Origin of the sequence: Pseudoduganella rhizocola (genome assembly GCF_045984285.3) — a bacterium.
Classification (GTDB): Bacteria; Pseudomonadota; Gammaproteobacteria; order Burkholderiales; family Burkholderiaceae_D; genus Rugamonas.
The window spans coordinates 1-112600 of the sequence record NZ_JBJQIK030000014.1 but is presented as its reverse complement, the minus strand read 5'-3'; the positions used below and the strand labels follow the sequence as shown (position 1 = coordinate 112600).

General features: G+C 64.0%; 107 protein-coding genes, 1 pseudogene and 1 riboswitch. Of the genes and pseudogenes, 72 read left to right on the top strand and 36 right to left on the bottom strand.

The genetic code is table 11. The features are described 5' to 3' along the window. The first annotated feature begins 30 nt into the window (after positions 1-30). The 3 genes from ACJRPG_RS23115 to ACJRPG_RS23105 are packed head-to-tail and all read left to right on the top strand — an operon-like array spanning position 31 to position 2404. The gene (locus ACJRPG_RS23115; RefSeq protein ID WP_408002459.1) at positions 31-291 is read left to right on the top strand and encodes a BufA1 family periplasmic bufferin-type metallophore; all 261 of its coding nucleotides are present in this window, start codon (positions 31-33) and stop codon (positions 289-291) included. Positions 292-320: 29 nt separating this feature from the next. After that, complete coding sequence (gene bufB, locus ACJRPG_RS23110; RefSeq protein ID WP_408002458.1) at positions 321-1943, top strand: MNIO family bufferin maturase; 1623 nt, start codon at positions 321-323, stop codon at positions 1941-1943. Continuing rightward, positions 1940-2404, top strand: coding sequence for a DoxX family protein (locus ACJRPG_RS23105; protein WP_408002457.1), 465 nt, complete (start codon positions 1940-1942; stop codon positions 2402-2404). Before bufB ends, ACJRPG_RS23105 begins: the two co-directional genes overlap by 4 nt. Positions 2405-2407: 3 nt before the next feature. Here ACJRPG_RS23105 and ACJRPG_RS23100 read toward each other — a convergent pair whose 3' ends face one another. Further along, positions 2408-2662, bottom strand: a complete 255-nt coding sequence (locus ACJRPG_RS23100) for an accessory factor UbiK family protein (RefSeq protein WP_408002456.1) — start codon at positions 2660-2662, stop codon at positions 2408-2410. 218 nt (positions 2663-2880) lie between these two features. Here ACJRPG_RS23100 and ACJRPG_RS23095 point away from each other — a divergent pair, with 218 nt between their 5' ends. The 12 genes from ACJRPG_RS23095 to ACJRPG_RS23040 all read left to right on the top strand — a co-directional run bounded on the left by ACJRPG_RS23095 (position 2881) and on the right by ACJRPG_RS23040 (position 14309). Then, complete coding sequence (locus tag ACJRPG_RS23095; RefSeq protein WP_408002455.1) at positions 2881-3645, top strand: TorF family putative porin; 765 nt, start codon at positions 2881-2883, stop codon at positions 3643-3645. A gap of 13 nt (positions 3646-3658) precedes the next feature. Next, positions 3659-3997 carry a P-II family nitrogen regulator gene (locus ACJRPG_RS23090; protein ID WP_277413926.1) on the top strand — a complete coding sequence of 113 codons (339 nt, stop codon included), beginning with the start codon at positions 3659-3661 and terminating at the stop codon, positions 3995-3997. Between the two features lie 11 nt (positions 3998-4008). After that, positions 4009-5562 carry an ammonium transporter gene (locus tag ACJRPG_RS23085; RefSeq protein WP_408002454.1) on the top strand — a complete coding sequence of 518 codons (1554 nt, stop codon included), beginning with the start codon at positions 4009-4011 and terminating at the stop codon, positions 5560-5562. Between the two features lie 130 nt (positions 5563-5692). Beyond that, positions 5693-6994, top strand: a complete 1302-nt coding sequence (gene gshA, locus ACJRPG_RS23080) for a glutamate--cysteine ligase (protein ID WP_408002453.1) — start codon at positions 5693-5695, stop codon at positions 6992-6994. 114 nt (positions 6995-7108) lie between these two features. Then, positions 7109-8059, top strand: coding sequence for a glutathione synthase (gene gshB, locus ACJRPG_RS23075; protein ID WP_408002452.1), 951 nt, complete (start codon positions 7109-7111; stop codon positions 8057-8059). An 8-nt stretch (positions 8060-8067) separates the two neighbouring features. Continuing rightward, positions 8068-8475: a PTS sugar transporter subunit IIA gene (locus ACJRPG_RS23070; protein WP_408002451.1), complete on the top strand. Its 408-nt coding sequence runs from the start codon at positions 8068-8070 to the stop codon at positions 8473-8475. A gap of 64 nt (positions 8476-8539) precedes the next feature. Continuing rightward, positions 8540-8809 carry an HPr family phosphocarrier protein gene (locus ACJRPG_RS23065; RefSeq protein ID WP_408002471.1) on the top strand — a complete coding sequence of 90 codons (270 nt, stop codon included), beginning with the start codon at positions 8540-8542 and terminating at the stop codon, positions 8807-8809. Between the two features lie 38 nt (positions 8810-8847). After that, entirely contained in the window at positions 8848-10593 is a 1746-nt protein-coding gene (gene ptsP, locus ACJRPG_RS23060; protein ID WP_408002450.1) for a phosphoenolpyruvate--protein phosphotransferase, read from the top strand. 85 nt (positions 10594-10678) lie between these two features. Beyond that, positions 10679-11830, top strand: a complete 1152-nt coding sequence (gene metX, locus ACJRPG_RS23055) for a homoserine O-succinyltransferase MetX (RefSeq protein WP_408002449.1) — start codon at positions 10679-10681, stop codon at positions 11828-11830. Then, complete coding sequence (gene metW, locus ACJRPG_RS23050) at positions 11827-12438, top strand: methionine biosynthesis protein MetW (protein WP_408002448.1); 612 nt, start codon at positions 11827-11829, stop codon at positions 12436-12438. Before metX ends, metW begins: the two co-directional genes overlap by 4 nt. A 68-nt stretch (positions 12439-12506) precedes the next feature. Next, a complete protein-coding gene (locus ACJRPG_RS23045) occupies positions 12507-13400 on the top strand; it encodes a M48 family metallopeptidase (protein WP_408002447.1) in 894 nt (297 codons plus the stop codon). Then, on the top strand, positions 13401-14309 hold the full coding sequence (locus ACJRPG_RS23040; protein ID WP_408002446.1) for a pseudouridine synthase: 909 nt from the start codon (positions 13401-13403) through the stop codon (positions 14307-14309). It begins immediately after the preceding gene. Here ACJRPG_RS23040 and ACJRPG_RS23035 read toward each other — a convergent pair whose 3' ends face one another. The 3 genes from ACJRPG_RS23035 to ACJRPG_RS23025 all read right to left on the bottom strand — a co-directional run bounded on the left by ACJRPG_RS23035 (position 14310) and on the right by ACJRPG_RS23025 (position 22436). Continuing rightward, a complete protein-coding gene (locus ACJRPG_RS23035) occupies positions 14310-17390 on the bottom strand; it encodes an Ig-like domain-containing protein (RefSeq protein WP_408002445.1) in 3081 nt (1026 codons plus the stop codon). A gap of 125 nt (positions 17391-17515) precedes the next feature. Continuing rightward, positions 17516-21532, bottom strand: a complete 4017-nt coding sequence (locus tag ACJRPG_RS23030; protein ID WP_408002444.1) for a beta strand repeat-containing protein — start codon at positions 21530-21532, stop codon at positions 17516-17518. Positions 21533-21665: 133 nt separating this feature from the next. Next, positions 21666-22436, bottom strand: coding sequence for an exodeoxyribonuclease III (locus tag ACJRPG_RS23025; RefSeq protein ID WP_408002443.1), 771 nt, complete (start codon positions 22434-22436; stop codon positions 21666-21668). A gap of 46 nt (positions 22437-22482) precedes the next feature. On the opposite strand from ACJRPG_RS23025, the gene pyrE reads away from it, so the two are divergent. Together pyrE and ACJRPG_RS23015 are read left to right on the top strand one after the other, a co-directional pair. Next, positions 22483-23139, top strand: a complete 657-nt coding sequence (gene pyrE / locus ACJRPG_RS23020) for an orotate phosphoribosyltransferase (RefSeq protein WP_408002442.1) — start codon at positions 22483-22485, stop codon at positions 23137-23139. A gap of 62 nt (positions 23140-23201) precedes the next feature. Then, complete coding sequence (locus ACJRPG_RS23015; protein WP_408002441.1) at positions 23202-23579, top strand: hypothetical protein; 378 nt, start codon at positions 23202-23204, stop codon at positions 23577-23579. Positions 23580-23611: 32 nt separating this feature from the next. Here ACJRPG_RS23015 and gatB read toward each other — a convergent pair. The 3 genes and pseudogenes from gatB to gatC all read right to left on the bottom strand — a co-directional run. Continuing rightward, a pseudogene (gene gatB, locus ACJRPG_RS23010) lies at positions 23612-25075 on the bottom strand (Asp-tRNA(Asn)/Glu-tRNA(Gln) amidotransferase subunit GatB); the annotation flags it as partial. A gap of 16 nt (positions 25076-25091) precedes the next feature. Further along, positions 25092-26576, bottom strand: a complete 1485-nt coding sequence (gene gatA / locus ACJRPG_RS23005) for an Asp-tRNA(Asn)/Glu-tRNA(Gln) amidotransferase subunit GatA (RefSeq protein WP_408002440.1) — start codon at positions 26574-26576, stop codon at positions 25092-25094. A 48-nt stretch (positions 26577-26624) separates the two neighbouring features. Then, positions 26625-26924, bottom strand: coding sequence for an Asp-tRNA(Asn)/Glu-tRNA(Gln) amidotransferase subunit GatC (gene gatC / locus ACJRPG_RS23000; protein ID WP_408002439.1), 300 nt, complete (start codon positions 26922-26924; stop codon positions 26625-26627). Positions 26925-27196: 272 nt separating this feature from the next. On the opposite strand from gatC, the gene ACJRPG_RS22995 reads away from it, so the two are divergent. The 6 genes from ACJRPG_RS22995 to ACJRPG_RS22970 are packed head-to-tail and all read left to right on the top strand — an operon-like array spanning position 27197 to position 34491. Continuing rightward, positions 27197-28240, top strand: a complete 1044-nt coding sequence (locus ACJRPG_RS22995; protein ID WP_050409489.1) for a rod shape-determining protein — start codon at positions 27197-27199, stop codon at positions 28238-28240. 44 nt (positions 28241-28284) lie between these two features. Continuing rightward, positions 28285-29703 (top strand): rod shape-determining protein MreC, encoded by a 1419-nt coding sequence (mreC, locus tag ACJRPG_RS22990; RefSeq protein ID WP_408002438.1) that lies wholly within the window; start codon positions 28285-28287, stop codon positions 29701-29703. A 12-nt stretch (positions 29704-29715) separates the two neighbouring features. After that, positions 29716-30228: a rod shape-determining protein MreD gene (gene mreD, locus ACJRPG_RS22985; protein ID WP_408002437.1), complete on the top strand. Its 513-nt coding sequence runs from the start codon at positions 29716-29718 to the stop codon at positions 30226-30228. A 13-nt stretch (positions 30229-30241) separates the two neighbouring features. Then, positions 30242-32347 carry a penicillin-binding protein 2 gene (mrdA, locus tag ACJRPG_RS22980; RefSeq protein ID WP_408002436.1) on the top strand — a complete coding sequence of 702 codons (2106 nt, stop codon included), beginning with the start codon at positions 30242-30244 and terminating at the stop codon, positions 32345-32347. Positions 32348-32350: 3 nt separating this feature from the next. Beyond that, complete coding sequence (gene rodA, locus ACJRPG_RS22975) at positions 32351-33466, top strand: rod shape-determining protein RodA (protein WP_408002435.1); 1116 nt, start codon at positions 32351-32353, stop codon at positions 33464-33466. Beyond that, positions 33463-34491: a septal ring lytic transglycosylase RlpA family protein gene (locus ACJRPG_RS22970; RefSeq protein ID WP_408002434.1), complete on the top strand. Its 1029-nt coding sequence runs from the start codon at positions 33463-33465 to the stop codon at positions 34489-34491. The genes rodA and ACJRPG_RS22970 overlap by 4 nt, the downstream gene beginning before the upstream one ends. A gap of 3 nt (positions 34492-34494) precedes the next feature. On the opposite strand, the gene ACJRPG_RS22965 is transcribed toward ACJRPG_RS22970, so the two are convergent. The 7 genes from ACJRPG_RS22965 to argS are packed head-to-tail and all read right to left on the bottom strand — an operon-like array spanning position 34495 to position 40715. Then, entirely contained in the window at positions 34495-35175 is a 681-nt protein-coding gene (locus ACJRPG_RS22965) for an SPOR domain-containing protein (RefSeq protein ID WP_408002433.1), read from the bottom strand. 15 nt (positions 35176-35190) lie between these two features. Continuing rightward, entirely contained in the window at positions 35191-35958 is a 768-nt protein-coding gene (locus ACJRPG_RS22960) for a type III pantothenate kinase (protein WP_408002432.1), read from the bottom strand. Then, positions 35955-36875, bottom strand: a complete 921-nt coding sequence (locus ACJRPG_RS22955) for a biotin--[acetyl-CoA-carboxylase] ligase (protein ID WP_408002431.1) — start codon at positions 36873-36875, stop codon at positions 35955-35957. The genes ACJRPG_RS22960 and ACJRPG_RS22955 overlap by 4 nt, the downstream gene beginning before the upstream one ends. Beyond that, positions 36872-37651 (bottom strand): SDR family oxidoreductase, encoded by a 780-nt coding sequence (locus ACJRPG_RS22950; RefSeq protein WP_408002430.1) that lies wholly within the window; start codon positions 37649-37651, stop codon positions 36872-36874. The genes ACJRPG_RS22955 and ACJRPG_RS22950 overlap by 4 nt, the downstream gene beginning before the upstream one ends. Beyond that, positions 37651-38316, bottom strand: a complete 666-nt coding sequence (locus ACJRPG_RS22945; protein ID WP_408002429.1) for a thiol:disulfide interchange protein DsbA/DsbL — start codon at positions 38314-38316, stop codon at positions 37651-37653. Before ACJRPG_RS22945 ends, ACJRPG_RS22950 begins: the two co-directional genes overlap by 1 nt. A 12-nt stretch (positions 38317-38328) precedes the next feature. After that, complete coding sequence (locus ACJRPG_RS22940; RefSeq protein WP_408002428.1) at positions 38329-38982, bottom strand: SPOR domain-containing protein; 654 nt, start codon at positions 38980-38982, stop codon at positions 38329-38331. A gap of 20 nt (positions 38983-39002) precedes the next feature. Beyond that, positions 39003-40715 carry an arginine--tRNA ligase gene (gene argS / locus ACJRPG_RS22935; RefSeq protein ID WP_408002427.1) on the bottom strand — a complete coding sequence of 571 codons (1713 nt, stop codon included), beginning with the start codon at positions 40713-40715 and terminating at the stop codon, positions 39003-39005. A gap of 113 nt (positions 40716-40828) precedes the next feature. On the opposite strand from argS, the gene rsmB reads away from it, so the two are divergent. The 11 genes from rsmB to ACJRPG_RS22880 all read left to right on the top strand — a co-directional run bounded on the left by rsmB (position 40829) and on the right by ACJRPG_RS22880 (position 52561). Continuing rightward, positions 40829-42250 carry a 16S rRNA (cytosine(967)-C(5))-methyltransferase RsmB gene (rsmB, locus tag ACJRPG_RS22930; protein WP_408002426.1) on the top strand — a complete coding sequence of 474 codons (1422 nt, stop codon included), beginning with the start codon at positions 40829-40831 and terminating at the stop codon, positions 42248-42250. A 45-nt stretch (positions 42251-42295) separates the two neighbouring features. After that, the gene (locus tag ACJRPG_RS22925) at positions 42296-42865 is read left to right on the top strand and encodes a DUF4390 domain-containing protein (protein WP_408002425.1); all 570 of its coding nucleotides are present in this window, start codon (positions 42296-42298) and stop codon (positions 42863-42865) included. Beyond that, positions 42866-45160, top strand: coding sequence for a sensor histidine kinase (locus tag ACJRPG_RS22920; RefSeq protein ID WP_408002424.1), 2295 nt, complete (start codon positions 42866-42868; stop codon positions 45158-45160). Positions 45161-45237: 77 nt separating this feature from the next. Then, entirely contained in the window at positions 45238-45963 is a 726-nt protein-coding gene (locus tag ACJRPG_RS22915; protein WP_408002423.1) for a response regulator, read from the top strand. A gap of 9 nt (positions 45964-45972) precedes the next feature. Beyond that, on the top strand, positions 45973-46344 hold the full coding sequence (locus tag ACJRPG_RS22910) for a P-loop NTPase family protein (RefSeq protein WP_408002422.1): 372 nt from the start codon (positions 45973-45975) through the stop codon (positions 46342-46344). Positions 46345-46457: 113 nt separating this feature from the next. Beyond that, on the top strand, positions 46458-46715 hold the full coding sequence (locus ACJRPG_RS22905; protein ID WP_408002421.1) for a BTH_I0359 family protein: 258 nt from the start codon (positions 46458-46460) through the stop codon (positions 46713-46715). Positions 46716-46935: 220 nt separating this feature from the next. Next, a complete protein-coding gene (locus ACJRPG_RS22900; RefSeq protein WP_408002420.1) occupies positions 46936-48216 on the top strand; it encodes an EAL and HDOD domain-containing protein in 1281 nt (426 codons plus the stop codon). Positions 48217-48298: 82 nt separating this feature from the next. After that, entirely contained in the window at positions 48299-49240 is a 942-nt protein-coding gene (locus tag ACJRPG_RS22895; RefSeq protein ID WP_408002419.1) for an ABC transporter ATP-binding protein, read from the top strand. Positions 49241-49244: 4 nt separating this feature from the next. After that, a complete protein-coding gene (locus ACJRPG_RS22890) occupies positions 49245-50540 on the top strand; it encodes an ABC transporter permease (protein WP_408002418.1) in 1296 nt (431 codons plus the stop codon). Between the two features lie 136 nt (positions 50541-50676). Beyond that, a complete protein-coding gene (locus ACJRPG_RS22885) occupies positions 50677-51735 on the top strand; it encodes a type IV toxin-antitoxin system AbiEi family antitoxin (protein WP_408002417.1) in 1059 nt (352 codons plus the stop codon). Continuing rightward, a complete protein-coding gene (locus ACJRPG_RS22880) occupies positions 51716-52561 on the top strand; it encodes a nucleotidyl transferase AbiEii/AbiGii toxin family protein (protein WP_408002416.1) in 846 nt (281 codons plus the stop codon). Before ACJRPG_RS22885 ends, ACJRPG_RS22880 begins: the two co-directional genes overlap by 20 nt. A 41-nt stretch (positions 52562-52602) precedes the next feature. Here the strand turns inward: ACJRPG_RS22880 and ACJRPG_RS22875 are convergent, their stop codons facing one another. Together ACJRPG_RS22875 and metH are read right to left on the bottom strand one after the other, a co-directional pair. Next, complete coding sequence (locus ACJRPG_RS22875) at positions 52603-52974, bottom strand: SPW repeat protein (protein WP_408002415.1); 372 nt, start codon at positions 52972-52974, stop codon at positions 52603-52605. Between the two features lie 64 nt (positions 52975-53038). Then, positions 53039-56818, bottom strand: a complete 3780-nt coding sequence (metH, locus tag ACJRPG_RS22870; protein WP_408002414.1) for a methionine synthase — start codon at positions 56816-56818, stop codon at positions 53039-53041. Between the two features lie 152 nt (positions 56819-56970). Here metH and ACJRPG_RS22865 point away from each other — a divergent pair, with 152 nt between their 5' ends. The 4 genes from ACJRPG_RS22865 to ACJRPG_RS22850 all read left to right on the top strand — a co-directional run bounded on the left by ACJRPG_RS22865 (position 56971) and on the right by ACJRPG_RS22850 (position 58710). Further along, positions 56971-57594, top strand: coding sequence for a cysteine hydrolase family protein (locus tag ACJRPG_RS22865; RefSeq protein WP_408002413.1), 624 nt, complete (start codon positions 56971-56973; stop codon positions 57592-57594). Positions 57595-57596: 2 nt separating this feature from the next. Then, on the top strand, positions 57597-57998 hold the full coding sequence (locus ACJRPG_RS22860) for a tautomerase family protein (RefSeq protein ID WP_408002412.1): 402 nt from the start codon (positions 57597-57599) through the stop codon (positions 57996-57998). Between the two features lie 81 nt (positions 57999-58079). Further along, positions 58080-58346, top strand: coding sequence for a BrnT family toxin (locus tag ACJRPG_RS22855; RefSeq protein WP_408002411.1), 267 nt, complete (start codon positions 58080-58082; stop codon positions 58344-58346). Further along, positions 58330-58710 carry a hypothetical protein gene (locus ACJRPG_RS22850; RefSeq protein ID WP_408002410.1) on the top strand — a complete coding sequence of 127 codons (381 nt, stop codon included), beginning with the start codon at positions 58330-58332 and terminating at the stop codon, positions 58708-58710. The genes ACJRPG_RS22855 and ACJRPG_RS22850 overlap by 17 nt, the downstream gene beginning before the upstream one ends. On the opposite strand, the gene ACJRPG_RS22845 is transcribed toward ACJRPG_RS22850, so the two are convergent. The 3 genes from ACJRPG_RS22845 to def all read right to left on the bottom strand — a co-directional run bounded on the left by ACJRPG_RS22845 (position 58686) and on the right by def (position 61168). Then, positions 58686-59588 (bottom strand): LysR family transcriptional regulator, encoded by a 903-nt coding sequence (locus ACJRPG_RS22845; RefSeq protein ID WP_408002409.1) that lies wholly within the window; start codon positions 59586-59588, stop codon positions 58686-58688. The two genes, ACJRPG_RS22850 and ACJRPG_RS22845, sit on opposite strands and share 25 nt — an antisense overlap. Before the next feature lie 63 nt (positions 59589-59651). Continuing rightward, entirely contained in the window at positions 59652-60611 is a 960-nt protein-coding gene (gene fmt / locus ACJRPG_RS22840) for a methionyl-tRNA formyltransferase (RefSeq protein ID WP_408002408.1), read from the bottom strand. Between the two features lie 17 nt (positions 60612-60628). Next, positions 60629-61168 (bottom strand): peptide deformylase, encoded by a 540-nt coding sequence (def, locus tag ACJRPG_RS22835; RefSeq protein ID WP_408002407.1) that lies wholly within the window; start codon positions 61166-61168, stop codon positions 60629-60631. 187 nt (positions 61169-61355) lie between these two features. On the opposite strand from def, the gene ACJRPG_RS22830 reads away from it, so the two are divergent. From ACJRPG_RS22830 to ACJRPG_RS22805, 6 genes are all read left to right on the top strand, one after another. Continuing rightward, the gene (locus ACJRPG_RS22830; protein ID WP_408002406.1) at positions 61356-62465 is read left to right on the top strand and encodes a LysM peptidoglycan-binding domain-containing protein; all 1110 of its coding nucleotides are present in this window, start codon (positions 61356-61358) and stop codon (positions 62463-62465) included. 8 nt (positions 62466-62473) lie between these two features. After that, the gene (dprA, locus tag ACJRPG_RS22825; protein ID WP_408002405.1) at positions 62474-63646 is read left to right on the top strand and encodes a DNA-processing protein DprA; all 1173 of its coding nucleotides are present in this window, start codon (positions 62474-62476) and stop codon (positions 63644-63646) included. A 53-nt stretch (positions 63647-63699) separates the two neighbouring features. Then, a complete protein-coding gene (locus ACJRPG_RS22820) occupies positions 63700-64164 on the top strand; it encodes a Smg family protein (RefSeq protein ID WP_408002404.1) in 465 nt (154 codons plus the stop codon). Between the two features lie 238 nt (positions 64165-64402). Further along, positions 64403-67033, top strand: a complete 2631-nt coding sequence (locus ACJRPG_RS22815) for a DNA topoisomerase III (RefSeq protein WP_408002403.1) — start codon at positions 64403-64405, stop codon at positions 67031-67033. A gap of 55 nt (positions 67034-67088) precedes the next feature. Beyond that, the gene (locus tag ACJRPG_RS22810; protein WP_408002402.1) at positions 67089-68204 is read left to right on the top strand and encodes a succinylglutamate desuccinylase/aspartoacylase family protein; all 1116 of its coding nucleotides are present in this window, start codon (positions 67089-67091) and stop codon (positions 68202-68204) included. Continuing rightward, complete coding sequence (locus ACJRPG_RS22805; RefSeq protein ID WP_408002401.1) at positions 68201-69589, top strand: YfcC family protein; 1389 nt, start codon at positions 68201-68203, stop codon at positions 69587-69589. The genes ACJRPG_RS22810 and ACJRPG_RS22805 overlap by 4 nt, the downstream gene beginning before the upstream one ends. Position 69590: 1 nt before the next feature. Here the strand turns inward: ACJRPG_RS22805 and ACJRPG_RS22800 are convergent, their stop codons facing one another. Beyond that, positions 69591-70265, bottom strand: a complete 675-nt coding sequence (locus ACJRPG_RS22800; protein ID WP_408002400.1) for a hypothetical protein — start codon at positions 70263-70265, stop codon at positions 69591-69593. A gap of 42 nt (positions 70266-70307) precedes the next feature. Here ACJRPG_RS22800 and ACJRPG_RS22795 point away from each other — a divergent pair, with 42 nt between their 5' ends. Together ACJRPG_RS22795 and ACJRPG_RS22790 are read left to right on the top strand one after the other, a co-directional pair. Beyond that, the gene (locus ACJRPG_RS22795) at positions 70308-70742 is read left to right on the top strand and encodes a hypothetical protein (RefSeq protein ID WP_408002399.1); all 435 of its coding nucleotides are present in this window, start codon (positions 70308-70310) and stop codon (positions 70740-70742) included. A gap of 115 nt (positions 70743-70857) precedes the next feature. Then, on the top strand, positions 70858-72468 hold the full coding sequence (locus ACJRPG_RS22790; RefSeq protein WP_408002398.1) for a methyl-accepting chemotaxis protein: 1611 nt from the start codon (positions 70858-70860) through the stop codon (positions 72466-72468). On the opposite strand, the gene ACJRPG_RS22785 is transcribed toward ACJRPG_RS22790, so the two are convergent. From ACJRPG_RS22785 to ACJRPG_RS22775, 3 genes are all read right to left on the bottom strand, one after another. Continuing rightward, positions 72469-72888: a DUF3597 domain-containing protein gene (locus tag ACJRPG_RS22785; protein ID WP_408002397.1), complete on the bottom strand. Its 420-nt coding sequence runs from the start codon at positions 72886-72888 to the stop codon at positions 72469-72471. It lies immediately after the preceding gene. A 71-nt stretch (positions 72889-72959) separates the two neighbouring features. After that, positions 72960-76529: an ABC transporter permease/M1 family aminopeptidase gene (locus ACJRPG_RS22780; protein ID WP_408002396.1), complete on the bottom strand. Its 3570-nt coding sequence runs from the start codon at positions 76527-76529 to the stop codon at positions 72960-72962. A gap of 10 nt (positions 76530-76539) precedes the next feature. Further along, positions 76540-77433 carry an ABC transporter ATP-binding protein gene (locus ACJRPG_RS22775; protein ID WP_408002395.1) on the bottom strand — a complete coding sequence of 298 codons (894 nt, stop codon included), beginning with the start codon at positions 77431-77433 and terminating at the stop codon, positions 76540-76542. Between the two features lie 441 nt (positions 77434-77874). Between ACJRPG_RS22775 and ACJRPG_RS22770 the strand changes: the two genes are divergently transcribed. From ACJRPG_RS22770 to wecB, 3 genes are read left to right on the top strand one after another with little or no spacing between them, the layout of a single operon-like run. Then, a complete protein-coding gene (locus ACJRPG_RS22770) occupies positions 77875-78210 on the top strand; it encodes a hypothetical protein (RefSeq protein ID WP_408002394.1) in 336 nt (111 codons plus the stop codon). A gap of 24 nt (positions 78211-78234) precedes the next feature. Next, a complete protein-coding gene (gene coq7, locus ACJRPG_RS22765; RefSeq protein ID WP_408002393.1) occupies positions 78235-78876 on the top strand; it encodes a 2-polyprenyl-3-methyl-6-methoxy-1,4-benzoquinone monooxygenase in 642 nt (213 codons plus the stop codon). 43 nt (positions 78877-78919) lie between these two features. After that, positions 78920-79987, top strand: a complete 1068-nt coding sequence (gene wecB, locus ACJRPG_RS22760; protein ID WP_408002392.1) for a non-hydrolyzing UDP-N-acetylglucosamine 2-epimerase — start codon at positions 78920-78922, stop codon at positions 79985-79987. 368 nt (positions 79988-80355) lie between these two features. On the opposite strand, the gene ACJRPG_RS22755 is transcribed toward wecB, so the two are convergent. The 6 genes from ACJRPG_RS22755 to ACJRPG_RS22730 form a co-directional block, all read right to left on the bottom strand. After that, positions 80356-80700 carry a hypothetical protein gene (locus ACJRPG_RS22755; protein ID WP_408002391.1) on the bottom strand — a complete coding sequence of 115 codons (345 nt, stop codon included), beginning with the start codon at positions 80698-80700 and terminating at the stop codon, positions 80356-80358. Then, positions 80697-81266: a hypothetical protein gene (locus tag ACJRPG_RS22750; RefSeq protein ID WP_408002390.1), complete on the bottom strand. Its 570-nt coding sequence runs from the start codon at positions 81264-81266 to the stop codon at positions 80697-80699. Before ACJRPG_RS22750 ends, ACJRPG_RS22755 begins: the two co-directional genes overlap by 4 nt. A 76-nt stretch (positions 81267-81342) precedes the next feature. Continuing rightward, positions 81343-81765, bottom strand: a complete 423-nt coding sequence (locus tag ACJRPG_RS22745) for an OsmC family protein (protein WP_408002389.1) — start codon at positions 81763-81765, stop codon at positions 81343-81345. A 58-nt stretch (positions 81766-81823) separates the two neighbouring features. Continuing rightward, positions 81824-83008: an ABC transporter permease gene (locus ACJRPG_RS22740; RefSeq protein WP_408002388.1), complete on the bottom strand. Its 1185-nt coding sequence runs from the start codon at positions 83006-83008 to the stop codon at positions 81824-81826. Beyond that, complete coding sequence (locus ACJRPG_RS22735; protein WP_408002387.1) at positions 83005-83739, bottom strand: ABC transporter ATP-binding protein; 735 nt, start codon at positions 83737-83739, stop codon at positions 83005-83007. Before ACJRPG_RS22735 ends, ACJRPG_RS22740 begins: the two co-directional genes overlap by 4 nt. Before the next feature lie 10 nt (positions 83740-83749). After that, positions 83750-85165 carry an alpha/beta fold hydrolase gene (locus ACJRPG_RS22730; RefSeq protein WP_408002386.1) on the bottom strand — a complete coding sequence of 472 codons (1416 nt, stop codon included), beginning with the start codon at positions 85163-85165 and terminating at the stop codon, positions 83750-83752. Between the two features lie 222 nt (positions 85166-85387). Here ACJRPG_RS22730 and rplM point away from each other — a divergent pair, with 222 nt between their 5' ends. From rplM to erpA, 5 genes are all read left to right on the top strand, one after another. Continuing rightward, the gene (gene rplM / locus ACJRPG_RS22725; protein ID WP_231767942.1) at positions 85388-85816 is read left to right on the top strand and encodes a 50S ribosomal protein L13; all 429 of its coding nucleotides are present in this window, start codon (positions 85388-85390) and stop codon (positions 85814-85816) included. Between the two features lie 9 nt (positions 85817-85825). Continuing rightward, positions 85826-86218, top strand: coding sequence for a 30S ribosomal protein S9 (rpsI, locus tag ACJRPG_RS22720; protein WP_107140763.1), 393 nt, complete (start codon positions 85826-85828; stop codon positions 86216-86218). 148 nt (positions 86219-86366) lie between these two features. Continuing rightward, positions 86367-87404 (top strand): N-acetyl-gamma-glutamyl-phosphate reductase, encoded by a 1038-nt coding sequence (argC, locus tag ACJRPG_RS22715; RefSeq protein WP_408002385.1) that lies wholly within the window; start codon positions 86367-86369, stop codon positions 87402-87404. A 6-nt stretch (positions 87405-87410) separates the two neighbouring features. Next, a complete protein-coding gene (locus ACJRPG_RS22710; protein WP_408002384.1) occupies positions 87411-88217 on the top strand; it encodes a DUF6776 family protein in 807 nt (268 codons plus the stop codon). A gap of 115 nt (positions 88218-88332) precedes the next feature. Beyond that, complete coding sequence (gene erpA, locus ACJRPG_RS22705; RefSeq protein WP_231767945.1) at positions 88333-88695, top strand: iron-sulfur cluster insertion protein ErpA; 363 nt, start codon at positions 88333-88335, stop codon at positions 88693-88695. 127 nt (positions 88696-88822) lie between these two features. Here the strand turns inward: erpA and ACJRPG_RS22700 are convergent, their stop codons facing one another. Together ACJRPG_RS22700 and ACJRPG_RS22695 are read right to left on the bottom strand one after the other, a co-directional pair. Then, complete coding sequence (locus ACJRPG_RS22700; RefSeq protein ID WP_408002383.1) at positions 88823-89920, bottom strand: anhydro-N-acetylmuramic acid kinase; 1098 nt, start codon at positions 89918-89920, stop codon at positions 88823-88825. A 145-nt stretch (positions 89921-90065) separates the two neighbouring features. Beyond that, entirely contained in the window at positions 90066-91448 is a 1383-nt protein-coding gene (locus ACJRPG_RS22695; RefSeq protein ID WP_408002382.1) for a M23 family metallopeptidase, read from the bottom strand. Positions 91449-91594: 146 nt separating this feature from the next. Here ACJRPG_RS22695 and tyrS point away from each other — a divergent pair, with 146 nt between their 5' ends. The 12 genes from tyrS (at position 91595) to ACJRPG_RS22635 (ending at position 101298) form a co-directional block, all read left to right on the top strand. Then, complete coding sequence (gene tyrS, locus ACJRPG_RS22690; RefSeq protein WP_408002381.1) at positions 91595-92851, top strand: tyrosine--tRNA ligase; 1257 nt, start codon at positions 91595-91597, stop codon at positions 92849-92851. Beyond that, complete coding sequence (gene dtd, locus ACJRPG_RS22685) at positions 92848-93303, top strand: D-aminoacyl-tRNA deacylase (RefSeq protein WP_408002380.1); 456 nt, start codon at positions 92848-92850, stop codon at positions 93301-93303. The genes tyrS and dtd overlap by 4 nt, the downstream gene beginning before the upstream one ends. Beyond that, the gene (locus tag ACJRPG_RS22680; RefSeq protein WP_408002379.1) at positions 93300-93923 is read left to right on the top strand and encodes a YbhB/YbcL family Raf kinase inhibitor-like protein; all 624 of its coding nucleotides are present in this window, start codon (positions 93300-93302) and stop codon (positions 93921-93923) included. Before dtd ends, ACJRPG_RS22680 begins: the two co-directional genes overlap by 4 nt. Continuing rightward, positions 93920-94564, top strand: a complete 645-nt coding sequence (locus tag ACJRPG_RS22675; protein ID WP_408002378.1) for a histidine phosphatase family protein — start codon at positions 93920-93922, stop codon at positions 94562-94564. Before ACJRPG_RS22680 ends, ACJRPG_RS22675 begins: the two co-directional genes overlap by 4 nt. Before the next feature lie 150 nt (positions 94565-94714). After that, on the top strand, positions 94715-95731 hold the full coding sequence (gene dusB, locus ACJRPG_RS22670) for a tRNA dihydrouridine synthase DusB (RefSeq protein WP_408002377.1): 1017 nt from the start codon (positions 94715-94717) through the stop codon (positions 95729-95731). Positions 95732-95775: 44 nt separating this feature from the next. Next, positions 95776-96009, top strand: a complete 234-nt coding sequence (locus tag ACJRPG_RS22665; protein ID WP_008445162.1) for a helix-turn-helix domain-containing protein — start codon at positions 95776-95778, stop codon at positions 96007-96009. A 93-nt stretch (positions 96010-96102) separates the two neighbouring features. After that, positions 96103-97689, top strand: coding sequence for a bifunctional phosphoribosylaminoimidazolecarboxamide formyltransferase/IMP cyclohydrolase (purH, locus tag ACJRPG_RS22660; RefSeq protein WP_408002376.1), 1587 nt, complete (start codon positions 96103-96105; stop codon positions 97687-97689). Between the two features lie 124 nt (positions 97690-97813). Then, the gene (gene ruvC / locus ACJRPG_RS22655; protein ID WP_408002375.1) at positions 97814-98350 is read left to right on the top strand and encodes a crossover junction endodeoxyribonuclease RuvC; all 537 of its coding nucleotides are present in this window, start codon (positions 97814-97816) and stop codon (positions 98348-98350) included. A gap of 27 nt (positions 98351-98377) precedes the next feature. Continuing rightward, positions 98378-98953, top strand: a complete 576-nt coding sequence (ruvA, locus tag ACJRPG_RS22650; protein ID WP_408002374.1) for a Holliday junction branch migration protein RuvA — start codon at positions 98378-98380, stop codon at positions 98951-98953. A gap of 22 nt (positions 98954-98975) precedes the next feature. After that, entirely contained in the window at positions 98976-99431 is a 456-nt protein-coding gene (locus tag ACJRPG_RS22645) for a YciI family protein (protein WP_408002373.1), read from the top strand. A gap of 60 nt (positions 99432-99491) precedes the next feature. Beyond that, a complete protein-coding gene (gene ruvB, locus ACJRPG_RS22640) occupies positions 99492-100547 on the top strand; it encodes a Holliday junction branch migration DNA helicase RuvB (RefSeq protein ID WP_408002372.1) in 1056 nt (351 codons plus the stop codon). Further along, on the top strand, positions 100540-101298 hold the full coding sequence (locus tag ACJRPG_RS22635; protein ID WP_408002371.1) for a glutaminyl-peptide cyclotransferase: 759 nt from the start codon (positions 100540-100542) through the stop codon (positions 101296-101298). Before ruvB ends, ACJRPG_RS22635 begins: the two co-directional genes overlap by 8 nt. 6 nt (positions 101299-101304) lie before the next feature. Here ACJRPG_RS22635 and ACJRPG_RS22630 read toward each other — a convergent pair whose 3' ends face one another. From ACJRPG_RS22630 to ACJRPG_RS22615, 4 genes are all read right to left on the bottom strand, one after another. Continuing rightward, on the bottom strand, positions 101305-102027 hold the full coding sequence (locus tag ACJRPG_RS22630; RefSeq protein WP_408002370.1) for a substrate-binding periplasmic protein: 723 nt from the start codon (positions 102025-102027) through the stop codon (positions 101305-101307). A gap of 206 nt (positions 102028-102233) precedes the next feature. Next, complete coding sequence (locus ACJRPG_RS22625; protein WP_408002369.1) at positions 102234-102683, bottom strand: DUF2147 domain-containing protein; 450 nt, start codon at positions 102681-102683, stop codon at positions 102234-102236. A 93-nt stretch (positions 102684-102776) separates the two neighbouring features. Beyond that, positions 102777-103568 carry a substrate-binding periplasmic protein gene (locus ACJRPG_RS22620; RefSeq protein ID WP_408002368.1) on the bottom strand — a complete coding sequence of 264 codons (792 nt, stop codon included), beginning with the start codon at positions 103566-103568 and terminating at the stop codon, positions 102777-102779. A 74-nt stretch (positions 103569-103642) separates the two neighbouring features. Continuing rightward, entirely contained in the window at positions 103643-106444 is a 2802-nt protein-coding gene (locus tag ACJRPG_RS22615) for a valine--tRNA ligase (RefSeq protein WP_408002367.1), read from the bottom strand. A 107-nt stretch (positions 106445-106551) separates the two neighbouring features. On the opposite strand from ACJRPG_RS22615, the gene ACJRPG_RS22610 reads away from it, so the two are divergent. Continuing rightward, entirely contained in the window at positions 106552-107049 is a 498-nt protein-coding gene (locus ACJRPG_RS22610; RefSeq protein ID WP_408002366.1) for a hypothetical protein, read from the top strand. A gap of 6 nt (positions 107050-107055) precedes the next feature. Here ACJRPG_RS22610 and ACJRPG_RS22605 read toward each other — a convergent pair whose 3' ends face one another. Then, positions 107056-107718: a hypothetical protein gene (locus tag ACJRPG_RS22605; protein WP_408002365.1), complete on the bottom strand. Its 663-nt coding sequence runs from the start codon at positions 107716-107718 to the stop codon at positions 107056-107058. A gap of 74 nt (positions 107719-107792) precedes the next feature. Beyond that, positions 107793-107895: riboswitch (TPP riboswitch) on the top strand. Positions 107896-107970: 75 nt separating this feature from the next. Here ACJRPG_RS22605 and thiC point away from each other — a divergent pair. From thiC to thiE, 5 genes are read left to right on the top strand one after another with little or no spacing between them, the layout of a single operon-like run. After that, complete coding sequence (gene thiC / locus ACJRPG_RS22600; protein ID WP_408002364.1) at positions 107971-109851, top strand: phosphomethylpyrimidine synthase ThiC; 1881 nt, start codon at positions 107971-107973, stop codon at positions 109849-109851. A gap of 8 nt (positions 109852-109859) precedes the next feature. Beyond that, the gene (thiS, locus tag ACJRPG_RS22595) at positions 109860-110063 is read left to right on the top strand and encodes a sulfur carrier protein ThiS (protein WP_408002363.1); all 204 of its coding nucleotides are present in this window, start codon (positions 109860-109862) and stop codon (positions 110061-110063) included. A gap of 19 nt (positions 110064-110082) precedes the next feature. Further along, complete coding sequence (locus ACJRPG_RS22590; RefSeq protein WP_408002470.1) at positions 110083-110862, top strand: thiazole synthase; 780 nt, start codon at positions 110083-110085, stop codon at positions 110860-110862. 58 nt (positions 110863-110920) lie between these two features. Beyond that, positions 110921-111817: a bifunctional hydroxymethylpyrimidine kinase/phosphomethylpyrimidine kinase gene (thiD, locus tag ACJRPG_RS22585; RefSeq protein ID WP_408002362.1), complete on the top strand. Its 897-nt coding sequence runs from the start codon at positions 110921-110923 to the stop codon at positions 111815-111817. A gap of 11 nt (positions 111818-111828) precedes the next feature. Further along, the gene (gene thiE / locus ACJRPG_RS22580; RefSeq protein WP_408002361.1) at positions 111829-112476 is read left to right on the top strand and encodes a thiamine phosphate synthase; all 648 of its coding nucleotides are present in this window, start codon (positions 111829-111831) and stop codon (positions 112474-112476) included. The last annotated feature ends 124 nt before the right edge of the window (positions 112477-112600 follow it).

Here is a 112600-nt window from a genome sequence, read left to right as displayed (position 1 = left end):
CACACTACGACGAACTAAAGGAGAATCACAATGGAAAAGCGTCACGCACTGCTGGCTTCTGCCCTGGTAGCCGCCTGTACCCTCGGTATGTCCAGCGCCCACGCGGCCGATGACAAGGCAAAGGAGAAATGCTTCGGCGTTGCCAAGGCCGGCCAGAACGACTGCGCCAGCACCACCGGCGCGCATTCCTGCGCAGGCCAGTCGAAGAAGGACAACGATCCGACCGAATGGAAGTACGTGGCCAAGGGCACGTGCGAAAAGATGGGCGGCAAGATGGCCGCGCCGAAGTAAGCATCATGCGGAGCGTGCCGGCCAGGGTAATGGAACGCCGCGCCATGGCGGTCGGTGTCGGCCTGCGCGCTCCGCACTTCCAGGATTTCCTCGACCGGCGGCCTGCGGTGGACTGGATCGAGGTGCATACCGAGAACCTGTTCAACGGGCAGGGAAGGGATGCGCAGGTGCTGGAGCAGCTGCGCAGCGACTATCCCGTGAGCCTGCATGGCGTTGGCCTGGGGCTGGGCTCCGCCCATGGTTTCTCCACGCGCCACCTGCAGCGCGTGCGTGAGCTGGTGGAACGCTACCAGCCCTTCCTCGTTTCGGAGCATCTGTGCTGGGGCGCGGTGGAAGGGCGCCATCTGAACGACCTGCTGCCCATGCCACTGACGCGCGAAGCAGTGGAGCTGTTCTGCGACCGGGTGGACCAGGTGCAGGGTGTGCTGGGCCGCCGGATCCTGATCGAGAACGTATCCACCTACCTGCGCTTTCGCGGCGATGCCATGAGCGAAGCCGAATTCCTGGCCGAACTGGCGCGCCGTACCGGCTGCGCCATCCTGCTCGATGTGAACAACCTCTACGTCAACCAGTGCAACCATGGCGAGAATGCGCACATGGCGCTGCATGCGCTGTCCGGGGCCGCCATCGGCGAGATTCATCTGGCCGGCCACCTCGTCGCGCCGGATGCGGTGATCGACCATCATGGTGCGCCGGTAGACGACAAGGTTTGGGACCTGTATGCCTCGGCGGTGCGCAGTTTCGGCGCCGTGCCGACGCTGATCGAATGGGATACGGATATCCCGCCGCTGGATGTGCTGCTGGCCGAAGCGGAACACGCACGGCGCATCGGCGACCGGGTGCTGGCCGGGCCGACGGCATTTCCGCTGGCGGCAGCCCAGGGCCGCATGGCGGCCGCGCTGTTCGAGCGCGAACTGGCCGGCGCGGCGGCACCGCTGTTCGTGGGCGAACAGGAGGCGGTATGCCAGCGCCTGGCCCTGTACCGCGGCAACCTCGGCGCCAGCTGGACCAAGGTGCTGGCAGCTTCCTATCCTGTGCTGCAGCAACTGGTGGGCGAAGAGTATTTCGCAGCGCTGGCGCGTGCCTATGGCCGCGCCTGGCCTTCGCAGTCGGGCAACCTGGATGACTTTGGCGGACACTTCCCCGAATTTTTGGACAGCCACGCTGCTGCCGCCCAGTATCCCTACCTTCCCGATATGGCGAGGCTGGAGCGCGCCCTGGGCCGCGGCGCGGCCGGCGGTGGGCAGCGGCTGGAGGCGGCGCAGTTGCAGGGCCTGGCGCCGGAGGCGCTGGACAGCATGCGGCTGCGGCTGGCGCACGGCGTTGAGCTGTTCCATTCCTGCTGGCAGGTGGTGCCTGTCTGGCATGCACACCGTCCGGAAGCGGAGCTGCTGCTGCCGGATGATCCCGCCGGCGCCAGCTTCGCCGCCATTGTCCGGAGGGCGGGAGCGGCCTGGCCGCTCCCGCTGGAGGCGGCATCGTTCGCGGCCCTGTCGGCGCTGCAGGACGGCGCCACGCTGGGCGGCGCGCTGGGCGGCGCGCTGGACGCCGCGCTGGCCTGCGATCCCCATGCCGACTTCGGCGCTTACCTGCAGCAATGGCTGCAGCATGGCCTGTTCGATGCGGCCTGCCATCTTATTCAGGAGTCATGATGCAGAAATTATTGGCCATGCACCGCCGTATCGGCGCTTTCGACGCGCAATTGGCGGAATGGGGCGGCGCCGCGCTTGGGCTGGCGCTGCGCTGCTATATCGGCTGGCAGTTTTTCAAGGCGGGCATGGTGAAGCTGGGCGACTGGGGGGCAACCCGGGAGCTGTTCCGGCTTGAATACCATGTCCCCCTGCTGCCGCCCGACCTGGCGGCCGTGATGGGCGCGGGCGGCGAGATAGTGTTGCCGCTGCTGCTGGCGCTGGGCCTGCTGTCCCGGCCGGCGGCGCTCGGCCTTTTCCTGGTGAACCTGATGGCGGTGCTGTCCTACCCCCAGCTGTTCGACTTCGCCTGCCCGGCGGCGGTCAACGACCACAAATACTGGGGCATGCTGCTGCTGGTGCTGGCCGTCTTCGGCCCGGGCCGGCTCTCGCTCGACCGCTGGCTGCAGCGCCGGGCCGGCTGAGCCTTACTTGTCGGCCGCGTTCGCGGCCAGCTTCGCCTCCAGTTCAGCGAGGCGCGTCTCCAGCAGTTCCAGACGGGCGCGGGTCTTGGCCAGCACCTGCGCCTGGATGTCGAATTCTTCGCGGGTCACCAGGTCCAGCTTGGCGAAACCCTGCGTCATCATCGCCTTCACATTCTTCTCAATGTCCTTCGCGGGCGAATTGTCGATTGCGTGCTGGATCTTCGACTGCAGGTCGGTGAGAAAGGCATTCATGTCCATCGTGGTGCTCCTGAGAGTATTTGCCGTTTCTGCACCGGATTGGTGCGCAAACGGCGATTATTTGGTGCGAAACCGGGCGCCTTATCCCTTTGGCAGCTATCAACGCAGCAACATTTGCTGGCACACATTCTGCTAAAGAGGTAGGTAGCCGGACGATCAAGCTGAATTTTAAACTGCATCCGCCATAAAAGTTCACTCCAAAACCAAAGGAAACCGCCATGAAACAGAAAACCAAGCATCTGCCTCTCGCCTCCGCAGTTATTTTTGCTCTGGCAACCATGGCAGGTGGAATGGTGCAGGCCCAGGAGGCCGCGGCCGCGCCGGAAGCCAAACCAGACAATGAGATCGTCTACAACATTGCCGTGACCAATGACTACCGCTTCCGCGGCTACTCGCAGACCCGCGCCCGGCCAGCTCTGCAAGGTGGCGCCGACTGGGTGCATAACCCGACCGGCTTCTACGCCGGCACCTGGGCCTCCACCATCAAGTGGGTAAAGGACGGTGGCGGCGATGCCAGCATTGAGTGGGATGTTTATGCGGGCAAACGCGGCAACCTGACGGAAGCGGTCAGCTACGACATCGGCGGCCTGGGTTATATCTATCCGTCGAATGACCTCAATCCCAGCGCGAACACTTTCGAGCTGTACGGCCAGCTGGGCTTCGGCCCTCTCAGCCTGAAATATTCGCACTCGCTGACTAACCTGTTCGGCTTTGCCGACAGCAAAAACAGCCAGTATTGGGATGCACAGCTGAACCGTGAAGTGGCCGATGGCTATATCTTCAACTTCCATGTGGGCCACCAGAAGGTGCGCAACCTGAGCGCCGCCTCCTATACCGACTGGAAGATTGGCGTGACCAAGGACTTCGGCATCGCAACTGTGGCGCTGGCTTATATCGACACCAGCACGTCTTTTTATGTGGCACCGACGGGGAAGAATCTGGGCAAGTCCGGCCTGATCCTGACCGTCTCCAAAACCTTCTGAACGCGAGGCTAGCATGAAACTCATTACTGCCATCATCAAGCCATTCAAGCTCGACGAGGTCCGCGAGGCCCTGTCGGCGATCAATGTGCAAGGCATTACTGTTACCGAAGTAAAGGGCTTCGGCCGCCAGAAAGGCCATACCGAGCTGTACCGCGGGGCCGAGTATGTGGTCGACTTCCTGCCCAAGACCAAGATCGAAGCCGCCGTGGACGACGCCATCGTCGAGCAGGCGATTGAAGCGATCGAAGGCGCCGCCCGTACCGGCAAGATCGGCGACGGCAAGATTTTCGTCTACAACCTGGAACAGGTCATCCGTATCCGTACCGGCGAGACCGGCAACGACGCACTCTAAGGGGAAACTGAATGAAGAAAACTATAACAAAGCTGCTTGCGGGGATGGCCGTGCTGCTGGCCGTGAGTGCAGGCGTTCCAAGCTGGGCACAGGATGCAAAACCGGCGGCGCCAGCCGCCAGTGCGGAAGCGGCGCCTGCGCCAGCAGCCGCAACGCCTGAAGCTGCGCCGGCCCCGGCCGCCGCCGCGCCTGCCGCCGCCGCTCCTGCGGCAGCACCGGCCGCGCCGACCGCCGCACCAACGCCGCAGAAGGGCGATACCGCCTGGATGTTCGTGGCCACGCTGCTGGTCATCCTGATGACGATTCCCGGCCTGGCCCTGTTCTACGGCGGCCTGGTGCGCTCCAAGAACATGCTGTCCGTGCTGCTGCAGGTCTTCATGATCTTCGCGCTCATCATCGTGCTGTGGTGCCTGTACGGCTATTCGATCGCCTTCACCGAGGGCAATGCCTTCTTCGGCAGCTTCGGCCGTGCCCTGCTGAACGGCATCTACGACCCGGCCGCGGGCGCATTTGCTTACGCCGCAACCTTCAGCAAGGGCGTGGTCATTCCTGAATTCATCTTCGTGGCCTTCCAGGGCACCTTCGCCGCCATCACCTGCGGGCTGATCGTGGGCGCCTTCGCGGAACGCGCGAAATTCAGCGCCGTACTGGTGTTCATGGTGCTGTGGTTCACCTTCGCCTACCTGCCGATCGCGCACATGGTCTGGTTCTGGACCGGTCCTGACCTGATCACCAGCGCCGAAACCTCGGCCACCGAAGCGGCCAAGGCCGGCTTCATCTGGCAGAAGGGCGCGCTGGACTTCGCCGGCGGCACCGTGGTGCACATCAACGCCGCCGTGGCCGGTATCGTGGGCGCCATCATGATCGGCAAGCGCGTGGGCTATGGCCGCGAATCCATGGCGCCGCACTCGCTGACCATGACCATGATCGGCGCTTCGCTGCTGTGGGTGGGCTGGTTCGGCTTCAACGCCGGCTCCGCGCTGGAAGCGGGCGACGTGGCCGCGCTGGCCTTCATCAACACCCTGATTGCCACCGCAGGCGCCACCGTGTCCTGGGTCTTCGGCGAATGGATCGCCAAGGGCAAGCCTTCGATGCTGGGCGGCGCGTCCGGCGCGGTGGCCGGCCTGGTGGCCATCACCCCGGCGGCCGGCTTCGTCGGCCCGATGGGCGGCTTGGTCATCGGTCTGCTGGCTGGTATCATCTGCCTGTGGGGCGTGAATGGCCTGAAGCGCATGATCGGCGCCGACGACTCGCTGGACGTATTCGGCGTGCACGGCGTGGGCGGCATCCTCGGCGCGATCCTGACCGGCGTGTTTGCATCGCCGTCGCTGGGCGGCCAGGGCATCTGGGACTATGTGGCCAACAAGGGTTCGGCTGAGTATTCGATCAGCGGCCAGGTCATCACCCAGGCGACTGCCGTGGGCATCACCATCCTGTGGTCGGGTATCGTGGCCATCATCGCTTACAAGCTGGTAGACATCGTGATCGGCCTGCGCGTGCCGGAAGAAGAGGAACGCGAAGGCCTGGACATCACCAGCCACGGCGAATCGGCATACCACTCCTGATTCCGCAGTCTGGAACGTCAAAGGCGCCCCATTGGGGCGCCTTTTTTGCTTTTCAGACCTTTAAATTGCCACTTTTGCCCCGATTTGGTGATTTCGCAAGGCTTAGCCGCAACTTAGAAGGATTGAAAGCATGGTTCCCCACCTCGTCACGGCCCTGACCGGACCGCTGCTCGACCTCGAAGAGAAAATCCTGGCCGCAACCCCCGCCATCGAGCGCTGGTTCCGCCTGGAGTGGCAGGAGCACACCCCGCCGTTCTACGCCTCGGTCGACCTGCGCAACGCGGGCTACAAGCTGGCGCCGGTGGACACCAACCTGTTCCCGGGCGGCTTCAACCAGCTGGCGACCGAAATGCTGCCGCTGTCGGTGCAGGCGGCCATGGCCGCAATCGACAAATACTGCCCGGATGCGCGCAATTTGCTGCTGATCCCCGAAGTTCACGAGCGCCATCCCACTTACCTGGAGAATGTGGCGCGGCTGATGCAGATTTTCCGCCAGACCGGCCTGCACGTGCGCCTGGGCACACTGAACCCCGAGATTACCCAGCCGACGCCGGTGGCGTTGCCTGATGGAAATATGCTGGTGCTGGAGCCGCTGGAGCGTTCGCCGAACGGGCGCCGGGTGGGGCTGAAGGATTTCGATCCCTGCACCATCCTGCTGAACAATGACCTGTCGGCCGGGATTCCTTCGATCCTGGAAAACATCCATGAGCAGAGCCTGCTGCCGCCGCTGCATGCGGGCTGGGCGCTGCGGCGCAAGAGCAACCACTTCAGCGCCTACGACGAGGTGGCCAAGAAGTTCGGCAAGCTGATCGGCGTGGACCCGTGGATGGTCAACCCCTTCCATGCCAAATGCGGCGAAGTGGACCTGCTGTGCGGGGAAGGGCAGGAATGCCTGGCGTCCAATGTGGACGCGGTGCTGGCCAAGATCCGCAAGAAGTACAAGGAATACGGGATGAAGGACCAGAAGCCCTTCGTCATCATCAAGCCGGATGCGGGCACCTATGGCAAGGGCATCATCAGCATCCGCGATGCGAGCGAGCTGAAGGACCTGAGCGAAGCGCAGCGCAAGAAGATGTCGGTGATCAAGGACGGCAAGGTGGTATCCGACCTGAACATCCAGGAAGGCGTGCCGACCTTCGAGCACATCCAGGACGCGGTGGCGGAGCCGGTGGTCTACATGATCGACCGCTACGTGGTGGGCGGCTTCTACCGCATCCATGCCGAGCGCGGCGTGGACCAGAACCTGAATGCGCCGGGCTCGCAGTATGTGCCGCTGGCCTTTGCCCAGCAGCACGCCGTGCCCGACCTGAAAGCCAAGCCCGGCACGGCAGCGCCGAACCGCTTCTACGTCTACGGGGTGGTAGCCCGCCTGGCGCTGCTCGCCGCCTCCCTCGAAATGGAACGCACCGACCCCAACCCCGAAGTTTACTGACACCCTGGGGTCAGGCACCAGGCTGTCAGTATGACAAGCGGTGCCTGACCCCATGGTGTCACGGGGGCGGCTGATCTCGGCTAGAATCAGCTATTACTTCGAATGGATGTGCCAATGAAAATCGCCTTTCTCGCTGATCCGCTGAGCAGTTTTAAGATTTACAAGGATTCCACTTTCGCCATGATGAGCGAGGCGGCGAAGCGGGGGCATGAGGTGTATGCCTTCCAGCAGCGCCATATGGCCCTGCGCGACGGCGTCGTCACCGCTTTCGTGGCGCGCATTCACCTGACCGGCGATAGCGACGAATGGTACCGGGCAGAGGATGCCGTCGATGTGAAGCTGTCGGAGTTCGATGCCATCATCGAGCGCAAGGACCCGCCCTTCAATATGGAGTACGTGTACGGCACCCAGCTGCTGGAGCAGGCCGAGCGCCAGGGGGCGCGCGTGTTCAACAAGGCTTCCGCCATCCGTGACCATAACGAGAAGCTGTCCATCGCCCAGTTCCCGCAATTCACGTCGCCGACCCTCGTGACTTCCGATGAGACCCGCCTGCGCGACTTCCACGCCGAGCATGGCGATGTGATCTTCAAGCCGCTGGACGGCATGGGCGGCGCCGGCATCTTCCGCGTCAAGGCCGATGGCCTGAACCTGGGCTCCATCATCGAAACGCTGACCAATAACGGCCACACTACCATCATGGCCCAGCGCTACATCCCCGATATCGTGAAGGGCGACAAGCGCGTGCTGGTCATCGGCGGCAAGCCGGTGCCGTTCTCGCTGGCGCGCATTCCGCAGGCGGGCGAGGTGCGCGGCAACCTGGCGGCCGGCGGTACCGGCGTGGCCCAGCCGCTGACGGCGCGCGACCGCGAGATCGCCGAGGCCATCGGCCCCGAACTGGCCTCCCGCGGCCTATTGCTGGTAGGATTGGACGTAATCGGCGATTACCTCACCGAGGTAAACGTCACCAGCCCGACCTGCTTCCAGGAGATCACCCAGCAGACCGGCTTCCAGGTTGCCGCGATGTTCATCGATGCGGTGGAAGCGGCGGTGCAGGCGGGCCACTAAGGAAGCTTATGGTAGGCATATTGTTAATGACTCACGCGCCGCTCGGACAGGCCTTCCTGGCAGCCGTGGCCCATGTGTTCCGCGGCCCCACCGAACGCCTGGAGGCAATCGATGTGGTGGCCGACCAGGACCTGAACGAGGTGCAGTCGCTGGCGGCCGCCGCGATCAAGCGCCTGGACGACGGTTCCGGCGTGCTGGTGATCACCGACGTGAAGGGCGGCACCCCCGCCAACTGCTGCAACAAGCTGGCCGATGCCGGCCGCGTGGAAGTCATCGCCGGCATCAGCCTGCCGATGCTGCTGCGCGCGATCACCTACCGCACCGATACGCTGGATGTGGTGGTGGAGATGGCGCTGGCCGGCGCGCAGAGCGGCGCGGTGCGCGTCGATAACAGAATAAGGGTCGGCACGACCTGACGTGCCGCCGTTCAAGCGGCGGCGATTGCTGGGCATCCTGATTGAGAAAACGACAGAACAGAACATGATTCAACAAGAACTCGAAATCATCAACAAACTCGGTCTGCATGCGCGAGCCTCCGCAAAATTCACCCAGCTCGCCGCCAAGTACAAAAGCGATGTCTGGCTCACCCGCAATGCGCGGCGCATCAACGCCAAGTCCATCATGGGCGTGATGATGCTGGCTGCCGGCAAGGGCGCCAAGGTCACGCTGGAGGCGGATGGCCCGGATGAACAGGATTGCATCAACGCGCTTGCCGCACTGGTTAACGACAAGTTCGGCGAAGGCGAGTAATGCCGTTTGACCGTTCTTCCTTTTTTCCAGGTCCACCCATGGCATCGTTCACACTGCACGGAATTCCAGTCTCGCGCGGCATAGCGATAGGCCGCGCCCACCTGCTGGCGCCCGCGGCGCTGGATGTGAAGCATTACCTGATCCAGGAAGAACACGTTGAAGCGGAAGTGGCAAGGCTGCAGGAGGCGCTGGCCGCCGTGCACGTGGAACTGCAGACGCTGTGGAACGAGCTGCCCAAGGATGCGCCGACCGAGCTGGGCGCCTTCATCGACGTGCATGTGCTGATCCTGTCCGATCCCATGATTTCGGAGGCGCCGCTCGACATCATCCGCACCCGCCACTACAACGCGGAGTGGGCGCTGGTGACGCAGATCGAGGAGCTGTCCGCCCAGTTCGACGAGATCGAGGATCCCTACCTGCGCGAGCGCAAGGCCGATATCCAGCAGGTGGCCGAGCGCGTGCTGAAGAAGCTGATGGGCAGCGAGCCGCTGCAGATTACGCGGCCGGAAGAGGATGACGAGTTCGCGGCCAAGATGATCGTGGTGGCCCACGATATCTCGCCGGCCGACATGCTGAAGTTCCGCGACGGCTCCTTCATCGGCTTCGTTACCGATGTGGGCGGCCAGAACTCGCATACCGCCATCGTGGCGCGCAGCCTGGATATCCCGGCCACCGTGGGCGTGTCGCAGGCCTCGCGCCTGATCGAGCAGGACGACTGGGTCATCATCGACGGCGAAGCGGGCGTGGTCATCGTCAGCCCCAGCGCGCTGGTGCTGGAGCAGTACCGCGAGCGCCAGCAGGCCGGTGTCAAGGCGCGCAAGAAGCTCAACAAGCTGAAGAAAACCCCGGCCGTCACCAGGGACGGCACGGCCATCACGCTGCTGGCCAATATCGAACTGCCGGACGATTGCGGCCCGGCGCTGGAGGCGGGCGCCAACGGGGTGGGCCTGTTCCGCTCCGAATTCCTGTTCATGGGCCGCGCCGGCAATATGCCGTCCGAGGACGAGCAGTTCGAACAGTACCGCAAGGCCGTGGTGGCGATGAAGGGCCGCCCCGTCACCATCCGTACCCTGGACATCGGCGCCGACAAGCCGCTCGATCCTACCGAACATACGGCCCTGAACCCGGCCCTCGGCCTGCGCGCCATCCGCTACTGCCTGTCCGAGCCCCAGCTGTTCCTGACGCAGCTGCGCGCCATCCTGCGCGCATCCGCCTTCGGCAAGCTGCGCATCCTGATTCCGATGCTGGCGCATGCCTTCGAGATCGACCAGTCGCTGGCCATGATCGAGCAGGCCAAGGCGCAGCTGCGCGAGGCCAATATCAAGTTCGACCCGCAGGTGGACGTGGGCGCGATGATCGAGATTCCGGCGGCCGCGCTGGCGCTGCCCATGTTCGTCAAGCGCATGAACTTCCTGTCCATCGGCACCAATGACCTGATCCAGTACACGCTGGCCATCGACCGGGTTGATTACGAGGTGGCGCACCTTTACAATCCCCTGCATCCCGCCGTGCTGCAGCTGATCTCCATGACGATCGCCGCCGGCCACAAGGCGGGCATCGATGTCGCCGTGTGCGGCGAGATGGCGGGCGATGTGAAGCTCACCCGCCTGCTGCTCGGCATGGGACTGAAAGAATTCTCGATGCACCCGGCCCAGCTGCTGTCGGTGAAGCAGGAGATCCTGAACAGCGATATGTCGCTGATCGTGCCGCAGACCCGCAAGATCCTGCGCTCGATGGAACCGAATGTGATCGCCGACGCCGTGCTGGCCTTGCAAGCGATGTAAGAAAGCCTGCGGAACCCATCCTCGCGGTTCCGCATCCTAAACGGCCCGTGGGGCCACAGCAGTACCTAGTTCACTTTTAACCCTCATGTCCTCGATAGGAATTGTCGCTCCGCAGACCATGGAATTTGCGGAACCCCTGCAGTTGCAAAGCGGCGCAACGCTGCGCGGCTATACGCTGATGTATGAAACCTATGGCGCCCTGAATGCCGACCGGTCCAACGCCGTGCTGGTGTGCCATGCGCTGAACGCCTCGCACCACGTGGCCGGCTACTATGCCGACGACCCGAAGAACGTGGGCTGGTGGGACAATATGGTCGGTCCCGGCAAGCCGCTCGATACCGATAAGTTCTTCGTCATCGGCATCAATAATCTCGGCTCCTGCTTCGGCTCCACCGGCCCGATGCACACCAATCCGGCCACCGGCAAACCTTACGGCGCTGCCTTCCCCGTGGTGACGGTGGAAGACTGGGTGAATGCCCAGGCATTGCTGGCCGACCGCCTCGGCATCAGGCAGTTCGCCGCCGTGATGGGCGGCTCGCTGGGCGGCATGCAGGCGCTGGCCTGGAGCATCATGTACCCGGACCGCCTGCGCCATTGCGTGGTGATCGCCTCCACGCCCAAGCTGTCGGCCCAGAACATCGCCTTCAACGACGTGGCCCGCCAGGCCATCCTGAGCGACCCGGATTACCGCGGCGGCGACTTCTATGAGCACGGCGTGGTGCCGAAGAACGGCCTGAAAGTGGCGCGCATGATCGGTCACATCACCTACCTGTCGGACGATGACATGGCGGAGAAGTTCGGCCGCAAGCTGCGCGACATGGCGGAAACGGGCAGCTACAAGTTCGGCTTCGGCATCGATTTCGAAATCGAATCGTACCTGCGCTACCAGGGCGACAAGTTCTCCGAGTACTTCGATGCCAACACCTACCTGCTGATCACCAAGGCGCTGGACTATTTCGACCCCGCGCGCGTGCATGACGGCGACCTTGCGAAGACGCTGGCCGGCACCAAAGCGAAATTCTTCCTCGCTTCCTTCACCACCGACTGGCGCTTCTCGCCCGAGCGCAGCCGCGAAATCGTGGAGGCGCTGCTGTGCAACCGCCGCGAAGTGACCTATGCCGAAATCGATGCGCCGCACGGCCACGATGCCTTCCTGCTTGACGATTCGCGCTACATGAATATGGTGCGCGCGTATTACGGACAAGTGTGGAACGACATCAGCAAGGAGGCAGCATGACTTTCGACGATCTGCGCCAGGCGCGTCCCGATCTCGCCTTCATTGCGCACTGGGTGAAGCCCGGCGCGCACGTGCTGGACGTGGGCTGCGGCGATGGCGTGATGATGGAATACCTGCAGAGCGACAAGCAATGCAGCGGCTACGGCCTGGAACTGGCGGACGACAAGGTGCTGGAAAGCACACGGCGCGGCGTGCGCGTGATCCAGCAGGATATGGAGAAGGGCCTCGGCATCTTCGGCGACAACTCCTTCGACACGGTGCTCTGCCTTTCCTCGCTGCAGATGATGAAGCATGTGGAAGACCTGCTGCGCGATATCGTGCGCGTGGGCCGTGAAGCCATTGTGTCCTTCCCCAACTTCGCCTACTGGCCGCACCGCGTGGCGCTGCTGAAAGGGCGCATGCCGGTGTCCGAGTCGCTGCCCTACGAGTGGTATGACACGCCGAACGTGCGCTGCGCCACCATCAAGGACTTCCGCGACCTGGCCGAAGAAGTGGGCCTGGATGTGCTGGAGTGCATCGCCCTGCAGGAAGGCCGCATGGTCGGCTTCCTGCCCAACCTGCGCGGCGACCTGGCCGTGTTCAGGCTGCGCAAGAAGGGCGCGCAGTAAGCTGTGCTATCGTGTGACGTGCCATGGCAATCTTTGTCAAAATGCCATGGCCGTCCCGAGACTATGCAATGAAGAACCTGAAACGTACTGCCGCCTTCCTGACACTCGCCACGTGCATGCAAGCCGCACCGGCACAGCAGCCTTTACCCCGCCAGCCCACCGACGGCATTCCCGTCACGAAGCTGTCGCCGCTGCGCCTCGCCGCGTCGGCGGACCAGATCGAGCAGCAGTCCAGCCTCCAGTACACGCAACTGCTGCAGCAGGCCAGCCAGCAGAACGCGCTGTTTCCCGATAACCATCCGCAGGTGCAGCGCCTGCGCGCCATCGCGAAGCGCATCATTCCGCATGTGGCGCGCTGGAATCCGGAAGCGCCGAACTGGAAATGGCAGGTCAACCTGCTGAACTCCGACCAGGTGAATGCCTTCTGCATGCCGGGCGGGCGCATCGCCTTCTACACCGGCATCCTCACCAAGCTCAATCTCACTGACGATGAAGCGGCGATGGTGATGGGGCACGAAATCGCGCACGCGCTGCGCGAACACGCCGCCAAGCGCACGGGAGAATCGCAGCTGGCGTCGGTCGCCAGCAAACTCGCCAGCCTCGGTCTGTCTGCCTATTTCGGCATCGACCCGCGCCTGACCGATGCGGCTGCAGGCACGGCGGCCAAACTGACCATCCTCAAGTTCTCGCGCGGCGAGGAAACGGAAGCGGACCTGGTGGGCATGGACCTTGCCGCGCGCGCCGGCTTCGATCCCCGCGCAGGCATCACGCTGTGGCAGAAGATGGGCGCCTCGAATTCGCGCCGCCCGATCGAGTTCATTTCCACCCACCCCAGCGGCGAGTCGCGCATCAATGAGATGAACAAGGCCATGCCGCTGGTGCTGCCGGTGTATGCGCGCACGCGCGGCACCACGGCGGCAGCGCTGCCGCCTTACCGCACCACGCCGCTGCCCAAGTCCTGAATGTCCTCCACCGTCAAGTTCCACGGCAGGGCGCCGCTGCCCATGCGCGACGGTGTCACGCCCAGCTATCTGTGGCTGCCGGAAGGGGATTGGCCGGACATGATCAGCTTCATGGCGGCCAACTATCCGGCGGTGACGGATGCGCAGTGGCGCGAGCGCATGGCGCGCGGCGATGTGGTGGACGCGGAAGGCAGGCCGCTGCGGCCGGACAGCCCCTACAAGCGCGGCCTGCGCATCTTTTATTACCGCGAGCTGGAACAGGAGACGCCGATTCCCTTCGAGGAGGAGCTGCTGTACCGGGACGAACATATCCTGGTGGTGGACAAGCCGCACTTCCTGCCCACCATTCCCAGCGGCCGCTTCCTGAAGGAGACCTTGCTGGTGCGCCTGCGCCGCAAGCTGGGCATAGAGGACCTGGCGCCGATCCACCGGCTGGACCGCGAGACGGCGGGGCTGGTGGTGTTCTCCTCCAACCTGGACAGCCGCGGCGCCTACCAGTCCTTGTTCCAGAAACGCCTGGTGCAGAAAGAGTATGAAGCGCTGGCCGGTCCGCTGCCGGGCCGCGAATTTCCCTTTACCTACCGCAGCCGCATGGTGGAAGGCGACAAGTTCTTCACGATGAAGGAGGAACCGGGCGAGCCGAATTCGGAGACGATGATCGATGTGGTGGAGCAGCGCGGCGCGCACGTGCTGTACCGCCTGTGGCCGCACACGGGGCGCCAGCACCAGCTGCGCGTGCACCTGGCCGCGCTGGGCATTCCCATTGTGAACGACGCCTTCTATCCGGTGGCGCTGCCCTGCAAGCAGGACGACGTGTCATCGCCCCTCAAGCTGCTGGCGCGCGCCATCAGCTTCCCCGATCCGCTGACCGGTGAGCTGCGCTACTTCGAAAGCCGGCGCAGCCTCTGATCAGGCGCCGTAGTCGGGCGTGCCAACGAGCGTGATGGCGTCCGCGATCTCGAGCGTGATGTTGTTGGCGGTATAGCTGTGGTAGCCGCCGCTGCTGCCGGTCGCGAGCCATGCCAGGTTGCCGATATTGACCGAATTCGCCGCGCTGCCGTCGATGCGCAGGCTGGTGATGCCAAGGCCAAATACCGCGGCGGAACTCAGCACGCTCAGTGAGCTGGTGTCGGCCAGGTCGATCCGCTCAATGTTATGCACCTTGCCGGCCCAGTCGCTGGCGTTCGCCGCCGTGTTGCCCATCACCACCAGCGCATCGGTGCCGCTGCCGCCATCGATGTAGCTGAATGGATCGGACAGCGCGATCGAGTCGTCGCCGCCGCGCGTGAACAGCACGCTCTGGCCGCCGCTGGTGCTGGTGCCGTCGTTGTACTCCGACACCACCGTCACGACGGACGAACCGGAAACGCCGCTGATGGCGTCGCCGATATTGCCGGCCGAGTCCACCACGCGCATCTGCAGCACGCTGAAAGGACCGTAGGGGCTGATGAATGACCAGTAGTCGCCGCTCTGGTTCCCCTCCAGCCAGGTACCGCCGCCATTGACTGAAAACTGGATGCGCGTACCGGTAATGTCGCCGTCGAGGCGGGCTTCAACCAGGCCGGTGCTGGTGTTAAAGGTCAGCACATCCATGTCCAGCACGGCCGTTGGCGGATCGGTATCCGGCACCACAGTCACGGTCAGCGTGGGGCTTTCCGCCGTGTTACCGGCTACATCGCTGACGCGCACATGGAGCTTGTGGGAGCCCTCAGCGAGGGTGGTCAGCGCGATGTCGATGTCGTCGATGTTGCCGTAGCTGTCGAAATCGGAAGCGGTGATGGTATGCGCGCCCAGCACGTCGCCGTTTTCATGGACGATGTTGACGACGTCGCCTGCGCGGTAGCCGCTTTCAGTGGCCAGCAGGGCGCGCACTGTGAGGTTGGTATTCGTCGTGATGTTGTCGGAGTTGCTGGCGCCGTCGTCGCTGCTGGACAGCAGGTCGGGGGCGCTGCCGAGGCCCGGGGCGGTGTTATCGATGGTCACCGTGAAGTAGCTGCTTGGGTTGCCCACGTTGCCCGCGCCATCCACGATACGGGTACTGATCTGGTGGGTGCCAAGCCCTGGCGTGATCGAGATGCCCTGGTTCAGTGTGCCGTTCTCGAAATCGCTCGCGGTCAGGGTGTGGGAGCCGAGTACGGTGGCGCTGGCATTAATCAGTTCGATGCGGTCACCCACATGCAGGGTGGGGATGTCGGGGGCCGAAATCATCGGCGTTACCGTGATGCTGGTGGCATTGGTGATGCCGTCCGCGATGCCATGGTCGTCCGCGGCCTCCATCTCCGGCGGCGAGCCCAGCGTGGGCGCCGTGGTCTGGTACACGACGTTGGTGTGGATCTCCTCGCCGTAGCCGGTAGGCGTGTGAACGCGCGCTACCACCAGGTGGTCGCCGCTGGTCAGCGTGGCGTCCAGCGACCAGGTTGTGCCGCTGACGTGGGCGACGGTCCAGGAGCTGCCGCCATCCAGCGACACTTCAATGAACTGGCCGGCGTACAGAGCGCCGTCGAAGCTGCCGGAGAAGGTCTGCGCCGCGACATTGGTAACGCCGTCCGCTGTGCCGCTGTCATTGCTGATGACGATGGTATGCAGCACGGCATCCAGGCCGAAATGCACGATGGTGTCCGCCACCAGCGGATGGGTGGTGGTGATGTTGCCGGCCGTGTCATACAGGAAGCCCAAAGACTCAAGCCGGTAGTGCGCGCCGTCGGCCAGCGCCGCCGTCAGCGTGACTTGCAGCGTGCTGGTCTCGGGAACCTCGGCCATCATCGCGGGCGTGATGGTGATCTCGCTGTTGTTGTCGAGGTTGATCAGCTTGAAGCCGGCCGGCCGCACGACTTCGCTGAAGTGCAGGTACAGCTTGGTCAGGTCGCTGCTGGTCTCCATGCCCTCGAAGTAGGCCGAGCTGCGGTCAATGCGCAGGTCCATGATATCGTTGCTGTGGCGGAGATTGCCGGCGACATCGCTGACGGCCACCGTCAGCGGGAAATGGCCGTCGGTGCTTTCGCCGAAATCATGGTCGGGGTCGAAGCTGAGATGGAAGGACAGCTTGCCGTAGCCCGCCAGGTCGGCTGCCGTGACCACGTGGGAAGCGCCGCGTTGCGGACCCAGTTCGTAGCCCTCATAGCCATCGTAGTAGAGATCGCGCAGGCTGATGATGTCGCCCGCCTGCAGGCCGCTCATATCATGCAGGTCCACATCGATGACGACGTCGGTGTACTGCGTGGCGCCATCGCCGGTATCGCCGGTATCGCTGCCGATATTGAGGGAGAGGGCGGCGTTATAGGGATCCCACTCCGGGGCCGTGTAGTCGATGACGAAGGTATTGGTCTGCGAGCCCTTCACCGCATCGCTGCCGGACACCAGGCGAGCCGTGATGGCGCCCGTGCCATTCAGTTCAGCATTCACCCAGAAATAATCCGGGCCTTCGTCTTCTTCACGGTGAGCGGTGACCCAGCTGCCGTTAACAAACACTTCCACCCGGTCGGTGGCGAGCGGCTCCTCGGACAGGTCGATATAGATGGTCTGCCAGCCTTCGTTCGTCACCAGGTCGCTGTTGCTGACGCCGCTGTCCCATTCAAAGCTGATCGTCAGGTCGACCGGGATCACAGGCGTGAAGTGGTAGCCGCCGGTTTGGGCAAGCCCGGTAAAAGTGGCGTTGCCCGTGTCCAGCACGGCGCCCGCGTCGATGACCACATGGTAATCCAGGCCCAGCTTCAGGTTCTCGCTGGGGTTGATGGTCAGCGTGCTGCCATTGATGCTCACTTCCGGGCTGCCGATGTCGATGACGCGCGTGTCGGAGGCGCCCACGATGCGGGTGTGCAGGCTGCCGTCGCGCCCCGTGTACGTCTGCGTGATGCCATCGGTAATGGTGATCTTGCCGCTGCCTGCATGGATTGCGCCGCTGAATTCGAAGGCAATATCGCCCGATGTCGTTAGCGGTCCGGACGGAGTGGTAACGGTGAGTGAGGATTTGGGCGGAAAATCGGCAGGCATGACAGCTCCGGAGAACACAATGGCGGTTGCATATCATAACAAAAACGCACCGTCAGTTTTCCTTTTGGAAACAATTTTTTCCTGCCGCTGTGGCGTTGCCGCCACGCATGGCACCCGGCCGGCCCTCAGGCCAGCAGGATGGTATCGCCGACGATGCTCAGGTTATCCGCCACGCGCAGCGTCGTGCCGCCGAGCAGGAAGACGTGGTAGCCGGCTACGGGCAGCAAGTCCAGCAGCCAGTTGTGATGGCCGATGTCCACCGTGCCGGAGCTGCCTTCAATGGTGAGCATGCCGCCGGCGATGGCGCCGGCGTTCGCCGGGCTGTAGGCCATCAGCGTGTTGATGCCGCTGCCGAGGTCGATCACCTCTACGCTGTCGAGTTTGCCGGCCAGGCTGGCCAGGTCCAGGCTTTGCCCGCTGCCCGTGATGTGCAGGGTATCGGTGCCGGAGCCGCCTTCGAAGCGCAGGAAGCCGGCATCGGCGCTGTCCAGCGTGTCGGCGCCGCCGTTGCCGAGCACGACAGCGCCGCTGCTGCCGGTGAAGCTGCCGGCGTAATTGTCGCCCACGTAGACCGGCGCGCCGCCCAGGTTGCCTGCCACGTCGCTGATCTGCACGCCGAGGTAGCCGCCCGTGCCCACGCCCGCATTGTGCGCATGCCATTTGCCGTCGCCTTCCAGCACCGCCTGCTGCCAGCTGCTGCCGCCGTCGGCACTGTATTCCACGATTGCGCCGGACGAGAGGCCGCTGGCGGCGATGGCGATATCGCTGTCGATGGCGAAGTTGTAGTCCAGGGTGCCGGCCGGCGCCGTGGTGTCCACGGTAAAGGCCGCGCTATTGCTGGCGACGGCGCTTGGCGCTTCCGAGGCATTCCATTGCTGGATCTTTACCTGGCCTGCAGCGTACGTGCCCTCGGCCAGCGTGAAGCTGCTGCCGCTGCCGTCAAGCCAGGTGCTGCCGCCATTGGTCGAGTATTTCCAGTGGCCGCCGGACTCCAGCCCGGATACGGAGAAGCTGCTGTCGGCCGTGATGCGGTCGGCGCCGTAGCCGCCGCTCATCGGGCTGCTGTCGGTGAAGACCATGGCCGGCGTGGCGACTGCGGAAACCGTGTTGCCCAGCAGGCTGATGCCGCTCTTGACCAGCAGGCTCATGCCGCCCGCGGTCAGGGTGCTGTAGCCGGCGCTGGTGCCGCCCAGCGTCCACAGGCCTTCGCCGATGTCCAGGATGCTGCCGCTGTCGCCGTCGATCTTCAGGGTGCTGCCGCCGGCAATGGCCTGCAGCGCCGCCGCGTCGTGCACGGTCAGCGAATTGCCGCTGCCGAGGGCAATGGTTTCCACGTTCAGCAGCTTGCCCTGCCAGCCGGCGGCATCCAGATCGAGACCGCTGCCGGACAGGCGCAGCGTGTCGCTGTCGCCGCCGCCGTCGATGTAGCGGAAGCTGCCGTCGGCGGTGGAGAACAGGTCGTTGCCGCCGCGCGCCAGCAGGATGCTGTCGTGGCCGGTGGCAAATTCGCTGCCGCCGTAGCCGTCGCCGATGAAGACCGTATAGGCGCCGGGCGCCGCGGCGAAGCCGTTGTCGGCCACGTTGCCCGCCAGGTCGGCCACGCGCAGGCCGATGTAGCCGCCCATGGCCAGATTGCCGGACGCCGTCCACACCGTGTGCACCCCGTCGGGCGTCGCGCTGCTCCAGCTGCCGCCGCCATCCAGCGTGTACTGCACCAGGGCGCCGCCCACCGTGCCGCCGAGGCGGATATCGCCGATGGTGAGGCTGGTGGCGCCGAGGCCGAAGAAGTTGTCCACTTCGGCGAAGTCGATGGTGGCCGTGGGCGCGCTGCTGTCGATGGTGATGGCGGAACCGTTGCTGACGATGGCGCTGTAGTTATTGTCGGCGGTCCACTGCTGCACCTTGATCTGGCCCGCGGCGTAGCTGCTGTTGGCCGCCAGGTGCAGGTGGGCGTCGCTGCTGTCGCCCCAGGTCCAGCTGGCGCCGCCGTCCAGCGAATACTTCCAGCGGCCGCCGCTGTCCAGGCTGCCGATGTTCAGCTGGCCGTTGCTGGTGATGAAGTCGCCGCCGGCGCCGGTGTCGTCCTGCAGCGCGAGGGTCGGGTCCAGCACGATGGTGCCGGTCGCGGTGGTGGTAAAGCTGAGCACCACATCGTCCACCTCATAGACCTTGTTGCCCGCGTAGTCGCCCAGGCCGCTGCTGGCCGTCAGCGTGTAGTGGGTGCTGTTCTGCAGGCCTGCATGCAGCAGGATGTCCAGCGCGTGCGTGGCGCTGTCATACATGTAGTGGCTGGGCGCAGCCTCGCCGTTGAATTCCTGGACTTCGGTGCCCGCGTCGTTGGCGAGGCGGAAGCTGGTGCCCACGTTGAGATACACGTCCTCATCGAAGCGCAGCGTGATGGCGGCCAGGTTGGCGCCCGTGCCGGCGGCGGTTGGCGTGGTGCTCACCACCACCGGCGCCGTGTGGTCGACGCGGATATCCAGCGCATCGCTGGCCGCGCCGTGGCCGCTCTGCGCCAGGTTGCCGATGCGGACCTTGATCGAGTGCGCGTCGCCCTGTGAAATCGAGCCATCGATGAGATCGATGGTGAGGTTCCCAGCCAGATACTGGCCTGACGCGCCGAGGTCGGCCGCCGTCAGCACATAGTGGCCCAGCACAATATTGTCGTTGCTGTTGTCGAAGATCTCGACCACATCGCCGGCCTGCAGGCCGGTCACGCCGGCCATGTCCACGCGCAGCGTGGGCTGGCTTTCGGCGGTCAGGTTGTCGGTATGGCTGTAGCCGGTGTCGCAGCCGTCCAGCAGATCCAGGCGGTCGCCGGACAGGCTGGCGGACGGTGCGCCGGTGTCCACCTGGTAAGCCTTGCTGGTGATGGCTTTCACGGTGCTGCCGCTGGCATCCACGATGCGCGTCTGCACCACGCCGCTGTCGCCCAGCGTGACGCCGCTGCGCGCCCACTGCGTGCCGTCCCACAGGGCATCGGCCCAGTTGCCGTCGATGCCGATCTGGATCTTGTCGCCGCCGCTCAGCGCGGCGCCGTAAGTCACGCGCACGGTCTGGCTGGCGTAGCGGGTGATGAAGTCGGTGGCGGAGTAGCCGCTGTCGCTGCTCAGGGTGGTGCTCAGCGTGACGGCCGAGCTGAACGCCACCGAGGCGCCGCTGCCGATGGCATTGCCCGCCGTGTCCTGCTGCGCGCCGGAGGCATTGAAGCTGATGCTGCCGCTGCCCGCCAGGTTGGTGCTGGTGAAGGTGCCGGTCCAGGTAAGGCCATCCGCAGACACGCTCAGGCCGTCCAGGTGGCCGCCTACCGTGCTGAAATCGGCGGCGCTCAGCGGCGCCTGCAGTTTTTCCGTCAGCACCAGGGTCAGGGTGGCGGTGTCGCCTGCTTCCAGCGACGTATCGCTCAAGGCCAGCGAGGCCACCGCCGGAGCGATGGCGTCCACCTTGTATTCCTGCTCCAGCGCCGAGGTGCTGGTGCTGCCGTTGCTGACGCGCGCCGCCAGCGTGTTGCTGCCCGCCGGCAGCGTGCCCACCAGCGACCAGCTGCCGCTGGCGGCGCTCGCCGTGTGCCAGCTGGCGCCGTTGTCGAAAGAGACCTCCACATATTCGCCCGCATGCAGGGTGCCGCTGTAATTGCCGCTGATGGACTGCACGCTGTGCGCGGTGATGAAGTCGCTGCTGCTGGCGCCGGTGTCGTCGCTGATGTCGATCGAGGTCACGGTGGCGTTCAGCAGTACCGGCGCGCTGGTCTCGAAGTGGAACTGGCTGGTGTCGCTGAGGCCGCTGAAGGCATTGCCGGCGATGTCCGTGATGGCGCCCTTGGTGGCCGTGACCGAGTAGTTCAGGCCACCTTTCAGCGGCGCGTCCAGCGTGATGGTGACGGTGTTGCCCGAGATGCTGACCTGGCCGTCCGCCACCGGGAACGTGCGCGTGTCGCTGGCGCCCACGATGCGGCTGCCGGGCTGGCCGTCGCGCCCGATATAGGACTGCGTGATGCCGTCCGTCACCGTGAAGCTGCCCGTGCCCGCTTTTACCGCCTCGGTGAACTGCAGCACGATGACCGTCCCCACGGCCACGCCGCTGCCGTTATTGGACGGCGAAACGCTCAGCAGGTTGGGGGCGGTGGTGTCGAGGGTGGGCATGATGACTCCGGATGGGAAAGCAGGTTCGGTACGTCATCATATGAAGACTGCCAGAAATTTGCTCTACAGAAATGTCCCGACTTTGTCGCGATTATGTAATCGCGACAAGCAAGCTTAATTAAATGCTACTGGATCAGCGCGGATAATCGATGATCAGCGGCGCGTGGTCGCTGAAGCGCTCATCCTTGTACACATGGACCGTTTTGGCGCAGCCGGCAATGCCCGGGGTCGCCACGTGGTAGTCGATGCGCCAGCCCACGTCCTTTGCATAGGCCTGGCCGCGGTTGCTCCACCAGGTATAGTGCGCTTCGTTCGGCGCCAGGCCGCGGTGCACGTCCACGAAGCCCACTTCATCGAACACACGGGTCAGCCAGGCGCGTTCCTCGGGCAGGAAGCCGGAATTCTTCAGGTTGCCCTTCCAGTTCTTCAGGTCGATTTCCTTGTGCGCGATATTCCAGTCGCCGCAGATCACCACTTCCCGCCCTTCGGCGCGCAGCTGCATCAGGTGCGGCAGGAACAGTTCCATGAAGCGGAACTTGGCTTCCTGGCGTTCCGGCGAGGAGGAGCCGGAAGGGCAGTACACCGAAATGATGGTGAGGTCGCCGAAATCGGCGCGCACATAGCGGCCTTCGGCATCGAATTCAGGGCTGCCGAAGCCGATCTTGACGGTATCCGGCGCAATCTTGCTGTAAATGCCAGTGCCCGAATACCCCTTCTTCTCCGCATAGTGGAAATGGCCATGGTAGCCATGGGGATTGAGGAACTCCTCGGTCATGTCGCCGGCCTGGGCCTTGAGCTCCTGCACGCAGATGAAGTCGGCGTCCTGCTTGCCCATCCAGTTGAAGAAACCCTTTTTGGCGGCGGAACGGATGCCGTTGAGATTGGCGGAAATGATTTTTGGCATAGGGAGGGCTTAAAATACCAGTACTTTGAACTTTGGATGGAGCATCATGAGCAACTTGCGGCAAGAGTTTATCGCGTTTTCCGTTTCGGCGGGAGTGTTGAAATTTGGCGAGTTTACGACCAAGGCGGGACGCCAGTCGCCGTACTTCTTCAACGCCGGCCTGTTCCATGATGGCGCCACGCTGGCCCGGCTCGCGCAGTTCTATGCGCAGACGCTGCTGGACTCCGGCGTCCAGTTCGACATGCTGTTCGGCCCGGCCTACAAGGGCATTACCCTGGCGTCGGCTACCGCCATGGCGCTGGCCGGCAAGGGCCGCAATACCTCCTTCGCCTACAACCGCAAGGAAGCCAAGGACCACGGCGAAGGCGGCACCCTGGTGGGCGCCAAGCTGCAGGGCAAGGTGGTGATCATCGACGACGTGATCTCGGCCGGCACCTCGGTGCGCGAATCGGTGGAGATGATCCGGGCAGCGGGCGCCGAGCCCTGCGCCGTGCTGATTGCGCTGGACCGCATGGAGCGCGGCGGCAAGGACGGCCAGCTGTCGCCGCTGTCCGCCGTGCAGGAAGTGAGCCGGAACTATGGCATTCCGGTCATCTCGATCGGCAACCTGGCCGACCTGTTTACCTATCTGTCGGCCGACCCGGCCCTGGCCCGGTACAAGGATGCCGTGGCCGCCTACCGCCAGCAATACGGGGTCGCCTAACTTTTTCTGCGCCGTGTGCTAGACTGGAATTGCTTTGAATCAACTATATAAATGGGGCATCAATGAACATCGCAACCCTCAAAGTATACGGAGACGAAACGGCACTGGCCGACGTGCGCGACGGCCTGCCCAGCGAGCCGGAGCATAGCTGGTCCAAGGGCGATGTGCGCCCCGACGGCCGGGTGCGCATCGATTCCGGCTTTTACGTAAGCCTGGCGGCGGAACAGGATTCGATCGAGCTGCTGAAGCAGATCCGCGCCTGGCTGCACGAATGCGAGGCGCGCGGCGTAACCTTCGACGTGCCGCGCCTGGCGGCCGAGCTGCGGGTGGCCTTCACCACCTCGGCCGACGACGAAGCCGGCGCCGTCAGCCTCGATTTCACCATCGCCGACCTGACCCTGCTGGTCAATATGGGCATCACGCTCAGCATCACGAATTAAAAAAAAAGGACGCCGAAGCGTCCTTTTTTGTTTCAGCCTGCGAGCTTCTGCTTGAGAAGCTCGGTCAGCTGGGCCGGGTTGGCCTTGCCCCTGGAGGCTTTCATCGCCTGCCCGATCAGGGCGTTGATGGCCGCTTCCTTGCCTGCGCGGTACTGCTCCACCGATTTCTCGTTGTTGGCAATGACCTCGTTGACGATGGCTTCCAGCGCGCCGCTGTCCGAGATCTGCTTCAGGCCCTTCTGCTCGATGATCACGTCGACCAGGTTCTCGTCGTCCGAATTGGCTTCCCACATCGCGCCGAACACTTCCTTCGCGATCTTGTTGGAGATGGTGCCGTCGGCGATGCGCTTGAGCATCAGGGCCAGCTGCGCCGGCTTCACCGGCGCGGCGGCGATGTCCACATCGTTGCGGTTCAGGGTGGAGGATACGTCGCCCATCAGCCAGTTCGCGGCGGCCTTGGCATTCTCCTGGCCCGCTTTGGCCACCACGGCTTCGAAGTAATGCGCCATGGCCTTGGACGAAGTGAGCACCAGCGAGTCGTACTCCGGCAGCTTGTATTCCTCCACGAAGCGCGCGCGCATCACGGCCGGCAGCTCCGGCATGCTTTCCTTCACGCGCTCGATCCATTCCTGTGAAATCGCCAGCGGCGGCAGGTCGGGGTCGGGGAAGTAGCGGTAGTCCTGCGCGTCTTCCTTGCTGCGCATGGCGCGCGTTTCCTTCTTGTCCGGATCGTAGAGGCGGGTGGCCTGCTGCACCTTGCCGCCGTCTTCGATCAGTTCGATCTGGCGCCGCACCTCCACGTTCACCGCTTCTTCGATGAAGCGGAAGCTGTTCAGGTTCTTGATCTCGCAGCGGGTGCCGAATTCCGCCTGGCCTTTCGGGCGCACGGACACGTTCACGTCGCAGCGGAAGGAGCCTTCCTGCATATTGCCGTCGCAAATGCCGAGCCACATCACGAGGCCGTGCAGGGCCTTGGCATAAGCCACGGCTTCCTGCGCGCTGCGGATTTCCGGCTCGGACACGATTTCCAGCAGCGGCGTGCCGGCGCGGTTCAGGTCAATGCCCGACATGCCGTGGTAGTCCTCGTGCAGCGACTTGCCTGCATCCTCTTCGAGGTGGGCGCGGGTCAGGTTCACGGTCTTGGTGACAAACTTGCCGTCCTTCTCGTAGCCGAAGGTCAGCGAACCGCCTTGCACCACCGGATCTTCGAACTGGCTGATCTGGTAGCCCTTCGGCAGGTCGGGGTAGAAGTAGTTCTTGCGCGCGAACACGGACTGCGGCGCGATTTTGGCGCCCACGGCCAGGCCGAAGCGGATGGCGCGGTCCACTGCCTGCTTGTTCATCACCGGCAGCACGCCCGGCAGGGCCAGGTCCACAGGGCTGGCCTGCGTGTTCGGTTCGGCGCCGAATCTGGTCGGCGAACCGCTGAAGATTTTGGAGTCGGTCGTGAGCTGAACGTGGTTCTCAAGACCGATAACGACTTCCCATTCCATAGTTTTTCCTTTGTTCTTCTCAGATGCCCTGCGGCGCGCGCTGGTGCCAGTCGGTGGCTTGCTGGTATTGGTGGGCGATGTTCAGCAGCTTCGCTTCATTGAAGTAGTTGCCGATGATCTGCAGGCCCACGGGGCGATTGGCGTTCTTTTCGCCTTCGCCGAAACCGACAGGGATCGACATGCCGGGCAGGCCCGCCAGGCTGGTGGACAGGGTGAAGATGTCGGCCAGGTAGTTCGCCACCGGGTCGTCGGCTTTCGAGCCCAGGTCCCATGCCACGGTGGGCGCCACGGGGCCCATGATCACGTCGCAGACCGCATTGTCGCCGTCCAGCACGTTCGCGAAATCCTGCGCGATCTTGCGGCGGATCTTCTGCGCCTTCAGGTAATAGGCATCGTAATAGCCGTGGCACAGCACATAGGTGCCGACCATGATGCGGCGCTGCACTTCGGGACCGAAGCCTTCGGCGCGGGTCTTGCGGTACATGTCGCCGAGATCCTTGTATTCGCTGGCGCGGTGGCCGAAGCGCACGCCGTCGAAGCGCGACAGGTTGGACGAGGCTTCCGCCGGGGCGATCATGTAGTAGGCTGGAATGGACAGCGCGGTATTCGGCAGCGAGATGTCCACCAGCGTGGCGCCCAGCTTCACGAACTGCTCCAGCGCGGCGCGCACGGCTTTCTCCACGTCGGCCGCCAGGCCTTCGCCGAAGTATTCCTTCGGCACGCCGATGCGCAGGCCGGTCAAAGGCTTGTTCAGGTCGCGCGTGTAGTCTTCGGCCACATTGCCCTGTTCCGGCGTGAGGCTGGTGGAGTCGCGCTCGTCGAAGCCGGTCATGGCGTTCAGCAGCAGCGCGCAATCTTCGGCGGTTTGTGCCATCGGGCCTGCCTGGTCCAGCGAGGAGGCGAAGGCGATCATGCCGAAGCGCGAGGCGCGGCCGTAGGTCGGCTTGATGCCGGTAATGCCGCAGAACGAAGCGGGCTGGCGGATCGAGCCGCCGGTGTCGGTGCCGGTGGCGGCCGGCGCAATGCGCGCGGCGACTGCGGCAGCGGAACCGCCGGAGGAGCCGCCCGGAATGGCTGCCTTGTCCCATGGGTTCTTCACCAGGCCGAAGGCCGAGTTTTCATTCGAGGAGCCCATCGCGAACTCGTCGCAATTCAGCTTGCCCAGCGTGACCATGCCGGCGTCCTGCAGCTTCTGCACCACGGTGGCGTCGAATGGGCTCACGTAGTTGGCCAGCATCTTCGAGCCGGCGGTGGAACGCCAGCCCCTGGTGACGAAGATGTCCTTGTGCGCGATGGGCACGCCGGTCAGCGGGGTGGCGGTGCCGGCGGCGATGCGCTGGTCGGCCTCCGCGGCCTGGGCCAGCGTCAGCGCACGGTCCACGTGCAGGAAGGCGTTCAGGTCGCTTTTCTCGATGCGGTCGAGGAAGAGGGTGGCCAGCTCGGTGGCGCTGACCTGCTTCGATTGCAGCAGCGCGGACAGCTCTTTAATGGTCTTGGTATGCATAGCTTCTAAGTCGGTTCGGTGGACGAAAGATCAAGGGCGCAAGGCGGCTTACTCGATCACTTTCGGCACCAGGTACAGGCCGTCCTCGGTCTTCGGCGCGACTTTCTGGTAGTCGTCGCGGCGGTTCGGTTCCGTCGGCGCGTCTTCGCGCAGGCGCAGGGCAACCTGCATATGGGCCGCCAGCGGATGGCTCAGCGGCGCAACGCCTTCGGTGTCCACGGCCTGCATCTGTTCGGCCAGGGCGAAGATGCCGTTCAGCTTGTCCAGCATGGCGGCGGACTGGGTCTCGTCCATCTCCAGTTGAGCCAGTTTGGCAATGCGGTTAACGTCGGATAAGGTAAGGGACATGGCTTGAAGCGCGGAGCGGGCCGCGCAGATTGGTTGTTATAGTGATAAGTGACTTGTAAATTCGGCTATCAGGCGCTTAAAACCCTGCCAATGCCTCGCAAAATATCGCTTGCAAGCGTGCACATTTGCGCCGATTTTCGGTAAATAGCCTGTAAATTATAAGGTAGAATGGCGGGTTGATGCGTTGCTGGCGCTGAAGGCCCGCGCCACCGTGTCTGCACAGGATACTTTAATCACGCGCCCGCGCGCGGGCATAGCGCTACAGGATACTCATGTTCGGTTTTTTACGCAGGTACATCTCCTCCGATCTCGCCATTGACCTTGGCACGGCCAACACCCTCATCTACGTTCGCGGTTCCGGCATCGTCCTCGACGAACCTTCGGTGGTCGCCATCCGCCAGGAAGGCGGCCCAAACGGCAAGAAAACCATCCAGGCAGTCGGTAAGGAAGCCAAGCAGATGCTGGGCAAGGTGCCCGGCAATATCGAAGCCATCCGTCCCATGAAGGACGGCGTGATCGCCGACTTCACCGTGACCGAGCAGATGCTGAAGCAGTTCATCCGCATGGTGCACGACTCCAAGTTCTTCCGTCCTTCGCCGCGCATCATTATCTGCGTGCCTTGCGGCTCGACCCAGGTGGAACGCCGCGCGATCCGCGAATCCGCGCTGGGCGCCGGCGCTTCCCAGGTGTACCTGATCGAAGAACCGATGGCGGCGGCCATCGGCGCCGGCCTGCCGGTCTCCGACGCTACCGGCTCGATGGTGGTGGACATCGGCGGCGGCACCACCGAGGTGGGCATCATCTCGCTGGGCGGCATGGTCTACAAGGGTTCCGTGCGCGTGGGCGGCGACAAGTTCGATGAAGCCATCGTGAACTACATCCGCCGCAACTACGGCATGCTGATCGGCGAACAGACCGCCGAAGCGATCAAGAAGGCCATCGGTTCCGCCTTCCCCGGCTCCGAAGTCAAGGAAATGGAAGTCAAGGGCCGCAACCTGTCCGAAGGTATCCCGCGTTCCTTCACCATCTCGTCGAACGAGATCCTGGAAGCGCTGACCGATCCGCTGAACAACATCGTTTCCGCCGTGAAGAACGCGCTGGAGCAGACCCCGCCGGAACTGGGCGCGGACATCGCGGAAAAGGGCATGATGCTGACCGGCGGCGGCGCGCTGCTGCGCGACCTGGACCGCCTGCTGATGGAGGAGACCGGCCTGCCGGTGCTGGTGGCGGAAGACCCGCTCACCTGCGTGGTGCGCGGCTCCGGGATGGCACTGGAGCGCATGGACCAACTGGGATCCATCTTCTCCTACGAATAAGTAGCTGGACAGGGCGGCGCAGGCCGCCCTTCTTCATTGGGTTTATGGAATATAGTCCTCCGCCACTCTTCAAGCAAGGCGCGTCCGCCCGCGCCAAGATGATCGTTTTCGCGCTGATCTCGGTGGCATTGCTGTTGCTCGATTCCCGTGTGGGCGCGCTGTCGGTGGCACGGCAGGTGGTTGGCACCGTGCTGTATCCGGTGCAGATGGCGGCCTTGCTGCCGCGCGATGCGGCGGTCGGCGTCAGCGAATACTTCTCCTCGCTCTCCTCGCTGGAGAAGCAGGTGCAGGAGCTCAAGCGGCAGCAGATCGCCGTGGCGCAGACCCTGCAGCAGGCCCAGCTCCACCAGTCCGAGAACAACCAGCTGCGCAAGCTGCTCGATGCGCGCGAGCGTGTGCCGGGCAAGACCATGCTGGCCGAGATCCTGTACGATGCGCGCGATGTTTTCACCCGCAAGATCATCCTGGACCGCGGCACCCAGCAGGGCGTGGCGCTTGGCCTGCCGGTTATCGACAGCCAGGGCGTAGTGGGGCAGGTGACGCGCGTGTTTCCCTTCACCTCCGAAGTCACGCTGCTGACCGACAAGGAGCAGGCGATTCCGGTGCAGGTGCTGCGCAACGGCCTGCGCAGCATCGCCTATGGCCGTGGCCAGGCCGGCACGCTGGACCTGCGGTTCATGGCGCCCAATGCGGATGTGCAGGTGGGCGATATCCTCATCACCTCGGGCATCGACGGCGTGTATCCGGCGGGCCTTGCCGTGGCGCGCGTGGTGCAGGTGGAGAGCAATGCCAACGGCGCCTTCGGGCGCGTGGTGTGCCAGCCGCTGGCCGGCATCGAACGCAATACGCAGCTGCTGATCCTGATGTCGCTGCCGGAAATGCCGCCACGGCCGCCGGAAGAAGAGGTGGTCAAGCCGGGCAAGAAGAAAAAGGATGGCGCAGCCGCCACCCAGCCGGCGGCTGCAGGCGATGCCGCCGCACCGGCCGCCACCGCCGCGCCGGCAAACGCCGCGCCTGCGGCGGCTGCACCAGGCCTGCGCCCGAATCCGGCAGCACCAGCCACCGTGCCGCCAGCGGCTGCACCAGGCCTCCGCCCAACCCAGACGGCACCAGCCGCCGTGCCGCCGGCGGCTACGCCAGGTCTTCGTCCAGCCCAGCCCGCACCCGCCACGGTGCCGGCAGCCGCCGCAGGCCAGCGGCCAGCTCAAACGGCACCGGCTACCGTGCCGCCAGCGGCAGCGCAGGGCCAGCGTCCAGCCCAGACGGCACTGGCCACCATGCCGCCAGCGCCCGCGCAGGGCCAGCGCCCGGCCCAGGTGGTACCGGCAGCGGCGGGCCAGCATCCTGCCCAGGCGCCTGCAGGCGCTGTTCCCGCCAACACCGCGCCGGCCGCCAACGCGTCGGGCCTGCGCATGACGCAGACGCTGCAAGGCGCTCCGGCCGCCGCCACGACGGCACGATAAGGACACCACACCATGAACCGTCCACACTACATCCTGCTCCCTGTCAGCCCGCTGTTCATTGCATGCAGCCTGGCCGGCGCCTTCCTGCTGAACCTCCTGCCCTGGGGCCGCTTCATTGGCGCGCCGGATTTCGTGGCGCTGGTGCTGGTGTTCTGGGGCGTGCACCAGCCGCGCAAGGTCGGCATCGGCACCGCCTTCTTCCTCGGCCTGCTGATGGACGTGCATGACGCCACGCTGTTCGGCGAGAACGCTCTGGCCTACACGCTGCTGTCCTACTTCGCGATCATGATGCACCGCCGCGTGCAGTGGTTCCCGATCTTCATGCAGGCCATCCACGTGCTGCCGCTGCTGCTGCTGGCGCAAGCCGTGCAGCTGACGGTGCGCTTCATCGTGTCCGGCAAATTCCCCGGCTGGTTCTACTTCATCGAAAGCGGCGTCGCTGCCTTGCTGTGGCCCGTTGTAACGCTGATCCTGCTGGCGCCGCAGCGCCGTGCCGTGGACAAAGACCATACGCGCCCGATCTGACGCAAGACCTGCAATGACTGAACTCAAGAACAACGAACGGGAACTGCATCTGTTCCGCCTGCGCCTGACTGTATTGGGCGCGCTGGTGTTCGTCTGCTTTGCCCTGCTGCTGGCGCGCTTCGTGTGGCTGCAGGTGGTGAAGCACAGCGATTACGCTGCGCAGGCGGAGGATAACCGCATCGCCGTGGTGCCGGTGCAGCCCAACCGCGGCCTGATCCTGGACCGCAACGGCGTGGTCCTGGCCCGCAACTACTCCGCCTACACGCTGGAGATCACCCCGAGCAAGCTGCGCCTGCCGCTGGAAGATACCATCGACCAGCTGGCAACGCTGGTGGAGGTCACGCCGAAAGACCGCCGCCGCTTCAGGAAGCTGCTGGAGGAATCCAAGAACTTCGCCAGCGTGCCGCTGCGCACCCGTCTCAGCGACGAAGAGGTGGCGCGCTTTACGGCCAACCGTTTCCGCTTCCCCGGCGTGGAAGTGCAGGCGCGCCTGTTCCGCCAGTATCCGCTGGGCGAGACCGCCTCGCACGTGATCGGCTACATCGGCCGCATCAACCAGAACGAAGCCAAGGCGCTGGAGGCGAGCGAAGACGCCGCCAACTACAACGGCACCGACCATATCGGCAAGGAAGGCCTGGAAAAGAGCTATGAGCGCCACCTGCACGGCGTGACCGGATACGAAGAGGTGGAAGTATCGGCCGGCGGCCGCGCCATCCGCACGCTGTCGCGCACGCCCGCCACGGCGGGCAGCAACCTGATCCTGTCGATCGACATCGAACTGCAGAAAATTGCGGAGGAGGCCTTCGGCGAATGGCGCGGCGCGCTGGTGGCCATCGAGCCGGAAACGGGCGACGTGCTGGCCTATGTGTCGCGCCCCGGCTACGACCCCAACCTGTTCGTGGACGGCATCGATTCGCAAAGCTGGAATGAACTGAATACTTCGCTGGACCGCCCGATGGTGAACCGTCCGCTGTCGGGCACCTATGCGCCGGGTTCCACCTTCAAGCCCTTCATGGCGCTGGCCGCGCTGGAGCTGGGCAAGCGCACGCCGAGCCAGGCGATTGCCGATCCGGGCTATATGTACCTCGGCAGCCACAAATTCCGCGACGACGTGGTGGGCGGCCACGGCATGGTGGACATGCGCAAGTCCATCGTGGTGTCCTGCAACACCTACTACTACCAGTTGGGCCGCGACATGGGCATCGACATGATCCATGATTTCATGAAGCCTTTCGGCTTCGGCCAGAAAACCGGTATCGACCTGGAAAACGAGAAGACCGGCGTGCTGCCTTCGCAGGAATGGAAGCGCAGCCGCTACAAGAAGAACCCGCAGGCAGGCAAGTGGGTTGGCGGCGACACCATCTCGGTGAGCAACGGTTCCGGCTACAACAACTACACGCCGCTGCAGATCGCACATGCCATGGCCAACCTGGCCAACAACGGCATCGTGATGAAGCCGCACCTGGTGAAGATCATCGAAGATGGCGGCACCCGCGCGCGCAAGCTTACGGTGCCGAAGGAAAGCTACCGCATCAACCTGAAGCAGGAAAACATCGACTTCATCAAGGATGCGATGGTGGGCGTTACCAGCGAACCTGGCGGCACGGCCTTCCGCGCATTCCAGAACACCGGCTACACCGTGGGCGGCAAGACCGGCACGGCGCAGGTGGTGGGCATCAAGGCCAACGAGAAGTACAACGCATCCACCATTTCCGAGCGCCTGCGCGACAACTCGCTGTTCTCGGCCTTTGCCCCGGCCGACAAGCCGCGCATCGTGCTGGCGATGGTGGTGGAGAACGCGGGCTTCGGCGCCGCCGTTGCAGCCCCCATCGCACGCAAGGTGCTGGACTACTGGATCCTCGGCAAGCGCCCGACGGAAAAGGAAACCACCAAGGTGCCGAAGGAAGACGCCGAGTTCCTGGTGCCGCTGGAAGAACTGAGTCCCGAAGACGCCGCCGCCCTGGAGCAGGAGCATGCGGCGAGGGAAGGCCACAACCATGAGCCGGGCCTGATGCCGACCATGCCGCCGCCGGTGCGCCAGAAACCCGCGCCCGCTCCGGCGCCGGTGCCGCCCGCCCAGACCACGCCTGCCGCACCGGCGGCAACGCAGAAGAGATAGACCATGCGTATCAATGAAAGGCGCTCGCTGTGGCGCCGCATGCGGCCCTACGTCGCGGTATTCGACGGCCCGCTGCTCACCATCCTGGTCCTGCTGCTGACCACCAGCCTGGTCACGCTGTACTCCGCCAGCATCGGCATTCCGGGCAAGATCGAAGACCAGATCCGCAATATCTTCATGTGCTTCTTCGTGATGTGGATGGTGTCGAACATATCGCCGCAGAACATGATGCGCATCGCGCTGCCTGCCTATGTCATCACCATCAGCCTGCTGGTCGCGGTAGCGCTGGTGGGCACCATCAAGCTTGGCGCGCGGCGCTGGCTGCATATCGGCGTGATCGATATCCAGCCTTCCGAGTTCGCGAAGCTGGCGGTGCCGCTGATGCTGGCCTGGTTCTTCCAGCAGCGCCAGGGACATTTGCGCTGGCATTCCTATGTGATCGGCGCCGTGCTCCTGCTGTTGCCGGTATTCCTGATCGCGCGCCAGCCCGACCTCGGCACGGCGCTGCTGGTGGTGGCGGCGGGCCTGAGCGTGATCTTCCTCGCGGGCCTGCCGTGGAAAGCCCTGTTGGCGCTGATCGTTGGCGCCGCCGCCAGCATGCCGGTGGCCTGGTCCATGCTGCACGACTACCAGCGCGAGCGGGTGATGACGCTGATCGATCCCACTTCCGACCCGCTGGGCAAGGGCTTCCACATTATCCAGTCCACCATTGCCGTGGGCTCGGGCGGCATGACGGGCAAGGGCTGGACCCATGGCACGCAAGCCCACCTGGAGTTCATTCCCGAGCGCACCACCGACTTCATCTTCGCCGTTTATTCCGAAGAATTCGGCCTGATAGGCAACCTGTTCCTGATGCTGCTCTACCTGCTGCTGATCGGCCGCGGCCTGATGATTTCCGCAGGAGCGCCCAACTTCTTTACCCGCCTGCTGGCCGGCGCCACGACGATGATCTTCTTCACCTACGCCTTCGTGAACATGGGCATGGTGAGCGGCATCCTGCCGGTGGTGGGCGTGCCGCTGCCGTTCATGAGCTACGGCGGCACGGCGCTGCTGACGCTGGGCATTGCATCGGGAATCCTGATGAGCATTCAGCGTAACCGCAAGCTGGTGCAGACATGAAGAAACTGCTTCCCCTGGCCTTGCTGCTGGTGCTGGCTGCCTGCGGCACCGCGCCGCCGAAGCGGCCGGCCACGCTGCCGAAATCCGCACCGATGGCGGCGCCGCGGCCGCAAGAGCCCGGCGTCCCTGTGCTGCCGCCCGCGAATTCAGGCCGCGGCGCCTACTACCAGGACGACGGCCCCGGCGAGAATCCGCCGCCCAACCTGATGCAGGTGCCGGATGCGGACGTGCGCAACGATCCTCTGCTGCCGCGTGCAAACCGCCCCTACACGGTGTTCGGCAAGACCTACACCCCGATTCCGAACGACCAGCCGCTGACGCAGCGCGGCCTCGGCACCTGGTATGGCAAGAAGTTCCATGGCCAGAAGACTTCATCCGGCGAAATCTACGATATGTACAAGATGACGGCGGCGCATACCACGCTGCCGATTCCTTCGTATGCCCGCGTTACGAACGTCTCGAACGGCAAATCCGTCATTGTGCGCATCAACGACCGGGGGCCTTTCCATTCCACGCGCGTGATCGATGTTTCCTACACGGCGGCCCTGAAACTGGGCCTGCTCTCCAACGGCAGCACGCAGCTGGAAGTCACCCGCATCATGCCGGAGGAGATCGAGCAGATCCTCGCGGCACGCAAGCGTGGCGACACAATGATGATCGCCGCGGCGGACAAGCCGAAAGGCGGCATGGCCGCCGATCCGGCGAGCGAACGGGCGCCGGTGCCTGCGGCGGCGCCGCCAGAGATCGAGGCCATGATGCTGGGCGCAGCGCCCGGCGGCGGCGATGCGCCGGTGGCGCAAGCAGGCTACTACCTGCAGCTGGGCGCTTTCGGCCGCGCGGACAACGCGGAGCAGATGCGCACCCGCCTGGTGGAAGCCGGCAGCGGCGATGTATTCGAAGTGGTGCAGAACGGTTCGGTGTTCCGCCTGTACGGCGGCCCCTTCGCCACGCGCCAGGAAGCGGCGCAGGCCGCGCTGCGCCTGCCCCCGGCGTTCAAGCTGAAACCGATCATCGTGCAGCGCTGAGCCTTACTTGCTGCAGGAACGGATTTCCTGCTCGGGGAATTTGGCGGTGATCTTTTCGAGGCCGGTGCGGGCGGCGCTGTCGATATCGCGGAACTGGAAGGCCAGCAGTTTGGAACCGCTGTAGCGCGGCGCGATGCGGGCGCTGTGCACACCCTGCTTGTTCAGCGCCGCCAGCTGCGTTTGCGCGGCCGCTTCCGTTTTGAAGACGCCCAGCGAAATGCCCCAACGCAGCGGCGGTTCCGGCATCACGAAGTAGTTCGTGACGCCCAGCGCACGCAGCTCGGCCGCCTTTTTCTCCGCCCCGTCCTTGCTGCCCTGCGGCGGAATATGCACCATGTAGCTGGAAATCTCCTGCCCCGGCAGGTTGCGGCGCGACTGGCGGTCGCCCAGCTCGAGCGCGGCCACCTGGGTTTCGAAACGGCGCGCTTCCGCCAGCTGGAAGCTGCCCACTTCAAGGCAGGCAATCGGCTTTTCTTCCTTCACCTCGGGCGCGGGCGGTGTGGCGGCGGCAACGGCGGCATTGGCCTTGGCGGCAGAGATCAGCGTGAGCTTCGCGGGATTCAGCTGGTTCCTGATGCGCGCGGGTTCGCGCTCGGCTTCGCTGAAGCGGCCGAGATAGCCCTGTCCGTATGCGAACAGCGCGGCATTGATTGCCAGCAGAAGGCAGAAGATCAGTTTCAGCACAATCCGTCCTATCGCTCAGCCGGCGCGCGCGGCGGCGTGCAGGCCTATCATCACTATATTGTCGATCCGGCGCAGCGGCAGCGCGAGGGCGGCCGCCACATAGGCCGAGGCGCCGCCCGACACCAGCACCTCCGCTGCCCGGTGCAGCGCGAAAGCGCGTTCGATGGCGCCTGCCTGCGCGGACAGGATGCCGCTCAGGATCGCGTCGTCCGTATTGTCGGCAAACCCTGCGGGCAGCTTACCGTCTTGCGCGATCTGCGGCAACTGGGCCGTGTTGCGTGCCAGCGCACTGGCCATGAGGCCCAGGCCGGGCAGGATCATCCCTCCGAGGAAGCGGCCATCCGCCGTCAGCGCGTCGATGGTGGTGGCGGTGCCGCAGTTGGCCACGATGACGGCTTTGCCGGGCGCCAGCGCATGGGCGCCAATGGCAGCGGCAAAGCGGTCGCAGCCCAGCTGGCCCGGATTGCGGTAGCCGTTCGCCACGCCCGCGCGCTGCGGCACGGAGGCGAACCACTCCACGGCGGCGCCGGGCAGGCAGCGCGCCAGCAGGGCAGCGATGGTGTCGCGGATGGCGGCGCCGGCCACGTTGGCGACAATCACGCGCATCGCGGCGCCGGCGCCGGCCGCCGGCGCCGCGATGCCGGCCCACTCGGCGGCAAGCTGCGCGGCGTCCGCATGCATCACGGCGCCGTCGCGCGTCCACGCGCCCAGCGACGCTTCCGTGCTGGTGAGCGCCCATTTGATGCGGGTGTTGCCCGCGTCAACCAGCAGCAGGGCGCTCATGATGCGAGCCTCAGCGACACGTCGCCGGACAGCACGGGCACGCGGCCGGACGGCGTATCCAGCAGCAGGCGGCCCTGCTCATCCACGCCTGCGGCTACTCCCTGTTGCAGCACCGCGCCGTTGTCCAGCAGGTTGACGGGCTGGCCGCGCCAGGCCTGCAGCGCGTTCCAGCGCTCGGTGAAGGCGGAAAAACCGGTGTTGTCGAATTCTTCCAGCACGCCGGCCAGGCGGTTCAGCAGGGCGGCAAGCAGGGTATTGCGGTCCATCTGCGCCAGCCATGGGGCCGAGGACACGGCGCGGCCGATCTCGGCCTCCATCTCATCCGGCATCAGCAGGTTCATGCCGCAGCCGATCACGGCCCAGATGGCGCCGTCCTGCGCGGCCTGGGTTTCCACCAGGATGCCGGCCAGCTTGGCGCCGTCCTTCATCAGGTCGTTCGGCCATTTCAGCTGCACCGGCACGCCGAGCGCCGCCAGCGTTTCGGCCAGCGCCACGCCAACCGCCAGCGGCAGGCCGGCCATGCGCTGCAGCGGCCCGCGGAAGGGCCAGGCCACGGAAAAGGTCAGCGAGGCGCCGGGCGCGGACAGCCAGCTGCGCCCGGCGCGGCCGCGGCCCGCGGTCTGGCGCTCGGCGATGCGCAGCACGGCGCCGCGCAAACCGGGCAGGCGGGCCAGCAGGTCGGCGTTGGTGGAGCCGGTTTCGGCCACAACTTCAATCGCCACATGGGCCGCCACGGCGGCAAGCTTTGCACCGATCTCGGCAGCCGACAGCACGGGCGCCGATGCCGCCAGGCTGCCAGCTGCCGCACCCACCGGCGCACCGATTGCCTCCGGAGCGGCGGCGCGCCGCGCGGCTTTCGCGGGAGCGGCCGGGGCCTGCGGCGGCAGCCCTGCGTCGCGGTAGTCGTTGCCGCTCATGATGTCTTGCGCGCCTTGTGCGGCGCCTTCGCGAAGGCCCAGTCGTACAGCGCGTTCGGCAGCAAACGCAGCACCCTGGCGACGATACCCATCTGCCACGGAATCACGCGGTAGCTGTCGCCGCGCGCAATGGCGCGTGCCGCCGCTTCGGCGAAGCGCTCGGGCCGCATCAGGAAGGGCATGGCATAGGCATTGCGCTGCGTCATCGGCGTATCGATATAGCCCGGTGCAATCGTCACCACCTTGATGCCGTAGGGCCGCATCTCCACCCGCAGCGACTCGCAATAGCTGATCACCGCGGCCTTGGAAGCGCTGTAGCCGGCGCCGCCCGGCAGCCCGCGTATGCCCGCCACGCTGGCGATGCCGACCAGCCGCGCCGGTGTGCGCTGGTTGCGCATGGTGGCGATGAAGGGGGAAAAGGTGGCCACGGTGGCCGTCACATTGGTCGCGAGGATGGACTCGAACACCGGCAGGTCTTCCGCATGTTCCGTCAGCGTCCCGTGCGAAATGCCGGCATTGGCGATCACGACATCCACGCCGCCCGCATGGGCAATGAACTGCTCCGCCGCGCCGCGCAGCGCGGCGTGGTCCAGCACATCGGCCGGATAGGCGCGGTGGCGTTCGGGATGGGGGAGGGTGGCAATCAGCGCGTCGAGCGCTTCGCCACGGCGGGCCAGGAGGCCCAGCGTGGCGCCTTGAGCGGCGTAGTGCGCGGCGAGGGCGGCGCCGATGCCGCTGGATGCGCCTGTGATGAAGACGCGCGCCGCATCCCGCATTACTTCTTCTCTGCCCTGGCTTTGTCGACCAGGAAGTCCAGCACCTGGATGGCGGCCTGCTGCTGCTCGCCTTCGGTTTTTGCAGTGGCGGAGCCGGCCTGGTGCGGCGAAGTCTGGAAGCGGCCGTCGACGATCACCACCGGCCAGAACTCAATCTTGTACAGGTCCATCATGGCGGTGGCGCGGCGCAGTTTGCCGGTCACGCCGAAGGAGTTGTAGGTGTCGAGGAATTTGGCCTTGTCGATGCCGTTCTTCTCGGCCCAGGCAATCACCAGCGCGTCGCTGTTCAGGCGGTTGCGTTCCACATGAATGGCGTCGAATACTTTCGACTGCAGCTTGTCGGCCAGGCCCATTGCGTCCAGCGTGAAGTAGAGTTTCTGCTGCGGAATGGTGTCCTCGCGGAAGGGCACGTGCACGCGCTTGAAGACGATATTGTCGCCCTGTTTTTTCACCCATGCCGCCAGCGCAGGTTCGAAGGAATAGCAGTGCGGGCACCAGTAGGCGAAGAACTCGATGACCTCGATCTTCTTGCCGGCGTCGGTCGGCTGCGCGGACGGCAGCACGATGTATTCAGCGCCTGCTTTCGGCTCGGCCGGCGAAGCGGCTGCGCCGATGGCGGCGCTGAACAGGGCAAGGGCGGCCAGGAAATTCTTCAGGACTTGCATGCTTTTTCTACCTTATCGCTGGTTACGGACCACGGCAACGTCGATGCCGTTCTCGGACAGTTTGCTGCGCACCTTGTTCATGTCCTCCACCTGCGTGAAGGGGCCGACGCGGACGCGGTGCAGCACGCCGGTGTCGGTACTGCGGTCGGTGACGGAAGCCTCGAAGCCCAGCAGCGCCAGTTTTGCGCGCGCGCTTTCGGCGTCGGACACTTCACGGAAGGCGCCTGCCTGCAGATAGTAGACCCACTTGTCTTCACCTGCAGCCGATGGCGCGGGCGCTGCCGCCTGGGCCGGGGGCGCCGCGCTGTTGACCGGCGGCGGCGGCGCCGGCTTGGCGGCGGAAGGCTGGGCCTGGATCTTGTCGACCACGGCCTGCAGCGCATCGGCCGGCGTGGCTTGCTTTGGCGTTTCCTTCTCGAAGTCGCGGTTGGCGCTGCGCACCGCCTCCTTGTTGCCGTACATCGGTTTGTTCGGATCGGCGATCTGGCCCGATGCCTGGTCCGCCGGCTTGGCCTTGCCGGCCTTGTCGGTGAACGGCGTCTGGCCCTTGGTGATCATCAGCGCCACTACCACGGCGATGGCGAGGCCGATCACGAGGCCGATGATGATGCCAACCAGCGTGTTGCCCTGCTGGCGCAGCGGAGTACGGCGGGAGGAGAAGCTCATTGTGCGGTCGTTCCTTGCAATTACATTTGGTCCGGCGCCGAAACGCCGATCAGGGCCAGGCCGTTGCGCAGCACCTGGCGCACGGCCAGCACCAGCGCCAGGCGGGCCAGTTTCAGCGGCTCGTTGTCATCCACCAACACCTTCTCGGCGGCATAATAGCTTTGCAGCGCAGCGGCCAGGTCGCGCAGGTAGAAGGCCACCTGGTGCGGACCCAGTTCGGCCTGCGCACGCTGCAGCATTTCCGGATACGCAGCCAGCGTGGCCAGCAGCGCAGCTTCCGACGGCGCGGTCAGCGGCGACAGGTCCACGCCTTCCAGCGCGGCCACGTCGCCGCCCCAGTTCTGCAGGATGCGGCAGATACGCGCGTGGGCGTACTGCACGTAATACACCGGGTTTTCGTCCGAGGTCTTGAGCGCCACGTCCACGTCGAACACGAATTCGGTATCGGCCTTGCGCGAGATAAGGAAGAAGCGCACTGCGTCACGGCCCTTCGGAATGTCGCCGCCGCCCGACCATTCGATCAGGTCGCGCACCGTCACGTAGGAACCGGCGCGCTTCGAGATCTTGACCTCGGCGCCGTCCTTCATCACCGTGACCATCTTGTGCAGCACGTAGTCCGGATAGCCCTGCGGGATATCCATGCCCACCGCCTGCAGGCCGGCCCGCACGCGGGCGATGGTGCCGTGGTGGTCCGAACCCTGCACATTGATGGCCTGCGAGAAGCCGCGCTGGAACTTCACGATATGGTAGGCCACGTCCGGCACGAAATAGGTGAAGGTGCCGTCGGACTTGCGCATCACGCGGTCCTTGTCGTCGCCGTAGTCGGTGGTGCGCAGCCACAGGGCGCCTCCGTCTTCGAAGGTGTGGCCGTTGGCGATCAGCGCCTTCACGGCGGCATCCACCTTGCCGTCCTTGTACAGCGAGGATTCCAGGTAGTAGTTATCGAACTTCACGCCGAAGGCCTGCAGGTCGATATCCTGTTCGTTGCGCAGGTAGGTAACAGCGAAGGCGCGGATCGACTCCAGGTCGTCCACATTGCCGCTGGCGGTTGCCGGCGCGCCGTCGCTGGCGGACACGGTTTTCTTTGCCAGGAAATCGGCGGCGATATCGGCGATATAGTCGCCGTTGTAGGCCGATTCAGGCCATTCTGCATCGCCCGGCTTGAAGCCGCGCGCGCGCGCCTGCACCGACACGGCCAGCGTGTGGATCTGCACGCCCGCGTCGTTGTAATAGAACTCGCGCGTCACCTTGAAGCCCTGCGCTTCGAACAGCGAGGACAGGGCATCGCCCAGCGCAGCCTGGCGGCCATGGCCCACGTGCAGCGGGCCGGTCGGGTTGGCCGACACGAATTCGATAATCACGTTCTTGCCCGCGCCGGCATCGCCGCGGCCGAAGGCTGCGCCCTGCTGCAGGATGGTGCTGACCACCGCCTGCTTGGCGGCATCCGTCACGCGCAGGTTGATGAAGCCGGGGCCGGCGATTTCCGCCGTGGCCACCAGGGCCTTGCCCTGCGGGTTCTCCAGCAGCGCGGCAACGATCTTCTGCGCCAGTTCGCGCGGGTTCATTTTCAGCTGCTTGGCCAGCTGCATGGCGATATTGCAGGCCACGTCGCCATGGCTGGCGTCGCGCGGGCGCTCCAGCACGACATTGGCGGCGACTTCGGTGCCTTCGAGGATGGGGGCGAGGGCGGCCTGGAACAGGGCGATGATCTCTTGCTTTTGTTGGGCGAGCATGTGAAAAAATAAACGTCTTAAAGAGGGCACATTATACTGGTTTGCATCCGGCGGCAACACGCGGCGGCGCTGATACAATTCCGCCTTTCCCAGAACGCATCACGGATTAATATATGAACAAGCGTCCGACGCTGTCGATCAAGCCCAAGGCTGGCCCTGCGTCTGCGCCTGCAGCCGCGCCAAAATTGCGCGCCAGCCACCACCGCGACCTGAAACCGGCGCTGCAGACCCAGTTCAAGGCCGACCTCAAGCCCGATTCCCTCGCTTTTGCCCTGCTGGGCGCCGCCACCGCCGTGGTGCAGGTGCACGGCGGCACGGCCCTGCCGCAGGCGCTGGCCGGGGTGTTTGCCAATACCGGCGCCACGCCGCAGCAGCGCGGCGCGATCCAGGACATCGCCTACCGCGCCATGCGCCAGCTGGGCCGCAGCGAGGCCCTGGTGGCCCAGATGGCGCCCAAGGCGCCGGATCCGCTGGTGGGCGCGCTGCTGGCCTGCGCGCTGCCCCTGATGGCCGCCAATGAGGACGGCCAGCCGCCCTATGAGGAATTCACCGTGGTGGACCAGGCCGTGACGGCCGCCGCCGCCCATCCCGACACGGCGCGCGCCAAGGGCATGGTCAATGCCCTGCTGCGCCGCTTCCTGCGCGAGCGCCAGGCGCTGCTGGACACGGCCATGCTGCAGCCGGTGGCGCGCTGGAACTATCCGCAATGGTGGATCGACGCCGTCAAGGCCGCCTACCCCCAGCAGTGGCAGGCCATCCTCGCCACCGGCAACAGCGCGCCGCCGCTGACGCTGCGCGTGAACACCCGCAAGGGCTCGGTGGAGGACTACCTGAAGCTGCTGGAAGGGGCCGGCATGGCCGCCAGCCGCATCGGCCCCACGGCGCTGCGCCTGGCCAAACCGGTCGGCGTGCACCTGATTCCCGGCTTCGACCAGGGCCTGGTGTCGGTGCAGGATGCCGGCGCCCAGCTGGCGGCGCCCCTGCTGGACGTGCAGGACGGCATGCGCGTGCTGGACGCCTGCGCCGCCCCCGGCGGCAAGACCGGCCATGTGCTGGAACTGGCAAATGTTGATATGATGGCAATAGATGCCGATGCCAAACGCCTGCAGCGGGTGCAGGAAAACCTGGACCGGCTGGGCCTGGAAGCGGCCCTGCGCGCGGGCCAGGCCCAGGAGCGGGACTGGTGGGACGGCCGGCCCTTCGACCGCATCGTGGCCGACGTGCCGTGCACCGCCTCCGGCATCGTGCGCCGCCACCCCGATATCCGCTGGCTGCGCCGCAAGGGAGACGCGCTCCAACTTGCAACACTTTCGGGCAAAATTCTCGACAATCTTTGGCACATGCTCAAGCCAAATGGTAAATTGCTGTTCGTGACATGTTCGTTGTGGCCGCAAGAATCCGAGGCGCAGGCGGCCGCTTTCGCGGTGCGCAATCGCGCCACGCGACTCGATGCGCCCGGCCAGTTGCTGCCCGCAGGCGGTAACGAACAGGATCACGACGGTTTGTATTACGCGCTGTTCCAGAAACCCGCGTAAGCGACTTGCCTGTTTATTACCGATGTACTGAAAGAGCAGCCGCACGTGACATTAAGATTTCTTCGACTCCTGGCCTGGCAGTTGCTGCTGACGCTGGCCTGCGCGCTGCCGCAGGCGGCGCACGCTGCCGAAGAGACCGTGGAGATCACGCGCGCCCTGATCGAGGCGGCCGACGAGGGCTACCGCCTGTCCGCCACCTATTCCTTCGAGTTGAGCCATGCGCTGGAGGATGCGCTGCAGGCTGGCATCTCGCTCGACTTCACCACCGAAATCAACATCACGCGCCGCCGCTGGTACTGGTTCGCCGAGAAGACCTGGTCGGCCAAGCGCACCCACCGCATTTCCTACAATGTGCTGACGCGCCAGTACCACGTGAAGGTGCTGGGCAGCGTGGCCCAGCCCTTCGATTCCATGGAGGACGCCCTGTTTGCCATCCGGCGCCCGACGCGCTGGGTGGTTGCGCCGCGCGGCGCGCTCAAGGTGGGCGAGGTGTATGACGTCACCCTGAGCATGGGCCTGGACAACCTGCCCAAGCCCTTCCAGGTCAATGCCCTGAACAACCGGCAGTGGACCTTGTCTTCGCAGCGGAAAACCTTCCAGTACAAGGCGGAGTAAGTGACCCAGGTATTGCGGTATCTGTTTGTAGTGGCGGGCGCCGTCTGCTGCATCCTGCTGTTCCTGCTGGCCTCCGCCTCCGACAATACCGGTTTCTTCGACCGCTACTATGCCTGGCTGCTGGGCCTGAATGCCGCCGTCGCGGTGGCGCTGCTGCTGCTGGTCGGCGTGTCCCTGTTCCGCCTCTACGCCCGCTACAAGAGCGGCAAATTCGGCTCGCGCCTGATGACGCGCCTGGTCATGCTGTTCGCCGCCATCGGCGTGCTGCCCGGCCTCGTGATTTTCCTGGTGTCGGTGCAGTTCGTATCGCATTCCATCGAATCCTGGTTCAACGTGCGGGTGGAGGAGGCGCTGGAAGCAGGGCTGGACCTTGGCCGCACCGCCCTGCAGTCCTCGCTGGACGAGCTGCAGGTGTCGGCGCGCGGCACGGTGCGCGAACTGGCCGATGCGCCGTTCTATGCCACGCCCACCATCCTGGCGCGCTTCGTGCGCGAGCACCAGGGCGTGCAGAGCGCCATGATCGTGGATGCGGACGGCGGCCTGGTATCGAGCGCCATGGGCGAACGCCGCATCAATGTAAGTGCCGAGCTGCCGTCGCCGGCCATGCTGCACAAGGCCGCCACCGAGAATGTGTATGCGGCGCCCGAAGGGGGCAGCGAGCTGCGCGACGACCGCGTGGGCGCCCCGGCGCCGCCGCCGGTCGACCCGAGCAATGTCTTGCGCCTGCGCGTGCTGCTGCCGGTGCCCGATCCGGTGCAGCCGAATGGGACGAGGCTGGCGCCGCGCTACCTGCAGGTGATCCAGGCCGCGCCCGCGCAGGTGGCGGCGGACGGCGAAATGCTGCGCACCGCCTACAGCGAATACAAGGAGCGCTTCGTGGCGCGGGTGGGCCTGCGTCAGATGTATATCGAAACGCTGACGCTGACGCTGCTGCTCGCCGTATTCGGCGCGATTGCGGCGGCCTTCCTGATCGCCAACGACCTGGCCCAGCCCCTGCTGCTGCTGGCCGAGGGCACGCGCGCGGTGGCCGAGGGCGACCTGTCGCCGCGCCCCATCGTCGCCAGTTCGGATGAACTGGGCACCTTGACCCAGTCTTTCAACACCATGACGCGCCAGCTGTCCGATGCGCGCAGCGCGGTGGAGCGCAACCGCATCGCGCTGCAGAACGCCAAGGCCCACCTGGAGTCGGTGCTGGCCAATATGTCGGCCGGCGTGATGGTGCTCGACAGCGAGTTCCGCCTCGTCACCTGCAACGACTCGGTGGAGCGCATCCTGCAGCAGCCGGGCGCGGCCATCGTCGGCAAGCCGCTGGCCGATGTGGAGGGCATGACCGAGTTCGCGGCCGCCGTCACCAATGCCTTCTCGGCCCAGAGCGCGCAGTCGGCGGCGGGGCGCAATGCGCAGCGCCTGCACTGGCAGCGCCAGATCGACATTCCGCGCCGGCCGGGCGCGGTGGAAGAACATGACCTGACCCTGCTGATGCGCGGCTCGCGCCTGCCGCAGGAAGGCGGGGGCGGCTACATCGTAGTGTTCGACGATATTACCGACGTGATCTCCGCCCAGCGCTCGATCGCCTGGGGCGAGGTGGCGCGCCGCCTGGCGCACGAGATCAAGAATCCGCTGACGCCGATCCAGCTGTCGGCCGAACGCCTGCAGATGAAACTGCAAAGCAAGCTGGCCCCGCCGGACGTGGAACTGCTGAACAAGAGCGCCGGCACCATCGTCAACCAGGTGGCGGCGATGAAACGCATGGTGGACGACTTCCGCGACTACGCGCGCACGCCGCCGGCCATGCTGGAGGCGCTGGACCTGAACAGCCTGGTGGAGGAGATCCTGCACCTGTACGTGAGCGGCGACGGCAAGGACATCATCCATGCCAGCTTGGCGCCCTATCTGCCAATGATCATGGGCGACCCCACCCAGCTGCGCCAGGTGATCCACAATCTGCTGCAGAATGCGCAGGACGCCCTGAGCGACCAGCCGGAGCGCAGCGTGGCGCCGCGCATCGACGTGGTGACTGAGGCCATCCACTACCAGAGCGCGGACGGTTCGACCCGCATTGCGGTACGCCTCGCGATCAACGACAATGGCCCCGGCTTCGCACCGAAAATCCTGGCGCGGGCCTTCGAGCCTTACGTGACCTCGAAGGCGCGCGGCACCGGCCTCGGCCTGGCCATGGTAAAGAAGATCGTGGATGAACACGGCGGACGCATCGATATCCAGAACCATGCGGACGGAAGTGGCGCTTCCGTGCTGATTTTGCTGTTAAAGTTGGCACCTGTGCAGTTGGCATAAAATTTGAACAACTAATAAAATCACGCCAACGCCGCATTACAATGCGGCTGTGAATGAAGTGAAGAAGGCAGGGATAGATGGCAAACATTCTCGTAGTTGATGATGAAATGGGCATCCGGGAGTTGCTCTCGGAAATCTTGGGTGACGAGGGACATGCGGTCACGCTGGCGGAGAACGCGCAGCAGGCCCGCCAGGCCCGCGCCGCCGGGGCGCCCGATCTGGTCTTGCTCGATATCTGGATGCCGGACACCGACGGCGTTACGCTGCTCAAGGAATGGCAACGCGATGGCCTGCTGACGATGCCGGTGATCATGATGTCCGGCCACGCGACCATCGATACCGCCGTGGAAGCCACGCGCATCGGCGCGCTGAACTTCCTGGAAAAACCGATTGCAATGCAGAAATTGCTGAAGGCGGTGCAGGCCGGCCTCACGCGGGCCCAGGAAACGGTGCGCGCGCCGGTGCTGGCGCCGCGCCCGGTCGCGGCCGCGCCGTCGGAAGACAGCGCACCGGCCGGCACGGGCTTCAATGCGGCCGCCCCGATGCAGCCGCAGCACGGCATGGCCGTGGGCCGCGCCGGCAATGGCGAAGGCCATCTGTTCAACCTGTCCTTCGACCTGCCGCTGCGCGAAGCGCGCGATGCCTTCGAGCGCATGTACTTCGAACACCACCTGGGCCGCGAAGGCGGCAGCATGACGCGCGTGGCCGAGAAGACCGGCCTGGAGCGCACCCACCTGTACCGCAAGCTCAAGCAGCTGGGCGTGGAGCCGGGCAAGCTGGCCAAGAAGAACCAGGGCGTATAAGGAAGTCCCGTGACCCCGGCAACACTGGTCACGGGAGCGCGCGCCGCCCAGCGCGAGCGCGCCATCGATGCTGCCATGGTCCCCGGCAGCGACACCGTCATCATCCTCGAAGGCCTGGCCGAAGGCGATTCGCCGCTGGCCGCCTATGCCGATCTGCCGGAAGGCAGCTGGCGCCCCGCCATCCACCGCATTGCTCCCGGCTGCCTTTGCTGCGCCGGAAACCTGGTTTTGCGTGTAACATTGAATCGCATCTTGCGCCGTCCCCCGGCACAGCTCTTTATCAGCCTGGCTGATCCTACCCATGTGGGACAGCTGCGCGCATCGTTGTCGGCGGCCCCCTACGACACACTGCTTTGTCTAGGGGCCGACCTGGCCGCCTGAGGCCTGACTACTGCCGCAATCGTACGGCTCCCTTGAAATTGGCTGCGACAGCCTCACTTCGTTATGGACGGCGGAAACTCATCCAGTTCCGCCCCTGGAGAAAAGGAAGCGATATGAACCTCATTTACAACAGCGAGCAGTATAGTGTTGTCGAATTCGGCGCGGACCGCGACCTGGACGCGCTGCGTTTCGGTGGCTATGAAATCGTCGATAAGGGCGGCAAACGGGAAATCTTCATCGCCGGCGTGCTGGCGCAGAATTTCCGGCGTGACGTCAACCAGCTGATCGCCAACGAACCGACGATGGAAGAAATCGACGAGTTCCTCGGCAGCTATGATTCCCTGATGAGCCAACCAGTGCTATTGCACTAAGTACTTAGCAAGCCGTCATTCAGCAATACCGCCACACGCCGTCCGCTTGAACATACAGCGGACGGTCTTTTCTGCTACATTCAATTCAACATTTCTCTCCCAGCCGTAACAGGGCCGTCCTGTCCCGATTGTCCTTGCTTTGCGGAAAATTTATTTTGTAATAATTTCAACAAAGCATCAGGTTTTGATGTCAAAATAGCAGGCAACCAGGAATTTTGTCATGATCGACCTTTCCGTCAAAGATCCCGCTTCCAGGAGTTTGCGCGTGCGTGAGTTTTATCTGGGCCGGCAGCCTATTCTCGACCGGAACCAGGCCCTGTTCGGCTATGAATTGCTGTTCCGCAATGCGCCGGTCGGCCCGGCCCATATCGATACCGAACTGGGCGCCACGGCTGCCGTGATGGCGCACGCCTCGCAGCTGGGCATGGAGAAGGTGATCGGCGACGCGCTCGGCTTCGTCAACGTGGATGCCGACGCCATCATGAGCGATATCTTCGGCTTCCTGCCGCGCGAAAAAGTGGTGCTGGAGGTGGCCGAAACCATGCAGCCGACGCCGGCCGTGCTGGCGCGCATGGCGGACCTGCACAGCCACGGCTTCCGCTTCGCGCTGAACGATGTGAGCGGCGAAACGGCCCATGTGCAGTCGATGCTGCCGATGGCCGAATACGTGAAGATGAGCATGCGCGGCACGCCGCTCGACAGCCTGGTCAAGCTGGCGCCCCGTTTCAAGCAGGAGGGCAAGAAGCTGGTGGCCGGCAAGGTGGAAACCCGCGAGGAGTTCAAGCACTGCCTGGAGCTGGGCTTCGACTTCTTCCAGGGCTATTACTTCGCCAAGCCCGTCATCATGAGCGGCAAGAAACTGTCGCCCTCGCAACTGGCCGTGATGGAGCTGATGACGCTGGTGACTTCCGATGCCGACAACCTGGAAATCGAGCGCGCCATCAAGCGCGACGTGTCGCTGGCACTGAACCTGCTGCGCCTGGTGAACACGCCGGCGGTGGGCGCGCGCCAGCGCATCGATTCGCTGAGCCAGGCCGTGACCATCCTCGGCCGCCGCCAGCTGCAGCGCTGGCTGCAGATCATGCTGTATGCGGAGCCGAGCAAGCGCGGCCACTCGATGACGCCGCTGCTGATGCTGGCCACCACCCGCGGCCGCCTGCTGGAACTGCTGGCGCACAAGCTGCGTCCCCACCACCGGCACGATGCGGATGTGGCCTTCACGGTCGGCATCATGTCCCTGATGGATACGCTGTTCGGCATTCCGATGACGGAGATCCTGAACCAGATTCCGGTCAGCGACGAGGTGGCCGATGCGCTGCTGGAACGCGGCGGCTTCTTCGGCGACCTGCTGCGCCTGGCCGAATGCATCGAGCGCCTGGAAGACATGGAAAACGAAATCGTGCCGACCTTGCGCGGCCTGGCCATGAGCACCGACGAACTGGTGGAGCTGGAGATGGCAGCGTTTGAATGGAGCGACAATGTGGTGCGCTATGCGCTCTGAATGATTGTGAAAAAGTAACTCTTCCGCTATCTTGGTGACGGCGCTGCAATCTGCAGCGCCGTTTTCGTATGGGGAGCGGTTGATGGCACAAACAATATTAAGCGTCAGCGGTTTATCGAAGCAGTACGGGGAGCGCCGGGCAGTGGATGGCGTTTCGTTCCAGGTGCAGCGCGGCCAGACAGTCGGCCTGCTGGGACCGAATGGTGCGGGCAAGTCCACCACCGTCAGCATGATCTGCGGCCTGGTGCGCAGCGACGGCGGCACGGTGCTGATGGATGGCCAGCCGGTAGGCGAGGGCAATAACGCCGCCAAGCGCAAGATCGGCCTGGTGCCGCAGGACCTGGCGCTGTATGAAGACCTGCCGGCGATCGACAACCTCAAGCTGTTCGGCGGCCTGTACGGCCTGAAGGGCGCCGCGCTCATGCAGCGCTGCCATGCGGTGCTGGAACTGGTGCGCCTGGCCGACCGCGCCAAGGACAAGCCTTCCACCTTCTCCGGCGGCATGAAGCGCCGCCTGAATATCGCCGCCGCGCTGCTGCACGATCCCGAACTGCTGATCCTGGACGAGCCCACCGTGGGCGTCGATCCGCAAAGCCGCAACGCCATCTTCGACACGCTGGAAACGCTGAAGGCGCAAGGCCGCTCGCTGATCTACACCAGCCACTACATGGAAGAAGTGGAACGGCTGGCCGACCATATCGTCATCATCGACCATGGCAAGGTGCTGGCCGACGAAAGCCCGGCCGCGCTGTATGCGCGCCTGCCGGCGCAGGCCGCCCTGCGCGCCGACCTGCAGCAGCCGGTGGCGCCGGCGCTGGCCGAAGCCGTGGCCCGCCTGCCCGGCGTTACCCGGGTCGCCGTCACGGGGCAGGGCCTGGACATCGGCCTGGCCGACACGGCCGCCGCGCCGTCGGTGCTGCGCTGGCTGGACGAACAGGGCCACAAGCTGGCCCACTTTGCCACCGCCCGCACCAACCTCGAAGATATTTTCCTGACCCTGACCGGCCGCAGCCTGCGGGACTAAGACCATGATGACAGCGATAATTGCCCTGATCCGCAAGGACCTGAAACTGTATGTGAACGACAAGCGCGCGCTGATGCTGAACCTGCTGATGCCGATTGTGCTGGCGGCCTTCTTCGGCTCCCTGTTCGGCGGCTCCGGCGAAGCAAAGACCAGCAAGATCGATATCGGCCTGGTGCAGGAAGATACTTCCGCACTGGGCAGGAAGATCGGCGACGGCCTGCGCGCCGATGCCAACCTGCGGGTGGCCGAACTGAGCCGCGAGGAAGCGCAGCAGCGCGTGCGCAGCGGTAAGCTGGGCGTGGCGGTCGTGATTCCGGCCGGCTTCGGCGATGCGGCGGGCGGCGCGCTGTTCAGCGCGTCGGAGAAGCCCGAGCTGCCGTTGTTCTACGACCCTTCGCAGTCCACCGTGCTGGCCATGGTGAAAGGCCTGCTGACGCAGCAGGTGATGCAGAACGTCAGCGCCGAAATGTTCAACGGCCAGGCGGGGCGCGACTTCACCGACAAGAGCCTGAAGCAGCTGGAAGCGAATCCTGACAGCGCGAAGCGCCCGGAACTGACGGAGCTGCTGGGCAGCCTGAAGAAGTTCCAGGCCAGCGAAGACCAGCGCGCCGCGGCGGCCGGCGGCGATGCCAATGCCAAATCCCAGGCGGGCCTGAGCATGCCATTTACGACGAAGGACGAAGCACTGAGCTCGGGGCCGAAATACAATGGCTACGCCCACTCCTTCGCCGGCATGGGGGTGCAGTTTATTCTGTTCATGGGCGTGGACATGGGCATCGGCATCCTGCTTGCACGCCGGCTCGGCATCTGGAACCGCCTGCTGGCGGCGCCCGTTACGCTGAACCAGGTGCTGCTGTCGCGCGCGCTCTCCGGCGCGATCATCGCCTTCGGCCTGCTGGTAATGATCTTCCTGGCTGGCGCACTGATCTTCAAGGTACAGATCAGCAATCCGGCCGGCTTCGTGCTCGTTGCCGTGAGTTTCGCGCTGATGACGGCGTCCTTCGGCCTGCTGATCGCGGCCTTCGGCAAAACGCCGGAAGCGGCGCGCGGCATGGCCGTGTTTGCGACGCTGATCCTGGTGATGCTGGGCGGCGCCTGGGTGCCGTCCTTTATCTTCCCGGAATGGATGCAGTCGCTCACCATCGTCATCCCGACGCGCTGGGCCGTGGATGGCCTGGACGCCATGACGTGGCGCGGCCTCGGCATGGATGCCGCGCTACGCTGCGCCGCTGCGCAGCTCGCCTTCACCGCACTGTTCGGGGCGCTGGCGCTGTGGAAGTTCCGCGCAATCCGGCAGTAATTCGCGGCCGTTTTCAGAATTTTTCCACTTTCACGATACGTGAAAGTGGAAATATGTTGAAAAACGTCAGATTTTTTCATACTATGTATCTATTCACGGAACGTGAAAATCGATAAATTATGAAAAAGGAGGCATCATGCATGCCTTGGGTGGGGACGATGCGTGTGACAGCCTCGGGAGCGAGGCCATTCAGGCACTGGAACGAAAAACCGGGATACGAGGCAATTTTTACTGGGGCGTATCGCAGGACCGGGCGGGCTATCGCCCCGATGCCGAACTTGAGCTGACGATAGAGGGCCGGACCCATCACTATTTCGTCGAGTGCAAATCGTATATAGACCGCAAAGCTCAACTGGAGCAAGTGCACAGGCAGTTCGCCGCCAGCGATGGGCAAAGCTTGTTGCTTGCTCCTTACCTGAGTCGTGAACTGGCCGAGCACTGTCAGCACCTGGGTTTGCAATTTCTGGATACCCATGGCAATGCCTATCTGCGCGGGGACGGGTTCTTTATCCTGATTACGGGGGAGAAGAGCGATAGCGGCAAGGCGCCTGTTCGTGCACCAAAAGGAACGACCAGCGCCACCAGCCTGCGCGTGGCGTTTATCCTGCTCTGTAAACCGGAGATGGCTGGCGCTACTTATCAGGAGATCGCCGACGCAGCAGGCGTTTCAATGGGAACCGCCCACAACGTGTTCCAGAGTCTGGTACAGCGCGGCTATTTGATCAAGCGTAGCCAGACGGGACGCCGCCTGATCGAAGCACGGCGCCTGCTGGATGAATGGATTCTGAATTACCCATCCGTCTTACGCCCCACTCTTCACCGCCGGCGCTTTAGCGCCACGGATCCTGATTGGTGGAAAGGCGCAGATCTTGATGAAGCCCATGCAGTTTGGGGCGGCGAAGTGGCCGCTTTCCGGATGACAAAATATCTGAAGCCGGTAACACAAACTGTCTACATCGATCCAGGCACCATGGATGAATCGCTGAAGAAGCTGGTGCACCAGCACCGGCTGAAGGCTGACCCGAACGGGCCGATCGAAGTGCTCGAAAAATTCTGGAATATCGAACTGCGGCATGCGAAGAACGTGGCACCGCCAATCCTGGTCTATTCCGAATTGCTGGCGCTGCTGGATCCCCGTGCAGATGAGGTAGCAAAAATGCTAAAGGAGAAGTGGATTGATCCCGCGTTCGATTAAGCCGGAATATCCGATCGATCCTGGGGCGATCGAGATCTTGCGTGCCGTCGCTGAAGAGGCGCAGGCGGAGGGCATCGATTATATGCTGGTGGGTGCAACAGCGCGCGATATTTTGTTAAAGCATGTTTTCGGCGTGGAGACACGGCGAGCGACCTACGATATCGATTTTGCTGTTGCCGTCAAAGACTGGCAGCAGTTTAATGACCTGCGCTCCCGGCTTCTGAAGCGCGCCAGTTTCAAGGCCGGTGGACCAGCACTGCAACGGCTTTACTATAAGGGAGTGGCCGGCGACCTGGATTGGCCGCTGGACCTGGTGCCATTCGGCGAGATTTCGCAAGGAAGCAATGCGATTGCGTGGCCGCCGGACATGAAGGTCATCATGAATGTTGCAGGGTACGACGATGTGCTTGCGGCGGCTGAACTGGTGGCGTTCGCTCCTGATTTCACAGCCAAGGTGGTCTCGCTGGCGGGTCTGGCAATCCTGAAGTTGATTGCATGGTCTGACCGAGGCAGGGAAAATCCGAAGGATGCGGAAGACCTGCATCATTTGATGAAAAACTACATAGATGCGGGCAATATGGACCGTGCATACGAAACCGGCGTGATGGATGCCGGCGACTATGATGCGGACCTTGCGACCATCCATCTGCTGGGGGCGGATATAAAGCGCCTGGCTAGCCCGGCAACCCTGGTCATCCTGAGCGACATCCTCGATCAGAACATGGGGCGGTTAACCATTGCTATAAGCAAATCCAGGCGAAACGATGAAAACATCGAATCGCTTGTGGAGGCTGACCTGCAATTGCTGCGCAAGGCGCTCTCATAGGAAGGCCGGCGGGCGGACCGTCATGTCCGCCGCCTGTGCTGTCAGGTCGCCGTTCCCTGCCATTTGTGCAGATTGGGGTCGGCGGCCAGTTCCCAGCCGGCCAGCAGCGCCGTCACCACGCCCACCGCCAGGTTATTCCACATCATCGGAATCTGTTCGAAGTCCGCGAAGAATACCCATGGCGATACGGCCACCCAGATGCCGAGCACCAGGTTCAGCGCCACGGCCCAGAAGTAGATCTTGTACAGGTCGAAGGCGGCCAGCATCGTCATGATGAGCCCGCACGCGAAGGCGTTCGTGGCATGCGGCGATGGAACGGAATAGCCGAAGATCCACGGCGTAAGGAACAGCCAGATGCCGAGCAGCAGGATGAGCTCGTCTTGCCAGCGCTTGAAGAAACGGATATCGCTCATGATGTCCTCCCGCTAAAAGTGTAGTCCCCCTTGGACCACACTTCCAGCGGAAAGTTCATGACGATCAGAGATTCGGCGCGAGCCAGCGCTCCAGTTCGGCCTTCGGCACATTGCGGCGCGCCGCCATATCGTCCAGCTGGTCCTGGTTGATCTTGCCGATGGTGAAGTATTTGGACTGCGGATGCGCCAGGTAGAAGCCGGACACAGCCGCACCCGGATACATGGCGAAGGACTCGGTCAGCTTCATCTCGATCTCTTCCGCCTGTAGCACCTTGAACATATCGGCCTTCACGGTGTGCTCCGGGCAGGCCGGATAGCCCGGCGCCGGACGGATGCCCGCATACTCTTCCTTGATCAGCGCTTCATTCGGCAGCTGCTCGTCGGCCGCATAGCCCCACAGGTCTTTGCGCACGCGCTCGTGCAGGTACTCGGCGAAGGCTTCCGCCAGGCGGTCCGCCAGCGCCTTCAGCATGATGGACGAGTAGTCGTCATGCGCATCCTCGAAACGCTTCTCGTGCTTCTCGATGCCCAGTCCTGCCGTCACGGCGAACATGCCGATGTAATCCTGCGTGCCCGAATCCTTCGGAGCGATGAAGTCGGACAGCGCCTGGTTCGGACGCTGCACGCCATCCACCACGGGGCGCACACCCTGCTGGCGCAGGCCGTACCAGGTGAAGGCCACCTCCTTGCGCGATTCGTCGCTGTAGATCTCGATATCGTCGTCGTTGACGCTGTTGGCAGGCAGCAGGGCGATCACTCCATTGGCGGTGAGCCAGCGGCCGTCGATGATCTTCTTCAGCAGCTGCTGGCCTTCCTCGAACACCTTGCTCGCGGCTTCGCCTACCACTTCATCTTTCAGGATGGCGGGGAAGGGGCCGGCCAGGTCCCAGGTCTGGAAGAAGGGGCCCCAGTCGATATACTGCGCAATGGCCGCGAGATCGACGTTTTTGAACACGCGGCGGCCGATGAACTTCGGCTTCACCGGCGCGAACTCCAGCTTCGCCTTGTTGGCGCGCGCGGCGGCCAGCGTCACGGTCGGCAGCGCCTTCTTGTTGGCGTGCTGCTCGCGGATGCGGGCGTAGTCCTGCTCGATCTCGTCGATGTATTTCTCGCGCTGCTCAGGCGTCAGCAGCGACTGCGCCACGGAGACGGAACGGGAAGCGTCCGGCACATACACCACCGGGCCTTCGTAGTTGTGCGAAATCTTCACCGCGGTATGCGCGCGGCTGGTGGTGGCGCCGCCGATCAGCAGCGGAATCTTCAGCATGCGGAAGTGCTCGTCGCGCTGCATCTCTTTCGCCACGTGGGCCATTTCCTCCAGCGAGGGCGTGATCAGGCCGGACAGGCCGATGATGTCCGCATTCTCCGCCTTGGCCTTGGCCAGGATTTCGGAGGCGGGCACCATCACGCCCATATTCACCACTTCGAAGTTATTGCATTGAAGGACCACGGACACGATGTTCTTGCCGATATCGTGCACGTCGCCCTTCACGGTCGCGATCACGATCTTGCCCTTCGGCTTGGCCACGATGCCGGTGCGCTTTTCCTCGGCCAGCTTCTCTTCCTCGATGTAGGGAATGAGGTGGGCCACGGCCTGCTTCATCACGCGGGCCGACTTCACCACCTGCGGCAGGAACATCTTGCCCTGGCCGAACAGGTCGCCGACGATATTCATGCCGTCCATCAGCGGGCCTTCGATCACATTGATCGGGCGGCCGCCCGAGTTGGCCACCTGCTGGCGCATTTCCTCGGTGTCTTCGGTGATGAACTGGGTGATGCCGTGCACCAGCGCGTGCGCCAGGCGCTTCTCGACCGGGGCCTCGCGCCATTCGAGGTTCGCGGTTTCCTGCTTGCCGCCCGCCTTCAGCGTGCCGGCGAATTCGATCATGCGCTCGGTGGCGTCCTCGCGGCGGTTCAGCACCACGTCTTCCACGCGCTCGCGCAGCTCGGCCGGCAGGTCGTCGTACACCCCCACCATGCCCGCGTTGACGATACCCATCGTCATGCCGGCCTTGATGGCGTGGTAGAGGAAGACCGTGTGGATCGCCTCGCGCGCCGGGTCGTTGCCGCGGAAGGAGAAGGACACGTTGGACACGCCGCCGGAGATTTTCGCGTGCGGCAGGTTCTCCTTGATCCAGCGCGTGGCATTGATGAAGTCCACCGCATAGTTGTTGTGCTCTTCGATGCCGGTGGCGATGGCGAAGATGTTCGGGTCGAAGATGATGTCTTCCGGCGGGAAGTCCACCACCTCGGTCAGCACCTTGTAGGCGCGCGCGCAGATCTCGATCTTGCGCTCGAAGGTGTCGGCCTGTCCCTTCTCGTCGAAGGCCATCACGATCACGGCCGCGCCGTAGCGGCGGCACAGGCGCGCCTGGCGGATGAACTCTTCCTCGCCTTCCTTCATCGAGATGGAGTTGACGATGGACTTGCCCTGCACGCACTTCAGGCCCGCTTCGATCACCGACCACTTGGAGGAGTCGATCATGATCGGCACGCGCGAGATATCGGGTTCGGAAGCGATCAGGTTCAGGAAGCGCGTCATGGCCGCCTGCGAATCCAGCATCGCTTCGTCCATATTGATATCGATGACCTGGGCGCCGTTTTCCACCTGCTGGCGTGCGACGGACAGGGCCTCGTCATACTGCTCGTTCAGGATCATGCGCGCGAAGGCCTTGGAGCCGGTCACGTTGGTGCGTTCGCCCACGTTGACGAACAGCGAGCTGTCGTCGATGGTGAAGGGCTCCAGGCCGGACAGACGCTGCGCCACCGGAATCTCCGGCACGGTGCGCGGCTTGGCGTCCTTCAGCAGCGCCGCGATGGCGGCGATGTGGTCCGGCGTGGTGCCGCAGCAGCCGCCAGCCACGTTGATGAAGCCCGCGTCGGCGAACTCGCGCAGCAGGGAGGAGGTATCGGCCGGCAGCTCGTCGAAGCCGGTGTCGCTCATCGGGTTGGGCAGGCCCGCGTTCGGGTAGATGCAGACGAAAGTATCGGCGATCTGCGACAGCTCCTCGGCATAGGGGCGCATCAGGGCCGCGCCCAGCGCGCAGTTCAGGCCAATAGTCAGCGGCTTGGCGTGGCGCACCGAATTCCAGAAAGCCGGTACGGTCTGGCCGGACAGGATGCGGCCGGAAGCATCGGTGACGGTGCCGGAGATCATCAGCGGCAGGCGTTCCTGCTCCGGATGCTCGCTGAAATACAGGTCGATGGCGAACAGCGCGGCCTTGCAATTCAGCGTGTCGAAGATGGTTTCCACCAGCAGCACATCGGCGCCGCCGTCCACCAGGCCGCGCACCTGCTCGTGGTAGCCCGCCACCAGCTGGTCGAAGGTCACGTTGCGTGCGCCGGGATCGTTCACGTCCGGCGAAATGGAGGCGGTCTTCGGCGTCGGGCCAAGCGCGCCGGCCACGAAGCGCGGCTTGTCCGGCGTGCTGTACTTCGCTGTGGCGGCTTTGGCCAGCTTCGCGGCTTCCACGTTCATCTCATAGGCCAGGTGGGCCATGTGATAGTCGTCCTGCGCGATGGAGGTGGCGCCGAAGGTGTTGGTTTCGATCAGGTCGGCCCCGGCGGCCAGGTAGCGTTCGTGGATCTCCTGGATCACCTGCGGCTGCGTCAGCGTCAGCAGCTCGTTATTTCCCTTGACGAACAGTTCGCGCGCGCCGCTGCCTGCGGGAGCGGCGAAATCGATGAAACGCCCTGTGGGGCCGCCGCGGTAAGCCTCCTCATCGAGCTTGTACTGCTGGATGATGGTGCCCATCGCGCCGTCGAGGAACATGATGCGGCGCGAGAGGATCTCGCGCAGCTGCGCTTCGGTCTTGGAGACGGGACGGGTCACAGTGTTAGTCATTTGATACTTTCATTTGCCGGGTCTGAAATTATACCTGTGCCTCATAGGGGGCGCATCTGTGCCGAAAATGCACAAATCATGTGCCGCCGGACGGCTACCCATGGGAGGGCCGGGCTCCTAACATGGCTCCATCGACGCAAACGGAGCAAACCATGTCACAAACCATACGCAGCATCGGCGGCGCGCAGGCGGCAAGCCGCATCGACCCGCGCAGCACGGCGCTGGTGCTGATCGACTACCAGAACGAATACTTCACGGGGCGCCTGCCGCTGCCCGAAGGCGAAGCGGCGCTGCGCAAGGCGGCAGCGCTGATGCACTTTGCAGACCGCCACGGCATCGCCGTGTTCCACGTGCAGCATGTGAACGGCGCGGCCAGCCCGCTGTTTGCCGACGGCAGCCCGGCGGCCGGGATTCATTCCGCCCTGGCGCCGCAGGCATGGCACCGCGTGCTGCGCAAGACTACCGTCAGCACCTTCGCCAGCACCGATCTCGATGCGCAGCTGCGGGCGCTGGGCGTGAGGACGCTGATCGTGGCGGGACTGATGACGCATATGTGCGTTTCCACGATGGTGCGCGATGCGCGCCAGTTCGGCGGCGACCGCAATTACAGCGTGCTGCTGGCAGCCGATGCCTGCGCCACCCGCGACATCGACGGCTGGGACGGCGGCGTCGTCAGCCACTGGGTACTGCACGGCGCAACGCTGACCGCGCTGTCCGACAATTTTGCTGAAGTGCTGCCGACGGCAGCAATCCTTGACCTTCCTGTTGGAGAATGACCATGCCTATCCTGAACATCACCGTCAGCGGCACCCCTGACACCGTCCCATCGCACAAAGTGGCGGCCATCCTTGGCAAGCACACGGCGGAAATCCTGCACAAGGTTCCTCCACTGACCTCCATTGCCGTGCATTACGCAGATCCGGCGCACTGGTTCATCGGCGGCGTATCGCTGGCGCAGCAGAACAAGGCCACCTTCTTCCTCGACATCAAGGTGAGCGACGAGACCAACACGGCGATGGAGAAGTCGGCCTACATCGCCGCCGTGTACCACGACATGCAGCAGCTGCTCGGCGAGCTGCACGAAGTAAGCTATATCCACATCGACGACGCGCGCCCCGCCGCCTGGGGCTGGGGCGGCCTCACGCAGCAGTACCGCGCCGTGCAGAAGATGCTCGCCTGATCCACCCCAACATCCGATTCTTCCCCGGGGCGCACACTTCACTTGTGCGCCCCTTATGGCGCTCTATACTGAAAGCGCCTGATGCAATTCGACTGGGATCCAGATAAGGAGCGCATCAACAAACGGAAGCATGGCATCTCGTTTTGGGATGCGGTTTCCGTGTTTGATTCATCCTTGACGCGCCACGCCGCGGATATTGAACACGGCGAGCCACGGATCGTGGCAACTGGTCCGTCTACGGTAGGACTGCTTCACGTTATTTATGTAGAGCGAGGCCACCTGATCAGGATTATTTCTGCGCGGAAGGCGACTCGTAAGGAAAGGAAGGGTTATGAATGCTCCAGATGATGAGGTTCAAATCTACATGGTTCAGATCGGGGAGAGGCTCTACCGAACATTGAAAAGCAGGGGAGGCGACTATGATGCGGGTATTAACGACTACCTGCGGCGGCGACTCAACATGCCCGAACCGGTCTACCCGCTTGGCGACGCTGATTCGCTGGATGATGATCTGGACGAAATCTCGGATGAGGAATTGCTTCGCGCGATTCCCTTGCCGTCGGGGCCGCGCATACCTCCACATTCAGTACCAATTGCCGCGGACCTTTATGAGGCGCTGGCAGACGGGACCGAAAAGTCCGAAGGGAAAATCATCTTCCTCCTGGAAGAGATGGCGGCGGAGATGAATCAATCCCAGTCGCGGTCGCGGTAGACCGCGGCGGCGAAGTCGACAAAGACGCGGACTTTGGGGGAGAGGTGGCGGTTGTGCGGATACATGGCGTACAGCTCGCGCGGCTTCATCGGATAGTCCGGCAGCACCTGCACCAGGTCCCCGCGCCGCATGTCTTCGTGCACGATGAAGGACGCCGTGGTCGCAATGCCGTTACCGGCCAGCGCTGCGCCGCGCAGGGCGATACCGGTGTTGGCCTGGAACTTCCCCTTCACCTGTACCGTCTGCCGCGAGCCGTCCGGCAGTTCGAATGTCCAGTCCCATGGCCGCGCCACCTGGGTGTAGACCATGCAGTTATGCTGCAGCAGGTCGTCCGGCGTGCGCGGCGTGCCGTGGCGCTTCAGGTAGTCCTTGCTGGCCACCAGCAGCACGCGGCTTGAGGCAAGGCGGCGCGCAACCGTCGTCGAATCGGGCATCTCGCGCGTGAGGCGCAGCGCCACATCGAACCCTTCCTCGATCATGTCGACCAGCCGGTCATTGCAGACCAGGTCCACGTGCAGTTCGGGATATTGAGCGATGAACTGCGGCAGCCATTGCGATAGCTCCATGACGCCGAATGCCATCGGCGCATTGATGCGCAAGGTGCCCGTGGGCCGCGCCTGGTGCCGGCCGACAGCGCGGTCGGCATCGTCCAGCGCATCGAGGATCTGTTTGCTCGCTTCGTAGTAGTCGCGTCCCGCATCGGTCAGCGCGAAGCGGCGCGTGGTGCGGTTCAGCAGCTGCGCGCCGAGATGCGTTTCCAGCTGGCGGACCTGGCGCGAGACGATGGTGTGCGAAATCCCCATGGCATCGCCCGCAGCCGTAAAGCTGCCAAGCTCCACGACACGGCGCAGGGCACGCAGCGCTGCCAGTTGGTCCATAGGTTTGGGGGATGAGTTGGGTTGCCGCCAAGCTTAGCGCAAGGGCAGGGCGGCGGCAACGGCTCAGGTGAAGGTCTTGCCTTCGAGCGCGAAGCCCTTGATGAATTCCGCGGCCGGCAGCCGTTTGCCGCCCGGTTTCTGCAGCTCGGTCAGGCGCAGCGCGCCGCCACCGCCGCAGGCCACCACGATGCCGTGCTGCGCGTCGGCGGCCAGCACCTTGCCCGCAGGGGCATCGCTGCCCGCGTCCAGCACCTCGGCGCCCCACAGCTTGATGACGGTGCCGTCCACTTCGCCGTGCGCGCCGGGGAAGGGATTGAAGGCGCGGATCCTGCGCCCGATGTCGCGCGCGGACTGGGTGAAGTCCAGCACCGCTTCTTCCTTGGCAATCTTGGCCGCGTACGTCACGCCGGCTTCCGGCTGCGGCACGGCTTCCACAATGCCCTGTTCCATCTTGCGCAGCACCTTCACGATCATCTGCGCGCCCATGGCGGCGATGCGGTCATGCAGCACGGCCGTCGTATCCTGCGGGCCGATGGGCGTGCGTTCGATCAGCAGCATGGGGCCCGTATCCAGGCCTTCTTCCATCTGCATGATGGTCACGCCGGTCTCCGCATCGCCCGCTTCGATCGCGCGGTGGATCGGCGCGGCGCCGCGCCAGCGCGGCAGCAGCGAACCGTGGATATTGATGCAGGGTTTGATATCGAGCGTGGAGCGCGGCAGGATCAGGCCGTAGGCCGCCACCACCATCACATCGTAATCGGTGGCCAGCAGCCGCTCGTGGGCTTCGCGGGCTTCCTGCGCGCGCTGCGGATCCTTCGCGTCCATGCGCAGCGACAGCGGCTGCGCCACCGGCATGCCATGCGCCACCGCATACTGCTTCACCGCGGACGGCTGCAGGTGCATGCCGCGCCCGGCCGGGCGGTCGGGCTGGGTCAGCACCAGGGGAATCTCGAAACCTGCTTCGTGCAGGGCCTGCAGGGCCACCGCCGCAAACTCGGGCGTGCCGGCAAAGATGACTTTCATCGAGTCCCCTTTCGGTATCAGCGGCGGCCGTTGGCGCGCAGCTGCTTCTCGCGCTCCATGCCGCGTTCTTCCTTCAGCAGCTTGGTCTTGATGCGGTTGCGCTTCAGCGGCGACAGGTATTCCACGAATACCTTGCCCATCAGGTGGTCCATTTCGTGCTGGATGCAGACAGCCAGCAGCTCGTCGCAGTCGATCTCGAAGAACTCGCCTTTCACGTCCTGCGCGCGCACCTTCACTTTGGACGGGCGTTCCACGTCGTCGTAAATGCCGGGCACCGACAGGCAGCCTTCGTCGTAGACCTTGCGCTCGTCGCTGGCCCACAGGATTTCGGGATTGATGAAGACCTGCAGCGCATCTTTCGTTTCGCTGAGGTCGATGACGATCACGCGCTCGTGCACGTCGACCTGGGTTGCCGCGAGGCCGATGCCCGGTGCGTCATACATGGTTTCAGCCATGTCGGCGACCAGCGTGGCAAGACGCTCGTCGAACACGGTCACGGGCTGGGCGACCTTGTGCAGGCGCGGATCGGGATAGCGGAGAATATTCAGTTTGGCCATACTACTGTGCTTGGTGACTTGATAAGAATGTTGCTGAATCGGCCTTTGCCCACCACAAAAATGCAACAGAGTCGGCTGGCGGCAGCGCGTGGTTTCTCTTGCTAGTTAAGGGTAATATGGGCAGAATTTGATTCACTACGGCAAGCCTTTCAGGCCTGCGTCGATGCCGCACGTAACGGATGATTTCATGAAAAATTTTAACACAGTCGGCGCCCGCCTGTTCGCGGCGGCCCTGTTGACCGTAGTGCCGGCCGTCTCCGCGCTGGCCCAGATGCGCTGCGAATTCAAGCCCAATGCGCCGGACCAGCACGTGGTAGTCAAGGGCGACACCCTGTGGGACATTTCCGGCACCTTCCTCGAAAAGCCCTGGTGCTGGCCGCAGGTGTGGGGCATGAACCGCGAAGAAATCGCCAACCCGCACTGGATCTATCCCGGCCAGATCATCTGGTTCGACCGCAAGGCCGGCCGGCTGCGCCTGGGCAACCGCGTTGGCGGCGATGGCAGTGGCGGCGCGGGCGATCCGTCCACGCTGCGCCTGTCGCCCCAGCTGCGCATGCAGGGCCTGGGCAAGGATGCCGTGACCTCGATTCCGAGCGGCGTGATCGAACCCTTCCTCACCGAACCGCTGATCATCGAAGGCGATGAACTCAAGGATGCGCCGCGCATCATCGCCACGCAGGAAAACCATGTCTTCATCGGCAAGGGCGACAAGGCCTATGTGCGCGGCAAGCTGAATGGCGGCACGTCCTTCCAGGTATTCCGTCCCGGCAAGCCGCTGCGCGATCCCGTCACCAGGGCCGTGGTGGCGCAGGAAGCCTTCTATCTCGGCACCCTGAAGCTGCAGAAGGAAGCGGAGCCCGGCACCGATGTGCACACCTTCGTGGTCGCCAGCGCGAAGGAAGAAATGGGCAAGGGCGACCTGCTGATGCAGGCGCCGCCGATGCCGATGCAGAACTATGTGCCGCATCCGCCCGAAGTGGCGGTGGAAGCGCGCGTGCTCGCCATCTATAACGGCGTGACCCATGCCGGCCAGAACCAGGTGGTCAGCATTAATCGCGGAAAGCTTGACGGACTCGATGTCGGCTCCGTGCTGCAGCTGTACCATCGGGGGCAGACGGTGACGGATCCGGGCGCCAGCAAAGGCTGGCACAACCTGGGCCAGCCTAAGGTCAAGCTGCCGGATGAAGAAGTGGGCAGCCTGTTTATCTTCCGCGTGTTCAAGCACGTTTCTTACGGCCTGATCATGCAAGTGACGGAACCCGTGGAGGTTGGCGACGTCGCTAAAACTGCGGAGTGAGCGACGCCGTGCAAGCCACGGATACCCCGGACACCATTCACCAGGACGCCGAAGTGTTAGCGTCCTGGTTGCATTTCGGCCTTGCCGAGGGCGTGGGCCGCATGACCGCCGCCGCGCTGGTGCGGCGCTTCGGCACGCCAAGCGCCGCAAGGGAGGCCCTGCTGGCGCTGCCGCCGGCCTTGCCCGGCACCGAAGCCGATGTGGAGGCGGCCGGCGATATCGGCTGTGACCTGTCCACCGGCCAGCTGCGCAGCCTGTGCGCGGCGCCCGGCGACGAGCTGCGCGCGCTGGCGCAACGTACCCTTGAATGGGCCGCGCAGCCCGGCAACCGCCTGATGGCGCTGGACGATCCGCACTATCCGCCGCTGCTGCGCCAGATCGACGATCCACCCTTGCTGCTGTATATAAAAGGAAACGCGGCCTTGCTGCGCGGCCAGTGCTTTGCCATCGTCGGCAGCCGCAACGCATCGATGCAAGGCAAGCTGAATGCCGAGCACTTCGGCCAATGTTTATCGGATGCAGGATTGACCATCGTGTCCGGCCTGGCGCGCGGCATCGACGCCGGCGCGCACCGCGGCGGCCTGCGCGGCCGCGGCTCCAGCGTGGCCGTGATCGCCACCGGCGCCGACCGCATCTACCCGCGCGCCAACGAAGCGCTGGCGCATGAGCTGGCGGAGCAGGGTTGCATCGTCAGCGAATTCCCTTTGGGCACGCCGCCCTGCGCCTGGCAGTTCCCGGTGCGCAACCGCATCATCAGCGGCCTGTCGCGCGGCGTGCTGGTGGTGGAAGCGGCAACGGCATCGGGCTCGCTCGTTACGGCCAACGCCGCGCTGAAGCAGAACCGCGAGGTGTTTGCCATCCCCGGCTCCATCCATGCCACGCTGAGCCGCGGCTGTCACCGCCTGCTGCGCGACGGCGCCGTGCTGGTGGAAACCAACGACGATGTGTTACATGGCCTGGGCCTGTCCTCGCCGCCGCGCGAAACAATGTTGATCAATGAACTTGAACGCGCGGCCGATGTGTTGTTGGATGTCCTCAGTTTCGATCCCTTGACTGCGGATGCACTGGCACGCCATCTGCGCCTGGATGTGGCGGCCACGCAGGCCAGCCTGCTCGCTCTGGAACTGGCCGGTTTGATCGAACGCTTGCCGGGCGGCCTGTTCCGCCGTTTGCGCCGTTGAGGCAAGCGTGCGGGACTTGTGCCGTGGCGAGCGATGCTGATAGAGTAGAGCCCATGTTCGACATCCTTGTTTATCTTTACGAAACCTATTACCGGCCCGAAGCATGCCCTGAACCGGCGGCTCTGGCCAAGAAGCTATCGGCTGTCGGCTTCGACGACGTGGAGATCTCGGAAGCGCTGGTCTGGCTCAACGACCTGACCGCCCTGGCAGGCGTGGAGCAATCGCTGACGGCCTTGTCGACCGGCACGCGCTTCTATGTTGACGAAGAGAAGGATGTGCTGGGTTCGCAAGCCATCGGCTTCATCCAGTTCCTCGAAAGCGCCAAGGTGCTGTCGCCCCTGCAGCGCGAAATCGTGATCGAACGCGCGCTGGCGCTGGAAGAAGCGCCGGTGAACCTGGGCAAACTGAAGATCATTGTCCTGATGCTGCTGTGGAGCCAGGGCAAGGAGCCGGACGCGCTGATGTTCGACGATCTCTTCGCTTCGGACGAAGACCAGGCGCCCCGCCTGCTGCACTGATTCCGGCCCCGCTGCACCGTTTCCCGGCGTGCAGCATTATTGCCAAAAAAGCAAATTGTAAAGCGGTCCGGCCGTGCGTCCGGACGCTGTTTGCTTGCGTCGCCCTTGAAAGGCCGCTTATTATTAGTCCGGTGATAATGTACATAGAGCAAGATTGTGGAAACTTCCGGGTCCGCAGCCAATCCATGTATGATGCGGCCTGCCGAACCCATATAAAAAGCAAGCGAGAACCCAATAAATGAGCAAAACCCTCATCATTGCCGAGAAGCCTTCTGTCGCGAACGACATCGCGAAGTCGCTTGGCGGCTTCACGAAGCACGATGAGTACTTTGAATCCGATGAATACGTCCTGTCCTCCGCCGTAGGCCACCTGCTGGAAATCGCGGTGCCGGAAGAGTACGACGTCAAGCGCGGCAAATGGAGCTTTACGCACCTGCCGATGATTCCCCCGTACTTCGCGCTGAACCCCATCGCCAAGACCGAGAGCCGCCTCAAGGTGCTCAACAAGCTGATCAAGCGCAAGGACGTGACCGGCCTGATCAACGCATGCGACGCGGGCCGCGAAGGGGAGCTGATCTTCCGCCTGATCGCGCAGAACGCAAAGGCGAAGCAGCCCGTCAAGCGCCTGTGGCTGCAGTCGATGACGCCGGCCGCCATCCGCGACGGCTTTGCCCACCTGCGCAGCGACGACGAGATGCTGCCGCTGGCCGATGCCGCGCGCTGCCGTTCCGAAGCCGACTGGCTGATCGGCATCAACGGCACTCGCGCCATGACCGCCTTCAACTCGAAGGAGGGCGGCTTCTACCTGACCACCGTGGGCCGGGTGCAGACGCCAACCCTGTCCATCGTGGTGGAGCGCGAAGAGAAGATCAAGAAATTCGTGCCGCGCGATTACTGGGAAGTGCGCGCGGAATTCGTGTGCGCCGCCGGCATCTATGAAGGCCGCTGGCTGGACACGAATTTCAAAAAAGACGAGAACGATCCGGAGAAGCGCGCCGAGCGCCTGTGGAGCAAGGCCGCCGCCGATACCATCGCCATGGCCTGCAAGGGCAAGCAGGGCAACGTCACCGAGGAGTCGAAGCCGACCACCTCGATGGCGCCCGCCCTGTTCGACCTTACCAGCCTGCAGCGCGAGGCCAACGGCCGCTTCGGCTTCTCGGCCAAGAACACGCTGGGCCTGGCCCAGGCGCTGTATGAAAAGCACAAGGTGCTGACCTATCCGCGTACCGATTCGCGCCACCTGCCGGAAGACTATATCGGCACCGTGAAGTCCACGCTGGAAACGCTCAAGGAAAGCAATAACTACAACCAGTTCGCCAAGCAGATCCTGGACAAGGGCTGGGTCAAGCCGAACAAGCGCATCTTCGACAACACGAAGATTTCTGACCACTTCGCCATTATCCCGACCGGCACGGTGCCGAAAGGCCTGTCCGAGCCGGAGCAAAAGCTGTACGACCTGGTGACGCGCCGCTTCCTGGCCGTGTTCTTCCCGGCCGCGGAATTCCAGGTCACTACCCGCTTCACGGAAGTGATGGGCCACCAGTTCAAGACTGAGGGCAAGGTGATGACCAACCCGGGCTGGATGGCCATCTACGGCAAGGACGCCGCAGCGGATGACGAGAAGGGCGGCGGCACGCTGGTGCCGGTGGCCAAGGGCGAGAAGGTGCACACCGAATCGGTAACGCCGAACGGCCTGGTGACCAAACCGCCTGCGCGCTATACGGAAGCGACCCTGCTGTCCGCCATGGAAGGCGCGGGCAAGCTGGTGGACTCGGACGAGCTGCGCGATGCCATGGCCGGCAAGGGCCTGGGCACGCCGGCCACGCGCGCCGCCATCATCGAAGGCCTGCTGACGGAGAAGTACCTGATCCGCGAAGGCCGCGAGCTGATTCCGACCGCGAAAGCCTCGCAGCTGATGACGCTCCTGCGCGGCCTGGGCGTGAACGAGCTGACGGCGCCGGAACTGACCGGCGAATGGGAATACAAGCTGTCGCAGATGGAAAAGGGCAAGATCTCGCGCGAGGAATTCATGCGCGAAATCGCGCAGATGACGCAGATTATCGTCAAGCGCGCCAAGGAATACGACAACGACACCATCCCGGGCGACTACGCCACGCTGCAGACGCCGTGCCCGAACTGCGGCAGCGTGGTGAAGGAGAACTACCGCCGCTTCGCCTGCACCAAGTGCGATTTCTCGATGAGCAAAACGCCGGGCAGCCGCCAGTTCGAAATCGCCGAGGTGGAAGAGCTGCTGAAGAACCGCACCATCGGCCCGCTGCAGGGCTTCCGCTCGAAGATGGGCCGTCCGTTCGCGGCCATCCTGCGCATCGTGCGCGATGAAGAGATCAAGAACTTCAAGCTCGAATTCGACTTCGGCCAGAACGACGACGACGGCGAAGAAGGCGAGGGCGTCGATTTCACCGGACAGACCGCGCTCGGCCCATGCCCGAAGTGCAACGGCGGCGTCTACGAGATGGGCCTGGCCTATGTGTGCGAACACAGCGTGGCCAAGCCGAAGACCTGCGACTTCCGCAGCGGCCGCATCATCCTGCAGCAGGAGATCCTGCCGGAGCAGATGGCCAAGCTCCTCAACGAGGGCAAGACCGACCTGCTGCCGGGCTTTATCTCGCAGCGTACGCGCCGCCCGTTCAAGGCCTTCCTGGTGAAGGGCAAGGACGGCAAGATCAGCTTCGAGTTCGAGGAGCGCAAGGCGAAAGCGCCCGCGAAGGGCAAGGCGGCTGCGGAGAAGGAAGGCGAGGCCACGGCGCCTGCAGCCAAGGCCGCCGCCAAACCGGCGGCGAAGAAGGCTGCAGCGAAAAAGGCGCCTGCCAAAAAAGCCGCTGCCAAGAAAACGGCCGCAGCCGGGTAAGATGAGTTAGACGACGGGGCCTTCGGGCCCCGTTTGCTTTCGATACGGATTCATCATGCAAACGATTAACCATCCGCTGTCGGCCGAACACGGCCCGGTCAGCTATCAGCTGACCAGCCACCATTTCGGCAGCAAGGGCGGCCGCAAGGCCTATATCCAGGCCTCCCTGCATGCGGACGAAGTGCCTGCCATGCTGGTGGCCCATTGCCTGCGCGAGCGCCTGCAGTTGCTGGACCAGCAGGGCAAGGTGAAGGGCGAAGTCATCCTCGTTCCCGCCGCGAATCCGATCGGCCTGGGACAGGTGATCAACGAACGGCCTTTCGGCCGCTATGACCTGAGCACCGGGATCAACTTCAACCGCAACTACCCGCACTACGCGCCGCAGCTGAAGGAAAGGCTTGCGGGCAAGCTGGGCGCGGATGCGGACAGCAACGTGCGCCTGATCCGCGAGCAGCTGCGCGAACTGACGGCGGCATGGCAGCCGGCCTCGGACAATGCGGTGCTCAAGAAGGCGCTGCTGTCGATGGCGATCGATGCCGACATCGTGCTCGACCTGCATTGCGACCTGGAGGCGGTGCTGCACATCTATGCTGGCACGCCGCTGCGCGAAGCCATCGGGCCGCTGGCGGTGCTGATGCAGTCGCACGCCACGCTGTACACCACGGCGGCCGGCGGCGAGCCTTTCGACGAAGCCTGCAGCCGCCTGTGGTGGGACCTGGCCGCGCATTTCGGCCCCTCGGTGCCGATCCCTCCCGCGAACATCGCGGCCACGGTGGAACTGCGCGGCGAAGTGTCGGTGGACTACGATACCGCGCGCGCCGATGCCGAAGGCATCCTGCGCTACCTCTCCCTTCAGGGCGTCATCGAGCTCCCGGCCTTCGACATGCCGGCAGCGATTTCCGAACCCACGCCGCTGGAAGGCACGGAAAGGATCGACGCGCCGCACGCCGGCATGCTGGTCTATCTGCGCGAACTGGGCGAACGGCTCAAGGCCGGCGATCCGGTGGCTGACCTCATCGATCCTTTCACCGGCGCGAAGACCACGCTGCGCACCAGCGTTGACGGCGTGTTCTTCACCCGGCTTTCGCACCGCTACGTCATCCGCGGCATGAATGTTGCCAAGGTGGCGGGCGCCATACCTTTCCGCTCTGGGAACCTGTTAAGCCTATGAAAAAACTCAAGCTGCCGAACACCTATGTGCTGCTGTTCCTGATCCTGGCCATGATCGCGCTGGCGACCTGGCTGGTCCCCGGCGGCAAATACGAAACGCAGCTGGTGAACGGCAGGCAGGTAGTCGATCCCGCCACCTTCCATTACGTCACCAGCAAGCCGCAGGGCCTGGCCGCGCTGTTGATGGCGCCCATCAAGGGCTTCGTGGAAGCGGGGCTGATCATCGGTTTTGTGCTGATCGTGGGCGGCGCCTTCAATGTGCTGCACAAGACCGAAGCCATCGACGCCATGATCAAGTCGATCGCGAAAGCGCATACGCGCTCGCCCGTCGTGCGCGCCGCGCTGATCCCTGTCTTCCTCACGCTGTTTTCTCTGGGCGGGGCCACTTTCGGCATGAACGAGGAGGCGATTCCCTTCATCCTGATCTTCGTGCCGCTCGCGCTGGCGCTGGGCTACGACTCCGTGGTGGGCGTATCGATTCCCTTCATCGGTTCGCAGGTCGGCTTCGCGGCGGCCTTCCTGAATCCCTTCAACGTCGGCATTGCGCAGGGCATAGCGGGCGTGCCGGTGTTCTCCGGCATGGGCTACCGCGTCATTGTCTGGTGCATCGCCACGCTGGCCACGGTGCTGTTCATGATGTGGTACGCGGCGCGCGTGAAGAAGGATCCCACGCGCAGCCCGACCTATGCGCTGGATCTCGAAAAACGGGCCGAAGGCGGCGTGGATTTCAGCAGCTTCGCGGGCATGACGCTGCGCCACAAGCTGGTGCTTTGGCTGTTCGCGGCCACGCTGTGCATCATGGTGGTCGGCGTGGTGCAGTTCGGCTGGTTCATCGAGGAGATTGCGGCGCTGTTCCTCGTGATGGCAATTCTGGCGGGCGTGCTGGGGCGGCTGTCCACCGATGAAACGGTGGCGGCCTTCGTGCAGGGCGCGAAAGACCTGGTGGGGACCGCCCTGGTGATCGCGCTGGCGCGCGGCACCATGATCCTGGCGCGCGACGCCAACATCATCGACACCATGCTGCACGGCCTGATGCCGCTGGTGCAGTCATCCTCGCCGGTGTTCGCGGCGCAGAAGATGTTCGTGATTCAGTCGGTGATCAACTTCTTCATCCATTCCGGCACCGGGCAGGCCGCGCTGACCATGCCCATCATGGCGCCGCTGGCCGACCTGGTCGGCGTTACGCGCCAGACCGCTATCCTGGCCTACCAGTTCGGCGAATTCACCACGCCCATGATTCCCACTTCCGGCATCACGGTCGGCGTGCTGGCGCTGGCGCGCATTCCCTGGATCACCTGGGCCAAATGGATGATTCCCCTGCAGCTGATCTACCTGGTGCTGGCCCTGGTGCTGCTGGTGCCGCCGGCGCTGATGAACTGGCAGTAGCTCAGCGCAGGTCGTCGAGGTAGTAATAAATGGTGCCGCCGACGGCGCCCGCCGGCGCCTTCAGCGCGGCCTCCAGCGCCTTGGCGGGCGTTTCGTTCAGCGCCGTCTTGGCCACCGTGACCGGATTGCGCGCCGCGCCGCCGGCGGCCTTGTAGGCGACGATATGGTCGAAGTCCGGGCGGCTGTCGATCTCCTTCACCAGGAAGCGCTGCGCGCCGCTGCCGATCTGTACATAGCGCGCCTGCCGGCTCGCATGCGGGGCCGGCGACAGGCGGCGGAACATCAGCACCTCTTCCACTACCACCGGCACATTGCGGTACTGGGTTTTACCGCCTTGCTCGAAGTGGCCCAGCACCAGGTCGGCCTGGAAGGTCTTGAGCGGCTGCTGCGCGCCCGGGCCGAGGCGGTCCAGCTCGAAGTTCTCCGGCGCGATGGTCCACAGCGCGGTCCTGCCGTCGAGGCGGGCTTTCACCAGCCGGTCGACCGTTGCATCGCCGATGCTGAGGCGCAGGATGACCTGGTAGTCGTGGGGCGCATGGAACATGGGCAGGTGGGCCGCATAAATGCCATCGCGGCCGCCGAACATCGCCATGCCGTGCTGGCCGAAGGTGGGATTGGCAGCCCAGCTGCTTGCGGCGAGCAGCAGCCCGCAGAAGACGGAGATCAGTGTTTTCATGAGGACATTGTAGCGCGCCGCCTGCGGGGATAGAATGCGTGCATGAATACCCAGCCAGAGCCCGTTTTCGATCACGGCAACTACAAAATGTCCGCTGCCGTGATCGCGGCCCTCGTCGCCATCTTCATCGCCATGCTGGCGCCGCGCGAGAATGCCGTGCTGTGGGCCGCAGCGTATTTTCCGCTGATAGCGCTCCACGTCTGGCTGCTGACCAGGACTTGCCGTATCCGGCTGGACGGTGAGACGCTGTCCGCCACCGGCCTGCTGGCCAACAACCGCTGGCAGGTATCGCTGGCGGAGATCCGCAGCGCGACGCTGCTGCCGCCCGGTCTGCAACGGGGCGCCGCATGGCAGATCCGCGTGACCACGGGCGGCGGAGAACAGCGGGCCTTTATCGCCCGCATGTCCCCGGCCCGGATGCAGCAGCTGCAGAATTTGTTGAGCACCAGGCTGGGTGAGCGCTACCACCGGCCATAAGTGGCAATTGTTGCATCACAGCAATTTGATCTTAATTGTGGTAAACTTATAGTTCTTCCTTGCAACTATATAACCGGTAGGCTCCTGCTCCACGGATAGCGCCGGTCAAAAAATCATGAATAATTTCAAGATTGGCACCCGCCTGGCGCTGGGCTTCGGCCTCGTTTTAGCATTAACGACCCTGATGACGGCGATCGGCATCATGCACATGCAGCAGGTGGCGGTGGCCACCCGTGACATGATGCAGCAGCCGCTCGCCAAGGAACGCATGATCGGCGACTGGTACCGCCTGATCCATACCAGCGTGCGCCGCACCACGGCCATCGCCAAGAGCAGCGATCCTTCGCTGACCGCTTTCTTTGCCGACGATACCGCGGCGTCCACCAGGGAAGTGAGCAGCTTGCAGAAAAAAATCGAGGTGCTGATCGAAACGGATGAGGAGAAAAGCATCTCCGCGGCCATTGCGGTGGCGCGCAAGCACTACGTGACCACGCGCGATGCGGTGATCGCGCTGAAGAACCAGGGCCGGCTGGAGGAGGCGGAAGCCGCGCTGCAGAAGGATTTCATGCCCGCCGGTAAAGCCTACCTTGATGCGCTCAAGGCGCTGCAGGATGCGCAGCGCAAGAACATCGATAACCAGGCCGCGCATATCGAACAGACTTACCAGAACAATCTCCGTTTCCTGATCGCTTTCGGCCTGCTGGTGCTGGCGATTGGCGCGGCTGCCGCCTGGTACCTGACGCGCGGCATTGTGGTGCCGCTGAACCGTGCGGTGGAAATCGCCTGCAGCGTGGCCAATAATGACCTGCGCAGCGAAATCACCGTCAGCACCACGGACGAAACGGGCCGCCTGCTGAACGCCCTGCGCACGATGAACGAGGGCCTGTCGCGCATCGTGGGCGAGGTGCGCGCCAGCACGGAGAACATTTCCACGGCGTCCGGCCAGATCGCGGCAGGCAATATGGACCTGTCCTCGCGCACCGAGCAGCAGGCCAGCTCGCTGGAGGAAACCGCATCGTCGATGGAGGAGCTGACCTCCACCGTCAAACAGAACGCGGACAATGCGCGCCAGGCCAACCAGCTGGCGGTGCAGGCCTCCGAAGTGGCGGTGCGCGGCGGCACCGTGGTGGGCGAAGTGGTGCAGACCATGGAATCGATCGATGCCTCGGCCCGCAAGATCGTGGACATTATCTCCGTGATTGACGGCATTGCGTTCCAGACCAATATCCTGGCACTGAACGCGGCGGTGGAAGCGGCGCGCGCCGGTGAGCAGGGCCGCGGCTTTGCCGTGGTGGCGTCCGAGGTGCGCAACCTTGCGCAGCGCAGCGCCGCGGCGGCGAAGGAAATCAAGCAGCTGATCAACGACTCGGTGGAGAAGGTCGGCGCGGGCAGCAAGCTGGTGGAGCAGGCAGGCATGACGATGAGCGAAGTGGTGGACAGCATTCACCGCGTGACCGACATCATGGGCGAAATCACCACCGCCAGCGTGGAGCAGAGCGCCGGTATCGAACAGGTGAACCAGGCCATCGTGGAAATGGACGGCGTGACGCAGCAGAATGCGGCGCTGGTGGAGGAAGCCGCCGCTGCCGCCTCCGCGCTGCAGGACCAGGCCGAATCGCTGGCGCAGGCGGTCAGCATCTTCAAGCTGGCGGACGCGCCGTCCGCACAAGGCTTCGGCCGCGCCGCACCTGCACGGCTGTCCGGCCAGCTGCGCCTGCGCGCCTGATCAGTCCTTCAGGTCCGCCGGCACCTTGCCGCCATTGGCGGCAAGCTTGTTCATCACCTGCCGGTGCAGCCAGATATTCATGCTGGCTGAATCGCCGGTATCCCCCGTGTAATGCAGCTCCTGCGCCAGCTCCTTGCGGGCTTGCAGGCTGCTGTCGATATCCAGCAGTTTCATCAGGTCCACGATCGAGGTGCGCCAGTTCAGAGGCTGGCCGGCCTGCTGCGCCTTCGCGTTCAGGATGGCTTCCACATCGACCATTTCCATGGCAGGCGTTGGCGCGGCTGGCGCCGGTGCGGCCGGTGCGGGCGCAGCAGCTTGCGGCGCTGCCGGGGCAGCGCCGGGCTGCGCAGCAGGCTTCTGCGCGACAGCGGGATGCGATGAAGGGAAAATTTTCCGGAAAATATTGCTGAGAATACCCATTGCTGTTCTCCTGTTGGTATGCAGGAGAACAGCATAGAGCGGGTGTGGCGCGGGCTCTGTACGCGGTCTAACTATTCGACCTTGATCATATTGTCGTCCGGCTTGCGGTCGATCAGTTTGTTGTCCGGGTCGATGCCGGCCTTGCCCGGGCGGCTCCTGACCACCACGGTGAAGGTACTTTCCTTCTGCGCGATCAGCTTGCGCTCGCGCAGCAGCGGCTTGCCGTCCGCATCGTCGACGCCGATATCGATCAGGTCGCGCATAGGCACTTCCTGTTCCGCGCCCAGCTCATCGGCCTTCAGCTTGGAGGCGTGCACCGTCATCGTCACCGCGTACTTGCCGTCGGCGCGGCGCTTGGCGGTGGCGCTGATGGCGCGGTTATCGTGCAGCACGATGCTGTTGAACAGGTCATCGATCAGGTAGGCCTGTTCCGGCGGCACGATCTTGCGCAGGCCATCGACCAGCACCGTCACGCTCGGGTAGGGGCTGGTGCGGTAGGCATACTGCTTGAGCAATTCGTTCAGCACCGCATTGATCTTGTCTTCACCCACGATATCCTGCAGCTGGTACATCGCCAGGCTGCCCTTGCGGTAGTGAATGTAGGCCTGGTCTTCATTGTCGGCCAGCGGCAGTTCCTTCTTGTTCTCGACCGCGCGGCCCATCAGGTACATTTCCAGGTCGTAGCGCAGGAAGCGCCGCATGCGTTCCGGCCCGAAGGTCTTCTTCATCACCATCAGCGCCGAATATTCGGACAGGGTTTCGCTCAGCACCGTTGCGCCCCGCGTATTGCCGCCCACCAGCTGGTGGCCCCACCACTGGTGCGCCACTTCATGCGCGGTCACGTAGTAGGGGTAGTCGATATCCTTCGGGTTCTTCTCGTCCACCTTCGCGATAAAGCCCATGCCTTCCGAGAAAGGAATCGTGTTCGGGAAGGACTGCGCATATTTCTGGTAGCGCGGGAATTCCACGATGCGCAGGATCTTGTGCTGGTAAGGGCTGAAGTTCTTGCTGAAGTAATCCAGCGAGTTGCGCACGCCGCTCATGATGCGGTCCAGGTTGTACTCGTGGCCCGGCTGGTAATAGATCTCGATGCCTACGTCCTGCCACCAGTCGTGCTTGACCGCATAGCGCGCGGACTGGAAAGCGTAGAAGTTCAGGATCGGCTTGTCCATTTTGTAGTGGAAGTAGCGGCGGCCGTTCTTGCTCCACTCGTTCTCCAGTGTGCCGGGCGCGATCGCGATCTGGTCGCCGCTGGTGCCGACGGTGGCGTCGAAGCTTACCCAGTCGGCATCCGTGCCGAGGAAGTTGTTGGCCAGGCCTTTGGGATCGTCGCGCGGCAGCTTGCGCTCCTGCGCGGGCAGGCCGTGGCGCTTGCGGTCGCGCGGGTCTTTCAGTTCGTTGTCCGACTGGTAGCCGATATGCGGCAGCACGGAGTTGTTGAAGAAGGTGCCGTTATAGACCACCGGCGTGTCCTTGCCGAGGCCGAGGATGCCTTTCGGCGCATAGGACAGCTCGAATTCCAGCGCCAGTTTCGCGCCCGGTTCCAGCGGCGTGAGCAGGGTGTAGCTGTAGAAGCCCAGCTGCTTGTCGTTCAGCGACAGGCGGCTCTTCGTGCTGAGGCGCAGCGGCTTGAGTTCCGCATCCGGATCCTGCCGCACGTAGATGGTAGTCACCGGCTTGCCGCTGCGGTTCTCCAGCACATAGCGGCCCTTGACGGCGAGGCTGCGCTGTTCGGGGAAAATGTCGACATTCAGCTTCACGTCGCTGATGCGCGGCTGCGCCACGTCGGCTATGGCCTTGTACTTGCGCTCATAGTCGGCGCGCAGGCTGTCGCGGTGGAAGCTGGACTTGAATTCGTTGGCGATGTTCAGGTTGTAGTAGAGCAGGGCGCCCGAGCCGGCGAACAGCAGCAGGCCGATGCCGAAGCTGGCCAGCACAGGCACGGTCAGCGCATGCCGGGCCAGCTGCAGGCGCACGCGCCATTCATTGTTGGCGCCGCGCGGCCAGAAGATATTGGACAGCACGGCCAGCATCAGCGCCGCCGCACCCCAGTACAGCTCATACCAGCGCTCGCGCAGCAGGTAGTGGCCGAAGCCGTTCATGTCCGAATACTGGATCGACGGCGTGACCGCATACATCACGAGCGGATGGTCGATGCCGCGCGAGCTGAGCGTGATGGTCACTGCGTAGTACAGGATCATCACGAAGTAGGCCAGGTATTTCTGGTTGATCAGCACCTGCACCGCAATTGCCAGCACGGCAATCTGCGCGTAGTAGGGCAGGTGGATGGTGAACAGGGTGCGGATATACAGGTCCGGCTGTAGCTGGAAGAAGCCCTTGAACACCTGGATCGACATCCCGCACAGCATCACCACCACCAGGAGCAGCGCCTGCACGCCGATCAGCGCGAACAGCTTGGCCAGCAGCGGCAGCCAGCTCGGTACCGGCATGGCATCGAGCATCAGCGCCATGCGGTGCTCGCGTTCGCGCCACACCAGTTCCCCGGCGTAGAAAGTGGTAATGGCCAGCATGAACAGCGCGAAGGTCTCGCTCACCACTTCCAGCACCTTGTAGGTCACGGGGTAGGTGTTGGTGCCGAACATCGAGCCCATGTCCAGCGCGCTCACATACATGATCAGCACGCCGGCCAGCACCAGCACCACGAAGTAGATGTTCTTGACGGTTTCGCGCAGGTTCAGCCAGATTTGCGTCAGCAGCAGGGTGGTGAGGCTGCGGCGCTGGAAGTCCGGCGCTTCGGTCGTGTCCACGGCGGCGTGGGTCATGCGCAACGGCACTTCGCCTTCGCCGCGCGCCGCGTGCACGCCGCTGTCCACGGTGCCCACGAAATGGAAGCGCCAGTAGCCGAGCAGCAGCGCCACGGCGGCAATCGAGGCCCAGAGCAGGCGGTTCAGCAGGTATACGCCTTCCGGCAGGACCAGGCGCGCATTGCGCTCCGCGATAGGCCAGTATTCGGTGAGGTGGATGGCGGCGGCATTGCCGAAGGGGTCGATCAGCGCGGCCAGTGTCTTAAAATCCAGGTCGCGCGCCAGGCTGGGCGCGGCGATATAGCCGATCAGCATGACCACGCTGGACACATACACCGGCAGCATGCGGCGCGTGAGCGCGGCCAGCACGAAGAAGATGGAGCCGAAGATGAACAGGTTGGGCAGGATGGTGATCAGGTAGGGCAGCACATAGGCCGCCGGCACCAGCGGGCCGACACGTTCGGGATCGACACCCGGAATGTAGGCGCCGAGCAGGGCGCCGAACACGATGCTGGAGAACACGAAGGCCAGCACGGCCCAGGCGCCGAGGAAGCGGCCCAGCATGTATTGGTACTTGCGGATCGGGGCGCTGAAGAAGAAGTGGTGCATGTCGTATTCGAAGTCCTGCTGGACCGAGCGGCCCATCATGGCCGCAACGACAATCACGCCAACGCTGGCGAGGTAGCTGACGGTAAACAGCACCGAACGCGGGGAGTTGATCAGGATCTTGCTGCCGAAGACGACGTAGACCCCCTTGAACACGCCGCCGGCGGCGGCCATCCATAGCATGGACAGCGCCAGGAAGAGACAGAAATAAACCCAGGTCGAGAGCAGCTTGAACCGCTGCCGCGCTTCGAACAATGCGATGGCGAACATGGCGTCCCTCTCAGTCGCAGTTGTCGGAAGGGTTGTGGCGGCCGGTGATGGTGGCGAAGTACAGGTCTTCCAGATCGCCGATCGCTTCTTCGAAGCCGTCGCCCGGATCGTGGTCGCTGTAGACGTGGATCAGCGTGCGGCCCGACAGCAGGCGGGTGGAAATGACGTTGTGGCGCTGCTGGAAGGCGGACAGCTCGCGCTTGTCCACGATGCGCGCCCAGATCTTGCAGCTGACGTCGTCCACCAGCTGCTGGGTGGGGCCCGCCACCAGCAGGTGTCCCTTGTTGATGATGGCCATATTGGCGCACAGGTCGGCCACATCGCTCACGATGTGGGTCGACAGGATCACGGTGCGCTCGTCGCCGATGTCCGACAGCAGGTTATGGAAGCGCACGCGCTCCTGGGGATCGAGGCCGGCGGTGGGTTCGTCCACGATAATCAGCTTCGGGTCGCCCAGCAGGGCCTGGGCGATGCCGAAGCGCTGGCGCATGCCGCCCGAGAAGGTGCCAAGGCGCTGGTTGCGCACGTCAAACAGATTGGTTTGCTGCAGCAGGCCGTCCACCACCTCGCGGCGGCGGGCGCGGCTCGACAGGCCTTTCAGCACCGCAAAGTGGTCCAGCATCTCATAGGCGGTAACTTTCGGGTACACGCCGAAGTCCTGCGGCAGGTAGCCGAGCAGGCGCCGCACTTCATCCTTTTCGTCCAGCACGTCCACGTCGCCAAAGAAGACGGAGCCGGTATCGCATTCCTGCAGCGTTGCCAGGGTCCGCATCAGGGTGGACTTGCCCGCCCCGTTCGGACCCAGCAGGCCGAACATCCCCGAGGGGATATCCAGCGAAATATTGTCCAGCGCCACCACGCCATTGGCGTAGGTCTTGGACAAGTTGCGAATGCGTAATTCCATGCTTACTCCTGAATCTGTCGTGTTGCGGCGCAGCATGGCGCACTATTGTGTCGGCCATCGCTGCTTTTTTCACATGATGGCATTGTATTGAATACGCGACACATGGGTTGCCGCATTGCGATAGTCCGCACAATCGCTGCGCCAGAGTGCGCAATCCGGGGAACGGAGCGTCGGCGGATCAGGGGGGAGTGCGGGGCAAACGCAGGCATTAGCAGGCGAGGCAGTTGATAGAAGACTAAGGGTAACAAGTGCATCCCTCACTGGCAAGGCGCAATACTACGCATTCATGCGCTATAGTGCTTGTCCATGAGCCAGGAAAATGCCAAATTGGATGTTGCGCTGCAGGAGAAGATACTTGCAGTTACCCGTTGCGGGCTGAGCAAGAGCGAGTCGGAGGGTTTCTTCCGGGTCGCGCTAGGCCTGTGCTACCTTGCCGGCTTGATGACCAAGGAAACACTGGACTTCAAGGCGCTGGACAAGGAATTCAACAAATTCATCTACCGCTCCATCGGTTCCGGCCACAGCGTGACCAGCATCCTGCAGTACATGAGCGGCGAGCGCGTGATCAAGGTGGTGGAATCGCAGCGTTTCCTGCGCGCCTTTGGCGACTACTGCCCCCATGTGCCGGTGGAGTCCATTCCCTTCCTGCTCGGCCTCAACCTGGGCGTGGCGAAGGACATCTCGGGCATCGACGTGCGCGGCCCGGTGGCCGACTGGATCGAGAAGCAGCGTGTCCTGCGCGAAGAGGCGGGCGGCCAGGCATATAATCGTGGTTAACTGAACAAGTTTAGGCAGAAGACCATGAGCAGCAAGCACCATAACCCCCTCGACCGCTTTATCGCCAGCGCCGACAAGGCCCTGCGCGTGATCTCCGGCGTGGCATCGGCCTCGCGCCCGACTCCGGCCAGCCACATCCCCGATACTGAAATGACCGAGGCCGAGATGAAGCACAGCGCTGGCCTGATCCGTGTCGACCACGTGGGCGAAGTGATGGCGCAGGCCCTGTACAACTCGCAGGCCCGTTTCGCCAAGACCGAAGAAGTGCGCGCCCAGTTCGAGCGCGCCTCGCGCGAAGAGGAAGACCACCTGGCCTGGACCGCCGAGCGCCTCAAGGAGCTGAATTCCCAGACCAGCGTGCTCGCGCCGCTGTTCTATGCCGGCGCCTACGCGCTGGGCACGGTGGCCGCCAAAATGGGCGACGCCTACAGCCTGGGTTTCGTGGTCGAAACCGAACGCCAGGTGGAAAAGCACCTGGACGGCCACCTGGAAAGCCTGCCGCCGAACGACGCCCGCTCGCGCGCCATCGTGGACCAGATGCGCATTGACGAAATCGCGCACGGGAAGGCCGCGCAGGAGATGGGCGCCACCGCCACGCCAATGCCGGTGCAGCTGGCGATGAAGGCAATGAGCAAGGTAATGACCAGCACCACGTACCACATCTGATCTTCCTCACAATCCCGCCGGCGCCGGTGTGCTCAGATGGAGCATGCCCATCCTCTACCTCGTGGCGGGAGCCCGTCCCAACTTCATGAAGATTGCGCCCATCGTGCGTGCCCTGCGCGCGCATGGCGGGCTCGATTACCGCATCGTCCACACCGGCCAGCATTACGACCGCGAGATGAACGAGGTCTTTTTCGAAGAACTCGGCATTCCGCCGCCGGACGTTTTCATGGGCGCAGGCGGCGGCACCCACGCGCAGCAGACGGCGCGCATCATGATGGCTTTCGAAGAGCTGTGCCGCGCCGCGCCGCCGGACGCGGTCGTGGTGGTCGGCGACGTCGATTCCACGCTGGCCTGCGCCATCGCTGCGAAAAAGCTGCGCATCCATGTCGCCCATGTGGAAGCAGGGCTGCGCAGCGGCGACATGACGATGCCGGAGGAAATCAACCGCGTGGTCGTGGACAGCATTGCGGACTGGTTCTTCGTCACCGAGCCCTCAGCCGCCGCGAACCTGCAACGGGAAGGCAAGCCGCGCGATGCGATCCATTTTGTCGGCAACGTCATGGCCGACAATCTGCTGTACCAGGCCGCGCGTTTGCCGCCTGGCGGCCGGCGCAAGCGCTACGGCGTCGTAACGCTGCACCGCGCCTCGAATGTCGATGACCCCATTACCCTGGCGCGCTTGGCAGAAGCGCTGCGTCTGGTATCGCGCGAACTGCCGCTCGTTTTCCCCGTACATCCCCGCACCCGCGCGGCGCTGAAGCGCAGCGCTATCGACTTTGGCGGCGAATGTATCACCCTGTGCGGCCCGAAGTCCTACATGGAATTCCTCGCCTTGTGGCGCGAGGCCGCACTGGTGCTTACCGACTCCGGCGGCCTCCAGGAAGAAACCACCATGCTGGGGATTCCCTGCATCACCCTGCGCGACAGCACCGAGCGCCCCATCACCGTCGAACAAGGCAGCAACCGCCTCGCCGGCACGTATCCTGACATCATCGTCGCCACCGCGATGCAAGTACTCCGGGCCGGTGCTGGCGGCACACGGCGGCCCGCCATGTGGGATGGCGCCTCGGCCGATCGCATAGTGCAAATCCTTGCCAGCGCGCTGGCTTGACGACAGGCGACGTTTAGTACAGGGTGTGGGTGTCCATTTTTCTCGCCCGTTCTAAAACTGCCTAATTCGAACGACCTCATACTAATCTCTTCTGAAATCAGCATCCGATGTTCTAAATTCATCGATAAAAACGCCCCCAAAATCTATTTCGATCTACATTTTCGGGCGCAGAATCTAAAACGAACCATGTTTCCGTTCTGAGATCCAATCTTTAGACTCTCTTTGAAAGGATCGGATTTGTCAAAGTGGTAGGCGACCTCCTGTTTGCCAATCGCTACACGACCCCGCCATTCTGGGGTCTTTTAGATCGAATCAACACGGTTTAGAGAAAATTAGACTGGAGGTAAAAAATAGCTCCCCCTCGGCGCTCACTTGTCCCATTCCCCATGTTCGCTCAGGATGACTTTCGTTCCAAGCCTTACTATCAGGTTTCCGTCTTCCAGAACCTGATAATGCGTTTTACCATTCCTGAATTCGTATCCGAGGAAGCGGCCAGGGACGCCGTTCTTCCAGGTATGCAGCGTCTTGCCGCGTAACCGGATGCTTTTCCCAGTCTTCTTGCTGGTGCCGGTGTAGATCACGTCGTCGCAAGTGACATTGCCCTCAGCGCACTTCGATTTGATCTCGACGACGAAAGATGGTGTCCGGAGCGTGCTCGCATTGGCTGCTCCGGCCAGCATGAGCAGCAAGGGCAAAAGAAACAGGGATTTCATTTGATGTTCGCGGCCAGCTTGGCCCACACTGCTGCGCCGATATCGGGGCGGCCGTCCGGCGCGCGCAGGGACAGGAAGAACACTTCGTTCTTTACACCCGTTGCCATGTACATGAAGTAGGCTGGCTGGCCCGTCGTGCCGCTGATCATCGAGAGCATCACGGCCGGGAATTTCCCCTCCTTGAACTGCTTGACCTCGATATTGGTCGCAGCGCCTTTCAGCTTGTTGAGCGAGCCCGGATCGTCGATGCCGTAGAAGACCTTATGGCGTGCGTCGTAGGTCACATTGGTGGCGGTGGACGCGTACATGTAGCCGTTGCGGTTCGGGAGCTTCTCGGCGCTGGCCGTGGCTGCGTCGGCGGGACGCATCCAATAGGAATAGCCCGCCCGTTTGACAGCGGATTGTGCGTATTCCACCGGCACGGGGATGTTCAGCGGAATCTGCACCTTCAGGCGCCCCTGCAGGAACTGGTTGACCGGCACGTCACGCGTTTGCACGACGGCTGCGGGAGCGGCCCATGCCGCAGTGCTAGTGGCCAGGGTGGCCGCAATGAGAATCCGGTTCATACGAAGTCCTGAAGGCAGAAAATCAAACTTTAACTCACCCGAAGGCAATGGCCCGGGCTGGCCGCGTCCGTAGGGCTCAGACCTCGACAATCTCGAACGAGGTCGTGAGCGTAGCGGTCTTCGCCATCATGATGCTGGCCGAGCAGTACTTCTCGTGCGACAGCGCGACCGCGCGTTCCACCGCGCCCGGCTTGAGGTTTTTGCCGGTGACGACGAAGTGGAAGTTAATGCGGGTGAAGACCTTGGGATCGGTCTCTGCGCGATCCGCTTTCAGGGTCACGTCGCAGCCGCGCACGTCCTCGCGGCCACGCTTCAGGATCAGCACCACATCATAGGCCGTGCAGCCGCCGGTCCCCAGCAGCACCATCTCCATCGGGCGCGGCGCCAGGTTGTTGCCGCCGCCTTCGGGCGCGCCGTCCATGGATACCATGTGGCCGGACCCGGTCTGGGCCCGGAAGCTCATGCCCGAAGGGCCGTTCCAGCTGACTTTAACTTCCATTGCATTCTCTCCGTGATTCAGGGTTGCGGCCATTGTAATGGAGCCGGCCGCAGCGCGCTCAGACCGCCATCATGTACTTCTCGGAGCGCATGCGCCGCTCGGTGAAGAACAGCACGGCCAGCGCCAGCAGCAGGCTGCTGAAGAACACCAGCGCGAAGGGCAGCAGGCCGATGGCCTGGCCCTTGGCCAGTTCGCTGAGCAGGTGCTGGTGGCCCACCATCGGCACCAGGTACATCCACGTTGCGCTCTCCAGGTTCAGCATGGGAATCACGATGACCGGAATCATGGGCACCAGCAGCGCGAAGCTGGCCGTGGTCTGCGCTTCCTTCAGGGATTTGGCGTTCACGCCCAGTGCCACCAGCAGGGCCGCGGCGAACATCGGCAGCGAGATGGACACGAAGCACACCGCCAGCAGGTGGGGCAGGGAAAGCCGCCACGACATGCCGATTTCTTCCAGCGGCAGCCATTTCAGCATGCCGTGCGCAATGGCCAGTTCCACCGTCAGGCCGACGATGGACAGGGTGGCCGCCGCAGCCCACTTGCCGCCAAGGAGGTCCATCGGACGCGCCGGCTGCGCCAGCAGCACTTCCAGCGATCGGCGTTCGCGTTCGCCTGCGGTGCTGTCCAGCGCCGCGCTCATGGCGAAGAAGAAGGCCGGCACGAAGAACATGCCCAGCATGCTGCCGATGATGGAGGCGGAGCGCGAGGCGCTGGTGCCGGTATCGAACTTCTGCAGGTGGATAGGCGACAGCGCCACCGGCGACACGCCGTGCGCCAGCAGTCGCGCGCCGGCGATGGTGTTGCTGTAGTTGCGCAGCACGTTCTCGATATCGTCGATGCGGCGCCGGTTCTCGCTGGCCGAGTCATACCACAGCTCGATGCGCGCAGGGCGCATGGCCTTGTAGTTATCGGTGAACTCTTCGCTGACCGTCAGCACGGCCGCCATCTTCCCCTTGCGCAGCAGGGCCGCGATGTCCTCCTCGCTCATGGCGGGCGATTCCGTGACATTGATATTGGCCTGCTTCAGCTGCGCCATCAGCGTTGGCGCCTGCGCGCCGCCGATGGCGGTCAGCGGGATGCCTTCCTTTTCCGGCTTCGTTGCGCGGTGAATCTGCTGCTGCAGAATGCCGCCCACCAGCAGGGGATACAGCAGCACGAACATCGCCAGCATGCCCACCGAGCGCTTGTCGCGCAGCGTCTCGCGCAGCTCCTTCACCATCACCACCCAGATTGCGGGCTTCATACGGAAATCCCTTCTTCGGTACCCACCAGTTTCACGAATGCGTCTTCCAGGTTGGCGATGCCGGTGCGTTCGCACAGCGATTCCGGCGTGCCCTGGGCCACGGTGGCGCCTTTGGCGATCACGATCACGTCGTCGCAGGAGTGCGTTACCTCCTGCATCACGTGTGTGGCCATGATCACGCAGCAGCCGTCCGCGCGCAGCGCCGCCAGCGCCTTGCGCAGGGCGCGGGTGCTCATCACGTCCAGGCCGCGGCTCGGTTCATCCAGCAGCAGGTTGCGCGGCCGGTGCAGCAGCGTGCGCGCCAGCGCCACCTTGATGCGCTGGCCCTGGGAGAAGCCTTTGCCGCGCCGCTCCAGGATGTCCTGCAGCGACAGCAGCTCCGTCACTTCCTCGATGCGCTGCGCGATGGCGCGCTTGTCCATGCCGTTCAGCTGGCCGAAGTAGTCGAGGTATTCGCGCGTGCTGAGGCGTTCGTACAGCCCGAACTGGTCGGTGAGAAAGCCGATATTGCGGCGCACCGTCATCGGGTCGATGCCGGGATCCACGCCGTCGATCAGGATGCTGCCGTGGTCGCGCTTCATCAGGCCGACCAGCAGGCGCAGCAGCGTAGTCTTGCCGGCGCCGTTGGGGCCGAGCAGGGCCGTCACCTGGCCGTCGCGCGCGGTGAACGATGCACCGGCCAGCGCCTGTACGGCGCCAAACTGTTTTTTTACGTCGTGAACTTCGATCATGTCCGGATCCTCAGGGTTGCGGGCCAGCGGCGTTGAGCTGGAAGGTCGGAGCGGGAATCTCCTTGAGGCAGGCGGCATTGAGCGGCTTTTCCGGCTGGTCGAGGAACTCGCGCATCAGGCGCGGCACACAGCCCAGCGTGGAGACGATATGGCCGCCGTTCTGCACCACCAGGTGCTGCGCAGCCTTCATCGAGCGCGCCGCGGCCTCCGCCCGGCGCGGCGGCGTGACCGGGTCCTGCGCGCCGGACAGCATCAGCACCGGCGCGCTAATCGGCGTGACGGCGGCCGGCGCCACCGGCTTCACTTTCAGCAGCGGGCACAGGGAGGCCAGCTGCTGCGTCTGCGGCGTGCCCATGAAGGAATCGCGCGCGTCATCGTCCTGCAGCTGCTGCGTTATGCGCGGGAAGTCCTCGGCGCAGATCACGGACAGGTACAGCACGCTGGACATGGAGCCGTCCACCGAATAATCGCTCTCGCGGTTGCTGCGCGCCACGAAGGGCTGCCAGCGGCCCTGCGCCGCGCCGTGGATCAGGAAGGGCAGGGTGCGCGCATCGGCCTGCGAATACAGGGCGCGGTGCACGGTGGCGAGGAAGCGGCGGCGGTCGATGCTCACGGTGCGCAGTTCGGCCGTGCGCGGATCGTTCATGTCGATTGTGACCGGTTCCTTCGTAACGCGCGCCAGCAGGCCGGCGAACTCCTTGCGCAGGGCCGGGAAGGCGCGTGCGCAGGCCGCATCCTTCTCGCACTGGCTGAACGTGGCGGCCAGCGCGGCCTGGGCGTCATGCGCGCCGAGGGGAATCACCTGGTCCGGCGCTGCAACGCCGTCCAGCACCAGGGTGCGCACGCTGGAAGGATAGAGGCGGGCGTAGTGCTGGGCGAGGCGGGTGCCGTAGGAGCCGCCCCACAGGTTGACCTGCCTGTAGCCCAGCGCCGCCCGCACCTTTTCGATGTCGCGCGCGGCGGCATCGGTGGTGTAGAGGTGGTAGGGCGCGCCGAGCGATTCGATGCACCGGCGCGCTTCGGCGTCCAGCTGCTCCTCGCTCATGCTTTCCACGTCCGGCGGCGATTTGCAATCGAGCTTGCCGGACAGGCCAGTGCCGCGCTGGTCGATCAGCACGATGTCGCGCGTGGCGCGCACGCGGCGGAAGGCGGCGTTCATCACCGGCAGCACATCGCTGCCGGCCTGTCCTGGCCCGCCGGCGAGGATGAACAGGGGATCGGGCCGCGCCGCTTCGCGGTAAGCGGCGGCCACCGTCACGTGGATGGCCAGCGTCTTGCCCGGCTGGGCGTAGTCGAGGGGGACCTCCACTTTCACGCAGCGCAGGGCCTCTTCGGCGCCGGGCAGGTGGCAGGTTTTGCCGGGGGCGGCATGGACGGCGAAGGCCCCCAGCATCAGGGGCAGGGTAAGGCGGAACCGTAGTCTCACTGGCAACACTCCACAAGAAGGAAGGGCCATGGTAGCCAGCTCTTGCATATCAGGCAATGCCTGTTGCGCAGGCAAAGGGCGGCTTGACCCGGCGCCCGGTTCCGGACTATAATCGTCGGCTTTCCATTCGCTCAGGAAAAGCTTACAACAAGGGCGCGTCCGCAGAAGTTGCTGGCGGAACCACCATTTGAGCGTTTTTAATCTTCTATTAGGAAGTCAAACATGAAAACTTTTTCCGCTAAGGCTCATGAAGTCCAGCGCGACTGGTTCGTGATTGACGCGACGGACAAGGTCCTCGGCCGTGTTGCCAGCGAAGTGGCACGCCGACTGCGCGGCAAGCACAAGCCAGAATTTACTCCTCACGTCGACACCGGCGACTTCATCGTCGTGGTGAACGCAGGCAAACTGCGTGTGACCGGCACCAAAGCCACCGAGAAAACCTACTACCGCCACTCTGGCTATCCAGGCGGCATCTACGAGACCAACTTCCTGAAAATGCAACAGCGTTTCCCAGGTCGCGCTCTGGAAAAGGCAGTGAAAGGCATGCTGCCAAAAGGTCCTCTGGGCTACGCCATGATCAAGAAGCTGAAAGTGTACGCCGAAGGTTCGCACCCGCACGCTGCTCAGCAACCTAAAGCACTCGACTTCTAAGGAACTGACATGATCGGTAACTACAACTACGGCACCGGCCGTCGCAAGAGTGCAGTGGCTCGCGTGTTCATCAAAGTGGGCACTGGCCAAATCATCGTTAACGGCAAGCCAGCGTCCGAGTACTTCTCGCGCGAAACCGGCCTGATGGTGATCCGTCAGCCGCTGGAACTGACCGGCAACGTCGAACGCTTCGACATCAAAGTCAACGTGCATGGCGGCGGCGAGTCCGGCCAGGCAGGTGCAGTGCGCCACGGTATCACCCGCGCCCTGATCGACTACGATGCAGGCCTGAAGGGCGATCTGGCCCGCGCCGGCTTCGTTACCCGCGACGCTCGTGAAGTTGAGCGTAAAAAAGTGGGTCTGCGCAAAGCACGCCGCGCAAAGCAGTTCTCGAAGCGTTAATTTGCTTCATGTTCCGGTCCCTGGACCGGAACCGCGAAAAGCCGCTGGTTCGCCAGCGGCTTTTTTGCTTTTGGGCTAGGGTAAACAGCATGTTTATAGTGCTGATAAAATACACACCCCTCTCTTCATTCATTGGCAAGGAAAGAACATGATCAAAGTTGGCATCGTCGGCGGCACCGGATACACCGGAGTTGAACTGCTGCGATTGTTGGCAGTCCATCCCGAAGTGCAGCTGACCGCAATTACGTCGCGCAAAGAGGATGGTGTGCCGGTAGCCGACATGTACCCTTCCCTGCGCGGCCGCGTGAACCTCGCCTTCTCGGCGCCGGACAAGGCCGACCTCACCCAGTGCGACGTGGTGTTCTTCGCCACCCCGCACGGCGTGGCCATGGCGCAGGCGCCGGAGCTGCTGGCCAAGGGCGTGAAGGTGATCGACCTGGCGGCGGACTTCCGCATCAAGGACCGCGCCGTGTTCGAGAAGACCTACAAGATCGACCACACCGCGCCCGAGCTGCTGGAACAGGCGGTGTACGGCCTGCCGGAGCTGAACCGCGAAGACGTGAAGAAGGCCAAACTGATCGCCAATCCGGGCTGCTATCCGACCACCATGCAGCTGGGCTTTGTGCCGCTGCTGAAGGCAGGCCTGATCGATGCGGGCAACCTGATTGCCGACTGCAAATCGGGCGTGTCGGGCGCTGGCCGCAAGGCCGAAATCGGCATCCTGTTCTCCGAGTCGAGCGACAACTTCAAAGCCTATGGTGTGGCGGGCCACCGCCACACGCCGGAAACTTCGGCCCAGCTGCAGCGCTTCAGCAAGGACAAGGTGGGCCTGATCTTCACGCCGCACCTGGTGCCGATGATCCGCGGCATGCATTCCACGCTGTACGGCCGCCTGACGCGCGAGGTGTCGAACGAAGAGCTGCAGAAGCTGTTCGAAGATGCTTATGCCAACGAACCGTTCGTGGACGTGATGCCCTTCGGCTCGCATCCGGAAACGCGCAGCACGCGCGGCGCCAACGTGCTGCGCCTGGCGCTGCACCGTCCGGACAATGGCAACACCGTCATCGTGCTGGTGGTGCAGGACAACCTGGTGAAGGGCGCCTCCGGCCAGGCCGTGCAGTGCATGAACCTGATGTTCGGCCTGGACGAAGGCGCCGGCCTGCAAACCATCGCGCTGATGCCGTAATCGGCTGTGGCTGAACCGGAAACCGTTCTCGTCGAGCAGAAAGCACCGCTGCTGGTCCGCGTGCTCGGGCTGACGGTGGTGCTGATGCTGGCGGGCGCGCTGCTGGTGTGGGGCTGGGATCTCGGCACCCGCCTGATTGGCGCCAGCAGCAAGCCTGCTCCCGCCGTCGTGATCGAGCATACGCCTTCACCCGTTGCGGGCAGTGCGGCCGCCAGCGCTGCTGCAGAGGCGGCGGGAACGCCCGCCGCCGGCGCCGCGCCGTCGAACGCCCCGGCCGTTGCGCCTGCTGCCAGCGGTCAAGGCGCAGGCAGCGCCCCGGCTGCTGCCGTGGTTCCCGCGCCCGCTCCGGGCGCTTCGGCCAGCCCGGCTCCCGCCACCCCGTCCGCACCGGCCGATCCAGGCGCCGCCGCTGAAAACGGGCGTCTGGCCGCCGACCTCGCCCTGCTGGAAAGCATCCTCCCGCCTGTCAAACCCGGCGCCGGGCTCCTCATTCGCGGCCTGCAGGCGCGGATGGCAAGCGCCAGCCAGCTGCACTACACCATTCTGCTGGGCTACGGACCCAAAAAAGGCCAGCCAAGCTTTGAAGGGCGCCTCGGCATCATCCTGCAAGCCAAAAAAGATGGCAAACCGCTAACACTGGAGTTTCCCACGAAGGAAGGCGCCGAGCGCTACCAGCTCACGGTGGAAGACTACCAGCGCATTGACGGCACGCTGGACCTGCCGGCAGGTGTGCAGGCTACCGAGCTGAAAGTAACGCTCAGTGGCGGCAAAACCAGCGTTTCCCAAACGACGCCTGTGAAAACCTCTCCTTGAAATGCAACAAATCGGGCCCATAACCGAGGTCCGGCGGCCGGAAATGCGAGTCCTCAAAGCATGCGAGGCAGCAAAGGACTATAATGGGCTCAACGATTTTTAGTAGGAGTAGCAAATGAATGCAGTAGCCGAAGCGCAAGACGTGATTCCATCGCCGATCATCTTCACCGACAGCGCCGCCGAGAAGGTTGCGCAGCTGATTGAAGAAGAAGGCAATCCCGACCTGAAACTGCGCGTATTCGTGCAGGGTGGCGGCTGTTCCGGCTTCCAGTACGGCTTCACGTTTGACGAAATCGTCAACGAAGACGACACCACGATGGTCAAGAACGGCGTCCAGCTGCTGATCGACTCGATGAGCTACCAGTACCTGGTTGGCGCCGAGATCGACTACAAGGACGACCTCGAAGGCGCCCAGTTCGTGATCAAGAACCCGCAAGCCACCTCGACCTGCGGCTGCGGCAGCTCCTTCTCCGTCTAAAACCGGAAGAGCGCCAGCAAAACGGCGGGCAGCGCAAGCTGTCCCGCCGTTTGTCGTTTACTGACACCTTGGGGTCAGGCACCCGTTTGTCATGTGACAGCTGGTGCCTGACCCCAAGGTGTCAGGTTCAGCGGGGGTAGAGGGCGCCGAGGATGCGGTCGCCGCGCGCGCCGGTGACGGCGGGGAGGTTGCCGGGCTGGCGTTCGTCGAAGCGGTGGGCCAGCCAGGCGAAGGCCATCGCTTCAACCCGGTTGGGCGGCACGCCGAGGGCATCGGTGGTCTTCACCTGCACGGTGTCGCCCAGCTCGGCCGACAGCATGCGCTTCAGCGTGCCGTTGTAAGCCCCGCCGCCGCACAGATAGACGGCCTCTGCGCCCGAGGCCGACGCCTTGATGGCGTCCGCCAGCGAAATGGCCGTCAGGCGCGTCAGCGTCGCCATCACGTCTTCCGGCGCGGCATCGGCGTAGTTTTTCAGGCGGGCATCCAGCCAGTCGGCATGGAACAGGTCGCGGCCCGTGCTCTTCGGGGCGGGAAGGGCGAAATACGGCTCGCTGAGCAGTTCTTTCAGCAGGGACGGGATTTCCTTGCCGCCTGCGGCCCACGCGCCGTCCTCGTCGTATTCCTTGCCCTGGTGGCGGGCTATCCACAGGTCCATCAGCACATTGCCGGGGCCGGTGTCGAAACCGGTCACGCTGCCGTCCGCATTCAGTACCGTGATGTTGCCGATGCCGCCGATATTGGCCAGTACCTGCGTTTTGCCCTTGCCGCCGAACAGGGCGTGGTGGAAGGCCGGCACCAGCGGCGCGCCCTGGCCGCCAGCTGCGATATCACGGCTGCGGAAGTCGGCAATCACGTCAATGCCGCACAGCTCGGCCAGCAGGGCCGGATTATTGGTCTGGCGCGTAAAGCCCAGCTCGGGACGGTGGCGGATGGTCTGGCCGTGCACCCCGACAGCGCGCACGTCGGCCGCCTTCATGTCGGCCGCGTCCAGCAGTTTCTTCACGCACTCCGCATAGCGTTCGGCCAGCTGGTTGGCCGCCAGCGCTTCGCGCTCCAGCTCGTTGTCCGAGGCGGCCTGCAGGGCCATCAGCTCGGCCCGCAGTTCAGCGGAAAAGGGCACATAGGCCGCCGACATGGTGCGCGTGGCGCCTGCCCAGAAATCGACCAGCACCCCGTCTACGCCGTCCAGGCTGGTGCCCGACATCAATCCGATAAATAAGCTCATGATGCTCCGCTGAGTAAAAAGTGAGGCTATTGTGCCACTTTCATAGCAGTGTTAGCCAGCTAACAGTCATCCACTGCTGGCTTCGCTATCATGGTTTCCATGGTGAGGGAGGAAGAAAAACGGCGCCCCACAAGGCGCCGTTTTTTTACTTGGCAGCGAGTGTGCCGTTGGAAGAGCCCGCCGGCCGCAGCAGCGCGAAGCGGTGCATCATGTCGCCCGATACCGCGCGGAAGCGCGACAGCTCGGCCGCCGTCAAAGGCGCCTGCGGTGCGATATTGAGCTTGCCCGGATCCTGCGCCTGGCCGCCCACGCGGAACTCGTAGTGCAGGTGAGCGCCGGTCGACCAGCCGGTGGTGCCGACATAGCCGATCAGGTCGCCCTGGCTGACCTTGGTCCCCTTGCGTACGCCCGGCGCGAAACGGCTCATGTGCGCATAGGCGGTGGTGTAGTTGTTCCAGTGCTTGAGCACGATGACATTGCCATAGCCGCCCTGTACGCCGGCGAAATCGACCACGCCATCGCCTGCCGCGCGAATCGGGGTGCCGGTCGGCGCCGCGAAGTCGATGCCCTTGTGGGCTTTCCACTGGCCCGAAATCGGGTGCACGCGCATCGAGAAGCCGGACGAAATACGGCTGAATTCCAGCGGCGATTTCAGGAAGGCCTTCTTCAGGGATTTGCCGTCGAAGCTGTAATAGCCGCCGCCGGTCTTGCTCGCCGGATCTTCGAACCACACGGACTGATACGTCGTGCCGCGGTTGGTGAATTCACCCGCCAGGATACGGCCGGCGCGCACAAACTCGCCGTCCTGCCAGAAGGTTTCATACACCACATTGAATTTGTCGCCGCGCTTCAGGTCGGAGCGGAAGTCGATATTGGTCGAGAACATCTCCACGATCTGGCGCACCACGGAATCCGGCAGGCTGGAACCGTCCGAGCTCGAATCGGTTGCCGCGAACAGGCTGGTGGTGATGGTGCGTGCGCGCATCTCGATACGGCGCTCCAGCTTGGCCGCCGTTTCCTCGGCCACGAAACTTTCGCCCTTGCGGGTGATCGAAATATTCTTGACCGGATTGTCCTTGCCGTCGACGACGGTGGTGCGCAGCCACAGCAGGTTGCCTTCTTCGTCCGTCTGCGCCTGTACGCGCTTGCCCGTTTTGAGCTGCATGATCGCCTTCGCTACCTTGTCCTTCTTGATGAAGGTTTCGGCAGCATCGTCTTCCACACCAAGGCGCTGCATCAGGGTGGCCAGCGTGTCACCGGCGCGGATGCGCTCTTCGTGCACGTATTTCTGGCTGCCATCCTGCGCTTCAAGCGCTGCAATCTGGGTGGACAGATTAGGCAGATCGATATTCTGGGAGATCGTTGTGACGGGCAGATCGCTGGCATCTGGCGCGAGCGGGGCAACGCCGGCAGCACCGAAAGTGCATACCGCGAGGGCCAGCGCCGAGGCGCTGATGATGCGTGCCTTGCGTGTCGAACCTAGCAGATTGTACAAGCGTGAGCTTGTGAACTTGTTTATAGGGTTCATGCAATCAGTTAAAATTTGCCGCTTAAACTTAATGAATTATTGCTGTTTTGTTCTAAGTCGTTGATTTCATTGGGCAGGATTGATGGGATCGGGCATTATAGCAAAGTCCGCAGCCCTGCCAACACTTTGAGAAAATTTCGGTACAAATGGATACATCTTCCTCGTCGGCCAAAAAATCTGTGACGCCGGCCCTCCCGCTGAGCGATAAAGTCCAGGAAGCGCTCGCCATCACCAAACGCGGCGTGGACGAGCTGCTGATCGAAAGCGAGTTCGCCCAGAAACTGGCGCGCTCGGAACAGTCCGGCCAGCCGCTGCGCATCAAGCTCGGCCTCGACCCGACTGCGCCCGACCTGCACCTGGGCCACACCGTGGTGCTGAACAAGATGCGCCAGCTGCAGAACCTGGGCCACCAGGTGATCTTCCTGATCGGCGACTTCACCTCGATGATCGGCGACCCGTCCGGCCGCAACGTCACCCGTCCGCCGCTGACCCGCGAGCAGATCGAGCTGAACGCGCAGACTTACTTCAAGCAGGCTTCGCTGGTGCTCGACCCGGCCAAGACCGAAATCCGCTACAACTCCGAGTGGTGCGACCCGCTGGGCGCGCGCGGCATGATCCAGCTCGCTTCGCGCTACACCGTGGCGCGCATGATGGAGCGCGACGATTTCTCCAAGCGTTTCAAGAACGGCACCCCGATCTCGGTGCACGAATTCCTCTACCCGCTGATGCAGGGCTACGATTCGGTCGCGCTCAAGTCCGACCTGGAACTGGGCGGCACCGACCAGAAATTCAACCTGCTGGTGGGCCGCGAGCTGCAGAAGGACTGGGACCAGGAGCCGCAGTGCATCCTCACCATGCCGCTGCTGGAAGGCCTGGACGGCGTGGAGAAGATGTCCAAGTCCAAGAACAACTACATCGGCATCACCGAACCGGCCAATACCATGTTCGCCAAGGTGATGAGCATTTCGGACACCATGATGTGGCGCTACTACGAGCTGCTGTCCTGGAAGTCGCTGGAAGAAGTGGCGGCCCTGAAGAAGGCCGTCGAAGGCGGCGCCAACCCGCGCGATGCCAAAGTGGCCATCGCCCAGGAAATCGTGGAGCGCTTCCACTCGCGCCAGGCGGCCGAAGATGCGCTGGCCGACTTCGTCAACCGCTCCAAGGGCGGCATTCCGGACGACGTGCAGGAAGTGGCCGTGAGCGGCGCGCCCATCGGCATCGCCAACCTGCTGAAGCAGATCGGCCTGTGCGCCTCCACCTCGGAAGCGAACCGCATGATCGACCAGGGCGGCGTGCGCATCGACGGCGCCGTGATCAGCGACAAGGCCCTGAAAGCGGAGGCCGGCACCTTCGTGCTGCAAGTGGGCAAGCGCAAGTTCGCCCGCGTGACGCTGTCCGCATGATCGGCCTGCTGCAGCGGGTCAGCGATGCAAAGGTGGTGGTCGACGGCGAAACCGTCGGCGCCATCGGCGGCGGCCTGATGGTGCTGGTGTGCGCAGAGCGCAACGACACCGAAAGGGAGGCGGATGCGCTGCTCGCCAAGCTGCTGTCCTACCGCGTCTTTTCGGACGAGGCCGGCAAGATGAACCGCAGCGTGAGCGATGTGGCGGGCGGCCTGCTGCTGGTGCCGCAGTTCACGCTGGCGGCCGACACCAAATCCGGCACGCGCCCGTCTTTCACGCCGGCGGCCGCGCCGGAAGAGGGCAGGCGCCTGTTCGAGTATTTCGTGCGACAGGCAAAAGCGAAGCATGCTCAAGTAGAGACCGGCCGTTTCGGCGCCGACATGAAGGTGTCGCTGACCAATGACGGCCCCGTGACCTTCTGGCTGCAGGTGAACCCGAAAGCGAGCGCATGAAACTCTGGAGCGAATCCTTCAAGGATGGCGCCGCCATCCCCGGCGACAACGCCTTTGCCGTCAAAGACCCGGCGACGCACGTGCGCTTCGCGGCCAACCGCAACCCGCACCTTGCCTGGGACGACGTGCCGAACGGCACCGAATCGCTGGTGCTGTTCTGCATCGACGGCGACGCGCCCACCGACGGCAGCGACGTCAACCAGGAAGGCAAGACGGTGCCGGACAGCCTGCCGCGCGCCGACTTCTATCACTGGACGCTGGTGGACATTCCGCCTTCGATGACGGGCATCGCCGAAGGCCAGTTTTCGCAGGCCGTGACGCCGAAAGGCAAGCCCGGCCCGGTCATCGCCGATGGCGCACACCCGCTGCGCCACGGCGTCAACGACTACACCAGCTGGTTCGCCGGCGACAAGGACATGGCCGGCGACTACTACGGCTATGACGGCCCGTGCCCGCCCTGGAACGACGAGCGCCTCCACCATTACGTTTTCCGGCTGTACGCGCTGGATATCCCCCGTTTTCCGCTGGAAGGCCGCTTCACGGGCCCGGAAGCCATGGCCGCCATCCACGGCCATATCCTCGACGAAGCCCAGACGATCGGCACCTACACCTTGAAATGAGCACCACCATCCTGCTGATCCGCCATGGCGAAACCGCCTGGAACGCCGTGCGCCGCCTGCAAGGCCATATCGATATCGACCTCAACCCGGAAGGGCAGCGCCAGGCGGCAGCGACCGCCCGCGCGCTGGCCGGCGAAAAACTGGACGCCATCATCTCCAGCGACCTGAAACGGGCGCTGCAGACGGCCGAAGCCATTGCCGCCCATCACCACGTGCCGCTGCACGTGGACCCGGACCTGCGCGAACGCGGCTACGGCGCTTTCGAGGGCCTCCTGTATACAGAGATCGCCGAGCGCTACCCGGCAGACTTTGCCGCCTGGCAGGCCCGCCATGTGGAGGCTGTGATGCCGCACGGCGAGCGCAAGGCGGAAAGTTTCCGCCAGTTCTACGAGCGCAGCATTGCCGCCCTGGCAAGATGGGCCGAAAAGCACCCGGGCCAGGCCATTGCCGTGGTCGCCCACGGCGGCGTGCTGGAGTGCGCCTACCGGGCCGCTACCGGCATGTCGCTGGACAGCCCGCGCGACTTCCAGGTGAAGAACGCCAGCATCAATCGTTTTACATTTGAGCATGGAAAGTTGCTTCTCAGCCAATGGGGCGAAGTGGCGCATCTCACTCTTGCAACACTCGACGACGTGATTTAGCACGTCCGTCTGAAAATTTTCCCTATGAAAACAGTGTTTCATAACCCTTAAGCTGTACAAGGAATTTTTTCAGACAAAATAGTGCTTATTATTTGAGCAGCCCTTGGGTTAGAATTGCAGGTTCCTCCGCTCGATTCAGGAAGCTGCCCCGTGCAAATCGGACCTCATTTACTGCGCAATAACGTTTTCGTCGCCCCCATGGCGGGCGTGACGGATCGTCCTTTCCGGCAACTCTGCAAGGAGCTGGGCGCGGGCTATGCTGTCTCGGAAATGGCCGCTTCCAACCCGAAACTGTGGGCCAGCGAAAAAAGCTCGCGCCGTACCGACCATGAGGGCGAGATGGAGCCGAAAGCGGTGCAGATCGCCGGCGCCGACCCGCAGGACCTGGCCGATTGCGCCAAATTCAATGTGGACCGCGGCGCGCAGATTATCGACATCAATATGGGCTGCCCGGTCAAAAAGGTGTGCAACAACTGGTGCGGCTCGGCCCTGCTGCAGCACGAAGACCTGGTGGAGCGCATCCTGCACGCCGTGGTCGGCGCCGTGGATGTGCCCGTTACGCTGAAATTCCGCACCGGCTGGAACCGCGAGAACAAGAATGCGCTGCGCATCGCGCGCATTGCCGAACAGGCCGGCATCCAGATGCTGACCCTGCACGGCCGCACCCGGGCCGACGGCTATACCGGCGACGCCGAATACGACACCATCGCGGCCGTAAAGGCCGAAGTGAAGATTCCCGTGGTCGCCAACGGCGACATCACCACGCCCGAAAAGGCGCGCTACGTGCTCGACAAAACCGGCGCCGATGCGGTGATGATCGGCCGCGCCGCCCAGGGCCGTCCCTGGATCTTCCGCGAAATCGATTACTACTTGCGCACCGGCAAGCACCTGCCCAGCCCGCTGGTCGCGGAAGTGCGCAAGCTGATGGACGAACACCTGCGTGCGCATTACGCCTTTTACGGCGAATTCCTGGGCGTGCGCACGGCGCGCAAGCACATCGGCTGGTATGTGCGCGACCTGCAGGGCGGGGAGGAATTCCGCCAGGCCATGAACCGTCTGGAATCGACGGACGAGCAGCTGCGCGCGGTGGACAGCTTCTTTGAATCGCAATGGAAGTACGGGGAGCGGTTACAATACTGCCTCCCTGAGGAAATGCTGGCCGCTTGAACAGTGGCCGGTTGGGGCATGTAATTTAGCAGAATGATAAAAATATGAGCAAAGAAAGTATCCAGGAAGTCGTCCAGAAAAGCCTTGAAGACTACTTCAACGACCTGGGCGAGCAGCAGGCTTCGAATATCTACGACATGGTGGTGCTGACGGTCGAGAAGCCTATCCTCGAAGTGGTGATGACGCGTGCCGACGGCAACCAGTCGCACGCCGCGCAAATGCTCGGTATCAATCGCAACACGCTGCGAAAAAAATTACAGGAACACGGCCTGCTGTAAGGCTCTTTTTCCGTCCGGCTATTGCGTGGCTGTGACCGGCCGCTGCGGCCGGTGGTTCGGTACAACCAGAATTTTCACAACCTCCAGATAGCCATGATCAAACAAGCTCTCATCTCCGTCTCCGACAAAACCGGCGTGCTCGATTTCGCGCGCGCCCTGTCGGCGATGGGCGTCAACATCCTGTCCACCGGCGGCACCGCCAAGCTGCTGGCCGATAACGGCGTGCCCGTTACCGAAGTAGCCGATTACACCGGCTTCCCGGAAATGCTGGACGGCCGCGTGAAGACGCTGCACCCGAAAGTCCACGGCGGCATCCTGGCCCGCCGCGACTTCCCGGAGCATATGGCAAAGCTGGACGAGCATGGCATTCCCACCATCGACATGGTGGTGGTGAACCTGTATCCCTTCCAGGCCACCGTGGCCAAAGCCGAGTGCTCGCTGGAAGACGCGATCGAAAACATCGACATCGGCGGCCCGGCCATGCTGCGCTCCTCGGCCAAGAACCACAAGGACGTGGTGGTGATCTGCGACCCGTCCGACTACGGCCGCGTGCTGGCCGAGATGAAGACCACCGACAATGCGCCCGGCTATGTGAGCTATGAAACCCGCTTCATGCTGGCCAAGAAGGTGTATGCGCACACTGCGCAGTACGACGGCGCCATCGCCAACTACCTGAGCAGCCTGGGCCCGGAGCGCGAACACGCCACCCGCAGCGCCTATCCGCAAACGCTGAATTCGCACTTCGAGAAAGTGCAGGACATGCGCTACGGCGAGAACCCGCACCAGAGCGCCGCCTTCTACCGCGACATCGTGCCGGTGGCCGGCGCGCTGGCCAACTACCGCCAGCTGCAGGGCAAGGAACTGTCCTATAACAATATCGCCGACGCCGACGCGGCATGGGAATGCGTGAAGAGCATGGGCGGCATGGGCCAGCCTGCGGCCTGCGTGATCGTCAAGCACGCCAACCCTTGCGGCGTGGCGCTGGGCGCCAACGCCGCCGAGGCTTACTCGCGCGCGCTGCAGACCGACCCGACCTCCGCTTTCGGCGGCATCATCGCCTTCAATGTGGAAGTGGATGCGGCGGCGGCCACCGAACTGGCCAAGCTGTTCGTGGAAGTGCTGATCGCTCCTTCGTTCACGCCTGAGGCCAAACAGATCATGTCCGCCAAGCAGAACGTGCGCCTGCTGGAGATTCCGCTGGGCGACGGCGTGAACCCGATGGACTTCAAGCGCGTTGGCGGCGGCCTGCTGGTGCAGTCGGCCGACTCGAAGAACGTGCTGCAGGCCGACCTGAAAGTGGTGACGAAGAAGCAGCCGACCCCGCAGCAGCTGGCGGACCTGATGTTCGCCTGGCGCGTGGCGAAGTACGTGAAGTCGAACGCCATCGTATTCTGCGGCAACAATATGACGCTGGGCGTGGGCGCGGGCCAGATGAGCCGCATCGATTCGGCGCGCATCGCTTCGATCAAGGCGCAGAATGCAGGCCTGACGCTGGCCGGTTCGGTAGTGGCGTCGGACGCCTTCTTCCCCTTCCGCGACGGCCTGGACGTGGTGGTTGACGCAGGCGCCACCTGCGTGATCCAGCCGGGCGGCTCGATGCGCGACCAGGAAGTGATCGACGCCGCCGACGAGCGCGGCGTCGTCATGCTCTACACCGGCACCCGCCACTTCCGCCACTAATTCGTTGGCCGAGGGGACAGACCCTGCTTTCGCGTAGCGAAACCAGGGTCTGTCCCCGAACTCCCAGTCCGCCACCGAACACAGTCAGCTTGCCTCCCAGCAGCAGACTGCCTACAATCAGTCAATGATCATCCTCGGCATCGACCCCGGCCTGCGCACCACAGGCTTCGGCGTCATACACAAGCAGGGCAGCAAGCTGCGCTACATCGCCTCCGGCACCATCAAGAGCGGCGAAGGCGACCTGCCTGCAAGGCTCAAGATCATCCTCGACGGCGTGAGCCAGCTGGCCGCCACCTACCAGCCCGACTGCGCCGCCATCGAAAAAGTCTTCGTCAACGTCAACCCGCAATCCACGCTGCTGCTGGGCCAGGCCCGCGGCGCGGCGATCTGCGCGCTGGTCACGCATGACCTGTCGGTGGCCGAATACTCGCCCACGCAGGTGAAGCAGGCCGTGGTCGGCACCGGCCGCGCCGCCAAGCCGCAGGTGCAGGACATGGTCGCGCGCCTGCTGGCGCTGCCCGGCCTGCCCGGCACCGACGCCGCCGACGCGCTGGGCGTCGCCATCTGCCACGCCCACAGCAACACCACGCTGTCCGTCATCAGCAACATCGCGCCGAACCTCGCCGGCCTGCGCATGCGGCGCGGCCGCCTGGTCGGCTAAACTGTCTCTTTTTCCCAAGGTATTCCCATGATCGGACGCCTCTCCGGGGTTCTGCTTGAAAAGAACCCGCCGCAACTGCTGGTGGACGTACAGGGCGTCGGCTACGAAGTCGACGTCCCGATGAGCACCTTCTACAACCTGCCGGGTACCGGCGAGCGCGTGGTGCTCTATACCCACCTCACCGTGCGCGAGGATGCGCACCTGCTGTTCGGCTTCGGCAATGCCGAGGAACGCGCGGTGTTCCGCCAGCTCATCAAGATCAGCGGCATCGGCGCGCGCACCGCGCTGTCGATTTTGTCCGGCATGTCGATTCCCGACCTGGCGCAGGCGGTCACGCGCCAGGAAGCGGGGCGCCTGGTCAAGGTGCCCGGCATCGGCAAGAAAACCGCCGAGCGCCTGCTGCTGGAACTGAAGGGCAAGCTGGGCGCCGACATCGGCGCGGGCGCGCATCCGGTGGCCGATTCCCAGACCGATATCCTGAATGCGCTGCTGGCGCTGGGCTACTCGGACAAGGAAGCGCTGCTGGCGCTGAAAACCGTGCCGGCCGGCGCCTCCGTCTCGGACGGCATCAAGCAGGCGCTGAAGGCCCTGTCCAAGGGCTGAACTTTTTCACAAGGAGACGGCCATGAACAAGCTCTGTGCAGCACTCGCATTCGCTATCCTCTCGCTTTCCGCCCAGGCGCAAACGGCGCCCGCCTATGACGCGGAGCTGGCGAAGTCCCTCGGCGCCAATGACAACGGCCTGCGCCGCTACGTACTCGTGATCCTGCGCACCGGCCCCAGCAAGGTGCCGGAAGGCGCCGAGCGCAAGGAAATGTTCGCCGGCCACTTCGCCAACATGCAGCGCCTGGCCGACCAGGGCAAGCTGGCCTACGCCGGCCCGCTGGACGGCGTGGATGGCGCGCGCGGCATTTTCATCCTGCCGGTGGACAGCATCGACGAGGCCAAAAAGCTGGTTGCCACCGACCCGGTCATCATCAAGGGCGAAATGGTGGCGGAGTACCACACCCACTTCGGCTCCGCCGCCCTGATGATGGTGAACCGCGTGCACCCGACAATCGCTAAGCCGGCCGCAAAATAGCCTGCGTTCGCTCCGCGAATGAGCCGCCTGCCATGGCCGAAGGCTTGGTAGAATCACGTGATGAGCATTCAGACCGACAATTTCACCGAACAGCGCATCATCGATGCCGCGCCTTCCTCGCCGAACGAGGAAGCGATCGAGCGCGCGTTGCGGCCCAAGCATCTCGATGAATATGTCGGGCAGTCGAAAATCCGCGACCAGCTGGAGATCTTCATCTCTGCCGCGCGCAAGCGCAGCGAGGCGCTGGACCACACGCTGCTGTTCGGCCCCCCGGGCCTGGGCAAGACCACGCTGGCCAACATCATCGCGCGCGAAATGGGCGTGAACCTGCGCCAGACTTCCGGCCCCGTGCTGGAACGTCCGGGCGACCTGGCCGCCATCCTCACCAATCTCGAAGCGAACGATGTGCTGTTCATCGACGAGATCCACCGCCTGTCGCCGGTGGTCGAGGAGATCCTGTACCCGGCGCTGGAGGACTACCAGATCGACATCATGATCGGCGAAGGCCCTGCGGCGCGCTCGGTCAAGCTGGACCTGCAGCCCTTCACGCTGGTGGGCGCCACCACCCGCGCGGGCATGCTGACCAACCCGCTGCGCGACCGCTTCGGCATCGTCGCGCGCCTGGAGTTCTACACCACCGATGAACTGGCGAAAATCGTCACCCGCAGCGCCGCGCTGCTGAAGGCGAATATCGACGACAGCGGCGCCGTGGAAATTGCGCGCCGCGCGCGCGGCACGCCGCGTATCGCCAACCGCCTGCTGCGCCGCGTGCGCGACTACGCGGAAGTGAAGGGCAACGGCGATATCACCAAGGCCGTGGCCGATGCCGCGCTGCGCATGCTGGACGTGGACAGCGTGGGCTTTGACGTGATGGACCGCAAGCTGCTGGAAGCGGTGCTGTACAAATTCGGCGGCGGTCCGGTCGGCATCGGCAACCTCGCCGCCGCCATCGGGGAAGCGGCGGACACCATCGAGGACGTGCTGGAACCTTACCTGATCCAGCAAGGCTACCTGCAGCGCACCCCGCGCGGCCGGGTCGCCACGCCGGCCGCCTACCAGCACTTCGGCGCCACCCCGCCGCGCACCAACCCAACCGGAGACCTGTGGGATGCGTAAGCTGCTCGCGCTGATTTCTCTTTGCCTCGGCGGCATTGCCGGCGCTGCGGTGCCGGTGCAGGGCTACACGGTCAAGCACAGCTATCCGCACGATGCGCAGGCGTTCACGCAGGGGCTGTTCTTCAAGGATGGCTTCCTGTACGAGAGCACCGGCCAGTACGGCGCGTCCTCCGTGCGCAAGGTGGACATCGCGACCGGCAAGGTACTGCAGAAACGCGACCTGCCGGAGCAGGTGTTCGGCGAAGGCATTGCGCTGGTCGGCAGCAACATCATGGCGCTGACCTGGATGAACCAGGGCGGCTTCGTGCTCGATGCGGCCAGCTTCGAGGCCAAAGCCACCTTCCGCTACCAGGGAGAAGGCTGGGGCCTCACCAGCGATGGCCAGCGCGTGTACATGAGCGACGGCAGTCCTTATATCCGCGTGCTCGATCCCGCAACCATGCAGGAGCAGCGCCGCATCCACGTTACCGCCGACGGCCAGCCGGTGCCAAAACTCAATGAGCTGGAGTGGGTGGACGGTATCATCTACGCCAATGTGTGGCAGACCGACCGCATTGCACGCATCGATCCCATCACCGGCCGCGTGATCGGCTGGATCGACCTTAAGGGCCTGTCCGCCAAAGCCGGCGTAGCGCCGGATTCGGACAATGTCCTGAACGGCATCGCATACGACAGCAAGCAGAAACGTCTCTTCGTCACCGGCAAACGGTGGCCGCGCCTGTTCGAGATCGAACTGAGGTCGGCGCGTTAAGCGCCCCTAGCGGGGAGCCCGCAAGCCATAGTTTTTCAGCAGCCGCGCATAGGTGCCGTCCTTGACGACGGCCTTCATTGCAGCCTGCAGGCGCGCGGCCGTTGCATCGTCCATATCCGGCGAACCGCCCAGCCAGGTTTCGGCCTTCGTCACCGGCTTGCTGATGGTGATCTGCATGTCGGGGAAATAGCTGTGGGCGGTGCCGCTGATGATGTCCTGGTCGCCGAACACCGCATCGGCGATGCCCAGCTTCACAAGGCGCAGGCCGCCCTGCACCGTGGTGGTTTCGATCAGCTGGGTGTAGCCCAGCTTCTTCAGGTTCTCTATCTGCACGGAGCCGCGCAGGATCGCCACCGGGCGGTTCCTGAGCGCTGCGGCATCCGTCACCGGCGCGCGGCCTTCCTCACCGATAAAAACAAACTTCTCGTAGTGCAGGGGTGTGATCCAGCGGTAGCTTTTCTCGCGCTGGGCGTTGCGCGTCAGCGGAAAGATGGCGGTATTGGGAACGGTGGCAACCAGAAAGAGCGCGCGCTTCCACGGCACGAACTGGATCTGGACGGGCACATCTGCGCGGCGCGCCACTTCAGTGACGATGTCCACCAGCGCGCCCTGTTGTCCGGCTCCCTGTTCGATCGACAGCGGCGGCAGGTCGCTGGTGACAACGCGCAAAGGCCCGGCAAATGCGGGCAGGATCAGGCAGGCCAGGAGTGAGCAGAACAGGGATCGCATGCAGGTCGACAGGAAGCTGAACTGCGATTGTATCAAGCGCCGCGCCGCGCGGGAGGGGACATCTGCCCCTTCGACAATTGATTACAAATTTGCCCAAATCTTACTGAATTACTGGGCGCCTCATCTCGGCATAATGGCACCTGCCAAGTGGCAGGAAGTGTTGTAATTTAGGGCTCCCTCATCCTCCGGGGGAGCCCATTTTTTTTCTACTCTTCGCGCACCCAGGTCTGGGAGCGGCCCAGCAGCGGGGTGCCGATGTAGCCGCGCACATCCAGTTTCTTGCCGCCGTCCACCAGCTTCATCTTGCTCTTGTAGGTCTTGCCGTTTTCCGGATCCATGATGGTGCCGCCGCTGTACTCATCGTCATCCTTCCTGATGTCCTTGATGATGGCGAGGCCGATCAGCGGCTGGCCCTTGTCGGCGCCTTCGCATTTCTCGCATTTGGGGTTCTGGTCCTGGTCCGCGGGACGGAACAGCTTTTCGATCTTGCCCTGGTAGATGCCGTTTGCTTCGCTGATGCGGATCAGCGCTTTTGGCTTGCCGCTCTTGTCGTCGATGTTCTTCCACAGGCCGACCGGGGAATTCATGTCGGCCGCAAAGGCGGCGCCGGAAAGGGCGCTTGCAGCGATGAGTGCAGCGTGAATGATGTGACGCATTGTGTTTGCCTCCGATATGGTTTTTGTGAAGGCAAGTGTAGCGCAGGGAAGTGCGCCGGGGCGCAAACTTGCGGCCCGGTTAGAGGTATTGATCTAATAGTGCGGCAGGTCGCGGGTCGCGGCGGCGTACTCCGGCGAATGTTTGACACGGGCGATGGCCTCCCACAGCGCGTCCACCTTGGCGCCATGCCCGGCATACACGCTGCGGCTGACCGCGAGATAGTAGTTCTCCACATAGAACGGCACCGGCAGCATCTCGATCTTGCTCGCGTAGCGCGGCTGCGCCATCAGCGGCGCCGCGCTGGCTTCGAAGCTGATGGCCAGCGCGCCGCGGCCGAGCAGCAGCTTCGAGAAACTGGCCTCGCTGTTCTTGGCATTGTTGTCGGCGGCCACGCCCAGCGCCTGCAGGCGTTGCGCCACCAGCACGGTGGTGCGGTCATGCAGCACAGGCCCCGTGAGGCCGCTGAACTGTTTGCCATCCCAATTTACCGTACTGCCGCTGGGGCGGTACACCATCACGCGCGTGGTGACGGTGGCATGCGCCGCGTCCGGTGCTTTGGGCGATCTTGGGAAGACCAGGTCTTTCGTCACGTTGGCGATGGCAGCGGACGGGTAGCCGTCTGCCTGGCCCGAGCTGATCTCCGCCAGGCAGCGCAGGTAAGGCGCACGGTGAAACGCGACCTTCATGCCGGCCTCGCGCGCCGCCATCTTGATGAGAATGGGAATGGCGCCGTCGCGGTCCGTGTAGATAAAGGGAGGGAAGGGGTTCTCTTCGATGCAGAGGGAGAGGGTGAGCACGCCGTTGCGGTCCACCGTAGCGGCCGTGGCGGAGGCGGCGAGCGCCAGGCTGGCGCAGGCAATCAGGCGGCGTAAGGCATTCTGCATGCCGACATGGTGGCGGTAATTGCGGCCGCCGTCAATCAGGGCAGCAGTCCCGAAGGCTGCCGCCCTGAACCTGCTTACTCGGCCGGCAGCTTGGCCAGCTGCTCCTGCATCTTGGCCAGGGTGGCGCCGAAGGTTGCCACACGCTCCTTCTCCTGCTCCACCACGGCGGCGGGGGCGCGCGCCACGAAGGACTCCGAGGACAGCTTGCCGGAAGCCTTGGCGATTTCGCCCTGCAGGCGCGCGATTTCCTTGGACAGGCGCTCGCGTTCCGCCTTCACGTCGATTTCCACTTTCAGCATCAGCTTCGTGGTGCCCACCACGGACACGGCGGCCGGCGATTCCGGCAGCACATCCACGATCTGCACTTCGGACAGCTTGCCCAGCAGCTGGATGTAGGGTGCGAAGGCAGCCATGCGCTGCTTGTCCGCGCCGGTGGCTTCCACGACCAGCGGCACGCGCAGGGACGGCGCCAGCTTCATTTCGCCGCGCAGGTTGCGGGTGGTGTCGGTCAGGCCTTTCAGCTCGCCGATCCAGGCTTCCGCTTCATCGCTGATCAGGGCCTCGTTCGGCAGCGGGTAAGGCTGGGTCATGATGGACTTGCCTGCGCTGTCGCCTTTGCCGGCCAGCGGGGCAACGGTCTGCCACAGTTCCTCGGTCACGAACGGGATCACCGGGTGCGCCATGCGCAGCACCACCTCCAGCACGCGCAGCAGGGTATGGCGGGTGGCGCGCTGCTGGCCTTCCGTGCCCTGCTGGACCTGCACCTTGGCCAGTTCCAGGTACCAGTCGCAGTACTCGTCCCACACGAACTTGTAGATGGTGCTGGCGATATTGTCGAAGCGGTAGTCGGCGAAGCCCTTGGCCACGTCCTGCTCGGCCTTCTGCAGCAGGGAGATGATCCACTTGTCGGCCATCGACAGGTCGGCGTCCGATGGCGAGCAGTCCTTGCCTTCGGTATTCATCATCACGAAGCGGGTGGCGTTCCACAGCTTGTTGCAGAAGTTGCGGTAGCCTTCGGCGCGGCCCAGGTCGAAGTTGATGTTGCGGCCCAGCGAGGCGTAGCTGGCCATGGTGAAGCGCACCGCGTCGGTGCCGTAGGCCGCAATCCCTTCCGGGAATTCCTTGCGCGTGGCCTTTTCGATCTTCTCGGCCTGCTTCGGATTCATCAGGCCCGTGGTGCGTTTCTGCACCAGCGCATCGATGCCGATACCGTCGATCAGGTCGATCGGGTCCAGGGTATTGCCCTTGGACTTGGACATCTTCTGGCCCTGCGAGTCGCGCACCAGGCCGTGCACGTACACGGTCTCGAACGGGATCTTGCCGGTGAAGTGCGCCGTCATCATGACCATGCGCGCCACCCAGAAGAAGATGATGTCGAAGCCCGTCACCAGCACGGAGCTTGGCAGGAAGGCTTTCAGGTCCGGCGTTTCATTCGGCCAGCCCAGCGTGGAGAAGGGCACCAGCGCGGACGAGAACCAGGTATCCAGCACGTCGTTATCGCGCGTCAGCGGACCGGTGCTGCCTGCGGCTGCAGCCTTGGCCTTCGCTTCGGCCTCGTCGCGCGCGACGAAGTAATTGCCCTGCGCGTCGTACCAGGCGGGAATCTGGTGGCCCCACCACAGCTGGCGCGAGATGCACCAGTCCTGGATGTTGTTCAGCCACTGGTTGTAGGTGGTGGTCCAGTTCTCCGGCACGAACTTGATTTCGCCGCTGGCGACTTTTTCCAGCGCCACTTCGGCGATCGATTTGCCCGGATTGAAGGTGCCTTCCGGCGCCGGCTTGCTCATGGCCACGAACCACTGGTCGGTCAGCATCGGCTCGATGACCACGCCGGTACGGTCGCCGCGCGGCACCATCAGCTTGTGCGGCTTGACCTGTTCCAGCAGGCCTTGCGCTTCGAGGTCGGCCACGATCTGCTTGCGCGCCGCGAAGCGGTCCATGCCGCGGTAGGCGGCCGGCGCGTCGTCGGTGATCTTCGCGTCCAGCGTGAGGATGGACGGCATCGGCAGCTGGTGGCGCTGGCCCACGGCATAGTCGTTGAAGTCATGCGCCGGCGTGATCTTCACGCAGCCGGTGCCGAAGGCCTTGTCCACATAGGAGTCGGCGATGACCGGGATTTCGCGGTCGCACAGCGGCAGCTTGAGCATCTTGCCCACCAGCGCCGTATAGCGCTCGTCGGTCGGGTCCACCGCCACGGCCACGTCGCCCAGCATGGTTTCAGGACGGGTGGTGGCCACGGTCAGCGAGCCGCTGCCGTCGGCCAGCGGGTACTTGATGTACCACATGGAGCCGTCTTCTTCTTCCGACACCACTTCCAGGTCGGAAACGGCGGTGCCCAGCACCGGATCCCAGTTCACCAGGCGCTTGCCGCGGTAGATCAGGCCCTGTTCGAACAGGCGCACGAAGACTTCGGACACCACTTTCGAGCGCGGCTCGTCCATGGTGAAGTATTCGCGGTCCCAGTCCGGCGAGGTGCCGAGGCGGCGCATCTGGCCGGTGATGGTGGAGCCGGATTTCTCCTTCCACTCCCACACTTTCTCGATGAACTTCTCGCGGCCCAGGTCATGGCGCGAAATCTTCTGTGCGTCGAGCTGGCGCTCCACCACGATCTGGGTGGCGATGCCGGCGTGGTCGGTGCCGGGAATCCACGCCGTGTTATGGCCCAGCATGCGGTGGTAGCGCGTCAGGCCGTCCATGATGGTCTGGTTGAACGCGTGGCCCATGTGCAGCGTGCCGGTCACGTTCGGCGGCGGCAGCTGGATGCTGAAGGATGGCTTCGAGAGGTCCATCGACGCGGCGTAGTAACCGCGCTTCTCCCACTCGCTGCGCCAGAACTGTTCAATGTCGGCAGGCTCGAAAGACTTGGCTAATTCCATGATAGGGCGTGAATTTTTGGCGAAAACATCCATTATAAGGGAGCGGGGGTCTTATTCCCTTAAATGGTAAGCTCCTGCCTCATGTTTAAATGATAAGGAGTTGGAGAATGAAGTGGATACTTGCTGCCGCCCTGGCACTGTCGCTGAATGTGCAGGCCGCCCCTGCGGCGCCGGACAATGCCCACCTGCAGGCGGTGCAGGGCCTGCTGGAAGCCATGCAGGCCGAAAAACTGGTGCGCATGAAGGCCGGCATGGCCCGCTACGCAAACGACGCGCAGCGCCAGGCGGTCAACGCAAAGGTTGACAAGATTGCACCGCAAACCATCTACTCGCGCCTGGCGGTGCCGGTGTCGCAGCTGGTGACAGCGGAAACGGCCACCGAAATGGCACGCTACTATCGCACGCCTGCCGGCCAGAAGGCGGTATATGCCATGTATAACTCCCGCGCCAGCCTGGTCGACACCAAGCCGCAGTACACGGCAGCGGAGAATGCCGACATGAAGCGCCCGGCCTTCGTGAAGGCCCAGAAAGCCTTCAGCGAAGCCGAGCCGCTCATCGGCCGCCAGGCCTTCCTGCTGGTACAGAAGATCGCCAACGAGAAGTAAGCAGGGCTATTTGCCGCCCTTGCGTCCGCGCCGCGGCCCTTCACAATTGGCGCCCCAGGCCTGGAATTCATTGCGCGACTTGCGCGTGGTGATGCGCACGGAGCCGCCCTGGGAGCTGTCGAAGACCAGGATGTTCTGGCCGTCCTTCGCGCGGTCCAGCCCCGTCAGGCGGAAGCCGTTGTTGCGCAGCGGCGCGCAGCTGGTATTGCCTGCCATGAGCAGGCGCGCATTGCCGAGCAGTTCGGGGTATTGCTGCAGCAGGCGCAGGGCGTCCATATCGGCCACAGGCGCCAGCAGGCGCACCGCATCATCAGGCACCTGGCCGCATTGTGGCGTGTGGTGGATCCAGATCACCTGCTGCGGCTCGCCGCGCGGACGCCAGCGCTGCTCCGGCCGACCGTGCGGCGTGTAGTCGAAGGTTTCGCGCGGCGCGCGGCACAGCGGCAGCACGGCGCGCTGTCCCTTGCCGTCGACCGTGGCGCTGAGCTGGCGCTTGCCCGTGCCTGCGCCGGTGCTGAAAGCCGGCTGCGGCATGCGCACTTCGGGATGCAGGCCGCGGTAGAAGCGGTAGAAGGAATCGGTTTCGGCCTCGCTCAGCTGCGCGCCGGCGCGAGGGGCGAGAGCCAGCAGCGCCGACAGCGCCGCAATACGCAGGACAGTGACATTCATGTGGCGATTATAGATCAGCGCCGCAGCCACACGCGCTCACTTGATGGGGTTATAATTCACGCGCCACCGCAAGGTGGCAACGCTAGGGGTCCTGCACGGCGCGAGCCGTGTGGGTGAGAAATACCCTCCGAACCTGATCTGGGTAATGCCAGCGAAGGGAAGCTTGTGGAAACGCCGCGCCTTCACGCCTGCCGTGCTGCGCGTGCGTCGCCTGAACTCCTTTGCTGGCTCCTGAGCCTTCAAAGGAGCCAAATGAACGCCAATCCATCCTTCCTCGCCGCCACGGCCGAGGTCGACAGCGCCGCGATAGCGCCGCTGCCGAATTCCCGAAAAATTCATGTGCAGGGCAGCAGGCCCGATCTGCGCGTGCCCATGCGCGAGATCAGCCAGTCCGATACCTCGGCCTCCTTCGGCCACGAGGTCAATCCGCCGGTGACGGTGTATGACACCTCGGGGCCGTATACCGATCCCGAGGCGCGCATCGATATCCGTTCCGGCCTCGCGCCGCTGCGCGCGGCATGGATCGCGGAGCGCGGCGACACCGGGGAGCTGCCGGGGCCGACCTCGGACTTCGGCCAGGCGCGCCTGGCCGATCCCGCGCTGGCCGCATTGCGCTTCGAGCTGGCGCGCAAGCCGCGCCGCGCCCGCGCCGGCGCCAATGTCACGCAGATGCACTATGCGCGGCAGGGCATCATCACGCCGGAAATGGAATTCGTGGCCATCCGCGAAAACCTGCGCCGCCGGGAATATGTGGCCTCGCTGAAGGCCAGCGGCCCGATGGGAGAGCGTATGGCGGCGATGCTGGAGCGCCAGCATCCGGGCCAGTCCTTCGGCGCCGCGATTCCGGCGGAAATCACGCCGGAATTCGTGCGTGAGGAAGTGGCGCGCGGCCGCGCCATCATTCCCGCCAATATCAACCACCCGGAATCGGAACCGATGATCATCGGCCGCAACTTCCTTGTGAAGGTGAACGCCAATATCGGCAATTCGGCGGTCACTTCATCCATCGGCGAGGAAGTGGAGAAAATGACCTGGGCCATCCGCTGGGGCGGCGACACGGTGATGGACCTCTCTACCGGCAAGCATATCCACGAAACGCGCGAATGGATCGTGCGGAACTCGCCGGTGCCGATCGGCACGGTGCCGATCTACCAGGCGCTGGAGAAGGTGAACGGCAAGGCCGAGGACCTCACGTGGGAAATCTTACGCGACACGTTGGTCGAACAGGCGGAGCAGGGCGTCGACTACTTCACCATCCATGCCGGCGTGCTGCTGCGCTACGTGCCGCTGACGGCGAAGCGCCTGACGGGCATCGTGTCGCGCGGCGGCTCCATCATGGCCAAGTGGTGCCTGGCGCACCACCGCGAGAATTTCCTGTACACGCATTTCGAGGAGATCTGCGAAATCATGAAGGCCTACGACGTGTCCTTCAGCCTGGGCGATGGCCTGCGTCCCGGTTCGATCTACGACGCGAACGACGAAGCCCAGCTGGGCGAGCTGCGCACGCTCGGCGAGCTGACGCAGGTGGCGTGGAAGCACGATGTGCAGGTGATGATCGAAGGGCCGGGCCATGTGCCCATGCAGCTGATCCGCGAGAACATGACGCTGCAGCTGGAGCAGTGCGATGAGGCGCCGTTCTACACGCTTGGCCCGCTGACCACCGATATCGCACCCGGCTACGACCATATCACTTCCGGCATCGGCGCCGCGCAGATCGGCTGGTACGGCACCGCCATGCTGTGCTACGTGACGCCAAAGGAGCACCTTGGCCTGCCGGACAAGGACGATGTGAAAGAGGGCATCATCACCTACAAGATCGCGGCCCATGCGGCCGACCTGGCGAAGGGGCATCCCGGCGCGCAGATCCGCGACAACGCCCTGTCCAAGGCGCGCTTCGAATTCCGCTGGGAAGACCAGTTCAACCTGGGCCTCGATCCCGACAAGGCCCGCCAGTTCCACGATGAGACCCTGCCCAAGGACTCCGCCAAGGTGGCGCATTTCTGCTCCATGTGCGGCCCGCATTTCTGCTCAATGAAGATCACGCAGGAGGTGCGCGCCGCGGCAGCCGAAGGCATGCGCGAAAAGGCCGTGGAGTTCCGCCGCAGCGGTGGCGAGCTGTATCGCAAGCTGTGAGGCCGGCCATGATACCCATTGTATTGAACGGCGAAACGCGCAGTATCCCGCGCGGCCAGGATCTGCAGGACCTGATGGAGTCGCTGGCATTGGCGGGCCAGGCGCTGGCGCTGGCCGTCAACCGCGAGGTCGTGCCGCGCCAGCGCTGGGCGGGCTACGTGCTGCAGGCAGAAGACAGGATCGATATTGTGCGCGCCATTGGCGGCGGCTGACAGGAGAATAAAAATGACGATGAAAAAAGATGTGTTGACGATCGCAGGCAAGGAATACGGTTCGCGCCTGCTGGTGGGCAGCGGCAAATACCAGGACCTGGCCGAAACGCGCGCCGCCACCGATGCCTCGGGCGCCGAGATCATTACCGTGGCGATCCGCCGCGTAAACATCGGGCAGGATCCGAACGCCCCCAGCCTGCTCGACGTGCTCCCGCAGGGCATCACGGTGCTGCCGAATACGGCGGGCTGCTACCGCGCGCGCGATGCGGTCTATACCCTGCAGCTGGGCCGCGAACTGCTGAACGGCCAGAAGCTGGTAAAGCTGGAAGTGCTGGGCGACGACAAGACGCTGTTCCCGAATATGCCGGAAACGCTGCTTGCGGCCGAGACCCTGGTGAAGGACGGTTTCGACGTGATGGTCTACTGCAGCGACGACCCGATCCAGGCCCGCATGCTGGAGGATATCGGCTGCGTCGCCGTGATGCCGCTGGCATCGCTGATCGGCTCCGGCATGGGCATACTGAATCCCTGGAACCTGTCGCTGATTATCGAACAGGCCAAGGTGCCGGTGCTGGTGGATGCGGGCGTGGGCACCGCGTCGGATGCCGCGATTGCTATGGAGCTCGGCTGCGACGGGGTGCTGATGAACTCCGCCATCGCGGGCGCGCGCGACCCGGTGCGCATGGCACGCGCCATGAAGCTGGCCGTGCAGGCGGGCAGGGAGGCTTTCCTTGCAGGCCGCATGCCGCGCCGCTTCGCCGCCTCGCCCTCGTCGCCAATGACCGGGCGCGTGGCATGAGCGCCGCCGGCTTGCGCCGCCCGGCAGCGGCTGGCGCGGCGTGCGGAGGCTGCGCGCAATGAGCACGCGGCCCTGCGTGCTGGTGTTCGCCGGCCACGACCCGTCCGGCGGGGCGGGCATTGCGGCGGACATGCAGGCGATTACCGCGCTTGGCGCGCATGCGCTGTGCGTGGTGACGGCGCTGACGGTGCAGGACAATAACCGCGTGCAGGAAGTGGCGCCGGTCGACCCCGCGCTGCTGCGGCGGCAGGCGCGGGCCCTGATCGCGTCCTGCGAGATCGCCGCGGTGAAGGTCGGCATCCCCGGCAGCGCCGCCAACGCCGCGGCCATCGCGGCCCTGATCGCCGAGCTGCGTGCGCTGCCGGCAGCCATGCAAGCCGGCGGTCCATCGTCCGCATACACGCAGCCTGCCGCAGCGCCCGCAGCCTCCCCCGCGGGCGTCCCACAGCCCGGCGGCACGGCACAGCATGGCGCGGCGCGCGCGCGCGGGGCGCTGCCTGCCACTGCCGTGCGGCGATGCTTGCCGGTCGTCGTCGATCCCGTGCTCGCCAGCGGCAAGGGCGATCCGCTGGCACGCGGCAGCGCGCTGGAGGCACTGCGGCTGCTGCTGCCGCACGCCATGCTGCTCACGCCGAACAGCATTGAAGCCGCGGCGCTGGGCGGCGCCGTGGACACGGTGCCCCATGTGCTGCAGACCGGCGGCCACGATGGCGGCAGCGTGGTCGTGAACCGCTGGCGCCATGCGGGACTGGAACGCAGCTGGCACTGGCCGCGCCTGGACGGCGAATACCACGGCAGCGGCTGCACGCTGGCCGCTGCTGCTGCAGCCCTGCTGGCACAAGGCCGCGCGATGGAAGAAGCGCTGGACCTGGCCCAGGCCTACACCCACTCCACGCTGCAAGCCGCCTACGCGATTGCAGCCGGCCAGCGCATTCCGCTGCGCCACCTCACATGAAGGAAGCCACCATGCAAGGACTCTATCTCGTCACACCGGACTGGGACGACACCGAAGCGCTGCTGCGGCATACGGAACAGGCGCTCGCCACCGGCATCGCCATGCTCCAGTACCGTCACAAGACGGCCGGCCCGCAGCAGCGCAAGGAGCAGGCGCAGGCGCTGCTGCAGCTGTGCCGCCGCTACGCAACGCCCTTCATCATCAACGACCATATCGACCTGTGCCGCGAGCTCGATGCGGACGGCGTGCATGTCGGCGGCACCGACGCCGGCGTGCAGCAGGCACGGGCCCGGCTGGGCCGGCACAAGATCGTGGGCGCCTCCTGCTACGGCGAACTGCAGCGCGCGCTGGACGCACAGCGCGACGGCGCCAGCTACGTGGCTTTCGGCGGCTTCTATCCTTCGCGCGTGAAGCGTTACGACTTCGTGACCTCACCGGAAATCCTCGACCGTGCACGCGTCATGCTGCGGGTGCCTTGCGTGGTGATAGGCGGTATGACGCCCGAAAATGCCCGTCCGCTGGTACAGCGGGGCGCGCACCTGGTGGCCGCCATCAGCAGTGTGTATGGCGCGGAAGATACTCCCCAGGCGGTTACGGCCTTTCGCCGCCTGTTCGGTACGCACGAAGCCGGTCCGCCATCGTCCGGAGTCGTTCTATAATCGGGGCACCGAAACCATCAGAACAGGCATCGACATATGAACGCTGCTGCTCCGGTCAAACGCTATGTGCTCATCGTGGACGACGACCAGATCCTGGCCGAGTTTCTCGGCGAGCTGCTCGGCC

Coding starts and splice junctions, on each gene's coding strand:
- ACJRPG_RS23115 (WP_408002459.1), top strand. CDS start 31: ATGGAAAAGCGTCACGCACTGCTGGCTTCTGCCCTGGTAGCCGCCTGT.
- bufB (WP_408002458.1), top strand. CDS start 321: ATGGAACGCCGCGCCATGGCGGTCGGTGTCGGCCTGCGCGCTCCGCAC.
- ACJRPG_RS23105 (WP_408002457.1), top strand. CDS start 1,940: ATGATGCAGAAATTATTGGCCATGCACCGCCGTATCGGCGCTTTCGAC.
- ACJRPG_RS23100 (WP_408002456.1), bottom strand. CDS start 2,662: ATGGACATGAATGCCTTTCTCACCGACCTGCAGTCGAAGATCCAGCAC.
- ACJRPG_RS23095 (WP_408002455.1), top strand. CDS start 2,881: ATGAAACAGAAAACCAAGCATCTGCCTCTCGCCTCCGCAGTTATTTTT.
- ACJRPG_RS23090 (WP_277413926.1), top strand. CDS start 3,659: ATGAAACTCATTACTGCCATCATCAAGCCATTCAAGCTCGACGAGGTC.
- ACJRPG_RS23085 (WP_408002454.1), top strand. CDS start 4,009: ATGAAGAAAACTATAACAAAGCTGCTTGCGGGGATGGCCGTGCTGCTG.
- gshA (WP_408002453.1), top strand. CDS start 5,693: ATGGTTCCCCACCTCGTCACGGCCCTGACCGGACCGCTGCTCGACCTC.
- gshB (WP_408002452.1), top strand. CDS start 7,109: ATGAAAATCGCCTTTCTCGCTGATCCGCTGAGCAGTTTTAAGATTTAC.
- ACJRPG_RS23070 (WP_408002451.1), top strand. CDS start 8,068: ATGGTAGGCATATTGTTAATGACTCACGCGCCGCTCGGACAGGCCTTC.
- ACJRPG_RS23065 (WP_408002471.1), top strand. CDS start 8,540: ATGATTCAACAAGAACTCGAAATCATCAACAAACTCGGTCTGCATGCG.
- ptsP (WP_408002450.1), top strand. CDS start 8,848: ATGGCATCGTTCACACTGCACGGAATTCCAGTCTCGCGCGGCATAGCG.
- metX (WP_408002449.1), top strand. CDS start 10,679: ATGTCCTCGATAGGAATTGTCGCTCCGCAGACCATGGAATTTGCGGAA.
- metW (WP_408002448.1), top strand. CDS start 11,827: ATGACTTTCGACGATCTGCGCCAGGCGCGTCCCGATCTCGCCTTCATT.
- ACJRPG_RS23045 (WP_408002447.1), top strand. CDS start 12,507: ATGAAGAACCTGAAACGTACTGCCGCCTTCCTGACACTCGCCACGTGC.
- ACJRPG_RS23040 (WP_408002446.1), top strand. CDS start 13,401: ATGTCCTCCACCGTCAAGTTCCACGGCAGGGCGCCGCTGCCCATGCGC.
- ACJRPG_RS23035 (WP_408002445.1), bottom strand. CDS start 17,390: ATGCCTGCCGATTTTCCGCCCAAATCCTCACTCACCGTTACCACTCCG.
- ACJRPG_RS23030 (WP_408002444.1), bottom strand. CDS start 21,532: ATGCCCACCCTCGACACCACCGCCCCCAACCTGCTGAGCGTTTCGCCG.
- ACJRPG_RS23025 (WP_408002443.1), bottom strand. CDS start 22,436: ATGCCAAAAATCATTTCCGCCAATCTCAACGGCATCCGTTCCGCCGCC.
- pyrE (WP_408002442.1), top strand. CDS start 22,483: ATGAGCAACTTGCGGCAAGAGTTTATCGCGTTTTCCGTTTCGGCGGGA.
- ACJRPG_RS23015 (WP_408002441.1), top strand. CDS start 23,202: ATGAACATCGCAACCCTCAAAGTATACGGAGACGAAACGGCACTGGCC.
- gatA (WP_408002440.1), bottom strand. CDS start 26,576: ATGCATACCAAGACCATTAAAGAGCTGTCCGCGCTGCTGCAATCGAAG.
- gatC (WP_408002439.1), bottom strand. CDS start 26,924: ATGTCCCTTACCTTATCCGACGTTAACCGCATTGCCAAACTGGCTCAA.
- ACJRPG_RS22995 (WP_050409489.1), top strand. CDS start 27,197: ATGTTCGGTTTTTTACGCAGGTACATCTCCTCCGATCTCGCCATTGAC.
- mreC (WP_408002438.1), top strand. CDS start 28,285: ATGGAATATAGTCCTCCGCCACTCTTCAAGCAAGGCGCGTCCGCCCGC.
- mreD (WP_408002437.1), top strand. CDS start 29,716: ATGAACCGTCCACACTACATCCTGCTCCCTGTCAGCCCGCTGTTCATT.
- mrdA (WP_408002436.1), top strand. CDS start 30,242: ATGACTGAACTCAAGAACAACGAACGGGAACTGCATCTGTTCCGCCTG.
- rodA (WP_408002435.1), top strand. CDS start 32,351: ATGCGTATCAATGAAAGGCGCTCGCTGTGGCGCCGCATGCGGCCCTAC.
- ACJRPG_RS22970 (WP_408002434.1), top strand. CDS start 33,463: ATGAAGAAACTGCTTCCCCTGGCCTTGCTGCTGGTGCTGGCTGCCTGC.
- ACJRPG_RS22960 (WP_408002432.1), bottom strand. CDS start 35,958: ATGAGCGCCCTGCTGCTGGTTGACGCGGGCAACACCCGCATCAAATGG.
- ACJRPG_RS22955 (WP_408002431.1), bottom strand. CDS start 36,875: ATGAGCGGCAACGACTACCGCGACGCAGGGCTGCCGCCGCAGGCCCCG.
- ACJRPG_RS22950 (WP_408002430.1), bottom strand. CDS start 37,651: ATGCGGGATGCGGCGCGCGTCTTCATCACAGGCGCATCCAGCGGCATC.
- ACJRPG_RS22945 (WP_408002429.1), bottom strand. CDS start 38,316: ATGCAAGTCCTGAAGAATTTCCTGGCCGCCCTTGCCCTGTTCAGCGCC.
- ACJRPG_RS22940 (WP_408002428.1), bottom strand. CDS start 38,982: ATGAGCTTCTCCTCCCGCCGTACTCCGCTGCGCCAGCAGGGCAACACG.
- argS (WP_408002427.1), bottom strand. CDS start 40,715: ATGCTCGCCCAACAAAAGCAAGAGATCATCGCCCTGTTCCAGGCCGCC.
- rsmB (WP_408002426.1), top strand. CDS start 40,829: ATGAACAAGCGTCCGACGCTGTCGATCAAGCCCAAGGCTGGCCCTGCG.
- ACJRPG_RS22915 (WP_408002423.1), top strand. CDS start 45,238: ATGGCAAACATTCTCGTAGTTGATGATGAAATGGGCATCCGGGAGTTG.
- ACJRPG_RS22905 (WP_408002421.1), top strand. CDS start 46,458: ATGAACCTCATTTACAACAGCGAGCAGTATAGTGTTGTCGAATTCGGC.
- ACJRPG_RS22900 (WP_408002420.1), top strand. CDS start 46,936: ATGATCGACCTTTCCGTCAAAGATCCCGCTTCCAGGAGTTTGCGCGTG.
- ACJRPG_RS22895 (WP_408002419.1), top strand. CDS start 48,299: ATGGCACAAACAATATTAAGCGTCAGCGGTTTATCGAAGCAGTACGGG.
- ACJRPG_RS22890 (WP_408002418.1), top strand. CDS start 49,245: ATGATGACAGCGATAATTGCCCTGATCCGCAAGGACCTGAAACTGTAT.
- ACJRPG_RS22885 (WP_408002417.1), top strand. CDS start 50,677: ATGCATGCCTTGGGTGGGGACGATGCGTGTGACAGCCTCGGGAGCGAG.
- ACJRPG_RS22875 (WP_408002415.1), bottom strand. CDS start 52,974: ATGAGCGATATCCGTTTCTTCAAGCGCTGGCAAGACGAGCTCATCCTG.
- metH (WP_408002414.1), bottom strand. CDS start 56,818: ATGACTAACACTGTGACCCGTCCCGTCTCCAAGACCGAAGCGCAGCTG.
- ACJRPG_RS22865 (WP_408002413.1), top strand. CDS start 56,971: ATGTCACAAACCATACGCAGCATCGGCGGCGCGCAGGCGGCAAGCCGC.
- ACJRPG_RS22860 (WP_408002412.1), top strand. CDS start 57,597: ATGCCTATCCTGAACATCACCGTCAGCGGCACCCCTGACACCGTCCCA.
- ACJRPG_RS22855 (WP_408002411.1), top strand. CDS start 58,080: ATGCAATTCGACTGGGATCCAGATAAGGAGCGCATCAACAAACGGAAG.
- ACJRPG_RS22850 (WP_408002410.1), top strand. CDS start 58,330: ATGAATGCTCCAGATGATGAGGTTCAAATCTACATGGTTCAGATCGGG.
- ACJRPG_RS22845 (WP_408002409.1), bottom strand. CDS start 59,588: ATGGACCAACTGGCAGCGCTGCGTGCCCTGCGCCGTGTCGTGGAGCTT.
- fmt (WP_408002408.1), bottom strand. CDS start 60,611: ATGAAAGTCATCTTTGCCGGCACGCCCGAGTTTGCGGCGGTGGCCCTG.
- def (WP_408002407.1), bottom strand. CDS start 61,168: ATGGCCAAACTGAATATTCTCCGCTATCCCGATCCGCGCCTGCACAAG.
- ACJRPG_RS22830 (WP_408002406.1), top strand. CDS start 61,356: ATGAAAAATTTTAACACAGTCGGCGCCCGCCTGTTCGCGGCGGCCCTG.
- ACJRPG_RS22820 (WP_408002404.1), top strand. CDS start 63,700: ATGTTCGACATCCTTGTTTATCTTTACGAAACCTATTACCGGCCCGAA.
- ACJRPG_RS22815 (WP_408002403.1), top strand. CDS start 64,403: ATGAGCAAAACCCTCATCATTGCCGAGAAGCCTTCTGTCGCGAACGAC.
- ACJRPG_RS22810 (WP_408002402.1), top strand. CDS start 67,089: ATGCAAACGATTAACCATCCGCTGTCGGCCGAACACGGCCCGGTCAGC.
- ACJRPG_RS22805 (WP_408002401.1), top strand. CDS start 68,201: ATGAAAAAACTCAAGCTGCCGAACACCTATGTGCTGCTGTTCCTGATC.
- ACJRPG_RS22800 (WP_408002400.1), bottom strand. CDS start 70,265: ATGAAAACACTGATCTCCGTCTTCTGCGGGCTGCTGCTCGCCGCAAGC.
- ACJRPG_RS22795 (WP_408002399.1), top strand. CDS start 70,308: ATGAATACCCAGCCAGAGCCCGTTTTCGATCACGGCAACTACAAAATG.
- ACJRPG_RS22790 (WP_408002398.1), top strand. CDS start 70,858: ATGAATAATTTCAAGATTGGCACCCGCCTGGCGCTGGGCTTCGGCCTC.
- ACJRPG_RS22785 (WP_408002397.1), bottom strand. CDS start 72,888: ATGGGTATTCTCAGCAATATTTTCCGGAAAATTTTCCCTTCATCGCAT.
- ACJRPG_RS22780 (WP_408002396.1), bottom strand. CDS start 76,529: ATGTTCGCCATCGCATTGTTCGAAGCGCGGCAGCGGTTCAAGCTGCTC.
- ACJRPG_RS22775 (WP_408002395.1), bottom strand. CDS start 77,433: ATGGAATTACGCATTCGCAACTTGTCCAAGACCTACGCCAATGGCGTG.
- ACJRPG_RS22770 (WP_408002394.1), top strand. CDS start 77,875: ATGACCAAGGAAACACTGGACTTCAAGGCGCTGGACAAGGAATTCAAC.
- coq7 (WP_408002393.1), top strand. CDS start 78,235: ATGAGCAGCAAGCACCATAACCCCCTCGACCGCTTTATCGCCAGCGCC.
- wecB (WP_408002392.1), top strand. CDS start 78,920: ATGCCCATCCTCTACCTCGTGGCGGGAGCCCGTCCCAACTTCATGAAG.
- ACJRPG_RS22755 (WP_408002391.1), bottom strand. CDS start 80,700: ATGAAATCCCTGTTTCTTTTGCCCTTGCTGCTCATGCTGGCCGGAGCA.
- ACJRPG_RS22750 (WP_408002390.1), bottom strand. CDS start 81,266: ATGAACCGGATTCTCATTGCGGCCACCCTGGCCACTAGCACTGCGGCA.
- ACJRPG_RS22745 (WP_408002389.1), bottom strand. CDS start 81,765: ATGGAAGTTAAAGTCAGCTGGAACGGCCCTTCGGGCATGAGCTTCCGG.
- ACJRPG_RS22740 (WP_408002388.1), bottom strand. CDS start 83,008: ATGAAGCCCGCAATCTGGGTGGTGATGGTGAAGGAGCTGCGCGAGACG.
- ACJRPG_RS22735 (WP_408002387.1), bottom strand. CDS start 83,739: ATGATCGAAGTTCACGACGTAAAAAAACAGTTTGGCGCCGTACAGGCG.
- rplM (WP_231767942.1), top strand. CDS start 85,388: ATGAAAACTTTTTCCGCTAAGGCTCATGAAGTCCAGCGCGACTGGTTC.
- rpsI (WP_107140763.1), top strand. CDS start 85,826: ATGATCGGTAACTACAACTACGGCACCGGCCGTCGCAAGAGTGCAGTG.
- argC (WP_408002385.1), top strand. CDS start 86,367: ATGATCAAAGTTGGCATCGTCGGCGGCACCGGATACACCGGAGTTGAA.
- erpA (WP_231767945.1), top strand. CDS start 88,333: ATGAATGCAGTAGCCGAAGCGCAAGACGTGATTCCATCGCCGATCATC.
- ACJRPG_RS22700 (WP_408002383.1), bottom strand. CDS start 89,920: ATGAGCTTATTTATCGGATTGATGTCGGGCACCAGCCTGGACGGCGTA.
- ACJRPG_RS22695 (WP_408002382.1), bottom strand. CDS start 91,448: ATGAACCCTATAAACAAGTTCACAAGCTCACGCTTGTACAATCTGCTA.
- tyrS (WP_408002381.1), top strand. CDS start 91,595: ATGGATACATCTTCCTCGTCGGCCAAAAAATCTGTGACGCCGGCCCTC.
- dtd (WP_408002380.1), top strand. CDS start 92,848: ATGATCGGCCTGCTGCAGCGGGTCAGCGATGCAAAGGTGGTGGTCGAC.
- ACJRPG_RS22680 (WP_408002379.1), top strand. CDS start 93,300: ATGAAACTCTGGAGCGAATCCTTCAAGGATGGCGCCGCCATCCCCGGC.
- ACJRPG_RS22675 (WP_408002378.1), top strand. CDS start 93,920: ATGAGCACCACCATCCTGCTGATCCGCCATGGCGAAACCGCCTGGAAC.
- ACJRPG_RS22665 (WP_008445162.1), top strand. CDS start 95,776: ATGAGCAAAGAAAGTATCCAGGAAGTCGTCCAGAAAAGCCTTGAAGAC.
- purH (WP_408002376.1), top strand. CDS start 96,103: ATGATCAAACAAGCTCTCATCTCCGTCTCCGACAAAACCGGCGTGCTC.
- ruvC (WP_408002375.1), top strand. CDS start 97,814: ATGATCATCCTCGGCATCGACCCCGGCCTGCGCACCACAGGCTTCGGC.
- ruvA (WP_408002374.1), top strand. CDS start 98,378: ATGATCGGACGCCTCTCCGGGGTTCTGCTTGAAAAGAACCCGCCGCAA.
- ACJRPG_RS22645 (WP_408002373.1), top strand. CDS start 98,976: ATGAACAAGCTCTGTGCAGCACTCGCATTCGCTATCCTCTCGCTTTCC.
- ruvB (WP_408002372.1), top strand. CDS start 99,492: ATGAGCATTCAGACCGACAATTTCACCGAACAGCGCATCATCGATGCC.
- ACJRPG_RS22635 (WP_408002371.1), top strand. CDS start 100,540: ATGCGTAAGCTGCTCGCGCTGATTTCTCTTTGCCTCGGCGGCATTGCC.
- ACJRPG_RS22630 (WP_408002370.1), bottom strand. CDS start 102,027: ATGCGATCCCTGTTCTGCTCACTCCTGGCCTGCCTGATCCTGCCCGCA.
- ACJRPG_RS22625 (WP_408002369.1), bottom strand. CDS start 102,683: ATGCGTCACATCATTCACGCTGCACTCATCGCTGCAAGCGCCCTTTCC.
- ACJRPG_RS22620 (WP_408002368.1), bottom strand. CDS start 103,568: ATGCAGAATGCCTTACGCCGCCTGATTGCCTGCGCCAGCCTGGCGCTC.
- ACJRPG_RS22615 (WP_408002367.1), bottom strand. CDS start 106,444: ATGGAATTAGCCAAGTCTTTCGAGCCTGCCGACATTGAACAGTTCTGG.
- ACJRPG_RS22610 (WP_408002366.1), top strand. CDS start 106,552: ATGAAGTGGATACTTGCTGCCGCCCTGGCACTGTCGCTGAATGTGCAG.
- ACJRPG_RS22605 (WP_408002365.1), bottom strand. CDS start 107,718: ATGAATGTCACTGTCCTGCGTATTGCGGCGCTGTCGGCGCTGCTGGCT.
- thiC (WP_408002364.1), top strand. CDS start 107,971: ATGAACGCCAATCCATCCTTCCTCGCCGCCACGGCCGAGGTCGACAGC.
- thiS (WP_408002363.1), top strand. CDS start 109,860: ATGATACCCATTGTATTGAACGGCGAAACGCGCAGTATCCCGCGCGGC.
- ACJRPG_RS22590 (WP_408002470.1), top strand. CDS start 110,083: ATGAAAAAAGATGTGTTGACGATCGCAGGCAAGGAATACGGTTCGCGC.
- thiD (WP_408002362.1), top strand. CDS start 110,921: ATGAGCACGCGGCCCTGCGTGCTGGTGTTCGCCGGCCACGACCCGTCC.
- thiE (WP_408002361.1), top strand. CDS start 111,829: ATGCAAGGACTCTATCTCGTCACACCGGACTGGGACGACACCGAAGCG.